This is a genomic window from Arthrobacter globiformis, assembly GCF_030817195.1.
In the GTDB taxonomy this organism is placed as follows: Bacteria; Actinomycetota; Actinomycetes; order Actinomycetales; family Micrococcaceae; genus Arthrobacter; species Arthrobacter globiformis_D.
The window spans coordinates 2,805,906-2,921,248 of the sequence record NZ_JAUSYZ010000001.1; the positions used below are offsets into that span (position 1 = coordinate 2,805,906).

General features: G+C 63.8%; 100 protein-coding genes and 4 pseudogenes (2 of these 104 cut by a window edge). 36 read left to right on the forward strand and 68 right to left on the reverse strand.

Annotated elements, in window-relative coordinates:
* Positions 1-281: the end of a uridine kinase family protein gene (locus tag QF036_RS12735; RefSeq protein WP_307102329.1), read on the forward strand. It extends 379 nt beyond the left edge of the window; the window shows 281 of its 660 coding nt (coding positions 380-660); its start codon lies beyond the left edge, outside the window; the stop codon is at positions 279-281.
* Positions 282-397: 116 nt separating this feature from the next.
* On the opposite strand, the gene QF036_RS12740 is transcribed toward QF036_RS12735, so the two are convergent.
* A complete protein-coding gene (locus QF036_RS12740; RefSeq protein WP_307102331.1) occupies positions 398-1,426 on the reverse strand; it encodes an NADPH:quinone reductase in 1,029 nt (342 codons plus the stop codon).
* A 444-nt stretch (positions 1,427-1,870) separates the two neighbouring features.
* Here QF036_RS12740 and QF036_RS12745 point away from each other — a divergent pair, with 444 nt between their 5' ends.
* On the forward strand, positions 1,871-2,260 hold the full coding sequence (locus QF036_RS12745) for a rhodanese-like domain-containing protein (protein ID WP_307102332.1): 390 nt from the start codon (positions 1,871-1,873) through the stop codon (positions 2,258-2,260).
* Positions 2,261-2,460: 200 nt separating this feature from the next.
* Here QF036_RS12745 and QF036_RS12750 read toward each other — a convergent pair whose 3' ends face one another.
* The 3 genes from QF036_RS12750 to QF036_RS12760 are packed head-to-tail and all read right to left on the reverse strand — an operon-like array spanning position 2,461 to position 4,651.
* Entirely contained in the window at positions 2,461-2,865 is a 405-nt protein-coding gene (locus tag QF036_RS12750) for a RidA family protein (RefSeq protein ID WP_307102334.1), read from the reverse strand.
* Positions 2,862-3,623 (reverse strand): IclR family transcriptional regulator, encoded by a 762-nt coding sequence (locus tag QF036_RS12755; RefSeq protein ID WP_307102336.1) that lies wholly within the window; start codon positions 3,621-3,623, stop codon positions 2,862-2,864. Before QF036_RS12755 ends, QF036_RS12750 begins: the two co-directional genes overlap by 4 nt.
* On the reverse strand, positions 3,620-4,651 hold the full coding sequence (locus tag QF036_RS12760; RefSeq protein WP_307102338.1) for a sugar kinase: 1,032 nt from the start codon (positions 4,649-4,651) through the stop codon (positions 3,620-3,622). The genes QF036_RS12755 and QF036_RS12760 overlap by 4 nt, the downstream gene beginning before the upstream one ends.
* 206 nt (positions 4,652-4,857) lie before the next feature.
* Between QF036_RS12760 and QF036_RS12765 the strand changes: the two genes are divergently transcribed.
* From QF036_RS12765 to QF036_RS12780, 4 genes are read left to right on the forward strand one after another with little or no spacing between them, the layout of a single operon-like run.
* Complete coding sequence (locus tag QF036_RS12765; RefSeq protein ID WP_307102339.1) at positions 4,858-6,183, forward strand: alanine racemase; 1,326 nt, start codon at positions 4,858-4,860, stop codon at positions 6,181-6,183.
* Positions 6,184-6,193: 10 nt separating this feature from the next.
* Positions 6,194-7,867 carry an N-acyl-D-amino-acid deacylase family protein gene (locus QF036_RS12770; protein ID WP_307102341.1) on the forward strand — a complete coding sequence of 558 codons (1,674 nt, stop codon included), beginning with the start codon at positions 6,194-6,196 and terminating at the stop codon, positions 7,865-7,867.
* Positions 7,857-8,492, forward strand: coding sequence for a bifunctional 4-hydroxy-2-oxoglutarate aldolase/2-dehydro-3-deoxy-phosphogluconate aldolase (locus tag QF036_RS12775; protein ID WP_307102343.1), 636 nt, complete (start codon positions 7,857-7,859; stop codon positions 8,490-8,492). Before QF036_RS12770 ends, QF036_RS12775 begins: the two co-directional genes overlap by 11 nt.
* Positions 8,493-8,515: 23 nt before the next feature.
* Complete coding sequence (locus tag QF036_RS12780) at positions 8,516-9,904, forward strand: GntP family permease (RefSeq protein ID WP_307102345.1); 1,389 nt, start codon at positions 8,516-8,518, stop codon at positions 9,902-9,904.
* A 52-nt stretch (positions 9,905-9,956) separates the two neighbouring features.
* Here the strand turns inward: QF036_RS12780 and QF036_RS12785 are convergent, their stop codons facing one another.
* From QF036_RS12785 to QF036_RS12870, 18 genes and pseudogenes are all read right to left on the reverse strand, one after another.
* Entirely contained in the window at positions 9,957-10,244 is a 288-nt protein-coding gene (locus tag QF036_RS12785) for a hypothetical protein (protein WP_307102346.1), read from the reverse strand.
* Complete coding sequence (locus QF036_RS12790; protein WP_307102348.1) at positions 10,228-10,440, reverse strand: hypothetical protein; 213 nt, start codon at positions 10,438-10,440, stop codon at positions 10,228-10,230. Before QF036_RS12790 ends, QF036_RS12785 begins: the two co-directional genes overlap by 17 nt.
* Before the next feature lie 68 nt (positions 10,441-10,508).
* The gene (locus QF036_RS12795) at positions 10,509-12,065 is read right to left on the reverse strand and encodes a glycoside hydrolase family 32 protein (RefSeq protein WP_307102350.1); all 1,557 of its coding nucleotides are present in this window, start codon (positions 12,063-12,065) and stop codon (positions 10,509-10,511) included.
* Complete coding sequence (locus QF036_RS12800; protein WP_307102351.1) at positions 12,062-13,147, reverse strand: ATP-binding cassette domain-containing protein; 1,086 nt, start codon at positions 13,145-13,147, stop codon at positions 12,062-12,064. Before QF036_RS12800 ends, QF036_RS12795 begins: the two co-directional genes overlap by 4 nt.
* Positions 13,144-14,106 (reverse strand): ABC transporter ATP-binding protein, encoded by a 963-nt coding sequence (locus tag QF036_RS12805; protein ID WP_307105903.1) that lies wholly within the window; start codon positions 14,104-14,106, stop codon positions 13,144-13,146. Before QF036_RS12805 ends, QF036_RS12800 begins: the two co-directional genes overlap by 4 nt.
* A 24-nt stretch (positions 14,107-14,130) precedes the next feature.
* Positions 14,131-15,042 (reverse strand): annotated as a pseudogene (locus tag QF036_RS12810) (ABC transporter permease); the annotation flags it as partial.
* An 11-nt stretch (positions 15,043-15,053) separates the two neighbouring features.
* Entirely contained in the window at positions 15,054-16,031 is a 978-nt protein-coding gene (locus tag QF036_RS12815) for an ABC transporter permease (RefSeq protein ID WP_307105905.1), read from the reverse strand.
* A gap of 107 nt (positions 16,032-16,138) precedes the next feature.
* Positions 16,139-17,815, reverse strand: a complete 1,677-nt coding sequence (locus QF036_RS12820; RefSeq protein WP_307102354.1) for an ABC transporter substrate-binding protein — start codon at positions 17,813-17,815, stop codon at positions 16,139-16,141.
* A 78-nt stretch (positions 17,816-17,893) separates the two neighbouring features.
* The gene (locus tag QF036_RS12825; RefSeq protein WP_307102356.1) at positions 17,894-18,967 is read right to left on the reverse strand and encodes a LacI family DNA-binding transcriptional regulator; all 1,074 of its coding nucleotides are present in this window, start codon (positions 18,965-18,967) and stop codon (positions 17,894-17,896) included.
* 127 nt (positions 18,968-19,094) lie between these two features.
* Positions 19,095-20,621: a glycoside hydrolase family 32 protein gene (locus QF036_RS12830; protein ID WP_307102359.1), complete on the reverse strand. Its 1,527-nt coding sequence runs from the start codon at positions 20,619-20,621 to the stop codon at positions 19,095-19,097.
* 23 nt (positions 20,622-20,644) lie between these two features.
* Positions 20,645-21,556 carry a carbohydrate ABC transporter permease gene (locus QF036_RS12835; RefSeq protein ID WP_307102361.1) on the reverse strand — a complete coding sequence of 304 codons (912 nt, stop codon included), beginning with the start codon at positions 21,554-21,556 and terminating at the stop codon, positions 20,645-20,647.
* Between the two features lie 8 nt (positions 21,557-21,564).
* Positions 21,565-22,494 carry a carbohydrate ABC transporter permease gene (locus QF036_RS12840; RefSeq protein ID WP_307102363.1) on the reverse strand — a complete coding sequence of 310 codons (930 nt, stop codon included), beginning with the start codon at positions 22,492-22,494 and terminating at the stop codon, positions 21,565-21,567.
* Positions 22,491-23,951 carry an extracellular solute-binding protein gene (locus QF036_RS12845; RefSeq protein WP_307102366.1) on the reverse strand — a complete coding sequence of 487 codons (1,461 nt, stop codon included), beginning with the start codon at positions 23,949-23,951 and terminating at the stop codon, positions 22,491-22,493. The genes QF036_RS12840 and QF036_RS12845 overlap by 4 nt, the downstream gene beginning before the upstream one ends.
* A gap of 202 nt (positions 23,952-24,153) precedes the next feature.
* A complete protein-coding gene (locus tag QF036_RS12850) occupies positions 24,154-25,197 on the reverse strand; it encodes a LacI family DNA-binding transcriptional regulator (protein WP_307102368.1) in 1,044 nt (347 codons plus the stop codon).
* Positions 25,198-25,336: 139 nt separating this feature from the next.
* Positions 25,337-25,954 carry a TetR/AcrR family transcriptional regulator gene (locus tag QF036_RS12855; protein WP_307102370.1) on the reverse strand — a complete coding sequence of 206 codons (618 nt, stop codon included), beginning with the start codon at positions 25,952-25,954 and terminating at the stop codon, positions 25,337-25,339.
* 111 nt (positions 25,955-26,065) lie between these two features.
* Positions 26,066-26,932 carry an alpha/beta fold hydrolase gene (locus QF036_RS12860; RefSeq protein WP_307102372.1) on the reverse strand — a complete coding sequence of 289 codons (867 nt, stop codon included), beginning with the start codon at positions 26,930-26,932 and terminating at the stop codon, positions 26,066-26,068.
* Positions 26,933-26,980: 48 nt separating this feature from the next.
* A complete protein-coding gene (locus QF036_RS12865; protein ID WP_307102374.1) occupies positions 26,981-27,979 on the reverse strand; it encodes an NADP-dependent oxidoreductase in 999 nt (332 codons plus the stop codon).
* A gap of 311 nt (positions 27,980-28,290) precedes the next feature.
* Positions 28,291-28,782, reverse strand: a complete 492-nt coding sequence (locus tag QF036_RS12870) for an SDR family NAD(P)-dependent oxidoreductase (protein WP_373460140.1) — start codon at positions 28,780-28,782, stop codon at positions 28,291-28,293.
* Between the two features lie 42 nt (positions 28,783-28,824).
* On the opposite strand from QF036_RS12870, the pseudogene QF036_RS25350 reads away from it, so the two are divergent.
* Positions 28,825-29,001 (forward strand): annotated as a pseudogene (locus tag QF036_RS25350) (thiamine pyrophosphate-binding protein); the annotation flags it as partial.
* Positions 29,002-29,018: 17 nt separating this feature from the next.
* Here QF036_RS25350 and otnC read toward each other — a convergent pair.
* From otnC to QF036_RS12890, 4 genes are all read right to left on the reverse strand, one after another.
* The gene (gene otnC / locus QF036_RS12875) at positions 29,019-29,648 is read right to left on the reverse strand and encodes a 3-oxo-tetronate 4-phosphate decarboxylase (RefSeq protein WP_307102378.1); all 630 of its coding nucleotides are present in this window, start codon (positions 29,646-29,648) and stop codon (positions 29,019-29,021) included.
* Positions 29,645-30,931 carry a 3-oxo-tetronate kinase gene (otnK, locus tag QF036_RS12880; protein WP_307102380.1) on the reverse strand — a complete coding sequence of 429 codons (1,287 nt, stop codon included), beginning with the start codon at positions 30,929-30,931 and terminating at the stop codon, positions 29,645-29,647. Before otnK ends, otnC begins: the two co-directional genes overlap by 4 nt.
* A 30-nt stretch (positions 30,932-30,961) precedes the next feature.
* The gene (locus QF036_RS12885) at positions 30,962-31,690 is read right to left on the reverse strand and encodes an aspartate/glutamate racemase family protein (RefSeq protein ID WP_307102383.1); all 729 of its coding nucleotides are present in this window, start codon (positions 31,688-31,690) and stop codon (positions 30,962-30,964) included.
* A 159-nt stretch (positions 31,691-31,849) separates the two neighbouring features.
* Entirely contained in the window at positions 31,850-32,752 is a 903-nt protein-coding gene (locus tag QF036_RS12890) for a LysR family transcriptional regulator (RefSeq protein WP_307102386.1), read from the reverse strand.
* Positions 32,753-32,984: 232 nt separating this feature from the next.
* On the opposite strand from QF036_RS12890, the gene QF036_RS12895 reads away from it, so the two are divergent.
* From QF036_RS12895 to QF036_RS12925, 8 genes and pseudogenes are all read left to right on the forward strand, one after another.
* Entirely contained in the window at positions 32,985-33,461 is a 477-nt protein-coding gene (locus QF036_RS12895; RefSeq protein ID WP_307105907.1) for an FAD-dependent oxidoreductase, read from the forward strand.
* Positions 33,462-33,644: 183 nt separating this feature from the next.
* Positions 33,645-33,929: pseudogene (locus QF036_RS25355) on the forward strand (hypothetical protein); the annotation flags it as partial.
* Positions 33,930-34,043: 114 nt separating this feature from the next.
* Positions 34,044-34,478: a hypothetical protein gene (locus QF036_RS12900; RefSeq protein ID WP_307102388.1), complete on the forward strand. Its 435-nt coding sequence runs from the start codon at positions 34,044-34,046 to the stop codon at positions 34,476-34,478.
* Positions 34,479-35,032: 554 nt separating this feature from the next.
* Positions 35,033-35,707 (forward strand): haloacid dehalogenase type II, encoded by a 675-nt coding sequence (locus QF036_RS12905; protein ID WP_307102390.1) that lies wholly within the window; start codon positions 35,033-35,035, stop codon positions 35,705-35,707.
* 480 nt (positions 35,708-36,187) lie between these two features.
* Positions 36,188-37,324 (forward strand): phosphotransferase, encoded by a 1,137-nt coding sequence (locus QF036_RS12910; protein ID WP_307102392.1) that lies wholly within the window; start codon positions 36,188-36,190, stop codon positions 37,322-37,324.
* A 30-nt stretch (positions 37,325-37,354) separates the two neighbouring features.
* Entirely contained in the window at positions 37,355-38,716 is a 1,362-nt protein-coding gene (locus tag QF036_RS12915; protein WP_307102394.1) for an aspartate aminotransferase family protein, read from the forward strand.
* Positions 38,717-38,803: 87 nt separating this feature from the next.
* Entirely contained in the window at positions 38,804-39,730 is a 927-nt protein-coding gene (locus tag QF036_RS12920) for an ABC transporter substrate-binding protein (RefSeq protein ID WP_307102396.1), read from the forward strand.
* 175 nt (positions 39,731-39,905) lie between these two features.
* Positions 39,906-41,033, forward strand: a complete 1,128-nt coding sequence (locus QF036_RS12925) for an ROK family protein (protein WP_307102398.1) — start codon at positions 39,906-39,908, stop codon at positions 41,031-41,033.
* 547 nt (positions 41,034-41,580) lie between these two features.
* On the opposite strand, the gene QF036_RS12930 is transcribed toward QF036_RS12925, so the two are convergent.
* The 16 genes from QF036_RS12930 to QF036_RS13005 form a co-directional block, all read right to left on the reverse strand.
* Positions 41,581-42,243 carry a GntR family transcriptional regulator gene (locus QF036_RS12930; RefSeq protein ID WP_307102399.1) on the reverse strand — a complete coding sequence of 221 codons (663 nt, stop codon included), beginning with the start codon at positions 42,241-42,243 and terminating at the stop codon, positions 41,581-41,583.
* A 158-nt stretch (positions 42,244-42,401) separates the two neighbouring features.
* Entirely contained in the window at positions 42,402-43,856 is a 1,455-nt protein-coding gene (locus tag QF036_RS12935; protein ID WP_307102401.1) for an NAD-dependent succinate-semialdehyde dehydrogenase, read from the reverse strand.
* Complete coding sequence (solA, locus tag QF036_RS12940; RefSeq protein ID WP_307102403.1) at positions 43,853-45,085, reverse strand: N-methyl-L-tryptophan oxidase; 1,233 nt, start codon at positions 45,083-45,085, stop codon at positions 43,853-43,855. The genes QF036_RS12935 and solA (QF036_RS12940) overlap by 4 nt, the downstream gene beginning before the upstream one ends.
* Positions 45,086-45,853 (reverse strand): amino acid ABC transporter ATP-binding protein, encoded by a 768-nt coding sequence (locus QF036_RS12945; protein ID WP_307102405.1) that lies wholly within the window; start codon positions 45,851-45,853, stop codon positions 45,086-45,088.
* On the reverse strand, positions 45,850-46,746 hold the full coding sequence (locus tag QF036_RS12950) for an amino acid ABC transporter permease (protein WP_307102407.1): 897 nt from the start codon (positions 46,744-46,746) through the stop codon (positions 45,850-45,852). Before QF036_RS12950 ends, QF036_RS12945 begins: the two co-directional genes overlap by 4 nt.
* Positions 46,747-46,793: 47 nt before the next feature.
* Positions 46,794-47,720, reverse strand: a complete 927-nt coding sequence (locus QF036_RS12955; RefSeq protein ID WP_307102409.1) for an ABC transporter substrate-binding protein — start codon at positions 47,718-47,720, stop codon at positions 46,794-46,796.
* 46 nt (positions 47,721-47,766) lie between these two features.
* Entirely contained in the window at positions 47,767-49,173 is a 1,407-nt protein-coding gene (locus tag QF036_RS12960; RefSeq protein WP_307102411.1) for an NAD(P)/FAD-dependent oxidoreductase, read from the reverse strand.
* 35 nt (positions 49,174-49,208) lie between these two features.
* Positions 49,209-49,943, reverse strand: coding sequence for an SDR family NAD(P)-dependent oxidoreductase (locus QF036_RS12965; protein ID WP_307102413.1), 735 nt, complete (start codon positions 49,941-49,943; stop codon positions 49,209-49,211).
* 87 nt (positions 49,944-50,030) lie between these two features.
* On the reverse strand, positions 50,031-51,137 hold the full coding sequence (locus QF036_RS12970; RefSeq protein WP_307102415.1) for an alanine racemase: 1,107 nt from the start codon (positions 51,135-51,137) through the stop codon (positions 50,031-50,033).
* A 152-nt stretch (positions 51,138-51,289) separates the two neighbouring features.
* Complete coding sequence (locus QF036_RS12975) at positions 51,290-51,760, reverse strand: RidA family protein (protein ID WP_307102417.1); 471 nt, start codon at positions 51,758-51,760, stop codon at positions 51,290-51,292.
* Between the two features lie 17 nt (positions 51,761-51,777).
* Positions 51,778-52,473 carry a haloacid dehalogenase type II gene (locus QF036_RS12980; RefSeq protein WP_307102419.1) on the reverse strand — a complete coding sequence of 232 codons (696 nt, stop codon included), beginning with the start codon at positions 52,471-52,473 and terminating at the stop codon, positions 51,778-51,780.
* Positions 52,474-52,807: 334 nt separating this feature from the next.
* Positions 52,808-53,473, reverse strand: a complete 666-nt coding sequence (locus tag QF036_RS12985; protein ID WP_307102421.1) for a GntR family transcriptional regulator — start codon at positions 53,471-53,473, stop codon at positions 52,808-52,810.
* Positions 53,460-54,302, reverse strand: a complete 843-nt coding sequence (locus QF036_RS12990) for an aspartate/glutamate racemase family protein (protein WP_307102423.1) — start codon at positions 54,300-54,302, stop codon at positions 53,460-53,462. The genes QF036_RS12985 and QF036_RS12990 overlap by 14 nt, the downstream gene beginning before the upstream one ends.
* 111 nt (positions 54,303-54,413) lie before the next feature.
* Complete coding sequence (locus QF036_RS12995) at positions 54,414-56,573, reverse strand: amylo-alpha-1,6-glucosidase (RefSeq protein WP_307102425.1); 2,160 nt, start codon at positions 56,571-56,573, stop codon at positions 54,414-54,416.
* A 165-nt stretch (positions 56,574-56,738) separates the two neighbouring features.
* Positions 56,739-57,938, reverse strand: coding sequence for an aminotransferase-like domain-containing protein (locus QF036_RS13000; protein WP_307102427.1), 1,200 nt, complete (start codon positions 57,936-57,938; stop codon positions 56,739-56,741).
* A gap of 553 nt (positions 57,939-58,491) precedes the next feature.
* Complete coding sequence (locus tag QF036_RS13005) at positions 58,492-58,710, reverse strand: hypothetical protein (protein WP_307102428.1); 219 nt, start codon at positions 58,708-58,710, stop codon at positions 58,492-58,494.
* Positions 58,711-58,939: 229 nt separating this feature from the next.
* On the opposite strand from QF036_RS13005, the gene QF036_RS13010 reads away from it, so the two are divergent.
* The gene (locus tag QF036_RS13010) at positions 58,940-59,284 is read left to right on the forward strand and encodes a cupin domain-containing protein (protein ID WP_307102430.1); all 345 of its coding nucleotides are present in this window, start codon (positions 58,940-58,942) and stop codon (positions 59,282-59,284) included.
* Between the two features lie 89 nt (positions 59,285-59,373).
* Here QF036_RS13010 and QF036_RS13015 read toward each other — a convergent pair whose 3' ends face one another.
* The 11 genes from QF036_RS13015 to QF036_RS13065 form a co-directional block, all read right to left on the reverse strand.
* On the reverse strand, positions 59,374-60,045 hold the full coding sequence (locus QF036_RS13015) for a GntR family transcriptional regulator (RefSeq protein WP_307102431.1): 672 nt from the start codon (positions 60,043-60,045) through the stop codon (positions 59,374-59,376).
* 69 nt (positions 60,046-60,114) lie between these two features.
* Positions 60,115-60,882, reverse strand: a complete 768-nt coding sequence (locus QF036_RS13020) for an amino acid ABC transporter ATP-binding protein (protein ID WP_307102434.1) — start codon at positions 60,880-60,882, stop codon at positions 60,115-60,117.
* Positions 60,879-61,715, reverse strand: a complete 837-nt coding sequence (locus QF036_RS13025) for an amino acid ABC transporter permease (RefSeq protein ID WP_307102436.1) — start codon at positions 61,713-61,715, stop codon at positions 60,879-60,881. Before QF036_RS13025 ends, QF036_RS13020 begins: the two co-directional genes overlap by 4 nt.
* Before the next feature lie 105 nt (positions 61,716-61,820).
* Entirely contained in the window at positions 61,821-62,744 is a 924-nt protein-coding gene (locus tag QF036_RS13030; protein WP_307102438.1) for an ABC transporter substrate-binding protein, read from the reverse strand.
* A 252-nt stretch (positions 62,745-62,996) separates the two neighbouring features.
* A complete protein-coding gene (locus QF036_RS13035; RefSeq protein ID WP_307102440.1) occupies positions 62,997-63,689 on the reverse strand; it encodes a GntR family transcriptional regulator in 693 nt (230 codons plus the stop codon).
* A 40-nt stretch (positions 63,690-63,729) separates the two neighbouring features.
* Entirely contained in the window at positions 63,730-65,184 is a 1,455-nt protein-coding gene (locus tag QF036_RS13040; RefSeq protein WP_307102442.1) for an NAD-dependent succinate-semialdehyde dehydrogenase, read from the reverse strand.
* An 86-nt stretch (positions 65,185-65,270) separates the two neighbouring features.
* A complete protein-coding gene (locus QF036_RS13045; RefSeq protein WP_307102444.1) occupies positions 65,271-66,524 on the reverse strand; it encodes an aspartate aminotransferase family protein in 1,254 nt (417 codons plus the stop codon).
* Between the two features lie 85 nt (positions 66,525-66,609).
* Positions 66,610-67,743 (reverse strand): N-methyl-L-tryptophan oxidase, encoded by a 1,134-nt coding sequence (gene solA, locus QF036_RS13050; protein ID WP_307102446.1) that lies wholly within the window; start codon positions 67,741-67,743, stop codon positions 66,610-66,612.
* The gene (locus tag QF036_RS13055) at positions 67,744-68,511 is read right to left on the reverse strand and encodes an amino acid ABC transporter ATP-binding protein (protein ID WP_307102405.1); all 768 of its coding nucleotides are present in this window, start codon (positions 68,509-68,511) and stop codon (positions 67,744-67,746) included.
* Entirely contained in the window at positions 68,508-69,404 is an 897-nt protein-coding gene (locus QF036_RS13060; RefSeq protein ID WP_307102448.1) for an amino acid ABC transporter permease, read from the reverse strand. The genes QF036_RS13055 and QF036_RS13060 overlap by 4 nt, the downstream gene beginning before the upstream one ends.
* Positions 69,405-69,452: 48 nt before the next feature.
* Positions 69,453-70,376: an ABC transporter substrate-binding protein gene (locus QF036_RS13065; RefSeq protein WP_307102450.1), complete on the reverse strand. Its 924-nt coding sequence runs from the start codon at positions 70,374-70,376 to the stop codon at positions 69,453-69,455.
* A 442-nt stretch (positions 70,377-70,818) separates the two neighbouring features.
* Here QF036_RS13065 and QF036_RS13070 point away from each other — a divergent pair, with 442 nt between their 5' ends.
* From QF036_RS13070 to QF036_RS13100, 7 genes are all read left to right on the forward strand, one after another.
* Entirely contained in the window at positions 70,819-71,493 is a 675-nt protein-coding gene (locus tag QF036_RS13070; protein ID WP_307102451.1) for a haloacid dehalogenase type II, read from the forward strand.
* Positions 71,494-71,520: 27 nt separating this feature from the next.
* Positions 71,521-72,798, forward strand: coding sequence for an NAD(P)/FAD-dependent oxidoreductase (locus QF036_RS13075; RefSeq protein WP_307102453.1), 1,278 nt, complete (start codon positions 71,521-71,523; stop codon positions 72,796-72,798).
* Between the two features lie 12 nt (positions 72,799-72,810).
* Complete coding sequence (locus QF036_RS13080; protein ID WP_307102455.1) at positions 72,811-74,352, forward strand: aldehyde dehydrogenase family protein; 1,542 nt, start codon at positions 72,811-72,813, stop codon at positions 74,350-74,352.
* Positions 74,349-75,446 (forward strand): tartrate dehydrogenase, encoded by a 1,098-nt coding sequence (locus QF036_RS13085; protein WP_307102457.1) that lies wholly within the window; start codon positions 74,349-74,351, stop codon positions 75,444-75,446. The genes QF036_RS13080 and QF036_RS13085 overlap by 4 nt, the downstream gene beginning before the upstream one ends.
* A complete protein-coding gene (locus tag QF036_RS13090) occupies positions 75,443-76,441 on the forward strand; it encodes a D-2-hydroxyacid dehydrogenase (protein WP_307102459.1) in 999 nt (332 codons plus the stop codon). The genes QF036_RS13085 and QF036_RS13090 overlap by 4 nt, the downstream gene beginning before the upstream one ends.
* 98 nt (positions 76,442-76,539) lie before the next feature.
* Positions 76,540-77,970, forward strand: a complete 1,431-nt coding sequence (gene aspA / locus QF036_RS13095) for an aspartate ammonia-lyase (protein WP_373460296.1) — start codon at positions 76,540-76,542, stop codon at positions 77,968-77,970.
* A gap of 9 nt (positions 77,971-77,979) precedes the next feature.
* Positions 77,980-79,023 carry an NAD(P)-dependent alcohol dehydrogenase gene (locus QF036_RS13100; protein ID WP_307102463.1) on the forward strand — a complete coding sequence of 348 codons (1,044 nt, stop codon included), beginning with the start codon at positions 77,980-77,982 and terminating at the stop codon, positions 79,021-79,023.
* 57 nt (positions 79,024-79,080) lie between these two features.
* Here QF036_RS13100 and QF036_RS13105 read toward each other — a convergent pair whose 3' ends face one another.
* Positions 79,081-79,950, reverse strand: a complete 870-nt coding sequence (locus QF036_RS13105) for an SMP-30/gluconolactonase/LRE family protein (RefSeq protein WP_307102465.1) — start codon at positions 79,948-79,950, stop codon at positions 79,081-79,083.
* Positions 79,951-80,239: 289 nt separating this feature from the next.
* On the opposite strand from QF036_RS13105, the gene QF036_RS13110 reads away from it, so the two are divergent.
* A complete protein-coding gene (locus QF036_RS13110; RefSeq protein ID WP_307102466.1) occupies positions 80,240-81,520 on the forward strand; it encodes a flavin-containing monooxygenase in 1,281 nt (426 codons plus the stop codon).
* A gap of 221 nt (positions 81,521-81,741) precedes the next feature.
* Here QF036_RS13110 and QF036_RS13115 read toward each other — a convergent pair whose 3' ends face one another.
* From QF036_RS13115 to QF036_RS13130, 4 genes are read right to left on the reverse strand one after another with little or no spacing between them, the layout of a single operon-like run.
* Complete coding sequence (locus QF036_RS13115; protein ID WP_307102468.1) at positions 81,742-83,160, reverse strand: aspartate ammonia-lyase; 1,419 nt, start codon at positions 83,158-83,160, stop codon at positions 81,742-81,744.
* A gap of 43 nt (positions 83,161-83,203) precedes the next feature.
* Positions 83,204-84,370, reverse strand: coding sequence for a M20 family metallopeptidase (locus QF036_RS13120; RefSeq protein WP_307102470.1), 1,167 nt, complete (start codon positions 84,368-84,370; stop codon positions 83,204-83,206).
* A complete protein-coding gene (locus tag QF036_RS13125; protein ID WP_307102471.1) occupies positions 84,360-85,031 on the reverse strand; it encodes a DUF1028 domain-containing protein in 672 nt (223 codons plus the stop codon). Before QF036_RS13125 ends, QF036_RS13120 begins: the two co-directional genes overlap by 11 nt.
* Positions 85,028-85,450, reverse strand: coding sequence for a RidA family protein (locus tag QF036_RS13130; protein WP_307102473.1), 423 nt, complete (start codon positions 85,448-85,450; stop codon positions 85,028-85,030). The genes QF036_RS13125 and QF036_RS13130 overlap by 4 nt, the downstream gene beginning before the upstream one ends.
* Positions 85,451-85,584: 134 nt before the next feature.
* Between QF036_RS13130 and QF036_RS13135 the strand changes: the two genes are divergently transcribed.
* Both QF036_RS13135 and QF036_RS13140 read left to right on the forward strand, forming a co-directional pair.
* Entirely contained in the window at positions 85,585-86,499 is a 915-nt protein-coding gene (locus QF036_RS13135) for a LysR substrate-binding domain-containing protein (protein ID WP_307102475.1), read from the forward strand.
* Positions 86,500-86,712: 213 nt separating this feature from the next.
* Positions 86,713-88,074, forward strand: a complete 1,362-nt coding sequence (locus QF036_RS13140) for an MFS transporter (RefSeq protein WP_307102477.1) — start codon at positions 86,713-86,715, stop codon at positions 88,072-88,074.
* Positions 88,075-88,143: 69 nt separating this feature from the next.
* Here QF036_RS13140 and QF036_RS13145 read toward each other — a convergent pair whose 3' ends face one another.
* Together QF036_RS13145 and QF036_RS13150 are read right to left on the reverse strand one after the other, a co-directional pair.
* Positions 88,144-88,752 (reverse strand): TetR/AcrR family transcriptional regulator, encoded by a 609-nt coding sequence (locus tag QF036_RS13145; protein ID WP_307102479.1) that lies wholly within the window; start codon positions 88,750-88,752, stop codon positions 88,144-88,146.
* A 109-nt stretch (positions 88,753-88,861) separates the two neighbouring features.
* Positions 88,862-90,901 carry a primary-amine oxidase gene (locus tag QF036_RS13150; RefSeq protein ID WP_307102480.1) on the reverse strand — a complete coding sequence of 680 codons (2,040 nt, stop codon included), beginning with the start codon at positions 90,899-90,901 and terminating at the stop codon, positions 88,862-88,864.
* Between the two features lie 118 nt (positions 90,902-91,019).
* Here QF036_RS13150 and QF036_RS13155 point away from each other — a divergent pair, with 118 nt between their 5' ends.
* The 6 genes from QF036_RS13155 (at position 91,020) to QF036_RS13180 (ending at position 97,814) form a co-directional block, all read left to right on the forward strand.
* On the forward strand, positions 91,020-91,526 hold the full coding sequence (locus tag QF036_RS13155) for a hypothetical protein (protein WP_307102482.1): 507 nt from the start codon (positions 91,020-91,022) through the stop codon (positions 91,524-91,526).
* 42 nt (positions 91,527-91,568) lie between these two features.
* Positions 91,569-93,065: an aldehyde dehydrogenase family protein gene (locus QF036_RS13160; protein WP_307102484.1), complete on the forward strand. Its 1,497-nt coding sequence runs from the start codon at positions 91,569-91,571 to the stop codon at positions 93,063-93,065.
* Between the two features lie 110 nt (positions 93,066-93,175).
* Complete coding sequence (locus QF036_RS13165; RefSeq protein ID WP_307102486.1) at positions 93,176-94,597, forward strand: purine-cytosine permease family protein; 1,422 nt, start codon at positions 93,176-93,178, stop codon at positions 94,595-94,597.
* Positions 94,598-94,601: 4 nt separating this feature from the next.
* Entirely contained in the window at positions 94,602-95,153 is a 552-nt protein-coding gene (locus QF036_RS13170; RefSeq protein ID WP_307102489.1) for an amidohydrolase family protein, read from the forward strand.
* Positions 95,116-96,276 carry an amidohydrolase gene (locus tag QF036_RS13175; RefSeq protein ID WP_307102491.1) on the forward strand — a complete coding sequence of 387 codons (1,161 nt, stop codon included), beginning with the start codon at positions 95,116-95,118 and terminating at the stop codon, positions 96,274-96,276. The genes QF036_RS13170 and QF036_RS13175 overlap by 38 nt, the downstream gene beginning before the upstream one ends.
* 29 nt (positions 96,277-96,305) lie before the next feature.
* Positions 96,306-97,814 carry an APC family permease gene (locus tag QF036_RS13180; RefSeq protein ID WP_307102493.1) on the forward strand — a complete coding sequence of 503 codons (1,509 nt, stop codon included), beginning with the start codon at positions 96,306-96,308 and terminating at the stop codon, positions 97,812-97,814.
* 220 nt (positions 97,815-98,034) lie between these two features.
* Here the strand turns inward: QF036_RS13180 and QF036_RS13185 are convergent, their stop codons facing one another.
* Together QF036_RS13185 and QF036_RS13190 are read right to left on the reverse strand one after the other, a co-directional pair.
* Entirely contained in the window at positions 98,035-98,994 is a 960-nt protein-coding gene (locus QF036_RS13185; protein WP_307102495.1) for a 2-hydroxyacid dehydrogenase, read from the reverse strand.
* Positions 98,991-100,190, reverse strand: coding sequence for a pyridoxal phosphate-dependent aminotransferase (locus tag QF036_RS13190; RefSeq protein WP_307102497.1), 1,200 nt, complete (start codon positions 100,188-100,190; stop codon positions 98,991-98,993). The genes QF036_RS13185 and QF036_RS13190 overlap by 4 nt, the downstream gene beginning before the upstream one ends.
* A gap of 267 nt (positions 100,191-100,457) precedes the next feature.
* Here QF036_RS13190 and QF036_RS13195 point away from each other — a divergent pair.
* A pseudogene (locus tag QF036_RS13195) lies at positions 100,458-100,640 on the forward strand (helix-turn-helix domain-containing protein); the annotation flags it as partial.
* Between the two features lie 205 nt (positions 100,641-100,845).
* Here the strand turns inward: QF036_RS13195 and QF036_RS13200 are convergent.
* Positions 100,846-101,286 carry a CBS domain-containing protein gene (locus QF036_RS13200; protein WP_307102499.1) on the reverse strand — a complete coding sequence of 147 codons (441 nt, stop codon included), beginning with the start codon at positions 101,284-101,286 and terminating at the stop codon, positions 100,846-100,848.
* Between the two features lie 175 nt (positions 101,287-101,461).
* Positions 101,462-102,703 (reverse strand): NAD(P)/FAD-dependent oxidoreductase, encoded by a 1,242-nt coding sequence (locus QF036_RS13205; RefSeq protein ID WP_307102501.1) that lies wholly within the window; start codon positions 102,701-102,703, stop codon positions 101,462-101,464.
* A gap of 169 nt (positions 102,704-102,872) precedes the next feature.
* Between QF036_RS13205 and QF036_RS13210 the strand changes: the two genes are divergently transcribed.
* Positions 102,873-103,487: a carbonic anhydrase gene (locus tag QF036_RS13210; RefSeq protein WP_307102502.1), complete on the forward strand. Its 615-nt coding sequence runs from the start codon at positions 102,873-102,875 to the stop codon at positions 103,485-103,487.
* A gap of 45 nt (positions 103,488-103,532) precedes the next feature.
* Here QF036_RS13210 and QF036_RS13215 read toward each other — a convergent pair whose 3' ends face one another.
* The 4 genes from QF036_RS13215 to QF036_RS13230 all read right to left on the reverse strand — a co-directional run bounded on the left by QF036_RS13215 (position 103,533) and on the right by QF036_RS13230 (position 114,179).
* Complete coding sequence (locus QF036_RS13215; RefSeq protein WP_307102503.1) at positions 103,533-105,515, reverse strand: serine/threonine-protein kinase; 1,983 nt, start codon at positions 105,513-105,515, stop codon at positions 103,533-103,535.
* An 85-nt stretch (positions 105,516-105,600) separates the two neighbouring features.
* Entirely contained in the window at positions 105,601-109,920 is a 4,320-nt protein-coding gene (locus tag QF036_RS13220) for an FtsK/SpoIIIE domain-containing protein (RefSeq protein ID WP_307102505.1), read from the reverse strand.
* Between the two features lie 60 nt (positions 109,921-109,980).
* On the reverse strand, positions 109,981-111,324 hold the full coding sequence (locus tag QF036_RS13225; protein ID WP_307102507.1) for a hypothetical protein: 1,344 nt from the start codon (positions 111,322-111,324) through the stop codon (positions 109,981-109,983).
* Positions 111,321-114,179: a hypothetical protein gene (locus QF036_RS13230; protein WP_307102509.1), complete on the reverse strand. Its 2,859-nt coding sequence runs from the start codon at positions 114,177-114,179 to the stop codon at positions 111,321-111,323. The genes QF036_RS13225 and QF036_RS13230 overlap by 4 nt, the downstream gene beginning before the upstream one ends.
* Positions 114,180-114,283: 104 nt before the next feature.
* Between QF036_RS13230 and QF036_RS13235 the strand changes: the two genes are divergently transcribed.
* Complete coding sequence (locus QF036_RS13235) at positions 114,284-114,694, forward strand: hypothetical protein (protein WP_307102511.1); 411 nt, start codon at positions 114,284-114,286, stop codon at positions 114,692-114,694.
* 120 nt (positions 114,695-114,814) lie between these two features.
* A protein-coding gene (locus tag QF036_RS13240; RefSeq protein WP_307102513.1) for a DUF6531 domain-containing protein crosses the window boundary here: on the forward strand, positions 114,815-115,343 show its 5' portion. It continues 5,117 nt past the right edge of the window; the window shows 529 of its 5,646 coding nt (coding positions 1-529); the start codon lies at positions 114,815-114,817; the stop codon falls past the right edge of the window.

A 115,343-nucleotide genomic window follows, 5' to 3' on the forward strand; every position in this document is an offset into this window, starting at 1 on the left:
GGAGCGGATCATCACGGCGAGCGCTCTCCGACCTGATCGACGCTTCGATCTGGGTGCAGTGCGACAACCTGGTAGCCCGGCGTCGTCTCCTGGTGCGAGATGGCAAGGAGGAAGAAGACCTGCACAGGGAGTGGGAAGAACAAGAAATTCCCTTCCTACTCGAAGACCGGCCATGGGAGCGCGCCACAGTGATCGTCGCCGGAAGGCCGGCCCTGGAGCACGACCCGAATACCCAGGTAGTGATCGCTAAGCCGGCATCAGCATGCGCGGAGATCACCTAACGCTGGCCCCGGCAGGTCGCACGGTCACGGTTGTACGACGCCGGCTTCGGTTGAACTGCCGCTTGTTCTGGTTAGACCGTGAGTTACCCGGGTCCGGCGGGTCGGGAGGCCATGGGTCAGGATGACGGTGCGACGTCGATGAGCACCTTCCCGATGGTGCCGTGCTCCACGGCGTCATGCGCCGCGGCGGTATGTTCGAGCGGAAAGCGGGTCAGCGGCAGGCCATGTTCTTCACCCACGCGCAACGCGCCGGCCTTCAGCGCCTCGGAGACGGCGGCCACGGCGTGCTGTTTCTGCTCGTCGGTGACCGTGTAGGTGAGGATGAACTGGTACCGGACGTTCTTCGTCATGCTTTCACGGATGGGAACCGTCACTGATTCCCCGGGATTCGCCGCGTAGATGGCGATGGTTCCGCTTGGCTTGAGCACCTGCACGTCGGAGTCGATGTTGGCTGGAGCGTTAACGTCAACGACGGTGTCGACACCGCCGGGGGCTGCGTGGCGGACGGCAGTTACGACGTCGTCGGTGCGGTAGTTGATGACGGTATGGGCTCCGGCGAGGCGTGCGAGTTCAGCTTTCCGGTCTCCGCTGACTGTGGTGATGACGGTTGCTCCGGCCCAGTCTGCGAGCTGAATGGCAGCATGCCCTACTGCGCCTGCGCCGCCGGTGACCAGTACCGTTCGTCCCGCCAGTGCTCCGGGGGAGAGCCTGGCAGGGCCGTCCCCGTTCGAGGTCAGCGCCCGGTGCGCCGTCAGGGCGGGGATGCCGATGGACGCGCCCGTGTCGAAGGATTCAGTACCCGGAAGCGCAACGGCTTTGGCCGCCGGTATGACCGCATACTCCTGCGCGGTGCCCTCATTGCCACCCCAGGCGACGTCCCAGAGCCAGACCCGGTCTCCCATGCTGAGTCCTGTCACTCCGGAGCCGATCGCGTCGATCACGCCGGCGCCGTCCTGGTTGGGAACCTTCGGTGCTTCCAGCGTTGTGCTTCCTCCTCCGCCTGCCCGGGATTTCCAGTCGGTGGGGTTCACCCCGGAGACGACCACCCGGACCCGGACCTCACCCGCGCCGGGATCAGCCAGCGGCTTGTCCTGAAGCTTCAGCACCGAGGACGGACCTGTCTCTTTGTACACAATCGCTTTCACGTCTTCTCCAATGAGTCGGTTACCCGTGGCCGGCCTTACCCGAACCAACCTATCGAAGGACGGCGGCCAACGTCCTGTGCAGATGGGTAGTCCAAGAGCCCGTCGAGATCGCGGTCCGCAGTGAAGTGTCCCTCGGGAAGCGGCTCACCGGCAGCGTTCCCTGGAAACGGGAGCCCAGACGGGATGGCGGGTGGTGTGGCAACCTTCGATGCCTGGGACCCCGCATCTTTGTTCACTACGATGGATTCTTGGCCCAGCCCACCGGGCACAGAAGAAGAAGCCGACCCTGCGGAGGGATGGAACCATGCACTTTTCAAACCGTTCCCCGGGGCAGCAGCGCTGTGCGACGGAAACGAAGCAAGGCTGCGAGCCGAAATGCCACGGCTGGATAGGACACAAGTGATTGCTGAAGGCACAGGCCCACGGAATACGGACAGTGCGGCTATGGCGTACTTCCGCGCGAAATTGAGGTTCGAGATCGATGTTATGGACGTTGCCGACGCCCCTGAAGGCACGTTCGTGCTGGTGGACACGCGGCGGCAATCGTCCTGGGAACATGGGCATATCCCGGGTGCAGTACATATACCGACTGCAGACATCCCGTCCTGTGCCCACGAGCTGATTCCTCCTGGGGTGAGCGTGGTGGTCTACTCGTGGGGGCCAGGGTGCAACGGCAGCACGGTCGCCGCCTTGGCCTTTGCCGACCTGGGCTATCCCGTGCGGGAAATGATTGGCGGTATCGAGTACTGGGCGCGGAACGGGCTCCCGGTGGAAACGGTCGCCGGAGTGGCCGCAGGCAAGCCCGACGGCTTGGTGACTGCGCACCCGGACTGACGGGCAGTGTCCCTGTGGACAGCACCTAGCGCGGATTTGAGTCGCGATGCTACCTGCAGGACCATGCGCGAGGAGGTCTCGCAAATCCCAGTGGACGCAGAAATGGGGTGATGGCACGAGGGGTCTCGTGCCATCACCCCATTTGTGTCCCGGGCAGGTCCTGGTGTCGTCCAGCGTTCAACACCGCCGGACGGAAAGAGTTAAGCGGTGACCGCCAGCGCGTCGATCTCTACCAGCATGACCTCGTGCGGGAGGTCAACGAACACCGTGGTGCGGCTGGGCAGTGCGCCGCTGGGGACATTCTCGCGGATAAATTCCCCGTAGACCTCGTTCATGGCCGCGAAGTCGTCGCGGGTAGTGAGGTAGACGCGGAACATCAGGACGTCTTCCACGGAGGAGCCGCCTGCTTCGAGGATGGCCTTGACGTTATCCAGTGTGCGGCGGGTCTGGACGCGGACGTCGCCCTCTCCGATGTACTGGTTGGTGGCGGGGTCCATGGGGCCCTGGCCGGAGACCTGGAAGAAGCCGCCCTTCCGGATGCCCTGGGAGAATACATGCGCCGGGGCGGGCGCGTTTTCGGTCAGTACTACGGTCTTTTCACTCATGCTGAGTTCCTTTCGTGGCTGATCCAGCCGAGGTCATTCGAGATGGCCTCGGTGCTGGCTTTGAGCTCGGGCAGCAGCTCGAGCAATCCTTCATAGCTGAGCATCACCACCGGTACCGAACAAGAGGCTGCGGCGACAACGGCGCCGGTGGCGTCGCGGATGGGGGCCGCGATGCAGTGCACGAACGCTTCGTGCTCGGCGTTGTCGTGGGCCCAGCCCTGGACCCTGACCTCCTCCAGTTCGGCCAGCAGGGCCTCCGGTGAGGTCAGGGTGTTCTCGGTAACTTTCACGTAATCCAGCCCCGCGGCGATCTTTTCCTGCCGGCTGCGCGGCATGTCGGCGAGGAGGACTTTCGATACAGCAGCCGAGTGCAGCGATGCAGTCAGGCCGATGCGCGAATACATGCGGACTGGGTGGTGCGATTCGAACTTGTCGATGTACACCACCTCGTTGCCTTCGAAGACGGCGAGGTGCACGGTGTGCCCGGTGCGGCCGTTCAGCTCAGCCAGGTGCGGGTGTGCCACCTTTCGGATATCCCGCTGCTCCAGCGCGAGCGAAGACAGTTCGAACAGCTTGGAGCCAAGCATGAAGCGCTGATCCTCGTCCCGGACCACAAAACGCTTCTCTTCCATGGCGTGCAGCAGGCGCATAACAGTGGTCTTGTGCACTGAGGCCTTGGCGGAGAGCTCGTCCAAGGTGGCTGGCTTGGCGGCGAGTTCAGCGAGCAGGTCTATGGCCCGCATCAGGCTCTGGCTCATGGCGTCACGCTCCGGTTGGTGTTGAATTGTCCATCTTTAACATGGATGGCAGCCCACTCGTCATCCGAAGAACCGAGGATGGCTGCGAGCTCTTTTGCGGGGGGCAGAGGACCGCGATCACCGTGGACAGTCAGGGTGCAGGCCGCAGCGACGTGCCCCCTGCGGAGGCTCGCCTTCTGGCTCAGCCCGAACAGCATGCCGCTGAGGTAACCGGCGGCGAACGAGTCACCGGCGCCTACAGGTTCGACGACGGCCACGGACAGTGCGGGCACTTCCTCCCGGGTGTAACCCGCGCCAGTCACTCCGTGCGACAGGGCAATCGCGCTGATCGCCTCGTTCTTGATGACCAGGACGCTGGGATTCGGCATGAGCCGGCGGAGTTCGGCTTCGTCGTTGGTGCCGAAGGCGTGTTCGGCTTCGTCTTTTCCGACAAGCACGACGTCGGCGAGGTTTGCCAGGCGCTGTAGTACGGAACGGTCCTGGCCGGCCCACAGCGCAGCCCGCCAGTTGACGTCGAAGCTGATGATCCGGCCGTGCCGTGGTGCGGTCAGGATGGCCTCGAGCAGTTCCAGGCATTCGGGCGAGAGCGCGGCGGTTATGCCGCTGAGATGGATGAGTGCCGCGTTTTCCAGCAGGGATGCCACGGCGGGATTGGCCAGTGTGCTGCGCCCCATGGCCGATGCCGCAGATCCTTGCCTGTAATACAAAACCGAGCTGCCGCCGTCGGGGTCTGACTCGTGGGCGGGGATCTTTACGTACAGGCCGGTGGGCAAGGACGCATCCACCTCGACGCCGGAGACGCCAACACCGTGATCCTTGAGTACATGAAGGATGCGTGTGCCGAAGCCGTCGCGGCCCACGCGGCTGACCCAATGCGTGTCCAGGCCCATCGCTGCCAGGCCCATGGCGACGTTCGACTCGGCGCCCCCGATCCCGAAATGGAGTTCGGTCGCCAGATGGAGCGGAACGGTATGGGCAGGGGTAAGCATGGCCATGGTTTCGCCCACACATACAGCTGAAAGCATCATTCTCCCGCACTAGCTCTTGCGCTTCACAGCGACATTCGGACGCCGCGATTCTGAGGGTTTCGCGGCGGATTGGACGGCACTGCGGGTACGCCGCGGCCTTGACTCTCAATCCGCCACCATGTTAGACATATCACCAGCAGGTTTGCAACCGGCGTTGCAAAATACGCAATGCAAGCAAAACGCAGCACCGCGAAGGGAATCAACGCGTGAACACTTCCGAAGCCATTTCGGCAACTGCCGTGGCCGACCTCGCAGAACGCCAGCTCGATTGGCGGCACAAGGCCGTGCCCGCTGCCGCCAGCGGGAGCACCCACGCCGAGTTCCTCGCCGCAAAGCACACGCTGGCCGACCTCCAGACCCCGCTGCTCACCCTTGACGCCGGGGCGCTCCAAGCCAATGCCGACCACCTCGCTGCCTGGTGCACGGAGCGCGGGGTGCTGCTCGCGCCCCACGGCAAGACCACCATGGCTCCGCAGCTCTGGACTGAGCAGCTTAACCGCGGCGCCTGGGGCATCACGCTGGCCAACTTCGCGCAGCTCCGCGTGGCCCGAGGGTTCGGCGTCCGGAACCTGCAGCTCGCCAACAGCCTCACCGACCCGCACGCCATCGAGTGGGTCGCCAGCACCGCGACCGCCGACGCGCCGATCCTGTCCTGGGTGGACTCCGTGGGAACAGTAGATGTCATTAACCGTGTCCTCGCCGGGAGTGACGCCGTGCTGGATGTGCTGGTGGAGCTCGGCGCGCATGGCGGCCGGACAGGTGCCCGCGGCGTTGACGCTGCCATGGAGGTCGCCCGCGCCATTGCGGCCTCACCCAACCTGCGCCTGGTGGGTGTCAGCGGGTACGAAGGCTCACTCGCGCACACAGCGGACGACGCCGGCCTGGCCGCCGTTCGCGGCTACCTCGCCCAGATGCGGCTGCTTCACGAGCAGTTGCACGCAGATGGGTTATATGGCACCAGCTCCGTGATTATCACGGCGGGCGGAAGCGCGTACTTCGACGACGTCGTTACGGTTCTCTCGCCGTGCATCAGCACGGGGGCTGAGACCGGTGGCCGCAGTGTGGACCTCATGATCCGCAGCGGTGCGTACATCATCCACGATGACGGTTTCTACCGCGGCATCTCTCCGTTTTCCCGTGGCGGCGACCAGGCGTTCCGCGCCGGTATGCACGGGTGGGCCCGGGTTGTTTCGCAGACCGAAACCGGTCTGGCCATCCTCGACGCCGGCAAGCGGGACCTCCCTTTCGACGAAGGACTTCCGGAACCGCAGCTCATCGGCGCAACCCTCGGCGGACGCATGGAGCCCCTGGTTGGGGCCGAAATCACCTCGGTCAACGACCAGCACTGCTTCATGACCTTCGACGCCGGCACCACCACAGTTCGCCCTGGCGACGTTGTCCGGCTGGGCCTGTCACACCCATGCACGGCCTTCGACAAGTGGACTGTCATTCCCGTGCTCGCGGACAGCGGCACCGGACCAGCCACTGATGGCGGCCAGGCCGTCGTCGACCTCATCCACACCTTCTTCTAGGACCCAGACCATGAAGATTCTCATCAGCAATGCCATCTTGGTGGACGGAACCGGAGCCGACCGCCGCCCCGCGGACGTCCTGCTGGACGGCCCGGTGATTGCCGCCGTCGCCGACCCCGCAACCCTCACCGCAGCGGAAACCGGCGCGGACCGCACCATCGACGCCACCGGTCTGGTCCTGAGCCCCGGCTTCATCGACATGCACGCGCATTCAGATCTTCAGCTGCTTATTAACCGGGACCACTACGCCAAGCTGAGCCAGGGCGTAACAACCGAGCTGCTGGGCCAGGATGGACTGTCCTATGCTCCGGTGGACGATGCCACGCTCGCCGGTGTTCGTGAGAAGATCGCCGGCTGGAACGACAACCCCGCGGACTTCGACTGGAACTGGCGGACGGTGGGGGAGTACCTGGACCGACTCGACGCTGAGGTCGCCGGTGCGGACGGCACCCCAGGCCGTATCGCCACCAACGCCGCCTACCTTGTCCCTCAAGGAACCGTCCGTGCCATGGTCATGGGCTTCGCCGAGGGCGCTCCCACTCCCGACCAACAGCAGCAGATGCAGGACGTCATCCGAGCCGCGATAGAGGAAGGCGCCGTGGGAATGTCCTCTGGCCTCACCTATACGCCGGGAATGTATGCCCGGACCGAGGAGCTTGCCGGACTCTGCCGGACGGTGGGCGAACTGGGCGGCTTCTACGCACCGCATCACCGCTCCTATGGCAAGGGTGCGCTCGGCGCGTACGCCGAAATGATCGGGCTCAGCCGGGACACGGGTTGCGCCCTGCACCTGTCGCACGCCACCATGAACTTCGCCGAGAACAAGGGCCGCGCCGGGGAACTGCTGGACCTGATCGACGAGGCGTTGGACGACGGCGTGGACATCACCCTCGACACCTACCCCTACCTCCCCGGAGCCACCACGCTCTCCGCGATCCTCCCCAGCTGGGCATCGTCCGGAGGTACGGAATCCACCCTTGCGCGACTTAAAAATCCCGAAACCAGGGCGAAGATCCGCGAAAGCGTGGAGATCTACGGCTCGGACGGTTGCCACGGAGTGGTTGCCGAGTGGGACACCCTGGAAATCAGCGGCGTCCAGAACCCGGCGCTCGCAGGCTACGTGGGCAAGACCATCAAGGACATCGCCACCGAAGCAAACCTGGAGCCCTTCGACATCTTCGTGCAGATCCTAATTGACGACCGCCTCGGCACGGGCATCCTGCAGCACGTCGGCCACGAGGAAAACGTCCAGGCCATCATGAAGCACCGCACGCACACCGGTGGCAGCGACGGACTCCTGGTCGGCGCCAAGCCGCACCCACGGGCGTGGGGCACCTTCCCGCGCTACCTCGGCCACTACTCCCGCGACCTCGGACTGCTCAGCCTCGAGGAAACGGTCCACCACCTGAGTGGCCGCCCCGCAGCACGGCTCAAGCTCCATCAGAGGGGACTGGTCCGCGAAGGCTACGCGGCCGACGTCGTGCTCTTCGATCCCGAGACCGTCCGCGACGAAGCCACCTTCGAGAACCCCCGCCAGGCCGCCAGCGGCATCCAGTACGTCTTCGTCAACGGCACGGCAGCGATCGACGGCGGCCAGCCCACCGGCGCCCGCGCCGGCCGCGCCCTGCGCCGCAGCAGCGACGGACTCACCAGAGAAGGAAAGCAACCCACCCATGACTCCTGAACAATTCATCCGGCAGCTTGAAGCGGACCGCGCCCTGGCCGTGGTCCGCGCTCCATCCATCACGGACGCCGCGGACCTCTGCCGGGCACTGGCCGAAGGCGGCATCCGCAGCGTCGAACTGACGTTCACCACACCGGATGTGCTCAACCACGTCAAGCGCGCGGCCGAGACGGCCGCGGACCACGGTGCCGCCGTCGGAATCGGCACCGTTATGACTGCGGACCAGGCACGCGCAGCGATCGACGCCGGCGCGCAGTTCCTGGTGACGCCGGGCCTCCGGCCCGAGGTTGCAGCCGTCGCCGCAGCCGCCGGCATCCCGTTCAGCCTCGGCGCCATGACGCCCACCGAGGTCGCACAGGCCCTGGATCTGGGCTCCGCCGCCGTCAAGATTTTCCCCGCCCGGCAGCTCGGTCCGGCGTACTTGAAGGACTTGCAGGGCCCGTACCCGGGCATCCGACTGCTGCCTTCCGGAGGCATCGACGCCTCCAACGCCAAGAGCTACCTCGACGCCGGTGCTGCTGCAGTCTGCTGCGGCACCAGCGTGGTCCCGCCCGCAGCAGTGGCTGCCGGCAACTGGGCAGACATTGCGGCGCGTGCCGCCGCCTTCACCGGCACCCTCAAGTAGGACTTACTCAGAAGGATACGTCCATGAATGAATTCCTAGACTGGCTGCGGCACGACACCGCCGGCTTGCTTCTTCTGGCGGGTGCGGGCATCGCCCTCCTGCTCTTCCTGATCATCAAGGTCAAGCTCGAGCCGTTCATCGCCCTGGTGGGAACCGGCGTGATCGTGGCCCTGGTGGGCGGGGTCTCCGTGGAGGCGCTGGTCGGCTCCGCCACCAAGAGCAGCGACGCCCTCATTGAAAAGGGCTTCGCCGGCATCCTGGGCCACATCACGGTGATCATCGGCTTGGGTACGGTGCTGGGCGCGATCCTGGAACGGTCCGGCGGAGCGGAAGTGCTGCTCGGACGGCTCGTGAGGATCTTCGGCGAAAAGGGCACGCCCCTCGCCATGGGCATCACCGGCTTCGTGCTCGGCATCCCGGTCTTCTTTGACATCGGCATCTTCGTCCTGGCGCCGCTGGTGTATGTGGCGGCTATCCGCGGCGGCAAATCATTGGCCCTGTTCGCCCTGCCGCTGCTCGCCGGCCTCTCCGTGACCCACGCCTTCCTGCCGCCGCACCCCGGACCCGTTGCTGCCGCCGGCCTGTTCCATGTGGACCTCGGCTGGATTATCCTCATGGGCCTGATCTGCGGCATTCCGGCCTGGTTCGCCTCCGGTATTTTGTGGGGCACCTGGATCGGCAAGCGCGTGATGGTCAATGTTCCGGAGGACCGGATCGTTCCCGAATCCGAGGAAGCCAAGGGCCACGAACCGTCCATCGGGCTGGTGCTGCTGGCCATCGGCCTGCCGATGCTCCTCATCCTGGGCGGCACCTTCGGCAACATCTTCGCCCCCGCAGGCCCGGTGCGCGACGTACTGACGTTCTTCGGCAATCCGGCGATCGCACTGACCGTGGCCGTGCTGCTGGCAATGTGGCTCCTGGGCATCCGCCGCGGCATGACGCCGGACGAGCTCAGCGAAATCACGGGCTCGTCCCTGCGACCGGTGGGCATGATCCTGCTGGTGGTCGGTGCCGGCGCGTTCTTCGGTGCGGTTCTCTCCGCCACCGGCGTTGGCAAAGCTGTTGCGGATTCGCTGGCCCAGGCCGGCCTCCCGATCATCCTGTCCGCCTTCGTGATCAGCGCGGGCATGCGCATTGCCCAGGGCTCGGCAACGGTGGCGATCGTGACTACCGGCGGCATCCTGGCACCCAGCCTTGCCTCGGGCTTCTCCCAGCCTCAACTCGCGTTGATCGTTGTGGCCATTTCTTCCGGTTCCATCATCGCCAGCCACGTGAACGATGGCGGCTTCTGGATCATCTCCAAGTACTTCAACATGTCCGTCAAGGACACCTTGAAGACCTGGACGGTGCTGGAGACGGTGCTCTCCATTGTGGGATTCGGTATGGCGGCCCTGCTATATCAGTTCGTGTAGGAATTCATTCTCCGCGTCTACGCTAATGCTGCGTTTCACCACCTGAGGAGCGTCAGACGGCGGCAGGGGAGGTCGGACGCTCCTCACGCTTGATGCTGGGTTGCGGTGATTCAGTGCGGTGAGGTTTCCTGCCGTTGGCGCTCGTGCGGAGGATCCAATGGGAGCTGCCGTCGTCAGCGGTCATGCGGAAGATATCAGGGCATTCCAGCACCCCCAGATCGGTGCGTACGAACTCGCCGACGCGCCGCCAGGATCGCAGGTCGGCGGATGTGTAGAAGCCGAGCTTTTGTCCCTCGGCGTTCACCATGAACCACCGCCCGCGGTCAGTGTCCCAGATCACTTCGGGATCGCGACGCCCCGGTCAGTGAACGCGACGTGGCCAGTGGTCGTCGCTCGGCGCCATGACGTGCCCCGCCGCCCCGCAGATAGTCAGCGTTATAGAGGTAGTAGTAGTGGTATTCCCCGTCAATGTAGATGGGGCGTGGAGGGTCGTTCTTCCAGTTGTCGGGGACGCTGAAGTGATAGGTCGGGCGCATTCGGCGTGATCCTTTTGAAATTGAGCCTTTTGATCCGGGGTCCGCTGTCCTTGGTGTACCGCCCGCGTTCAGGGGAAGAGGCTCCGGGTACCCTCATAGATTCCGGCCATGGTCCATGCGTCGAGGGAGAGTATCTGTACCGTGCCTTCGGCGGCAAGGCTGACGTGTTCCCCGCCCAGGGTGGGGTAGACGCGGGCTGTGAGCGGGATTCCGTTGGCAAAAATTTCGAGGGCGGATCGGTCCAAGATGACACGCAGGTGCACTCGTCCTTCGGGCATGGGGACGGGTCCGGACTTGTCTTCCACATCAACGGTTGGATCGAGGCTGCTTCGAGTGCGGTCCAAGCGGAGCGTGCCGTTGTTGGTGCCGTCAGTCGCCCTGCGCAGCTCGATTGTCGTTTCCTCGTTGGGGCTGGCGGAGGTGCACCTGTCCGTGGAGCTCAGTACACCTAGTCGCAGCAGGGCGCCCGGTGCGAGTTGGAGGTCCAGTTCGAGGTCGAGTTGCTTGCCGGACACGCCGATTTCCAAAGGCACCAGGGCGCCGGTCAACACCTGTCCGGGCAAACTGGCGTGGTCACGGCGCAGCTTTTTGATTTCTGGTGCGGGTGCGAAGCGGAGAGCGCCGTCGTCCCCGGGCGTGACGATTCGCGGCAGGCTCATGACCCCTGACCAGCCGGCTTCCACCATCGCGGCGTCGCTGCGGCCTTCCTGCATCCAGCCGAACATGACACGCCGGCCGGACTCATCCTGGAACGATTGCGGTGCGTAGAAGAAACGGCCGCCGTAGTCGAGGCGGTGCAGCGCCGCGGGCTTGAAGGTATCCCCGGCGTACCGGCCGGTCCAGTAGAGCGGGTGGAGGGTGTCGCCGTCGTTCCAGGCGGAGAAGACCAGCACGTCAGGCGAGCCGTCAGAAGGTGCAGACCCCAGCGAACCCTTCCCCGCCCGGAACAGGTCCACGCATTCCCACATGGTCCCCGTCCAGTCAGTGTCCGCAGGATCGCCATGCGAGGCATCGCCGATGAACAACGGCCCGATGTAATCCCACGACCGCAGATCTGACGACTCGTACAAAAACGCCGTACCGCCGCGCTGCCGAATGCCTGAACCCACCAACTGCCGCCACTTCGTTCCTTCACGCCAGACGCAGTGATCGCGGTACGCCGTGATGTCTGCGCCAACCGGCGGTGCTGCGATCACGGGATTTCCTGGGTCCTTGGTCCAGCTCAGCAGGTCCGGGGATCCTACGGCGACGCAGGGCAGCTCCTTGCCCTCGAGGCGCCCCGAATATACCAAGGTGGGCGTGCCGCAGTCGTTCACCAATACCCCGGACCAGCAGCCCTCGGCGTCGGGTCCTGCGGACGGTTCCAAAGCAACAGGCCGGTCCGTCCACGTGACGAGATCGGTGGTGGTGGCATGACCCCACTGGATGCGGCGGTGGAATGCGCCCTCCGGGTTGTACTGGTAGAAGAGGTGGTACGTGCCGTTCCATTGACTGACGCCGTTGGGATCGTTGAGCCAGCCGGCCGGCGACACGAAGTGGAAGCGCGGCCGGAGGGGATCGGCCTCGGCGCGGGCAACCAAGTCATCCTGAGGAACGGTGGCGAGCGGGTGGGTCAGTTCAGTCATGCGGAGGCCTTCATTTCAGTCCGTTCGGTAGTCACCGTCGGTTCGCCCGCCAGGGCATGGCCGGCGGCACCAACCCACGGCCGGTAGAGGTGGCAGCGCACCCAATGACGGTTTTCGGGGTCTTCGACCTGATGGCGCACGGGTTCTTCGGCCGAACAGGCCTGGTTCGGGTCGCCGTCGTAAGCGCAATTCGTCGAAGCCATGACCGCCTGCCGCAGTTCGGCCCGGCGGACGGGATCGTACGAGCCTGCCCGGGAGGGGTCCGGGACAGCCGAAACGAGGAGTTGGGTATAGGGGTGCGCGGGGTTTGACAGCAGGTCCAGGGACTCGCCTTCCTCAACGAGTTCCCCGGCGAACATGACCGCCGTCCGGTCCGCCAGGTAGCGGGCGGATGCGAGGTCGTGGGTGATGTAGAGCATGGAGATGCCCTGCTCGTCGCGGAGCTTGCGCATCAGGTTCAGCACGCCGATCCGGACGGAAACATCCAGCATGGAGGTGGGTTCGTCGGCCAGGATGACTTGTGGTTCAACGGCGAGGGCCCGGGCAATCGCAACGCGCTGGCGCTGACCGCCGGAGAGCTCGTGTGGATACGAGTTCAGCATGTCAGCCTGCAGGCCAACAGTGGTCATGAGTTCTTCGAGCCGCCGCTGGGTCTCCTCGTCGGAACCGCCGCTCTTGCCGTGGATCGCCAGCGAACGCCGCAGGAAATGCTCGATCCTGTGGGCCGGGTTCAGGGAACCGAAGGGGTCCTGGAAGACCATCTGCAGCTGGGAGCGGAACGCTCGGGATACTTGGTAACGGTCGCGTTTGAGGATGTCGACACCGTCGATCAGGATCGCGCCGGAGCTCGGCTTCTCGAGCCGGGCAACACAGCGGGCCAAGGTGCTCTTGCCGGAACCGGATTCCCCCACAAGCGCCACGATCTCCCCGCGGCCAAGAGTCAAGTCGACACCGTGCAAGGCGCGGACCGACTCGCGGGAGAACAGCCCTCCAACGGGGAACGACTTACCCAGGCTACGAATTTCGAGGGCCGGGGTGCTGGTGGTGGAACCAGCCGCCGGCGACGTTAGGGAGTGGCTCATCGTGCGGCTCCTGCCAGGTTTGCGGAATCAATCACTGAAGCGTCGGCACCAACCGGAGCCACGAAATGGCCGGGTGCCGCCTCGCTGAGGTCCGGGATGTTTCGGAACTTCACGCCGTCGGGCAGTCCCGTCAACGGAACCCGCGGGCCGGTGAGCGGCGGGAACGCGCCCATCAGCGCCTGGGTGTAGGGGTGGCGGGGGTTGGCGTAGACGTCCTGGGCCTTCGCGGTCTCCACGATCCTGCCGCCGTACATTACGGCCATGCGGTGCGAGAGTTCCACCATGAGCGACATGTCGTGCGTGATGAAGAGGACAGAGAAGCCGAGTTCGCGCTGAAGCTCCTTGATTTGCGCCATGATCTCTTGCTGCACCACCACGTCCAACGCGGTGGTGGGTTCGTCGAGGATCAACAGTGACGGCTTGAGGGCCACGGCCATCGCTATTACAGCCCGTTGACGCATGCCACCCGAGAGTTGGTGCGGGTAGGACTTGAGGCGCGCGGGGTCCATCCTCACGAGTTCCAGCAGTTCACCCGCGCGCCGCAGGGATTCCTTGCGGGAGTAACCGGCGTGGGTAGTGAAGATGTCCACAATCTGTTCGCCGATGGTCAGCACCGGATTGAGCGAGTTCATGGCCGACTGGAAGACCATGGCGACGTCCTGCCAGCGGAAGCGCCGCAGCTCCTCCGGGCTCATGGCCAGGACGTCCTTGCCGCCGAAGGAAATGCTGCCGCCTGCGATCTTCGCGGGATCCTTCAGGAGCCGCATGATCGAGTTGGCGATGGTGGACTTCCCACAGCCTGACTCGCCGGCGAGGCCGAACACCTCACCGGTGCCGATGCTGAAGGAAACGCGGTCTACGGCGGTGGTGGAGCGGGTGTCGCCGATGTATTTGACGGTGAGGTCCTTGACGTCCAGGACGGGTGCGTGGGAGCCGAAGGAAACTTGGGAGACTGTCATTTGGCGGCGCTCCTTTCGGTAATTTTTTGGGGTTTTGATCTTCCGCAGCCGCGGGTTCGTGACTTCGTCCACGGCGTAGTTGATGAGGGCCAAGGCGAACGCGACCAGTGCGATGCAGACGCCCGAGGGGACGAACACCCACCAGCTTCCGGTGAGCAGGGCGCCCTCGTTGCCGGCCCAGAAGAGGTTGTTGCCCCAGGACACCGTGCTGACATCGCCCAGTCCCAGGAACTCCAGGCCGGCCTGGGCGCCGATGCCGTAGATGACGCAGGCCAGCAGGGTCCCCATGACGATCGAGGCCATGTTCGGCAGGATCTCGCGGAACATGATCCGGCCCGCCCGTTCGCCGGACACCACGGCCGCGGCCACGAAGTCCTTAGAACGGATGGACAGTGCCTGCGACCGCAACACACGTGCCGATCCCGCCCACCCCGTGACGACGAGCACCAGGATCACGGTGCCCAGCCCCGGCGGAAGGAACGCGGCAAGGATGACCAGCAGCGGCAGGCCGGGAAGGAGCAGGAAGACGTTGGTTACCAGGGACAGTGCTTCGTCAATGAACTTGCCAAAGTACGCCGAGGCCAGGCCCACCAAAATGCCGATGAAGGTGGATGCGAAGCCCACAGTCAACCCGACGAACAGGGAACTGCGGGAGCCGTGGACAGTCAGTGCGAGGACGTCCTGTCCCTTGGCTGTAGTTCCCAGCCAGTGCTCGGCTGATGGTTCCAGGGAGGCCATGGCGGTGATCCGCGACGGGTCGCCGGGGAAAAGCACTGGTGCCAGGAGGGCCAGTGCGATGAAGACGAGCATCACGGCCATTCCCGCCAGGGCTTTCTTGTTGGTGAGGAGACCGTGGACGAAGCTGCGGTTGGGCTTGCGGGCAGCTGTGGTCTTGCCGGCCGTCTTGCCGGGCTGCTGCAGAATTGCGGTTGTCATGATCGGTTCCTCTAGTTGCTGCGCACGCGCGGGTCGAGGCGGACGTAAAGGATGTCCACCAGGAAGTTCGCCAGCAGCACTGCGGCGGTGATGGTCAGGAACAGGCCCTGCATGAGGGGGTAGTCGAGGCCTTGGACGGCGTTGAGGAGTTGGTAGCCTACGCCGGGGTAGGCGAACACCACCTCGGTGAGCAGCGCACCGCCCACCACGAAGCCCAGGCTCATGCCGAAGCTGGTCACGGACGGCAGCATGGCGTTGCGGGCGGCGTAGCGGAGCATGATGCGTCCGGGGCGCAGGCCTTTGGCCTCGGCCATGGTGATGTAGTCCTCGGAGTTGGTGGCAATCATGGTGTTGCGCATGCCGAGCATCCAGCCGCCCACCGAGACCAGCACGATCGTCAACGCGGGCAGCACCAGGTGCGCACCGGCGTCGGAGATGAACTCCCAGGTGAATCCGGGTTCCAGGCCGTCGCTGAACGCATGGCGCAGCGGGGACCAGCCCAGGATCACGCCGAACAGGTACAGGGCACCCATCGCGAGCCAGAAGTATGGGAACGAACCGATGAACACCAGCAGCGGCGGAAGCGCGGAGTCGATCGCGCCGCCGCGCCGCCAGGCGGCCATGATGCCCAGCAGGTTACCCGCGACGGCGGCAACCACCAGTGCGGTTCCGCCGAGCAGGAGGGTCCAGCCGATCTGGGACGAAATGACCTCGGTGACCGGGGTGGGGAAACGTGAGATGGATACGCCCATGTTGCCGGTGACGATGTTGTGCATGTAGTCGGCGTACTGCTCCCAGATGGGGCGGTCGTCGACGCCGAGGAGCTTGCGCAGCGCCTCCAGTTGTTCGGGCTGCATCTTGCCCTGGGTGCGGGCAAACATGCGGGAGACGGGGTCACCGGGCATGAAGCGCGGGAGCAGGAAATTCAGCGTGATGGATGCCCAGAAGGCGATCAGGTAGAAACCTAAACGGCGCAGGATGAAGCGCACGGTTTCCCTCCATTCGGGAATTGCGGAGATGGGGGCGGTATGCCCGGCGCGTAATCCGGCTCCGGGCATACCGGTCATGGGCCCCGCCAGGGGCTACAGCAGAACCGTTACTTGCGCGGTTCCAGTGTGGTCAGGACAAGCACCGTCGTGGCGGACCGGTCCGAGAGGGTTGCGTAGGCGTTCTCTTCGGTGGGCCAGCCGGTGAAGCGGGTGTCGTTGTAGGCGCCCCATTCCGGGCCGGAGAAGAGCGGCACCAGCGGTGCCACCTCGTTGTACTCCTCCTGGAGCTTGTAGGCGATGTCCTTCTGCTTGGTTTCGTCACCGCTCGCGGCGAATTCCTTCAGGAGGGCGTCGGCCTTCGGATCGCCGAAGCGGTGGTAGTTGTCGAAGGTCTTGGTCCCAACGGGCTTGACCGAGGCGGTGCCCATGGAGTTGTTGAAGTACTTGTACGGGCTGGGATCGTTGGCGCTCCAGACGATGCCGGAATCGAAGGTGCCCTGTTCGTAGCCGGCCACCACCGAGGCCCAGTCCGGGGAGTCCACCCTGGCAGTGACGCCCACGGCCTGCAGGTTCTGGGAGATCACGTTGGCCACGGAGAGCCAGTCGGAAGAGCTGGCGCCCACGGAAATCTTGAACTCGAAGGGCTTGCCGTCCTTGAGGGTGCGCTTGCCGTCGGCGCCCTTGGCGTAGCCTGCCTCGTCCAGCAGCTTGTTGGCTTCGTCCACGTTGAGCTTGGTCCAGCTGCAGTTGTCCTTGACAGCCGGGTTCTTCCAGTTCTCGTAATGGCCGGAGAGGCCGGTGCAGTCGGCGGGCTGGGCGTAGCCGCTCATGCCGATCTTGGTGACCTGGTCCCGGTCAACGGCCATGCTGAGCGCCTTGCGGACCTGGGGATCGTTGAACGGGGCCTTGGTGGTGTTGAGCTGCCAGTTGATCATGGCGCCCGTGGGCGGGAACCAATAGTGGCGGTGTTCCTTGTCCTTGGAGACGAAGGTCTTCTCGATGTTCGGAATGTATTGCGTGGCCCAGTCGACGTCGCCGTTCGCGGCGGCGAGGTTGGCTGCATCGTTGCCGGACATGGCCAGCATCTTGATGCCGGCGATCTTCTGCTTTTCCGGCTGCCAGTAGTTGGGGTTCTTCTTCAGTACGAAGGACTGGGCCTGGAAGGACTCCACCTCGGTGTACGGGCCGGTGCCCACGGGCTTGGCGTTGGCATCCTTGCCGGGATCCTTCACTGCGGACCAGACGTGCTTGGGCAGGATGGGGAGCTGCCCGACTTCGTAGAGGGCCGGTGACCACGGCGTGTTGAAGCTGAAGGTAACCTTGTTGCTTCCCTCGGCCGCGACCTCTTTCAGGTATTCGAAGCCGCCCTTGATCTTCTTCTGCAGCTGGAATGTCAGTACAACGTCCTCGGCCACGAGCGGCTTGCCGTCGGACCACTTCACGCCGTCCCGCAGGGTGAAGGTGACGGACTTGCCATCCTTGGCCACATCCCATTTGGTGGCGAGCCACGGCACCGCATCGCCCTTGAGCGGGTTGGAAATGAGCAGTGGCTCGTAGATTGCCTGCTGGACCATCGGGGTCACGGTGGGGGCGAAAGGGTTGAAGTTGCGGTCAAAGGTGCTCATGTCCTCACGCGGAATGGTGAGAAAGGCGCTGGCGTTTGCTGCGGCGTCGGTGCCGGCAGGCTTGTTGACGGTGGCTGCACAGCCGGTCAGCAGCAGTGCGCCTACCGCCAGCCCGGCCGCCGTCACGCGGGCAGCCCTCAGGAATCGGGGGTGTGTCATGATGGTTATCTCTTTCCTATCTTCATCAGCAAGGTGAAGGGGTGGGGGAGGGGTTGCTCTTCGCTATTGATTTCGCGGTCAGACCGAAGAGCGTTCTAGCAGCGGACAGTCGACTAATTGCTGGTCGGCAATTATCGGCTGTCCTGCTGTAAGAGCTGCGAGCGTCTGGACGCCCAGGGCGCCCATTTTTTCGAACGGCAACGCAACCGTGGTCAGCTTTGGCCTGAGGTAGGCCGCAATCAGTTCCTGGTTGTCGAAGCCGATCACGGCGATGTCTCCGGGGATGGTCAGGCCCCGTTCTTTGATGGCTTCGTAAGCGCCCATCGCCATGCGGTCGTTGAGGCAGAACAGGGCCGTCGGCCGGCCTTCCCCCTCGTTGTACCGGTCAAGAATCGTGCAGGCGGCCGCATAGCCGCCGTCCGCCGTCGCGTATCCCGAGACGACGAGTTCCGGGTCCAGTTCCAGCCCGGCCTCGGCGAGTGCTTCGCGGGCACCCGCCAGGCGGCCGACGGCGGCCGGAATGTCCGGATCCAGGTTGATCACTCCCATCCGGCGGTGGCCGGCCTGAAGCAAACGTTCGATGGCGACGCGGCCGCCCGCACGTTCGTCGGGGACAATCGAGGGCAGCTTTCCGTCCGCGTCGAAACAGTTGATGAGGACCGTGGGAACCTCGTTGGCACTCTTCGGAACGTGCACTCCCCGGTGGAATGTGGCGGCGTAGAGAACGCCTTCCACCCGCTGTTCCAGAAGCTTTTCAAAGGCGGCATCTTCCAGGCCCTGGTTGGGTCCTACAGCATCGGCCTGGTCGGAGGGCGCGATGAGCAGGAACTTGCGGTCCAACCAGGCCTGGTCCTGGGCGCCTTTGATGATGTCGACGGCGAACGGTGCCGTCACGATCTCGGTGACGATCCCGTACCAGTCACTGCGCTGGGATGCCAGCGCCCGTGCTCCGGCATTCGGGCGGTAGCCCAAGGCCTGAACAGCTTCGTTGATCCGGGCGCGGGTTTCCTCGGAGATGCTGGCATTTTCGCGGTTGCTCAGCACGAACGAGACCGCGGTCCGGGAAACGCCGGCGTGCTTGGCGACATCATTCATGGTGACACCCCGCTGCCGCGTAGCCCCGACGTGGTTCGAGGTGGTGGTCTTCGCCATTGAATGCTCCGGTGGTCGTCGGTGATGCTGTCATTGCAGGTAACGCGCGTTACTTGTGCGTGTGATCGAGGTTACGCGCGTTACTGGATCTCTGTCAAGGGGTGTTTTGAGGTGCTTTGGTGCTGCCCTATGCGAGCTGCGTGACCTGAATACTGTTGATGGTTGCCACGCCGCCGACGGCGTAAACGGCGAGGTCCGTGCTGGTCTCGGCCGGGAAGATCAGTTCGGTCATGGTGACCTGGCCGCCTTGGGCAAAGACTTCAACGGAGCAGCGGTCCACGTAGATGGTGAAGTCGTAGGATCCCTGCTTTGCCGGGAGGGGAGCGGTGTCGATGGAGGTGAAGGACGGGTGGAAGTCTGTCCTGCCGGATTCCCGCCGGTCCACGAAGAGTCTGGCTTGGCCGGGTTGGATGCCGACACGGGTTCCCTGCATGCCGTCTCCACGCAGGATGAGGCCGAATTCCTCGGCGCTTCCGGGGGTGAAGCTGACGTCAATACGCTGGACCGTGCCGGCCGCGCCGGCCAGAACCTGCACGCCGTCGTGGATGGTGGTTCCGGAAAGGCAGAATGACTCCGGGCCGGCCAGGGCAGTCCAATCAGCCGCGGGCTGCTGGACCAGGGACAGGTTTCCGTCGTTGGTCTGGAGTGAAATTTCCCGGGCGAGGCTCATGGGACTGCGCCAGGGTGCGGTGGGGATGTGGTTGGCGTACTCCCAGTTGTTCATCCAGGCGATCATGAGGCGGCGGTTGTCCGGGGCGTCGCTGAAGGAGACGGCGGCGTAGTAGTCCCGGCCCCAGTCCAGCCACCGGTATTCGCCCAGCCGGTCAGGGTCCTGGGGGCCTTCAGTTATCGTGCTGGCGGAGGTGAATGCGGTTCCGTCGAAGTCGCCGATGAAGTATTGGCCGGCTGAGCCGTTGTTGGGCCCGCCGGGATTGAGGTTGACGGTGAGGACCCACTTGAGGTTTTCCGGGTCGCCGTCCACGGGAAGGGGAAACAGGTCGGGGCATTCCCAGATGCCGCCGGTGGCGTTGGCGGGGCCGAAGGTGCTCAGCAGTTCCCAGTTCTTCAGGTCGTCGGATTTGTACAGGACCACCTGGAAGTCTTTGGCTTCGACGGCGACCATCACCCAGTAGCTGCCCGCGTCGCCGTCGTACCGGAAAACTTTGGGGTCGCGGAACTCGGCGGACCCGCGGTTAAGCACGGGGTTGCCTGTGTGTTTTGTCCAGGTGTAGCCCCCGTCCAGGCTGTAGGCCAGGGACTGCGCCTGGATGCCCTCATGCACGGAGCCCGGTTTGTAGGCGCTGGTGTAGATCGCCACGAGGGGGGCAATGGACCCGCTGCCGAATCCGCTGGTGTTGTGGCGGTCATAGACGATGCTGCCGGAAAAGATGTCTTCGTTCTCGTCACAGGTGATGGCGACGGGGTGTTCGGTCCAGGTCAGCAGGTCGGTAGATGTGGCGTGGCCCCAGGACATGTTTCCCCAGACGTTTCCCAGCGGGTTGTTCTGGTAATAGAGGTGATAGATGCCTTCATGAAAAATCAGGCCGTTGGGATCATTGAGCCAGGTGTCTTTGGCGGTGTAGTGCAGGGCCGGGCGGTAGCAGTCTGCCGTGGCTGCCGTGGCTGCCGTGCTAATCGGGGTAAGTGTATCCATGAGGTTCCTTTCGAAGGTCTGTTTTATTTGCTCGCGCCGGCCGTGAGGCCTTCGCGCAGGGTGCGTTGGCCGAAGATAAAGACGACCAGTGCGGGCAGCATGGACAGGATCACGCCGGCGAGGACCACGGAGATACTTCCGGTGCCGAGGTTGCCTTGGAGCGTGACCAGGCCGAGGGGAAGAGTGAAGTTCTGTTCGCTGATAGTGAGGATCAGCGGCCGGAAGAACTCGTTCCAGTGGAAGTTGAAGGCAAGGATCCCGACGATCGCCATGCCGGGGACCGCCAACGGTACGTAAACGGAACGGAAGATCCGCCATGGTCCGGCACCATCCAGGGCGGCCGCTTCCGCGAAATCATTTGGAAGGCCCAGGAAGTATTGGCGCATCAGGAACGTGCCGAAGGCGGTAGGAATGGCCGGCAGGATCAGGGCCAGCAGGGTATCGGACAGACCCATTCCTCGGATGAGCATGAACACCGGGACGATGGTGACCTGCACCGGGACCATCATGGTGGCCAGCACCAACGAGAAGATGGCCTTCTTGCCGCGGAAGTCCAGACGGGCGAACGCGTAGCCGGCCAGCGTGGCGGAAGCCATTTGGCCAAGCGCGATCAGCCCGGTCACCAGGGCGCTGTTCAGGACCAGGAGGCCCACGTTGATCTGCCTGAACACCTCCTGGTAGGCGGTGAAGTCAGGATTGATGGGCAGGAAGGACGGCGGCAGGTTGAATGATTCCGACGGCGCCCGCAGTGAGGTGGACAGGGTCCACAGGACAGGACCGAGGGTCAGCGCGGCCGCTACGGCCAAAGCGGTGAAGCGACCGACGGTTCCAGCAGCGGGCAGGCGGCGGTTGCGGTAGCGCCTGTTGATAGTCGGCGTGCCGGTGGTGGAACCGGAATGCTTGTCGGTCCCGGTGTGCAGGGTCTGGCTGGACATGAGGGGCCTCACTGGTAGAAGACGAAGCGGCGGCTAAGACGGAACTGCAGGGCGGTGACGGCAAGGATCAGCACGGTGAGTACCAGGCCGATGGCCGAAGCTTCGCCGAACTCCAGTTGCTGGAAGGCGGATTCAAAAATCACCATGACGGCGGTGCGGGTGGAATCCCCAGGACCGCCGTTGGTCAGGACGTAGGGCTGGTCGAAGACCTGCAGTGCACTGATGATTGCCATGACGGAGGCGACGAGCACCGTGGGACTGATCAGCGGAAGGGTCACATTGCTGAACTGTTTCCAGCCTGTGGCGCCGTCCAGGTTCGCTGCCTCGTGCAGTTCCTTGGGAATGTTGGTCAGGGCACCGAGGAAGAGCAGAAAGGAGAACCCGAAGTTCTGCCATACATAGACCAAAACCACGACGGCGGCGGATGCCACGGGACTGGTCAGCCATGGCACTGCGGGAATGCCGATCAGGGAAAGGAGCCAGTTCACGACGCCGAACTGTTCGTTGAACATGTACCGCATGAAGATGGACACCGACGCGGCGGAAAGGACCAGGGGAAAGAAGAAAGTGGAACGAAGGAATACCCTCAGCCAGGACGGCATTCTGGCCTGCAGCATGGAAGCCAGACCAAGTGCGATGCCCAGTTGAAGGATCACTGCGACGATGACGAACACGATGGTGTTCAGGAAGGACACGCGGACGGTGGGGTCCTCAGCCAGCGAGGCGAAGTTGGCGAAACCGACGAACTGGGGTGCTGAAATGATGTCCCAGCGGAAGAAGGCAAGGACCAGCGAGCCGATGATTGGCAGGAAGGTGAATAGGGCCATCCCCAGCAGCGTGGGGGCAAGGAAAATCATGGCCAGCCACCGCTCGACGAACGAGCGGCGCGCGGCCGGTGGTTTTACGGTTTGGCGTGGAGCGGTGGAAGTGGTGGTCAAGAGTTCCTCCTCAGAGCCAGTTCGAGATCGCGCTGAAGGGTGCCCATCGCCGCCCGCACGTCGGCGGAGCTGCCGCTTACAGCGGTGGAAACGTTTTTCATTAGGGCAGTTTCGACGGCGGCCTGCTGAGGCGGCGCGGGGATGGGGCCGGAGGTGGGGAACCTGTCCAGGGTGTCGTAGAAGACTTTCCAATGCTTGGGCCCGGTGGCCGCGTAAAAGGACTCGTTGACCATCGAACGGCGGGTCGGAGTGGTGTTCGGCTTGGCAATGGCCAACTGCATCGCGTCCCGGCTGGAGCAGAACTTAACCCATTCCCAGGCTGCGTCCTTGTCCTTCGCCGTGCGCATAATCGCGTAGCCGGCAGCGCCGAACTGATGCCGCTGGGTGCGCCAGCGGGGGAAGAACTGCACATCGAACTGATCGGCGGTCATTCCGGCATCGTGCAGGCCCTGCGCCCAGTAACCACCTGCCGGCGTGGTGCCGATGCGGTTGTTGCCGAACAAGCCAACCAGGGCGTTGCCGCCCCCTGATTCAGGGCGCACGCCCAGTCCTTCCGCAACGAGTTCGCGCAGGTAGTCAAAGGTCTCGATGACACGCCCGTCTTCGGCGTTGGGAGCCAGCCACTGATAGCCGCCCCCGCGGGTCGCCCGGGCTGGGTCGTTCGGGTAAAAACGATCCCAAAACCAGTCCCCACCGGCAGCCTTGGTTTCGGTAAGGAAGCTGGTGTCATTGGCGTACAGCCAGGGCACTACGCCGCCGAAAAGCCGGTTGGTCCAGTAGTACGGGGTGAAATCGGCCGGGCGGGCCTTCCGCAGGGCGCGCAGAGTGGCGCTAAAGTCATCCTGCGTCCAGTCGTCCTTTGGCCGGTCGAGCCCGGCCTGGGCGAAGGTGGTGGTGTTCATATACATGTTGGCCGCGTTCCAGTCCAGCGGAAGCTGGTACAGGCTGCCTTGGTACATGAAGGCTTCCAGCAGGCTCGGATGAACGTCATCGAAGTAATCGCTCATGTCGGCAGCGTCCCGGCGGACATAATCATCCAGCGGCTCGGCGAGCTTGTCAGCGAACAGCTGGGCGCCCTCGGTGGCCACGTAGACGATATCCGGCGGTGTTCCGGCGGCGACCATGGTGAGAATTTTGGAAAAGAAATCCTTCCAGTCCGCCCCCTGAATGGCCTGCACTTGGACCGGGATATCAGGATGGGCGGCCGTAAAAGCCTTGACCAGACCCTGGCGGGCCGCCGCATCCGCTGCCGTTCCCAGGATGGCGATTTTCAGGCCCTTGCTGCCGCGGCCCGGAATGTCCGTCCCGGTCAGTCGTGGCCAGGCCCCCACGGTGGCTCCCGCCACAGCGAGTCCCGTAAGGCCCAGCAAGGAACGCCGCGTGAGTTGTGAAAGTCCGCCGCCGGGCCGCGGGGCATGTAAGGGGGCTGGTTGCCCCGGTGTCTTTTCAGACGTCATTGTCGGCTCCTCCTAACACGTGTTAAGTAGGTTAGGTAAGGCACCTAACACGTGTCAAGTAAGACGTTTGCTGTTTGTACAAACTGAAGTGCCGGGATGATGGTCTGTTCAACATGCCGGGGATAGAGGGCCCCGCCGGAGGCTGGATCAGGTCATTCCTGTTGTGAGGTTTCAGCAGCGCAGCGCTTGGACGTCGGCCTGGTCAGCTGGCCGGAACCGCTGCGGTGGAAGCCCGCGGGATGATCCGGCAGGGCATGTGGACGGTTCCTGCTTCCGTTTTCCCCGCTGCCGAGACTTTTCCTTCCACCGCATCCAACAGCAGGGACATGGCCGCTGCTCCGATTTCGGCGTGCGGAAGCGCCACCGTGGTCAGGGCGGGAACAAGGTTGGCGGCAAGATTCTGCTGGTCGTCGTAGCCGACCACGGACAGATCCTGCGGTACGCGCAGACCTGCGGCAGCCGCGTACAGCAAAACACCGGTGGCCACCCTGTCGTTAGAACAAATGATGGCCGTCGGCCGGTCCCTGCCGCCCAGCACCGAGGAAGCGGCCCGGTAGCCCTCATCAATGTCCCATCCGGTCACACGGACGTCCTGCTGTTCACGGCCCAGCCCCGCCTCTTCCATGGCCTCGCGGTAACCCTGTTCGCGTTGCGGGGCGGCAGGTGAGCTGAGAGTCCCGGATAACAGGGTGATGCGGCGGTGGCCCAGGTCAATCAGTAGCTGTGCCGCGGCGCGCCCGCCGTCGACCTCTGCCGGAATTACCGACTGGAGCTGGGAGGCGACATCAGTGCAATTGGCCAGAATGGCTGGCAAGGTGAGCATCGCCGGCGGGGCGGTAATTTCGCGCAGGCTGCCGGTGGCGTACATGATCCCGTCTACCTGCCGGTGCACGAGTTGCTGTGCCGCGGCGCTCTCGCGGGCCATGTCATGTTCCGAATCGACCACCAGGACCATGTACCCGCGGGCCAACGCCGTACGTGAGGCGCCGCTGATCAGCCGACCAGCGAAGGGGCTGGTGACGATGTCATCAGTAATGATGCCGATCGTTGATGTCTGCTGGTTGCGCAGGCTGAGGGCAACGGAGTTGGGTGTGTAGTCCAGCTCCGCCGCGGCTCGCAGCACGCGCTCCTGGCGTTCTGCGGTGACGTTGCCGTTTGCCCTGCCGTTAAGCACCAGTGATACTGCACTCCGGGACACCCCTGCCCGTTGTGCCACATCCAGTGCCGTAGCTTTGCGTTTGCCCATGCCGATCCCCTTGCTTTCGATTCAGCATACCTAACTCGTGTGAGGCTAGGAGATGCCCGTCCGAGTGCCCCTTTCGCAGCCCGGGTGGAACGAAACAGTGGTGGTCCGACGGCTGCTCACGGCCTTTCGCTTCTCGGGGTCAGGAGGTTCTTGCGCCAGGGGGGAGGAGCAGTCGGATCTGGGTCCTGATGTCCTGCACGATTTCCTCGACGCTTACGGCGGGATTCGCACTCACTGCCATGCTGAGGAACATGACCGCCGAGACGATGCGCGCGTTGGTTGCGGCATCCCCGGCATTGAAAAGTCCATTGCGGCCCAATACGGCAGCGATGGCCTCTTCGGTTTGCGCGACAATCCGTAGGGCTTCACTGTGGTGTGGCTCCGTCGGGTCGCCGAAGACCATCTCCCGCAGGTAGGTGCGCCCATTGTCGACCTGGGTGCGGTTGCATTCCACCACAGGCTGCACGATGGCCATCAGCGCATCCAGAACATCAGGAATGGTTTCAGCAGCAGCCCGGCCCCGCTCAAGAGCTTCAACGTAATGAGCGTTCTGCACGAGCAGGAGGAGCTCTCCCTTTGTCTTTGCGTAGAGGAACAGGGTTCCGGTGCCAATGTCGGCCTTATCGGCGATCTGTTGCGTTGTCACATCCTCGACGCCGTGTTCTGCGAACAGCTCGCTGGCTGCGGCAGTGATGCGGTCCAGCTTCTGCTGCTTGTTCCGCTCGCGCCGTCCGACCGGCTGGGGAGCGACAGACATGAATGGTTCCTCCAGGAATAAACTGATTGGACTCGATTATGAGCATAAACTCCCGGCAGTGCCCAAAGTCATTCGTACGAGATGCCCGTGTTCTTGTCGCGGGCGTGCCGATCAGTTGTCGAGGAAGTCGACGGCGGCGGGGGCGAACTTGGCGTGGTATTGGAAGATGCCGCCGTGGCCGGAGTCGGGGTAGATGATCAGTTCTGATCCTTTGATGCGGCGGTGCAGGTCCTCGGAGAGGACGGACGGCACCATGCGGTCGTTGTCGCCGTTGGCGATAAGCGTGGGCTGGGTGAGTTTCGATAGATCCGACGGGGCGGAGCGGCCGAACTTCTGGATTGCCTTCAATTGAGTCTGGAACGCCCTGGTGCTGATCAGCTTGTCGCGGTCGGCGGTGCGCTCCTGAAGGCGCTTGATGAACGCCTTCGCGGCGTGCCTGCCGGCGGTGTTGCGGTTAAAGAACAGGTACTCCTTCGGGTCCGACCGTGTCAGGGTTGCGCGGAGGAAGTCCCGGTAGGTGGTGCCGACGACCTTATCCATGTTCTTGCCTCCTCGTGGCCCAGTGCCTGCCAGGACGAGTTTGCGGACTAGGTCGGGGTGCTTGAGGACAAGGTCTTGGGCGATCATGCCGCCCATCGAGAAGGAGAAAATGTCGATCTTGTCGATGCCGAGCGCCGTGATGAAGGTGTAGGCGTCGTCTGCCATAGCCTCGATGCTGTCCGGAACCTGACCAGTGGACGTGCCGACACCGCGCTGGTCGAAGGTGATGACGTGGCGGTTCTTTGCGATGGGATCGATGATGCGAGGGTCCCAGTTGTCCAGCGTCGCGGCGAGGTGCACGAAGAACACCACGGGGATCCCGCCCTTGGGTCCCAGCTCGCGGTAGGCGTAGGTGACGCCACCGGTAGTGATCATGTGGGCCTTTGCGTTCGCGTATGAGGTGGCGACGGAGTCGTTCTGGGTGTCGGTGTTGTCCATTGCGGGTTTTCTCCTGGATGGTCTGTTGGGTGAATGGCCGACGGCGGGTCAGCCGGCGAGGGTGATCACGGCTTTCCCGCGGATTCCGCCCTTGGCAAGGGATTGCAGTGCATGCGGCGTGTCGCCGAAATCGAAGACCTTCCCCACGACTGGGCGCAGCACGCCGTGGTCCACCAGGGCACTGATCTGGCGCAGCTGGTCGCCACTGGCACGCATAAAGAGGAACTCATAGCCGACGCCGAGCTTCTTCGCCTGCTTTCGGATTTTGCTGCTGAGCGCCCTGGTGGCAAGGCGCAGCACGGGATTCAGTCCGGCGTTGCGCGCGAACGCCGGGTCCGGCGGGCCGGAGATCCCGATCGCCTTGCCACCGGGATTGAGGATGCGCAGTGACTTCTCGAGATTCTCCCCGCCGAGGCTGTCGAGCACGAGGTCGTACCCGGTGAGGAGCTGCTCGAAGTCCTGGGTGCGATAGTCGATGACCGTGTCCGCCCCGAGGTCGCGCACGAAGCCGGTATTTGGCCCGCTCACGGTGGTCGCAACAGACGCGCCGAGGTGCTTGGCGAGTTGGATCGCGATCGACCCGACCCCGCCGGCACCTGCGTGGATGAGAACTTTCTGCCCGCGCTGCACGTTGCCCTGCTCGACGAGGGCTTGCCATGCCGTAAGCGCAACGAGTGGCAGTGAGCCGGCCTCCTCCATGCTGGCCGATGCGGGTTTCAGCGCCAGATCTTCCTCGGCGACGGCGATGTGCTCGGCGAACGTGCCGATGCGGGCCGTCGCGGGGCGGGCGTAGACCTGGTCGCCGGGCTTAAACTCCCGCACTTTCGCCCCCACGCGGATCACGGTGCCGGCGACGTCGTGGCCAAGGACCAGTTGGAGCTTGTAGGGGAGGATCTGCCTGAACTCACCCAGTCGGATCTTCTCATCCAACTGGTTCAAGCCCGCCGCCTCTACGCGGACTAGAACATCTCGGTCCCCGACGATTGGCTCAGCGACCTCCGCTTCGCGCAGTGGCTCCCTGTACTTGGTGACGACGAACGCTCGCATGCCGTGATGCTCCTTCCGGGTGGGGTGTTGGCCGGTGGTTGCTGCTATTGGCGCAGTGATATTTCGCGGGCAATCCTGTCGCGCTTGTGCACGTTGTCCATACCGGCACTCTTGGAATGGGGGTCTGTATATTGACCCTAATCAATTATGATTATACTCAGATTTCTGGTCAAGGTGAACCTCTTCGGCCGACGTGCGGGTTTTGAGCAGGGTGATTGACTTCTCCGCTGCTCGAAGTTGCCCATGTCAGTTCGAGCCCGGTTCGTAGTGCCGTGGCCATGATTGAGTCAGGGGCACGGCACTGCCGTTTTCTAGGCTTTGTTCAGGGCAAGTTGTGGGTAGATAGCTCCGATGGGGGAGCTAAGTCCGGCCTTGAGCCGTACGGAGGTTTCGTCGGAACCCTCGTACTCGCCGGCTTCGACGGCGTCCATTACGGTGCGTACGAGATCGGCCGGGTCCATTTTGGGCCCGGCGGCCTGCGCAGCCATCGCGGTGTCGACATACTCGACGTGGACGCCCACCACATGGACCCTGGCGGGGGCGAGTTCCAGGCGCAACGAGTTGGTGGCCGACCAGAGGGCAGCCTTGGTGGCGCTGTAAATGCCACCAACGGCATACCAGCTCACTGCGGAGTGGAAGTCGATAATCACCGATTCATCATTCGCGGACAGGATCGGCGCGAAAGCGCGGGCGAGGAACAACGGGCCGAGGAAGTTCGTCTCGACATTGGTCCGGATTTCCGCATCGGTATGGGTGAGGATGCCCGCGCTGGCCACGGAGGCTCCGGCGTTGTTGATCAACACCGTGACGTCCCCGGCGGCCTCGACTGCTGCCTGGATGGAGGCATCGCCGCGATTGCGCGTGGCTATGGGGCGGCCGCGGTCACGGTCCGTCGTGTGGCCGATCTGGCAGCTGTTGAAGAGTGGCTGGCAGGGCCGCGCGATGTGCCGCTGGTCATTGATGCGCGCATTGCTTCCGACGGAGGGGCCTGGTGGCTGGCGGAAGCGTTCAAGGGTCACTGAATCCGACCCATCGTCTCCTATGTGCACCTTGCCGAGAGTTGGGCGACATGGGCGGGTTGGAGGGGGCGCGTCGCGCGGCCTTGGAGGAGAAAGAACAGTCGTGCTGTTTCTTCCACTTCCTCAACAGCGTCCGCAGCTTGCGGCAGGGAAGGCGCGGAAACGATCGGCCCGTGGTTCGCCAGCAGCAGGGCCCGGCTCGATGCTGCGGCTTTTTGGGCAGCCTCGGCCAAACCTTGGTCTCCGGGTGCGAAGTATGGCAACCGGACCAGCCGTCCGACCCTCATGACAAAGTAGGCCGTCAAGGGTGGCAGAACGTCATCGTCGTCCACGTCATCCAGGCACGAAAGGGCGGTGGCGTAGGTGGAATGCAGACGGACTGCGGCATGATCCTGCGGTCTCGCCCGATACATGGCCAAGTGCAGGAACGCCTCTTTGGACGGGCGGGCTCCGGCCAGGTGTTCGCCGGTGTCGGAGACCATGGCCAGATCGTCTGTCCTGAGTTCGCCCAGGGAGGCGTTGGTGGGGGTGACCAGCATTCCGGCTCCCACACGCAGGCTGAGGTTTCCGGATGTTCCCCTGGTTAGTCCTCTTTGGTGCAGGGACCTGGCCAGTCGAACGAGTTCGTCGCGGCTGTCCGTGTCGGTCACCGGTTGTGTTCCCAGGCGTCTAGGAAGAGTCCCGGCTTTCCGAGGTTCCCGGATTTGAGCAGGATGGACAGTCCGGGGTTAGTTTCCGTTTTCAGCCATGGCACTCCAGGAGAGACTTCCCTGCCGACATGGGCTGTGGTGATGCCGAGCCTGCGGACAATAGCGCCGGAGGTTTCTCCGCCGGCGACGATAAGTTGTCGGCAGCCCAGGGCAACGAGCCCTTCGGCGATCGCGGAGAGGCTGTCTTCGGTTATCTCCGCGGCGCGGGCCTGACCAAGTTGCTTTTGCGCTCTCGAGACTTCCTCTGGAGAGGCGGTGGAATGGATAAGGACGGGGCCGTTGGCAAGATTTTCGCGCGCGAACAGCAGCGCTTCGCCGACGACGTCGTGGCCTTCTGCAATTGCGACGGGGTCGACCAGGAAGCAGGGGCGGGACTGGCGGAATGTGTCGATCTGGACGTTCGTCATCTCCGAGCAGCTGCCGGCGACGACCGCGGCCGGGCCCGCTGGCCTGGTAGCGCCCGCCGGTTCTGGTTGGACCTGGAACCCGCGGGCAGCCGCCAGCCCTCCGACCAGTCCTGATCCGCCGGTGATAAGGGGGTGATCGATCACTGCAGCGCCCAGCGTAGCCAGGTGGCGGTCACTAAGGGTGTCGACGACGGCGTACTCCCTACCTTGGCCACTCAGGGTCTGGAACTGGGATTGAACTGCGGGAGCACCGGATTCTATGACGCTATAGCTGACGTGGCCCACGTAGTTTTTGGTTTGGGCCTGGAGCAGCCGGGGCACGCGCGAATCGGTCATCGGGGTCAGCGGATGGTTGCGCATGGATGATTCCTGCAGGAGGCTCGGCCCTGCGAAGAGCACACCGTTGTACACGGTCCGCCGCAGTGCCGGGGTTGCGGGAGCGACGACTGTGATCTGGCCGGCAGGGACAAACTCGTTGCGGAGGGCGTCGGCCACCGGACCGATGTTGCCTTCCGGGGTTGAATCGAACGTGGAGCAGTATTTGAAGTAGAGCTGCTGAACGCCTCGGGATTTGAGGGCGCGTGCCGCCGCCAGAGACTCTACTACAGCCTCGGCGGCGGGCACGCTGCGGGTCTTCAGGGAAACGACTATGCAGTCAACGTCGTGCAGCTGCACCGACGGATCGGGGATGCCGAAAGTCTGCACTACCCGCATCCCGGCGCCCACCAAAGTGCCGGCGACGTCGGAGGCTCCGGTGAAGTCGTCGGCGATAACTCCCAGCCATGGGACATTCGCTGTCATTTCAGTGTTTGACATAGTCGGATCCTTCTCGGGTAATGACGTTATTTATGAGTCTTTGGAAGGGAAAACAGTGCTGAGCTGGGTCATCCCGGAGTCGGGGGAAGTAAGGACGATGGGCCCTCCGGGCTGGTCCTGGGTGTGTCCAATGACGCGGGCCATGGACGCTTGGGCGAGCACAACGACATCGCACTCCGCAGTCAACTCAGAGAATGCTGCGAGCACGAAACCGTCATGCATGGCGCGGTCACCTGCGCGCAAGGCGTTGAAGGCGCCGTCGACTATTTTGGCGGTGATGATGGGCGTTTTGTTCCGTCTTTTGGCTGAATCCTGGACGAGCCTGGTGGTGGGTCCAAGAGTCGCAGGCAGGGTCGCGAGCACCCCGATCCTGTCGCCGGTTAGTACGGCGAGCTCAGCCATAGGAGTGTCGATGCGCAGGACAGGGATGGAGACAAAGTCCTGGACGGCGGTTGCGGCTTCGCCGATGGAGGAGCAGCTCACCAACAATGCCTGGGCACCTGATTCCTCGGCGTAGCGGGCATAATTGACCAGCCGTCGTCGAACATGTCCTGGCGTTGTTCCCTTGGCAATGGTGTCGTGGAGCAATGACTCATCCACGAAGTGCATGACGCGGAGGCCGGGAACCGTGCCCGCGGCCAGGGTTTCCATGTCCGCTACCAGGCCGGGGACCGTGTGCAGCATTGCAAGCACCGGAGTGTTGATCATGTCCTGGGCTGCCACGGCAAGGGGATCGATTGTCTTCCAGGATGAGTTCATGATCTTCTTTCTGTCGTTTGTGCCGAGCCAGTGAAGCCAGCGTACGAGACAAGAAGATGTCGATTAAGGGCGCATCAGACAATGCATTCTTTCCATCAACGAAATAAGTAGGAGCCGGACTCCAGGTTGACCCAGCGAACCCCTAAACCTCTGACGTCGCTAAGACCCTAGCCTCGCCGCGAGGCCCTGGCGCAGGTGCTCAATGGCCGCGGTGATCCGGCGGGGTGTCCTGGCCGTCGCGGGGTAGAGAGCATAAATGTCGGCGCTGGGCGTCTCGACGTCCGGGAGGACCTGCTGAAGTACTCCCCGCTGGATCAGCGGGTCGACGTGCCACGTGGAGCGCATGATCAAGCCGAGGCCCTGGACGCACCAGTCGGTCACCACATCCCCGTCGTCGCTGATCATGCTGCCCTTGACGTCGACGTATTCATGCCCCTTCTCGCCAAGGCGCCACAGTGAGTAGTCGGCGTTGTTTTCACGCAGGACGATGCAGTTGTGCCGTTCCAGGTCCCTAATGGTCCTCAGCGGCGGGGCGCTGTCGATGTAGCTGGGCGCCGCGCACACGATCCTTCGGTTCCGCGCCAGGAGTTTTGCCTTGAGCCTGGAGTCCGACAATGCTCCGACCCGGATGGCGATGTCGAAACTCGTACCCGAGATGTTCAAGGGCAGCGGTGAGAGCTCCAGGTCTATCTGCATCAACGGGTGCTGCCGGACGAACTCCCCCAGCAGCGGCGCAATGTGCTTACGGCCGATCCCTAGGCTCGAATGCACACTAATGCGCCCCTTGAGCTCACCATGCTGCATGGACAGTGTGTCTTCGAGATCAGTTTTCTGCTGCAGGATGGACAAGGCGCCTGTCGCATAGCGCTGCCCCTCTTCGGTGAGGGTCAGGCGACGGGTGCTGCGCCGGACCAGCGGCACCCCTAGCCGCGTCTCAAGCGCGGCAAGGCGTTTGCTCACCGCCGACACCGACTTTCCCCAGTTCCTGGCCGCTTCAGTAAGGCTGTGGGAACGGGAAATCTGTTCAAAGAACTCCAAATCATCGATCGATGTAAGGTCCATCTCCTGCTTCTTTCGTTTTTGGAAACAATGCATTGTCTCACGGGCCCTTAATCAGCAGTTTCTTGTGTCTACGCTGAAATCACTGGAAACACAGCCGACGGTAGTGCCCTTCAGGGGCAGACCCGGGATCGGGGCAACGGCGTGCAATAAGGGAAAGCAAAGGTAAAAGGATGACTGCACTCGAAACCGACGTCGTAATTGTCGGAGTTGGCTCGGTAGGAAGCATGGCGAGCTGGCAGCTCGCCTCCCGGGGTCAGCGGGTCATTGGAGTAGACAGGTTTTCGATCCCCGGCCCTTCTCTGCCTATGCCGGCGAATCACGCCTTTTCCGCAAGGTATACGCGGAAGGCGGGCATTACACACCCCTTCTGCAGAGGTCACAGGACCTGTGGCGTGATCTGGAGAAAATCAGCGGAACCCGGCTGCTCAACACGACGGGCGCTGTCACGATATACGACGAGCACAATCCGCGGTTGGCATCGCTCCTTGCAGCCGGGAAAGACAATGGCCTTGACTACGAGTTACTCCGGGGCGACCAGGCCAGGGCAAAGTATCCCGCACATGTGATCAGGGACACAGAAGTCACAATCTTTGATCCAGAGGGAGGCTACCTCAATTCAGAGAAGGCCGTGACCGCCGCGCTCGTGGAGGCTACACGGCTTGGTGCCAAGTTCCTGGGAAACCGGAAACCGGAAAGCGCACAGCGTTGAGCCGTACGGTGACCGGTACATCGTCCGGACCGATCAAGAAGAAATCATCGCCTCCCGAGTGATCGTCTCGCCGGGCACCGGTGCGGGAGCAGTTTACAAGGAACTTGGGGTTCACCTTTCAGTCCTGCCGCAGATCCTGACATGGTCCCCGCTGTGTACCCATCAGTATTCAGCAGGGAAGACATGCCGGTCTTCCTCAGGAGGGCGGAGGAAGACGGACGGCCGGACAAAGCCCAGCTCTACGGGTTCCCGAGCGCTGACGGTTGGACGGTGAAAGTAGTCGGGAGCGTATATCTGGACGAGGTTGAGTCCATGGAGAAGCCTCCTACTTGGGATCCTAAGCATTTGGACAGCATCCGGGCATGGGTCCGCGAATTCATTCCGGAACTGATTCCGGAGCCGGTACGGGTTGCTGTCTGTGCGGACGGTCATTTACCTGACGCGACCGGGCTGTTGGGGACGGTTCCCGGAATGGAAGGCATCATTGTGGCGACCGGATTCTCCGGTCACGGCTTCAAGACTACAAGCCCTACGAGCAGATCCTTCAGAGTGCCTTTGACCGCGCATGCAAGCGGTTTGGCATTGGGTCGACCCCCGGTGCGGGCGGAGCTCGCTGAGGCTGTACGCAACGCCGTTGCCCACGAGGACGTGCCGGCTGCGCTGAAGCTCCAGGGCGACAACTACAAGCTGGTGGCTCTGTCCAACGCGGACGACAGCTTCCTGGACATCAGCATTCCCAAGCTCGGTGCAGAGTGGCACGCCGTGTTTACCGCCGAGCAGGCCGGCGCCTACAAGCCGCGCCTGCAGGCGTTTGAGTACATGCTGGACACCCTGAACGCAAAGCCTGAGGACTTCCTGCATGTCTCCTCGCACCCACTGTACGACCACATCCCGATGTACAACCTGGGTTTCCGGGACCTTGTCATGCTGGACCGTGGCGCTGAACCCTTCGCCGAGGGCTACAACATCTTCACTGTTAAGTCCCTGGACGAGCTGAACAAGCACCTCGGTCTCTAAGGTGACATTTTCCACTCCCAAGAAGCCTGCCAGCAATTGCTGGCAGGCTTCTTGAATTATCCGGAATTCCGCCTGGTTTCCTGCATCCTGTCCGTTCCCCAACGAAAGCCGCAGACGGCGAAATGCCGATTCGGCAGTTCCGACGTCGGCACGGGGCCTTTCCTCCTTGGCGGCTGTTGGCGGCTGTTCTGCTTCTTGATGGTGGGTGCGGGGGGGAGGGGGCATGACGTGTGGGATTTTTACCGTGATGTCCGGAAGCGAGTCACTGCTGCCTGCTAGTCTTCATGTCCGTTCATTGCCGGCCTGTTGGATGACTGCATGACCGAATGAGTCGCCCGCCGGCATGGGCTCTCTTAGCCACGCGAGGAGATATTCGGTTGGTCCTTCCTGAGAGCGAGTTTTCAAAGAAAAGTTGTTGACAATCTACACTCCGGCATTTAGATTCATAGTGAATCAAAATTATCGGCAGCTCGGTCACAACGGATAGCAGACGCTGACAAACGACCGAGCTTCTTCTGACTCCTCACGAAACACCCTCAACGACGGGACCAACCATGGCTACAACCAACGTCCGGCCGAAGTACATCTCTTTTGATATCTACGGCACACTGATCAACTTCGATATTGACCCGACCACGCGTCGCCTGCTGGATGGCCGCATCTCTGATGAGCAGTGGCCTGCCTTCAAGAAGCAGTTCCGCGGGTATCGGTTCGACGAGGTCCTTGGCGACTACAAGCCCTACGAGCAAATCCTTCAGGATTCCTTTGACCGCGTGTGCAAGTACTGGGGCATCGGGCCGACCGAGGGTGCCGGAGCAGCGTTCGCTGAGGCGGTACGCGGCTGGGTTGCCCACGAGGACGTGCCGGCTCCGCTGAAACTCATGGGCGACAACTACAAACTCGTGGCTCTGTCCAACGCGGACACGAGCTTCCTGGACATCAGCATTCCCAAGCTCGGCGCAGATTTCCACGCCGTGTTGACCGCTGAGCAGGCCCAGGCCTACAAGCCCCGCTACCAGGCGTTCGAGTACATGCTGGACACCTTGAACGCCAAGCCGGAGGACTTCCTGCACGTCGCCTCGCACACACGCTACGACATGCATCCGATGCACGACATGGGCTTCCGGAACCTCGTTGTGTTGGACCGTGGCTATGACCCCATCACCGAGGGCTACGACTACACCACCGTTAAGTCTCTGGACGAGATCAACAAGCACCTCGGTCTCTAACCGTTCCTGATGCAAAGCGTCTTCGAAATATGAAATGGTTCTCAAAGACTGATGGCAAACTTGCCGTTACCGGGTTCGAAGCCGCGTCTCCCGCCCACGGCCGTAGTGCCGTGGGCGGGTCACCCACCTGTTGCACATGCTCTTCCGCGGCAACCCCGGCTCCTACTCCATCCTTGAACGCTCCCGGCCTGCGAACCGGCCGTGCAGTCACTGCGGCGGTCCGCCGTCGACGCCTTCCCGGACCTCTACACCAAGGACAGCCACCCCCCCTCCTCGGCCGGCTCGCCGAAGGCGGCGGAATCTACTGTGCCACCGGGTTCTCCGGCGCCGGCTTCAAAAACGCCACCGGATTCGGCGAAACTGCCGCCCACGAAGCCCTCGACAAACAAACCGCCTAGGGTCTGGACCTCGTCCGGCCCGAGCGTTTCAGTTCACGCCAGCCGGCCTCCTGATTTTTCCTTCGACTATTGAAAGGGTGAGATGAGTCCCTCATTTGATCCCAGCGCGGTTGATACCGGCCTGGCCCGGACCATCAGCGCCAGCCGCGGCCAGGTAGCCCAGCGTGCCAGTAGCGTCTCTGCGTTCATCGATGCCGTCGCATCGGAGAGTGGACTCCTGGCAGCGCAGCCCCAGCTCGCTGACCAGACTGTCTTGGAGCTCCTTGCGCAGTCCTACGGCCTGAAGGGGACGCTAGTCCGGATTCCCACCGAGAAGGATGAAACTTTCCGCCTCCGAAACGGAGAAGATACCTATCTTGTGAAAGTGTCCTCGCCGGATGAGGATCCGGCGATCGTTCAGCTTCAGACGGCATGCATGGAGCATGTGGCACGGACTGCACCTGAACTTCCGGTCCAGCGTCTTGTCAGGAGCCTTTCCGGAGCTCCGCAAGTCCTCATCCCGGTACCTGTTGGACCTTTTGATCGCGTGCTTCGGGTGATGCGCTTCATACCTGGAAATTTGCTGGCCAACCAAACGCCGTCGGCTAGTCGGCTTCAGTTGGTGGGCTCAAGCCTTGCCCGCCTGGGCCTTGCGTTGCAGGACTTCGATCATCCTCGTGCCGATCGTTTGCTCCTTTGGGATCTCAAGCACTTTCACCGGATGCGGCCCCTGCTTGCCTATGTCGAAGAGAAGCAGAAACGCCTTCTGGCTGAAGAAATTTTCGATCAGTTCGACGAGAAAGTGGTGCCGCTTCTGGACACCCTTACCTCTCAGGTGGTGCACGGGGATTTCAGTCCGTTCAATGTCATTGTTAACCCGGACAGGCCGGACTACGTGACCGGGATTATCGACTTCGGCGACGTCGTGCGGACTCCCGTGATCTTCGACATCAGCGTCACCATGGCCAACCTTCTGGGAGCAGACCCGGCCAGTCCATGGGAGCACGCGCTTCAGGTCGTGGATGGCTATTGGAGTATCCGTCCGCTGCCCGACCAGGAGTTCGAGGCCCTGATCGTCTCAGCCCAGGCCCGCCTCCTCCTGCGAGCCCTGATAACGCAGTGGCGGGCAAGCCAATTGCCTCAGAGACGCGATTATCTCCTCTCCCACTCGAAGCCGGACTGGCACCGGCTCGCCTCCGCAGCTGCGGCCCCTGCACCAAAACTGCCTTCCGCACCCTGAACCAGACGCACTACCCGTCAAGGAGAAATTATGAGCACTACACCCCTAACCATCCGCAAGTCGTCCAGAGCCATGATCAATGGTTTTGATCCCAACCGCCTCGGTGAGCTCCCGGATCAGATGCAGAAGAACATTCGACGCCGGGACCAGAGCCTCGGGCCCGGATACCGGCTGTTCTACGACACCCCCCTGGAAATCGTCCGCGGCAAGGGCGTCACCTTGTTTGACCGGGAAGGAAATGACTATCTCGACGTTTACAACAACGTCCCCTCTGTCGGTCACGCCCACCCGCGTGTCATAGCGGCTGTCCACGAACAGATGCAGACCCTGAACACCAACACCCGTTATGTTCAGGAATCCATCCTCGATTATTCGGAGCAGCTTCTTTCCACGTTCCCCGCCGAGCTTGGCCATGTCATGTTCACGTGCACCGGGTCCGAAGCAAATGACCTCGCCATGCGCGTCGCAAAATACGCAACCGGAAACCAGGGCATCATCGTCACCTCCGGCGCGTACCACGGTTTAACAACAGAAGTAGCGTCCTTCTCGCCGTCCTTGGGCGCGGGTGTGCCCCTGGGTGCGAACGTGCGGGTCATCGACGCGCCGGACGCCCTGCGGTACTCATCGGATCAAGGGTCGCTGGAGGATCACCTGCGGAACCAGGTGCGTGCCGCCATCGCCGACCTTCACCGGCACGGCATCGGAGTGGCGGCCTTTATCGCCGACAGCATCTTCTCCTCCGACGGTGTCTTCGCCGGCCCGGCAGGCTTCCTGCGTCCCATCGTTGAGGAAATCCATGCTGTGGGCGGCCTTTACATCGCCGATGAAGTCCAGCCGGGCTTCGGCCGTACCGGTGAGGAATGGTGGGGCTTCCAGCGTCACGGGATCGTTCCGGACATCGTGACCATAGGCAAACCCATGGGCAACGGGATCCCGGTGGCGGCAGCCATCTTCAAGCCCGAATTGCTTGTGGAGTTCGGGAAGAACATCCGCTACTTCAACACCTTCGGCGGGAATTCAGTAGCTATCGCGGCGGCTCAGGCCGTCCTGGATGTTATCCGTGAGGAATCACTCATAGAAAATGCCCGAAAGGTCGGCGAAAAAATCCTCACCGGGCTGAAGGACCTCACTCAGGACCTGGACCAGGTTGCAGAAGTCCGCGGAAGCGGCTTCTTCATCGGTGTCGACCTTGTCACTGATCGATCCACACTCTCACCCGACGGGAAGGCCGCTGCCAGCATCGTCAACGCCCTCCGCCAGGACCGGATTCTCATCTCAGCCTGTGGTGCCCAGGGCAATGTCCTGAAACTCCGCCCCCCAATGCCGTTCTCCAGTGATGATGCCGATCGCCTGCTCGAAGCAATGGGCCGTGCCTTTAAGGCACTGCGATAGGCCCGAACAGGGCGCGGGGGAGTCTTACGGAACGAGCTCACTCATTCAGCGGATTACGTCAGCTGGAACCATTTGAAGGGAAGCACCATGAAGACCAGAAACAAGATCCAGACGGCGGCCGCGGGACTTGCTGTCCTGCTGGCCCTGAGTGCCTGTGGCGGCGCGGCAACGGGCACTGAAGAGACGGACATTCCGAAGACGCAGAACACCCGTGACATCTCAGAGGGTGTCCAGCCTGATGCTGCCGCGGTGGCGCTACTGCCCGAGTCCTACAAGGCCAAGGGCGAACTGACGGTGGCGATGGATCTGAGCTCCCCGCCGATGACGTTCCTGGCCGAGGACAACACCACCCCCATCGGCGTGAACCCCGACCTCGCCCGCCTGGTGGCCAAAAAGCTGGGCCTGAAACTGAAGTTCGAGAACACGGCGTTCGACACGATCATTCCCGGCATTGACGGCGGCCGGTACGACTTCACCGCCACCACCATGTCCGCCACCGAAGAGCGGCTCAAGGTCCTGGACATGATCAACTACCTCAAGGGCGGCTCGGCTGTCGCGGTAGCCGCCGGCAACCCGCTCAAACTGACCAACGACACGCTCTGCGGCAAGAACATTGCCGTGACCAAGGGCTCCACACAGCAACTGAAGCACCTGCCCAACGTCTCGAAATGGACCTGTGAGGAAAAGGGACAGCCGGCCATCAACGCCGTGACGCTGCCCAATGTCCAGGAGGCCCTGACGCAGCTGGACTCCAAGCGGATCGACGGGGTCTTCTACGACGCCAGTGCCCTGGCCTGGGCACAGGTCCAGCAACCCAACCACTTCAGCGTCCTGGAGCCGAGGATGGATACCCGCACGAACACCAACTGCGCCATGGGGCTGAAGAAGGGATCACCTCTGACACCAGCCCTGCAGAAGGCAATCCAGTCCGTTCTGGAAACCCCGGAATACAAGAAGTCCCTGGAGTACTGGGGCATGGGCGAATCAGCCATCACTGAAGCCGCGATCCGCTAGCCGGTGCCCGGATGGTGCAAACGAGTTCACAAGGAAGTGAAAGCGTGCGGCCTCATATCCATCCGGGACCCAGCCAAGGCTGTACTGGTCACCGTCCAACTGACCCCTACGCCCCCGAGGGCGGGGCAACCCCTTCAGCTCCCGGTTTCGGTCTGAGACTCATTAAGGTTGTGCCATGAGTACCTACCCCACCGCACGTGACTTCAACAAGGCTTCGGTCCTGGATGCGGTCCTTTCAGAGGCGCCTTTGACGCGCAGCAGGCTGATCGAACTGACGCGTTTAAGCCAGGCGACTGTGTCTCGGAAGGTAGAAGAGCTCCTTATTGACGGCTTAGTCATCGAACAGGGAGTCGATGCCGTTGTGCGCCGCGGTCGGCGCTCCACATATCTGGATGTACCTGGCGCGGCAGGGCATATCGTCGGTATCTCTTTGGGCGCGCGAACCACCGGTGTCCTGGTAACAGACTTGAGAGGTCGTGAGGTTAGGCGCGTAGTCGTTCCCAGCCTTGAGGAGGGCCGAGTTGAAAGCACTGCCGAGTGGCTGGTGGACTTGATTGAGGAGGCCAATGAAGCCGCAGAGGGCCCATTGCGCCAAATCGTCGCCGCGCTCCCCGGCCATGTGCGGAACGGCGCCAAACAGTCCGGCACACCGGCAAACCGTCCTCTCATCGATTCTCTTCTCCAGAATTCTCTCGAAGTTCGATTGAAGGCTCCCGTGATCCTTGAAAGCGATGCCAGTGCCTCGCTGCGGGCGATCCTCAAGGAAGACGCGAGCATAGGGAACGCTGCTTTGTTCATGGCTAGCACGGTGCTCAGCTTTGCTAGTTGTACTGATCATGAGATTGCCCGGGGCCGGACTCCTGCATTCGGTGATCTTGGTGGTGTTCTCTTCTCCGGCGTTGGCAACAAGACCCTCGATGGGCTGCTAAGCACAAAGGGTCTCCTCCAGTTCGCCAACGGACGGGGCCTGGACCTGGAGGGCGTCGAAGCCCTCTGGTCCCCGCCCCAGAAAACGGCGGCCCGAGCGGAAGTGGTGGAGGCGTTCACGACAGCGATCGTGACCGCTGTCGGTGCCGTTGCAGTTACCCTGGACCCGGAGTCCGTGTACTTCGTGGGTCGCTTGAGTCCGCTCGTGGACGAAGTCCTTCCCGAGGCGCGCAGACGACTTGCGGAAAGCCTGCCCATCGTCCCGGAGATCAGGGTCGTGTCGCAAGAGATCGGACTCTCGGTGGCCCGGGGAGCGGCGTTTGCGGGATTGGCCTTGGCCCAGTCCCGGCTCCGGGAATCGATGCTTGAGGACTAAAAGCCTGCAGCTCATGACATCTGGCCAATAGCAAAGATGAAGCCGACGGCGGCGCGGAAGAGTTCATCGGGTTCGCGGCCTCGTTCGGCGCCAATCTTCTGGCGACCAGTCAGCTATGTTTCGGTGCCAGGAAAAGGCGAACAATTTTCGGAACAGGCCTATCGTCGATTGTTGACAATTGATACGCTGGTACCTCAACCGAAAACAGGGTCGGCGTTCGCCGACCCCTCCCCAAAGGACTTGCCATGAAGAAGCGACGCCCGGCACCCCTAAATCGTGAGCTCGTTGAAACATCGCGCACCGGGCACCACTGCCCGACAACAGGATGGTGGACAGTCCCTGAAGATCCGAGACATGCAAGGCTGATTACCGAGGGAGAACTAATGCCTGCCCTGCACGGCACGCCGACGCTCTGGATTCTGCGGGAGACAGCTGGCAGTCATGGTTTTCGACCCATAGCAGACTTGATTGCTAGTTCCTAGGGAAGCTGTTGACCTTCGGCACCCAAACGACGATGTTTGAGGCGCTGCCAGATTCGGGAGTGCGGTTACGCCGGGTCCGGAGTTTGAGCGCTGAGCGCGTCATGGAATTGACTGACTAGTTCCTGTCGGAACCCATCGATGTCACCGTCCAGAGCAAGCCCTGCCAATTTGTCGTGTTCAACGGCGATTGTGTGCAGATCGCTGTACGTACGATGGTCGACCGCAAGGTAGAGACGTAACTTGGTCTCCCAACTGTTCCACAGGCTCTGCAGGGCCGCGTTCCCCGAGAATTCATAGAAGAGCCGGTGGAAGCGAAGATGAGCGTCAATGCTGGCCGGGATATCGTTCATGTCCGTGGCCCGGTACAGTTCCTCGATGGTTTGCTTCAGACGAGGCCGCTCAGAGCCACGCAACGTTGGGGCCGAGAGCTCAGCAGCATAGGGTTCGACAAGGATGCGGATCGATGCGATCTCTGCGACGTCACGAGCGCTCACCTCCACCACGAACGATCCCCGGTAAGGGACCTTCACGACCAGCCCTTCTTCCTCAAGCTTGGTCAACGCCTCACGTAGTGGCGACCTACTGATCCCGAGATCTGCGGCGATGTGCGTCTCGCGCAACTGTTCGCCGGCGGGCACGGTTCCATCCAGGATGGCGGTACGCAGCACGCGGTAAACACCGTCCGGCGTCGTCGTGCGCTGCTCCTGCCACTTGAACTTGCGGTCCATCGTGCCTCCCTTGTCGATTGTCGATTATACAGCTGGACCCGTTTCGCTTGGGTGACCAAGGGAACCCAAGCGCGGGGTTGTCGATCGTCAGCAACCACGGGGTCGTTGCCAAACTCAAGAAGGTTCGAGTCCGGCAACGACCGCCGAGGGCCTTTCAGTTACACGGCCAGCGCTGTGTACTTGTATTCCAGGAATTCCTCAATGCCTACCTTTCCGCCTTCGCGCCCGAGACCGGATTGCTTGACGCCACCAAACGGTGCCGCCGGGTTGGAAACCAGGCCGGTGTTGAGGCCGACCATTCCGACCTCCAGTTCCGCCGAGAACCTCATGCCTTTGTCCAGACTCTCGGTGAACACGTACCCCACCAGGCCCCAATCGGTATCGTTGGCCAGGCGGAGGACTTCGTCCTCGCTGTCGAACGGGGTTATCGCTGCCACCGGCCCGAAGATTTCGGTGGTCATCAGCTCAGAGTCCAGCGCCACATCAACCAGGACGGTGGGGGAGTAGAAGTAGCCGGGGCCTTCCGGGCGGTTTCCGCCGGTCAGTATCCGTGCGCCCTTGTTCACCGCGTCAGCCACCAGGCTTTCGACCTTTTCCAAGCCCTTCCGGTCGATGAGAGGTCCCACGTCGGTTCTTTCCGACGCGCCGTTGCCCACTAGCAGTTCTGACATCTTTTTGGCGAACTTCTCGCTGAATTCTTCGACGACGGAGCGGTGCACGAAGAAGCGGTTGGCGGCCGTGCAGGCCTCGCCCATGTTGCGCATCTTGGCTTTCAGGGCGCCTTCGACGGCTTTTTCGATGTTAGCGTCGGCCAGCACGATGAACGGAGCATTGCCACCAAGTTCCATGGAGGAGCGCATCACGTTGTCCGCTGCCTGCTTTAGGAGAACCTTGCCGACGTCGGTGGAGCCGGTGAAGCTGACCTTGCGGGCGATGCCACTGCGCATCCAGGGATCTACCACGCTGGAGGCGCTGGAGGTGGTGACGACGTTCAGCACCCCGTCGGGAAGGCCGGCATCCCGGAAAATCTCTACCAGGGCGAGGGACGTCAGCGGTGTCAAGGCCGCCGGTTTGAAGACCATGGTGCAGCCGGCGGCGACGGCAGGAGCGATCTTGCGGGCGCCCATGGCGAGCGGGAAGTTCCACGGCGTGACCAGGACACAGGGACCGATCGGTTCCTTGGTGATCATGATCCGGGAGTTGCCATCCGATGAGGTGGTGTGGTCTCCGCCAATACGGACAGCTTCCTCGGAGAACCAGCGGAGCATTTCAGCACCGTAGGCCACCTCGCCCTTTGCTTCTGCGAGCGGCTTGCCCATCTCCGCGGTCATGATTGCTGCGAGCCGATCTGTGTTGGCGATCACCAGTTCAAAGGCGCGTCGAAGAATGTCGCCGCGTTCGCGAGGTGTGGATTTGCTCCACTCTGCCTGCGCACGGCTTGCTGCCTCGATGGCAAGGGCAGCGTCTTCAGGACCGCCGTTGGCAACGTGGGCAATGATCTCGTTCGTAGCGGGGTTCTCCACCGGGAAGGTAGCTGAACTGGCTGCCTTCTGCCAGGCACCGTCGACAAACAGGTCGGTGTGAAGAGTGGTGGGGTCAAAAGAAGTGGTCATGTCACGCTTTCAGTGGTTGTGGAGGAGAATGTGCCGGAGCGATGCAGTCCAGCCACGCTTCCGTTGTTAGGTGGTAGCGGTTGACGGAGGGTCAAGCGCGTCTCGAACCGTTCCGGGCGTACGAAGTCCAGGCCGTCGAAGGAGCTTTTGCCCAGGGCTTCGTGGGCGGCGATCTCGCCGAAGCGGGTGGCGTTTTTGAAGCCGGCGCCGGAGAAGCCGGTGGCAATGTAGATTCTGCTGTCTGGTTTGAGCCGGCCGAGGAGGGGGTTGCTGTCCTTGGTGAAGAGGTCCGGGAAGGCGTCGGAGCGGACGAGGTTGGGGATGAGGCCGGGGAGGAACTCGGTGACGGTTTCGATGGTTTCGGTGATTTCGGCTGTTGAGAGTTCCCGGGGCACGGTGTCGGGGTTGGGTGTTGGTGCGCCGCGGCCGTCCAGGGTGGCTTTGACGGTGACGCCGTCGACGGCGGGTGCCCCATACATGGACCGGTCCTCATGGATCCGGCTGAAGACGGGGAATTTCTCCGGCGTGAATTCGGCGGCGTCGCGGGCGACGAACCAGGTGAGGAAGATCCGCTTGGTTTGGGTTGCGGCTTTGAGGTGGTCGGGCATGAGGCGTTGGGACCAGCTGCCGGAGCAGACGATGACGTTCTCGTAGGTCCAGGACTTTTCGCCGGAGGTGATGAGGACGCCGTCGGTGGTTTCGGTGATGCTGTGGATTGGGGTGTTGGTGTGGATGGTGGCCCCGTTGGCTTGGGCGGCTGCGACGGCTGCGGTGACGGCGCGGTCGGTGCGCAGGGCGCCGGCGTGGGGGTCGTAGACGGCGACGTCGTCGTCCCGGAGGTTGTGCTGGGGGTAGCGTTCGGCCATATCCTCGCGGGTCAGGATCTGGTGCTCTGCTCCAGTGGTCCTGGTGGTGTCGAGGAGGGCTGAGAGGTAGGGGCCGTCGGCGGTTCCGATGGAGAGCCCGCCGCAACGGGTCAGGATGTTCTGGCCGGTTTCGGCTTCGAGTTCGGCCCAGAGGGTCCGGGAGCGTTCCAGGATGGGGTAGTAGCCGGGGTTGCCGCGGTAGATCATGCGGAACAGGCGGGTGTCGCCGCCGACGGCGCTTCGGCCGTGGGCGGGTGCGTGGGCTTCGAACCCGGTGACGGAGTCGGACAGGCGGGAGGCTTGCCAGAGGGCCATGGATCCGATGCTGCCCAGGCCGATGACTGCGAGTTTTCCGTCGGTCATTTAGATCACCTTGTCCAGGAAGGACTGGGTGCGGGGTTCCTTGGGATTGCGGAGGACTTCGCGGGCGTCGCCGCGTTCGACGACGCAGCCGTCGTCCATGAAGATCAGGGAGTCAGCGACTTCGCGGGCGAAGCCCATTTCGTGGGTGACGACGACCATGGTCATGCCTTTTTTGGCGAGGTCCTGCATGACGGCGAGGACTTCGCCGACTTTTTCGGGGTCCAGGGCGGAGGTGGGTTCGTCGAAGAGCATGATCTCGGGGTCCATGGCCAGGGACCGGGCGATCGCGACGCGCTGTTGCTGGCCGCCGGAGAGTTGGGCGGGGTAGTAGTCGCCGAACCCGGCCAGGCCGACGCTGGCGAGCAGTTCGTGCGCCCGTTTTATGGCTTGTTTCTTGTCCTGGCGTTTGACCAGGACGGGGCCGGCCATGATGTTTTCATTCGCGGTCATGTTGGGGAAGAGGTTGAACTGCTGGAAGACCATGCCGACCCGGGTGCGCTGCTCGGCAAGCTTCTTCGGGCGCAGGGCGTGGTAGGCGGTGTCGGTTTCGTAGTAGCCGAAGTCTTCGCCGTTGACTTTCAGGACGCCGGTGTCGACGGTTTCCAGGCCGTTGATGCAGCGCAGGACGGTGGACTTGCCGGAGCCGCTGGGGCCGATGATGCAGCAGATCTCGCCGCTGGCGATGTCCAGGTCGATGTCTTTGAGGACTGTTTTGGGGCCGAAGGACTTGCGGATTTTGCGGGCGTGAATGGTGCCGTCGGTACTCATCGGGCGATACCTTCCGGTGCTGTCAGGACAACCTTTTTCGCCTTCCGGGGAAGCCTGGAGGTTGAACGGGAGTATTTTTGTTCGAGCTTGGATTGCGGGTAGCTCAGGAGAAGGGTCATCACGAGGTACCAGAGGCTGGCGACCAGCAGCAGCGGGATGGTCTCGTAGGTGCGGGCGTAGATGAGCTGGGCGCTTTGGAGCAGTTCGGCGACGCCGAGCACGCTGACCAGGGAGGTTTCCTTGAACATGCCGATGAACTGGTTTCCGGTGGCCGGGATGATCGAGGGCATTGCCTGGGGAATGATGACCTTGCGCATCTTCATTCCCGCGCTCATGCCCAGGGAGTCCGCGGCTTCGATCTGGCCCTTGCCGACGGCGGAGAACCCGCCGCGGATGATCTCGGCCATGTAGGCGGCCTGGTTCAGGGTTAGCCCGATCAGGGCTGCGGTGATCGGGCCCATGATCGCGTTCGTGTCCACGGCCGTGCTGATGTTCGTGAACGGGATGCCGATGGTCAGGTTCGGGTACAGGGCTGAGATGTTGAACCAGAAGATCAGCTGGACCAGGACCGGGGTGCCGCGGAACAAGGTGATGTAGAGGCCCGCGGCGATGGAGACCGGCTTCACGTGAGAGGAGCGCATGACCGCCAGGAAAAGACCCAGCAGGGTGCCCAGGGCCATGCTGGCCAGCGTCAGGAAGATCGTGAGCATCAGCCCGCGCAGGATCGACTCGGCGAAGAAATACTTCCCGACCACGGCCCACTTGAAATTGGGGTTGGTCAGGACGGAGACAAGGATCCCGATGCCGACGAGGATACTGAGGACCCATCCGGCGTACTCCGAGGGAGTCCGAAGCCGAAGACGCGGCTTCAGGGCTGCATCCGTCCCGTTCATTGTCGTTTCACTTCCTTGTGAACTCGTTTGCAACATCCGGGCACCGGCTAGCGGATCGCGGCTTCAGTGATGGCTGATTCGCCCATGCCCCAGTACTCCAGGGACTTCTTGTATTCCGGGGTTTCCAGAACGGACTGGATTGCCTTCTGCAGGGCTGGTGTCAGAGGTGATCCCTTCTTCAGCCCCATGGCGCAGTTGGTGTTCGTGCGGGTATCCATCCTCGGCTCCAGGACGCTGAAGTGGTTGGGTTGCTGGACCTGTGCCCAGGCCAGGGCACTGGCGTCGTAGAAGACCCCGTCGATCCGCTTGGAGTGCAGCTGGGTCAGGGCCTCCTGGACGTTGGGCAGCGTCACGGCGTTGATGGCCGGCTGTCCCTTTTCCTCACAGGTCCATTTCGAGACGTTGGGCAGGTGCTTCAGTTGCTGTGTGGAGCCCTTGGTCACGGCAATGTTCTTGCCGCAGAGCGTGTCGTTGGTCAGTTTGAGCGGGTTGCCGGCGGCTACCGCGACAGCCGAGCCGCCCTTGAGGTAGTTGATCATGTCCAGGACCTTGAGCCGCTCTTCGGTGGCGGACATGGTGGTGGCGGTGAAGTCGTACCGGCCGCCGTCAATGCCGGGAATGATCGTGTCGAACGCCGTGTTCTCGAACTTCAGTTTCAGGCCCAGCTTTTTGGCCACCAGGCGGGCGAGGTCGGGGTTCACGCCGATGGGGGTGGTGTTGTCCTCGGCCAGGAACGTCATCGGCGGGGAGCTCAGATCCATCGCCACCGTCAGTTCGCCCTTGGCCTTGTAGGACTCGGGCAGTAGCGCCACCGCGGCAGCATCAGGCTGGACACCCTCTGAGATGTCACGGGTGTTCTGCGTCTTCGGAATGTCCGTCTCTTCAGTGCCCGTTGCCGCGCCGCCACAGGCACTCAGGGCCAGCAGGACAGCAAGTCCCGCGGCCGCCGTCTGGATCTTGTTTCTGGTCTTCATGGTGCTTCCCTTCGAGGGGGTTCAGGTGAAAGTTTTGGTTGATGGACTATTCGTGAAGTCCAGCGAGTCTGCTGCCGAATTTCGCCAGGAGTGACGTCTTGGTGGAGTCCCTGCGTTCTTCCCATCGGTCAGCAAGTCCGAATAGCCGGTACATGCCGTGGACACCGAGCCAGCGGATGGGTTCAGGTTCCCATTTCCTTGCGCGGTACCCGACCCAGGGAAGTGTCGTGCGTTCTGTTTGTTGTTCGAAAGCCAGTTCCGCGAGAGTCCTACCGCCAACGTAAGCGGCCGTGACGCCGTGTCCTGCGTAACCGGTGGAAGATCCGATCCCGGATGCGTGGTCCCAGTGAACGCCGCCGTTCCAGTCACGCGTAACCCCGAGAACTCCCGACCAGGCGTGGTCCACCTCGAAGTGAATACGGGGGAAGAAGGTACTGAGCTTCTGCGAGATCAGGTCAACGGTGGACTGGGCTGTTGAACCGGCGCCCCCCGTGCCGGACCCAAAGCGGTAGGGAACTCCGCGGCCTCCCATGGTGATACGGCCGTCCGCTGTCCGCTGGGCGTAGATGAAGGTGTGTGCGGAGTCGCTGAGGCACTGGAGCCCGTTCCAGCCGATCTGCTGCCATGCCTCCTCCGACAGCGGCTTGGTCACGATCATTGAGGAATTGATCGGGATCAGGGTCCTGCTGCCAAGCAGCTGTCCCGAATATCCCTCCGTGCAGATGAACGTCTTGGCCGCGGTCATCTGCCCGTTGTCTAGAGTAAGGGCCTTGCCGTCGATGCTGCCTACCCGGCTGCCTTCGTAGATGCTCACCCCCATGGAAGTCAGGGTGTCAGCGAGACCGTAGACAAGTTTCGCCGGATGAAGGCGGGCGCAATGCTTGTAGTAGAGCCCACCATGGACAGTGGAGATGTTGATCTGGCTCTGGAACTCGTTCCGGTCGAGCAAATGGACATCGTCTTCGGTCAACCCATACTTCCAGTCGGTGTCACGCCTGGTCACTAGCCGGCCCAGACCCGCCCTGGTGTGGGCAGCCACGAGCGCACCGCCCTTGTGCTGATCCGCATTGATACCCTCGGCCTGAAGAATATCCAGGACGGAATCGACACCCGCGACAAACTCCTGCTGCAATGCCCTGCTCGCCTGCACGCCGCCCCCGGATGCGCGGGCGAAGGTGGCCCGGTTTCCTGGGGGCATTGCTGAGAGCCAGCCGCCGTTTCGTCCGGAGGCGCCGTAGCCTATCTGTTCTGCCTCAAATACCGCGACCGAGAGTGAGGGCTCGAGTTTCTTGGCGAAGTAGGCGGCCCACAGGCCTGTGTAGCCGCCACCGATAATTGCCAGGTCTACAGAGTCCTGACCCGTGAAGCGGGGGTAGGTTGGCCTGGTGTCCGCGAGCCCGGCCATCCAGAAGCCAAGCTCTCCGTTTCGGGGTGTTGCCGCAAGGGCTGTCATGGTTGTCCTTCGTTGTCTGTGAAGCGTTGAGGAGTTCAGGCGGCGGTGTATCCGCCGTCGACGGGCAGGACCGCTCCGGTGATGTAGGACGATTCCTTCGACGCCATGAAAAGGATGGCGTCGGCGATCTCTTCGGGGGTGGCCAGACGCTGGAGCGGGATCTGGCCCTCGCGCTGGGCGCGGTAGGCCTCGGGGTCTTCCCTGCGCTGGAACGACGCTTCAATGACCGGGGTGACGGTCAACCCTGGTGCGACGACGTTGACCCGGATGTTGCGTGACGCCCATTCGATCGCCGCGCCCTTCGCGAGCATGATCAGGCCTCCTTTGGCCGCGGAGTACAGGACTTCATCGGGCTTGCCAACCATGCCGAGCCGGGAACTGACGAGGACGAACGAGCCTCCCGTAGCGGGCATCACCGGCGCGAAGTGCTTCATCACCAGGAACGAGCTGAGCAGGTTGCTGTGCAGCACGTTCTTCGCGTCCTCGTAGGCCATCTCCGTGAGCGGGCCGCTGACCTGCAGGCCGTGGTTGAGGACGACGACGTCCACGGTGCCGAAGGACTCGGCGGCCTGCCGGGCCAGGCTTTCTACGAACGCCTCGTCGTTAAGGTCTCCCGGGACATATACGTCGTCGGGCTGGGCGCTATCGATGTGCTCCCTGCGGCCGGTGAGCAGCAGACGGGCGCCCTCGCGGCGGAAGTGGGAACATATTGCCTCCCCGATTCCGCTGTTGGCACCGGTGACCAGGGCCGTGGTCTTATCAAGTCTCATGTCAGTCACTCCATCGTGAGGTAGGTTGCTTTGCCTTGCAGGCTGAGGGGACGGACTTCCCGTCCCCTGGGGTCAGTTAGGGGTCGGTCAGTTGAGGTATCCGCGGGCATCCACAGGCCATCGCTCCAGCGTCGTGCCCGTGCTGTCGGTGACGATGTACTCCTCGAAATTGACCACCACCGGGCAGACGTGGTTGGGGACCACCGGGAGCACGGTCCCGACGCCCGGGCGGAACCCGCCACCGCGCAGGGGGAGGAATCCGTGGTACTCGTTGAGCTTGGACAGGACGGCCGTGGTGCCGGCAATGCTGCCGTAGCCGATCTCGGGGCTGCCTTCGCGGCCGAGGGCTTTGGTGCCGATATCGAGGATGACCTGATCGGGAACCCAGTCGCTGACCACCGTTCCGGCGACGAACAGTGCGATCTGATCCTCGGTGCAGGCGCCGAGCCGGGTGTTGTTCAGGTCGTTGAACACGTACTCGCCGGGCCGGATTTCGGTGATGACGCTGCCGGTGGAGAACTCCACGGTCGGTGTGGAGCCGGCGCTGACTACCTCCGCGTTGACCCCGGCTGCGGTGAAGCTGCTCACTGCGGTGGTGAGCGCGGCATCCTGGTCATCCGCTGCACGCTTGCGGGCGTCCGGACCTGCGCTGCCGTGGCCCGGATAGGTGAAGACCCCCACCGGCACCAGCCCGCGCTTGCGTGCGGCGAGAGCGAGCTCGCCCGCGGCCTCGGGAGGAGCCCCGGAACGACGGGCACCACAGTCGACCTCAATCACGACCTGCAGCCGCTCAGGTTCTGCCCCCATCGCGTCAGCGAGGGCATTAATCGCCGCGACATTGTCGACGCCGACCCGCAGCCGGGTGGTCTCTGTCAGTCTGTGGATCCGCATCCCTTTCGTCCCCGAAGGCCAGACCGGGTAGGCGAGGAAGATATCGTCGAACCCGGCCGCCGCGAAGACCTCTGCCTCACCCACGTTGCCTGCGGTGACTCCGACCGCCCCCGCCGTCACCTGGCGCCGACCGATTTCCACGCACTTGTGCGTCTTCACGTGTGGCCGGACGTCCAGGTTGTGCTGGACGGCGAAGGCCTGCATGCGGTCGATGTTGTCCTGCATCACGTCCACCAGCACGATCGGCGCGGGGGTATCAACTCGCTCGACGAGAGCCTCGAGTGCCCGTTGAATGCGGTTCACGCTGTACTCCTTATGATTCTGTCTATGAATGATCGAGGGCAGCGGTGCTGACTTCCACGAATGCTGAACGTTCGGGACCCGCCTCAGCGGGTCCCGAACGAACCGCCGTCGTGCAACACGGCCGTCGTGCAACACCGCCGTCGTGCCCGCCGCTAGACGGCCGTGCAGACCATCTGGATCTCCACCGGAGTGTTCAGCGGCAGCCCGGCGACACCGATCGCAGTGCGGGCGTGCCGTCCGTTCTCGCCCAATACCTCGGTGAGCAATTCACTGGCCGCGTTGGCGACCCGCGACTGCAGTCCGAAATCCGGCGCGCTGGCCACGAAGACCAGCATCTGCACGATCCGCACCCGCTCCAGATCTCCCACCGCCTGCACAGCGGCGGCGAGGCAGTTCAGCGCGCAATGGCGCGCGAGCTCCCGCGCCGTCTCAAGCTCGACGTCCCGACCGACGACGCCCTGGCCCAGCAGCACGCCGTCCTTGAAAGGCAGCTGGCCCGCGATGTGGATGCTGGAGTCCACGGCCCGGTGGTCCACGTAGTACGGGTTATCAGCGAGGACGGGTAGCTCCAGACCAAGGGCCCGAAGCCGATCTGAAGCCAAGCCGGCCTTGGTGACACTCATCTGCACTCAGAGCTCTCTTACGAGGCAGCAGGACGCGGCAGGCCGAAGAGGACGGGGAGGTCGGCAATGTCGGTGATCCGCTCGTAGCCGAGCCAGTGCTCGTCGTGCTCGAAGCCGCGGTCCACGTACACCTTGTTCTTGATGCCCAGGGTGGCCGCGGATCGCAGGTCGTACATCGGGCTCGCGGAGACGTGCACGATCTCGTCGGGTGTCACGCCAAGCTTGTCGAACATGTACTCAAATGCACCGAGCCGCGGCTTGTAGGTGCCCATCTCCTCTGCGCTGATGATGACTTCGAAGGGGGCCTTGAGGTTCGCTGCGAGGCGCGCAGCATCCGCGGTGTCGCTGTTCGTGATGATGACCAGCGGGACTTCCTCAGCCAGGCGGTTCAGCGCCTCGGTGACACCAGGGTACGGGCCCCAGGTGGGGACAATCTCGTAGACCGCCTGAGCGTCGGCCTCACGGTACTCAAGGCCGAGCCTGCGCGAGGCGCGCTCCATCGAGTTGGCGACGATCTGGTAGAACGGCTTGTAATCGCCCATGCACTCGTCGATCCGGTACGCCTTGCAGGCCTGTAGGTAGTCATCGGCGATCTCGGCCGGCAGCCGCTCGCCCAGGACCTCACGCAGCGCGTCGCTGATAGCGAACTTGATCAGGGTTCCGTTCATGTCGAACGTCACGAACTTCGGCTTAGTTTCGAATTCGAATGCCATTTGATCCTCCAACTAGATGATGCTTCGTCGATTGTCGACGACGCGTTGTCGTGCTGTCGATTGTCGACGATACTCGTTGCTTCTGTCGATTGTCAACGATCTCTTGAATATTGATGTGAGCTAGCGGCTGACGTGGCTGGACGGGCAAAAAGTGTGACGCATGGCTCCGCTCGGGCGCCGCCTGCAAGCCGTCCTCCGGCCTCGGAGGTAGACGCGTCGGCCTTGGTATGGGGTTTGGAGAAGCAGGCATCCCCATAGGCAGCTCCCCTCGAAGGTTGACGTTCCTTCAAACGCACCCTGGCGGAGCTTCTGCTCGGTTCCTAGTCTCCGTCTGCTAGACGGAAAGTTCATCAGAGTCGAACAGCCGGCTGATCAGCTCGCCGAGATGGGACCAGTGCTCGCCCGACATTGCGGCCGCGGCTTGGGCATCCCCCGCTTCACAGGCCCTGATGAGTTCTTCGTGGTGGTTGATGGTGTCTTCGCCACCGAGGAGTCCTGAAAACTTACGGTAAAGGATGCGGTGCAGCTGCGGATGCAGTTGCCCGATGATGCGGGCGACGACCGGATTGCCCGCCGCCTCTATGATCACGTGATGGAAGGCATCGTCTGCAGCCAGGGCCTCCAGCACATTCAGGCTCTTTACGGCTCTGGCGAACTTCTTGTTTGCCTCGCGCATGGACTGGAAGTCACGTTTCGTCAGTCGGGGAACCGCAGCCTGCATGGCCAGGGAATCCAGTGCTCTGAGGACTGCGAGATTTGCTGCGACATCATCATGGTTGAGGGTTGCGACCCTCGTGTAGACGCCGGGCTTGGACTCGACGAGCCCGCTGTCGACCAGGCGGGTCAGCGCTTCCCGGACAGGAGTCCTGCTGAGCCCGAGCATTTCCGCGAGGTCGCCGTCCTTGATCTTTTCGCCGGGAGCCAGCTCGCCACGAACAATCGCGTCCCTCAGTCGCTCGTAAGCTGCATCGCTCATCTTCGGGCGGTCAACGGTACTCATGCGGGCTAGTGGCATATTGGATACTGTACTCTGGGTCGCTTCGAGCGAGTGCTGTCCGCACGACTGAATCAGCGAGGATACGGGCCGGATCTACGAACGGTACCGCGACGTCCTCCGGTGCCAGGCCCACGGGGACCTCCGTGCAGCCCCCAATAATCGCCTCTGCGCCGGCATCCACAAGCTCCTGGGCAGCAGTGGTGAGTTGCGTCTTTATGGCCTGGCCGCCCTGGCCGCCCTTGATACCTCGAATGGAAGCCATCACCAGCTGTTCCTGGGAATCAGGCGCGGGGGAGAGGACCTGAACCCCAATCCGGTCCAGCCAGGACTGATAGAGGCCGGCTCTTTGCGTGCCGGTGGTCGAGAGCAGCCCCACGCGTCGAATGGCGGGCTTGAGCCGATGAACGTAGTTCGCCGTTTCCTCGATCATGTGGATGATCGGGATGTCCACCTCTGTTTGCACTGCAGCGAGGAAGGCATGCGCGGTGTTGCAGGGGACAGCGAGCATCCTGGCTCCTGACTGCCGCAGCATCTTGGCGCCGGCGATCAGGGCCGGGGTCGGATCTTCTCCATGCGTGAGGAGGGCTTCAGTCCTGTCGGGAATGGTCGGATCCGACCAGATGAGCACCCGGAGGTGCTCCTGGTCCACGGCGGCCGGTGTTGCCTGAATCAGCTTCAGGTAGAAATCTGCGGTGGCCGCAGGACCCATGCCCCCGAGAATTCCGACAACCCTGTTGCTTCCCGCACGGGCAGTCGTCCGCTGTATTCCGAGCAGGGGCAAGCCAGCCAGGGTTTTAACGGGTGCCGTCCCGGCGGTTTGCATCTTCTTCATGAACGTACTTTTCCTAGGGCAGAAGGGGCGATACCTCCAATATATTGCATTCTGCATATCGACGGAAGAGGCCGCGGAATAACGGATTGGTTATTTGATTCGTGGCCCCTGCTAGGTCTTGCGGTGCTGCTCCGCTTCTTTCACGAGTTCGGTCAGCCAGGGCCGGTGCCCCTTGTGGAAAATCATTCCCTCAGGCAGGCCCTGGACCGTCGGCACCGAATTGGCGATGTCGATCGTGATCCGGCCGCCGGCCATGGGAGCGTTGCTGATGTGGAGGTCGCCGTAGGACTCCGGGAGGACAGGATCCATCCAGAAGCCGCCGCGGGAAACATGGGTGTCGTACCGCATCAGTGTCGTCACGAGCTGGATCGGCGTTGTGGCCGCCCAGGCCTGTGGTGAACACGCCGTCGGGTAGGGGACGGGCTCGGCGAACTGGTCCCGGCTGAAGCCGCAGAACAGCTCGGGCAGGCGGCCGTCGGAATATTCCGCGGCCTCCAGGAGGGCCGTGGAGATGCGCTGCGCCTCTGCCACGAAGCCGTAGCGCATCAGGCCTGCCGCGATGACTGCGTTGTCGTGCGGCCAGACCGAGCCGTTGTGGTAGCTCGCGGGGTTGTAGGCGCCCATGTCGCTGGCCAACGTACGCACGCCCCAGCCGCTGAACATCTCCGGCGACATGAGGTGTTCAGCCACCTGCGGCGCCTTATCCTCATCCACCAGGCCCACCCACAGGCAGTGGCCCATGTTGGACGCGCACGCGTCGACCTGCCGCTTCTTGCCGTCCAGGGCGATGGCGTAATACTCGCGTTCAGGGATCCAGAACTGCTCGTTGAACCGCTTCTTCAGTTGCTTCGCGCGGTCGGCGAGTTCATCGCCCAAAGGCGCGTCGCCGGCGTCGTACGCAATCCAGGCGCGCGCCATGTAGGCGTCGTAGACGTACGCCTGCGCTTCACAGAGCGCGATAGGGGGCTCGGCCATGCGGCCGTTGGCGAAGTTGATGCCGTCCCAGGAGTCCTTCCAGCCCTGGTTGATAAGCCCCCGCGGGTTGAGGCGCTCATACTCGACGAACCCGTCGCCATCCCTGTCGCCGTAATCACGGATCCAGTCCAGTGCACGGTCCGCGTGCGGCAGCAGCGCGGCGATGGTTTCCTTGCCAAAGCCCCAGCGGCTCACCGATCCAAGTACCGTCACGAAGAGCGGGGTGGCGTCGATGCTGCCGTAGTAGACGGACTTGCCGCCGAGCGCGAGCCCGCTGGAGACGTCCAGCCTCACCTCGTGCAGGATCTTGCCCGGTTCCTCCTCGCTCATCTGGTCCACCACACTGCCCTGGCGGTCGGCCAGGGTTTGCAGCGTGCCCAGCGCCAGCGAGGGGTCTACAGGCATTGCCATCTCCGACGCCCAGAGTGAGTCGCGGCCGAAGAGCGTCATGAACCACGGCGCACCAGCAGCGACCACAATCCGCTCCGGGTGGTTGGGGTCCTCGATGCGGAGCGCGCCAAGGTCGTCGTAGCTGCGCCGCAGGGTGCGTTCGATGGAGTGGTTGGCCATGTGCAGCTTGGGAATCTTGGCCACCCACTCCTGCCTGCGGCGGTCCCGGGGGGACAGTTTCTCGCCGTCACTATGGATGAACGACGGCGGGGGAGGACTCGTTGCCTCGGCGCTGGGCACCGCGGTGAGCACCGTACTCCACTGGCTGTGCGGCGCGAGGGACACACGGTAGGTCAGGGCGTCCTGGGTGACGTCGGCACCGGGAGCCTGGACCAGGAGTCCCTTCCGGACATCCTGCCAGACCGCGCGGATGGTCAAGGTATCACCGTCCGCTTCCCGGGTTTCTTCCCAGCGACCCTGGATCCGGGCCTCCTTGACCTCGAAAAGATCCGCGAAATCTGCCTCAGCACTGACGGAAATGGTGCATTCGGCCGGGTCCGGGGAATAGTTGCGAATAGTGACCTGCTCCTGGATGCCTGCCCCCACTTCCCGCAGCCGCTCCACGATCAGCGGGCTGTCAGCATACCCATCGGAACGTGTGACGCGGCCGGCAAACAGCGCGCGGTATGGTTCTTTCGTCTCCGCGGCCAGCGGTTCCAGGGACTGGCCATTAACGGTCAGGCTCCAGCGGGACAGAATGCGCGTGTCCTGAAAGAAAACTCCGTGCGGATATTCCGGATGGATGTCCCCGTTCGGCAGGGAGATGCAAAAGGACGTGCCTTCCACCAGGGTAATCGTCCCTGCCCCCACAGGTCCGGCAGCAGTGTCCGCGTTCCATCCAGCCATCCTGGCCCCTTCAAGAAACCGACGCCACTGCGCCTGAACCTCATGTTGCAGACGGCCGGTGTCGCCAATTCTTTGACCGAAGATACTCTTGCTTGCTCCCGGAGGCCAGAGCACGCGGAAATCCAGATGGACGTGCTCAAGCTGGGCCGGCAGGCAAGGAACCCTTCAGAGCGCCCTGAGTCCCTCCGCGAGCCGGGAAATGCCGAGCTCCGTGCGCTCAGGGGTTTGCGAGGCAAAGCACAGCCGCAAGGCGTTGCCGAACTGTCCGGTCACCGAAAACGCGCGACCCGGGATAAATGCCACACCATTCCGGACAGCCGCGTCAAAGAGTTTCGAAGTGTCGACGTGGTCACCGAAGGTGAGCCACAGGAAGAATCCGCCCTGGGGATTCGTCCATGTCGCCAGTCCGCTGAAGTGGTTTTCCAGCGATGTCTGCATCGCCCTCATCCGCGTCTGGTATTCGCTTCTGAGCCGGTCCAGATGTGGTTCAAGGTTACCGCGGCGCAGGAACTCGGCCGACAGGAGTTGACTGGGAACATTGGTGCAGGTATCCATGGTCTGTTTAGCATCAATGAGTTTCGCCACGATGGTGGGATCGGCGTCCACCCAGCCCACGCGGAGCCCGGGGGCCAGGATCTTGGAAAAGGTGCGGACGGAGAAGACGAGCGGATCTCCGCCGCCCAGCTCGCGGAATCCCGGGATGTGCCCGCCGTCGAAACGCAACATGCCATAGGGGTCGTCGTCGATGATGATGCTCCGCCACTCTCTGGCCAGGGCGAGCAGAAGTAGCCGGCGATCCAGGGACATTGCCGTCCCGGTAGGGTTCTGGAAGTTCGGAATGACATAGATGGCTTTGGGCAGGCGCCCGGCCTTTTGAACCAGCTCCGGCAAGGCCTCCACGATCAGGCCGTCGTCGTCGATGGGCGCCTCCACGATGTCTGCACCGTAGGCGAGCAGCGTGGCGCTTCCGTTGGTGTATGTCGGCGCCTCGACGATCACAAGATCGCCCGGGTCAATAAAGAGCTTGCCCGCAAGGTCCAGGCCCTGCATTCCTCCGCTTGTGATGAGCAGCCGTTCGGCAGACGTGCGCTCGGGAGTCGTTTCCAGGTAGGCAAGGAGTTCGTCGCGGAGCGCGGTCTCGCCTTCAGTGGCTCCGTAGGCGAAAACTCCTGCCCCGTTACTGGCGAGAACGGAACTGTAGATCTCGCTGAAAGCTTCGGACGGGACCGCTTCAGCAGCGGGACTCCCCATGGCGAAGCTGACGATGTCGTGCGTCTGCCGCTGCAGCAGGGATGTGCTCGAATCGATGACCGAACCGACCAAGCCCTTGGTGCGGGTTGCCCACGGGAGACCGGCGGCATTCATGGCTTTCCTCGGCGCTGGGCCAAGAGCTGCAGTTCCCGCGAAACAGCTTCGATCGCAGCGGCTCGCGCGGCCAGCCTGCTCTTCTTGAGGTGTTTTGGTCCGAAGCGATTGGATGTGGACGAACGGTGGGAAGACTCGAGGGGGGCGTGGGAGCGCAGCGCTTGCCCCTCGGGCAGCGAACCCGAGAGAGGGTCGTGGAAGACCACCGCCGCTGTCGGTGAGGGGGCGCAGGCCGGCGACGGCTGGGGGCTGTCCTCGATCGTCGCAAAGGGAATACCGGGTGTTGGTTCGGTCATTGGAACGCGCCCAACTGAACATTAACAGCCAGGAGGACGGCGCCCAGGGCAAGGACTCCGGCGGAGATCTGCACTGGGACGTTGCCTTCGAACTTCCTTCGGCGGCATTCACGTGTTGCTGACCGCGGCAGTTGCGAGACTGCGCTTGAGCTGGTTAGGAGCCCTGCTGTGATGAGCAAGATCAGACTGAGCATTGCGCCGCCCCCAGACCCGGCGTTCGGCAGAGGCTTTTGAGTCGACGTGTTCCCGTGGTCTGCCTAGTAGGAGTAGACATTGCCCGAAACCAGCAGGTCGTAGTCATCCTCGACATGGAACAGGCGACGGTCTCCGATCTGGTCTGTTACCCAGATCGTTCGACCATCCTCAGTCCGCTCATCGATCGAACCCTTGTAGCATTCGACGCCCTGGCGGCAAAGAGTGATGACGTCTCCGCGCTGCAGGGACGTCCACATGGATACACGACGGCTCTGTCGCATTTTGTGTGCCTTTCTGTAATTGCCTCGGTGGCCGGGCCCGCCCTCCCCATCATTCGCTCCGGAAAAACGGTCGTCGTTCGCGGGCAGCTGCCGGTGGAAAAACTTCCATGCAAAGCCTATCGTCGATTGTTGACAATTGCTAGGATGAAATCCGTGCCCGCCAACGCAGGCAGGCAGCTAGGTACAGGGCGCAGCCCACGAAGGAGCAACTATGGTCAAGGCGACCGTCATGAGCGATGCAACAACTGCAAACCCGGGGGAACCCAAAGCCAAGGAAACCTCAATTACCGAAGGACAGACCGAGGTCTCCCTGCGTCTCTGGGCCAGGGATGACTTCAAGACGGGCATCTGGGAGGTAACACCGGGAACGTTTAAGAGCACCCGGCCCGGCTATGACGAGATCTGCCAGATTCTGAGCGGGACCGGCACCATCACCGAGCCGGATGGCACCAGCTTCGACATCGGCCCGGGTACCCTGTTCGTTACTCCTGCCGGCTGGGAGGGGAGTTGGACTATCCACGAGACGGTACGCAAGATGTGGGTTGTCAAGGACCTTCCGGCCACGGCTGAGTAGTCCTCTACACCCACGTGCCCCCGGGCAGCAGCAGCTGCCCGGGGGCACGTGTCCCGAAGATGCGGCCAGGTGCTGGGCCTGGGTGTCAGCTACTTGGTGGCGGTGAGATCGTCGACGGCCTTTTGCATGTGCCGTTTGATGGCGTTCTGGAGTCCCCTTCTGTCCCGTGCTGCCAGGAGATCCAGGATGTTCTGGTGCTCCTGCACGAGATCATCCACACGAGGATAGGAGACCTCCAGACTGAGAATACACATCCGGGATTCGGCGGCTAGTGTCTCGTAGACCCGGATCAGGCGGGAATTTCCTGTGCCGGCGACGAAGGAGGTGTGGAACTGCATGTCCAGCCGTGCGATCGCCTGCCAGTCGGAAACGGCAACCTGCTTTGCCATGTCCTTGATGATTCCCTGCAGCACGTCGCAGGTGTCTGTGATCTGTTCCTCGCTGCCGTCCAGCAGCGTATTTGCTGCGGCTGATTCCACGGCCTCGCGGACTGCGTAGATCTCCTTGATGTCCTCGGTTGTAAGCTCAAGAACGAACACTCCGCGGTTGCGGTGGTTGACCAGTATCCCTTCCTGGCACAGTCGCTGCAGTGCTTCCCGGAGCGGTCCCCTGGACGTGCGCAGCCGGCTGGCCATGGCAGACTCATTGATCTGCTCGCCCGGACGGAAGATCCCCTGCACGATTTGCTCCCGCAGTTGATCGGCAATCAGCTGGGCCGTGGGCCTTCCTTCCAGGACAAATAATCCTTCGGTTGCTGCCATTTCATTCCTCATCTCACTCTTCGGCATACTACCTTTACCAGGCAGGGCAGGATGCTGGTTCCTTCATTGTTAGAGCACCTTTTCCAGGAAGGATTGGGTCCGGCGCTCCTTCGGATTGCGGAGAATTTCCCTGGCGTCGCCGCGCTCGATGATGCAGCCTTCGGCCATGAACAGCAGCGAGTCTGCGACTTCGCGGGCGAACCCCATTTCGTGGGTAACCACCACCATGGTCATCCCTTTGCTGGCCAGGTCCTTCATGACGGCGAGGACTTCGCCGACCTTTTCGGGGTCCAGGGCCGACGTGGGTTCATCGAAGAGCATGATCTCGGGGTCCATCGCCAGGGAACGGGCGATGGCCACGCGCTGCTGTTGGCCGCCGGACAGCTGAGCGGGATAGTGGTGGCCGAAACCAGAGAGGCCCACACTGGCCAAAAGCTCGCTTGCCCGCGTGGTGGCCTGCTTCCTGTCATGGCCTTTGACCAGCACGGGGCCGGCCATGACATTCTCCTGGGCGGTCATGTTGGGGAAGAGGTTGAACTGCTGGAAGACCATGCCGATCCTGGTGCGCTGGCGGGCGACATCCTTCGGGCTGAGGGCGTGATAGGCGGTTTCGGTTTCGTAGTACCCCAAATTTTCACCGTTGACTTTCAGGACTCCCGTATCGACGGTCTCCAGGCCGTTGATGCAGCGCAGGAGGGTGGACTTGCCGGAGCCGCTGGGTCCGATGATGCAGCAGACCTCTCCGCTGGCGATGTCCAGATCGATGCCTTGCAGGACTGTTTTCGGTCCGAAGGACTTCCGGATTCCACGGGCGTGAATGGTGCCGTCGGCAGTCATCGGGCAATGCCTTCCGGTGCTGTCAGGGGCCCTCGTCTTGCCTTCCTCGGCAGTGCGGAGGTTGCACGCGAGTACCTTTTCTCGAGCTTGGATTGCGGGTAGCTCAGGAGAAGGGTCATCGCGAGGTACCAGAGGCTGGCGACGATGAGCAGCGGGATGGTCTCGTAGGTGCGGGCGTAGATGAGCTGGGCGCTCTGGAGCAGCTCCGCAACGCCCAGCACGCTGACGAGGGAGGTTTCCTTGAACATGCCGATGACCTGATTTCCGGTCGCCGGGATGATCGAGGGCATCGCCTGGGGAATGATGACCTTGCGCATCTTCATCCCCGCGCTCATGCCGAGAGAGTCCGCGGCCTCGATCTGGCCCTTTCCGACGGCGGAGAAGCCTCCGCGGATGATCTCCGCCATGTAGGCGGCTTCATTGAGCGTGAGGCCGACCAGTGCTGCAGTGATGGGTGCCATCAAGGCATTGACATCGACGGCGGTGCTGATGTCGGTGAACGGAATACCGATCGTCAGGTTCGGGTACAGCGCAGCGATGTTGAACCAGAAGATCAGCTGTACCAGGACCGGGGTGCCGCGGAACAAAGTGATGTAGACGCCCGAGGTGGCGGCGACCGGTTTGATGCTGGATGCCCTCATAATGGCAAGCAGCAGGCCCAGCAGGGTGCCGAGCGCCATGCTTGCCAGGGTCAGGAAGACCGTGAGCAGCAGGCCACGGAGGATTGTTTCGTGGGTGAAGTATCTGGCGACTACATGCCACTTGAAGTTGGGATTGGTTGAAACAGAGATCAGAATGCCAAGACCAAGCAGGGTGCACAGAACCCACGCCACATACTCAGGGGTGCTCCGGCGCCGCAGCCTCGGTTTAAGGGCGGGGTTTACTGCGCCCAATGTAGGCTGCCTTCCGCGATTAATGAACTTCAGCACTGTGGGTCCTCAGTTAAGCTTCGCTTCGGTGATGGCGCCTGATTCCAGGCCCCAGTTGCCGAGGGACTTCTTGTACTCGGGGCTTTCAAGTACGGACTGCGTGGCCTTCTGCAGTGCAGGAGTCAGCGGTGATCCCTTCTTCAGGCCAATGGCGGCGACGTGATCCGAGCGGGTATCCACCTGTGGAGAAAGAATCGTGAAGGTGTTCGGCTGCTGCTGGTCTGCCCAGACAAGCGAAGGGGTGTCGTACAGGATGCCGTCGATCCGCTTGGACGCCAGCTGCGTGAGGGCTTCCTGGACGTTGGGGAGCGTAACAGCGTTAATGGCCGGCTTGCCCTTGGAGGTGCAGGTCCACTCCGAAATGTTCGGAAGATGCTTCAACTGGGCGTTGGATCCCTTGGTGACCGCGATGTTCCTGCCGCACATGTCGTCGTTGCTGATATTCAAAGGATTGCCGGCGCTCACGGCAACAGACAGGCCGCTGTTGAAGTAGTCAATCATGTCCAGCACCTTCAGCCGTTCGGCGGTGGGGGACATGGTAGTGACAGTAAAGTCGTACCGGCCGCCATCAATGCCGGGAATGATGGTGTCAAACGAGGTGTTCTCGAACTTCAGCTTCAGGCCCAGTTTCTTGGCCACGAGGCGTGCGATATCCGGGTTCAGGCCGATCGGCGTGCTGTTATCGTCTGCGAGGAACGTGGTGGGCGGGTAGTGCAGGTCCATCGCCACCGTCAGTTCGCCCTTGTCTTTGTAGGACTGCGGCAACAGCTTGCCTGCGGCCGGATCAGGCTGGACACCCTCGGAGATGTCGGCCGTACTTGACGTCTTGGAGTCGGCTTCCGAATCGCTGTTGGCACCCGAGCCACAAGCGGCCATTGCCCACACAACCGCCAATCCTGCTACTACGGTCTGGACCTTGGTTCTGATCCTCATCGCTGCTTTCCTATTGCGACGGCGGTGACAGACTTGTTTTCTGCATGCTTTCCCGCCGCCTCCTACCTAATAATGCAACGAGGATCGCAGATCATCGACAATTGACAGAAAGAATTTTCAAACTTTTGTCTCCGCCTATCCCTCCGCGCCGGTGATCCGGTCCTCTCTCGCGCTCTTGCACGGAAACGAAGAGATGGCCCGGTCCTTTGGACCGGGCCATCTCTTCGTTGGAATTGCGCTTCGAGCGACGCTCTAGGCGGTGATATCGATGTCCTGCCTGGATGCGGTGAGGTCCTCCACACCCTTTTGCATATGCCGTTTGATGGCGTGCTGGAGTCCCTTTCGGTCTCCTGCTTCCAGCAGGTCCAGGATGCTCTGGTGTTCCTGCACCAGAACATCCACCCGAGGATAGGCGACCTCCAGGTTGAGAATACACATCCTCGATTCCGCTGCCAGGGTCTTGTAGATCCTGATCAGGCGCGTGTTGCCGGCACCGGCAACGAAGGCGGTGTGGAACTCCATGTCCAGTCGAGCGATCGCCTGCCAGTCTGAGACAGCGACCTGCTTCGCCATGTCCCCGATGATCCCCTTCAGCACCTCGCACGTGTCGTTGATTTCCTGCTGCGAGGCGTCGAGCAGTATATTCGCAGCGGCTAATTCCACGGACTCGCGGACGGCGTAGATCTCCTTGACGTCCGCCGTAGCAAGCTCGAGGACGAACACTCCGCGGTTGCGGTGGCTAACCAGGATCCCCTCCTGGCACAGACGCTGCAACGCTTCCCGGAGAGGTCCCCTGGACGTTCGAAGCTGGCTGGCCAGGAGAGATTCGTTGATCTGCTGCCCGGGACGGAAGGTTCCTTGGACGATTTGTTCCCGCAGCTGATCTGCAATCAGCTGCGCCGTGGGCCTTCCCTCCAGTACGAACGGTCCCTCTGGTGCCGCCATTGATATCCCCTCATCTCACTCTTCGGCATATTGCATAATTTCAGACGGCTATTGCCGTGTACTTGTACTCAAGAAATTCTTCAATGCCGACCTTGCCGCCTTCACGTCCCAGTCCCGACTGCTTGATGCCGCCAAAGGGAGCTATGGGGTTGGATACGAGGCCTGTATTGAGGCCGACCATTCCTACTTCCAGTTCTGCGGAGAAGCGGAGGGCCTTGTCCATGTTCTCAGTAAAAACGTAACCAACGAGGCCCCATTCGGTGTCATTGGCAAGGCGAAGGACCTCATCCTCGCTGTCGAAGGGGGTGATGGCGGCTACCGGACCGAAGATCTCCGTGCTCATTAGCTCGGCATCCGTGGTCACGTCGGTCAGGACGGTGGGGGTGAAGAAGTAGCCAGGGCCTTCCGGGCGGCTTCCGCCGGTGAGTATCCGCGCACCCTTGGCGACTGCATCCGAGACGAGGCTCTCGACCTTGTCCAGGCCCTTCTGCTCGATGAGGGGTCCGACGTCGGTTCCGTCCAGAGCGCCGTTGCCGACCTGCAGTTCCGACATTCTCTTGGCGAACTTCTCGCTGAATTCCTCGACGACGGAACGGTGCACGAAGAAGCGGTTCGCCGCGGTGCAGGCTTCGCCCATGTTGCGCATCTTGGCCTTCATGGCACCGTCCACGGCCTTCTCGATGTCCGCGTCGGCGAGGACGATGAACGGAGCATTGCCGCCCAGTTCCATGGAGGAGCGCATGACGTTCTCCGCTGCCTGGCGGAGCAGAATCTTGCCGACCCCAGTAGACCCTGTGAAGCTGATCTTGCGGGCGATGCCACTGTTGGTCCAGTGCTCTACCACGGTGGCTGCAGTGGACGTGGTCACGACGTTCAGGACCCCGTCCGGAAGACCCGCCTGCCGGAAGATGTCCGCGAGGGCCAAGGAGGTCAGCGGGGTCAGCTCGGCAGGTTTGAAGACCATGGTGCAGCCTGCTGCCACGGCGGGAGCAATTTTGCGGGCGCCCATTGCCAGCGGGAAGTTCCATGGGGTAACCAACACGCAGGGGCCGACTGGTTCCTTGGTGATCAGGATTCGCGTGTTGCCATCCACCGAGGTGGTGTGGTCTCCGCCGATCCGGACGGCTTCTTCGGAGAACCAGCGGAGCATTTCGCCGCCGTAGGCCACTTCGCCCTTGGCCTCGGCCAAGGGCTTGCCCATCTCCGCGGTCATGATGGCTGCCAGCCGGTCGGTGCTAGCGATGACCAGTTCGTAGGCGCGGCGCAGGATGTCGGCCCGTTCACGGGGAGTGGACTTGCCCCATTCCGCCTGGGCCCGGCCGGCTGCCTCGATGGCGCGTGCTGCGTCGTCAGCGTCGCCGTCCGCCACCTGGGCGATGATTTCATTTGTGGCCGGGTTCTCGACGGGGAATGTCGCGCCATTGCTGGCTTTCTGCCAGGCGCCGCCAATAAACAAGTCTGTGTGAAGGGTGCTGGGGTCAAATGAGAGGCTCATTGTCACACTTTCAGTGATGGTAGGACGGGGCTTTGCCGGGGCGGGGTCTGGCCCCCGCCAGCGAAGCCCGTTCCAGGTTTGGTGGGCTAGGAGGTGGCCGCTTTCAGCGCCTGAGTGAACCTGGCGAGACCGCTCTGGATCTCGTCGCTGCTGACGTTGAGTGCCGGGATGATGCGGATGACGTTGCCGTAGGGGCCGCAGGTGAGGAGCAGGAGTTCTTCCTTGATGGCAGCCTGCTGGACGGCCAGTGCGGTGGCGGCATCCGGAGTTCCATCTGCTGCGGTGAATTCGACAGACTGCATCAGGCCCCGGCCCCGAACGTCTCCGATGGCCGTGAACTCGGGGGTGAGGCCTTCGAGCCCGGAGCGCAGTTCATCGCCGCGGACCAGTGCGTTGGAGACCAGGTTTTCGCGCTCGATGACGCCCAGGGTTGCGACACCGGCCGCGGCGGCGACGGCGTTTCCGCCGTAGGTGCCGCCCTGGGAGCCAGGCCATGCCTTGCCCATCAGTTCCGCCGAGGCGGCAATCGCCGAGATCGGGTATCCGCTGGCGAGGCCTTTGGCGGTGATGACAACGTCCGGGGTGATGCCCGCCCAGTCGTGTCCCCAGAACTTGCCGGTGCGGCCCACGCCTGCCTGGACTTCGTCCACGATGAGGACGATGCCGTGCCGGTCGGCACGCTCCCGCAAGCCCTGCAGGAAGGCAACAGGGGTGGGGATGTAGCCGCCGTCGCCGAGGACGGGCTCGATGATGAAGCCTGCCGTGTCACTGGGGCTGCTGATGCTGACCAGGAGGTGGTCCAGTTCCTTCAGGGCGAAGGCCACCGCTGTTTCTTCATCCCAGCCGTACCGGTAGGCGTGCGGGAAGGGTGCAACATGCACGCCGCCCATGAGGGGGGAGAACCCTGAGCGGAATTTGGTGCCTGCGGTGGTGAGGGAGGCTGCTCCCACTGTCCGGCCGTGGAAGCCGCCCTGGAAGGAAATGATGTTGGGCCGGCCGGTTGCCATGCGGGCCAGGCGCACTGAGGCTTCCACGGCTTCGGAGCCCGAGGTGGCGTAGAAGACGCTGTCCAGCCCGGTGGGCAGGAATTCTCCCAACTTTTCTGTGAGCTCGAGGAGGGGCTTGTGCATCACAGTGGTGTATTGGGCATGGACAATCTTGCCCACCTGTTCGCGGGCGGCAGCGACGACGTCAGGGTGGCAGTGGCCTGTGCTGGTCACTCCGATGCCGGTAGTGAAATCGAGGTACTTTTTGCCGTCGGTGGCGTGGATCCAGGAGCCGACTGCGTGATCAACGATGACCGGCGTTGCCTGCTTGAGGATGGGGCTAAGAGTTGCCATGGCTTCATACTTTCTCAAGAGATGTAGATTGTCAACAATTGGCGATCGTGATGAGTCGCCTTTGGTCCGACCGGACGGGGTCGGTTTAGGAGGTGAAGCGTTGGGGACGCACGAAGTCCAGGCCGTCAAAGGAGCGTTTACCCAAGGCCTCGTGGGCGGCAATCTCGCCGAAGCGGGTGGCGTTTTTGAAGCCTGCACCGGAGAAGCCGGTGGCGCAGTAGATTCTGCTGTCTTCCTTCAGTCGGCCGAGCAGCGGGTTGCTGTCCTTGGTGAAGAGGTCGGGAAATGCGTCGGAGCGCACGATATTGGGGATCAGGCCGGGGAAGAACTCGGTGACGGTTTCGATGGTTTCGGTGATTTCCGCCGGGGTGAGTTCCCTGGGTACGGTGTCCGGGGAAGGGGTTGGTGCTCCGCGGCCGTCCAGGGTGGCTTTGACGGTGACGCCGTCGACGGCGGGTGCCCCATACATGGACCGGTCCTCATGGATCCGGCTGAAGACGGGGAATTTCTCCGGCGTGAATTCGGCGGCGTCGCGGGCGACGAACCAGGTGAGGAAGATCCGCTTGGTTTGGGTTGCGGCTTTGAGGTGGTCGGGCATGAGGCGTTGGGACCAGCTGCCGGAGCAGACGATGACGTTCTCGTAGGTCCAGGACTTTTCGCCGGAGGTGATGAGGACGCCGTCGGTGGTTTCGGTGATGCTGTGGATTGGGGTGTTGGTGTGGATGGTGGCCCCGTTGGCTTGGGCGGCTGCGACGGCTGCGGTGACGGCGCGGTCGGTGCGCAGGGCGCCGGCGTGGGGGTCGTAGACGGCGACGTCGTCGTCCCGGAGGTTGTGCTGGGGGTAGCGTTCGGCCATATCCTCGCGGGTCAGGATCTGGTGCTCTGCTCCAGTGGTCCTGGTGGTGTCGAGGAGGGCTGAGAGGTAGGGGCCGTCGGCGGTTCCGATGGAGAGCCCGCCGCAACGGGTCAGGATGTTCTGGCCGGTTTCGGCTTCGAGTTCGGCCCAGAGGGTCCGGGAGCGTTCCAGGATGGGGTAGTAGCCGGGGTTGCCGCGGTAGATCATGCGGAACAGGCGGGTGTCGCCGCCGACGGCGCTTCGGCCGTGGGCGGGTGCGTGGGCTTCGAACCCGGTGACGGAGTCGGACAGGCGGGAGGCTTGCCAGAGGGCCATGGATCCGATGCTGCCCAGGCCGATGACTGCGAGTTTTCCGTCGGTCATTTAGATCACCTTGTCCAGGAAGGACTGGGTGCGGGGTTCCTTGGGATTGCGGAGGACTTCGCGGGCGTCGCCGCGTTCGACGACGCAGCCGTCGTCCATGAAGATCAGGGAGTCAGCGACTTCGCGGGCGAAGCCCATTTCGTGGGTGACGACGACCATGGTCATGCCTTTTTTGGCGAGGTCCTGCATGACGGCGAGGACTTCGCCGACTTTTTCGGGGTCCAGGGCGGAGGTGGGTTCGTCGAAGAGCATGATCTCGGGGTCCATGGCCAGGGACCGGGCGATCGCGACGCGCTGTTGCTGGCCGCCGGAGAGTTGGGCGGGGTAGTAGTCGCCGAACCCGGCCAGGCCGACGCTGGCGAGCAGTTCGTGCGCCCGTTTTATGGCTTGTTTCTTGTCCTGGCGTTTGACCAGGACGGGGCCGGCCATGATGTTTTCATTCGCGGTCATGTTGGGGAAGAGGTTGAACTGCTGGAAGACCATGCCGACCCGGGTGCGCTGCTCGGCAAGCTTCTTCGGGCGCAGGGCGTGGTAGGCGGTGTCGGTTTCGTAGTAGCCGAAGTCTTCGCCGTTGACTTTCAGGACGCCGGTGTCGACGGTTTCCAGGCCGTTGATGCAGCGCAGGACGGTGGACTTGCCGGAGCCGCTGGGGCCGATGATGCAGCAGATCTCGCCGCTGGCGATGTCCAGGTCGATGTCTTTGAGGACTGTTTTGGGGCCGAAGGACTTGCGGATTTTGCGGGCGTGAATGGTGCCGTCGGTACTCATCGGGCGATACCTTCCGGTGCTGTCAGGACAACCTTTTTCGCCTTCCGGGGAAGCCTGGAGGTTGAACGGGAGTATTTTTGTTCGAGCTTGGATTGCGGGTAGCTCAGGAGAAGGGTCATCACGAGGTACCAGAGGCTGGCGACCAGCAGCAGCGGGATGGTCTCGTAGGTGCGGGCGTAGATGAGCTGGGCGCTTTGGAGCAGTTCGGCGACGCCGAGCACGCTGACCAGGGAGGTTTCCTTGAACATGCCGATGAACTGGTTTCCGGTGGCCGGGATGATCGAGGGCATTGCCTGGGGAATGATGACCTTGCGCATCTTCATTCCCGCGCTCATGCCCAGGGAGTCCGCGGCTTCGATCTGGCCCTTGCCGACGGCGGAGAACCCGCCGCGGATGATCTCGGCCATGTAGGCGGCCTGGTTCAGGGTTAGCCCGATCAGGGCTGCGGTGATCGGGCCCATGATCGCGTTCGTGTCCACGGCCGTGCTGATGTTCGTGAACGGGATGCCGATGGTCAGGTTCGGGTACAGGGCTGAGATGTTGAACCAGAAGATCAGCTGGACCAGGACCGGGGTGCCGCGGAACAAGGTGATGTAGAGGCCCGCGGCGATGGAGACCGGCTTCACGTGAGAGGAGCGCATGACCGCCAGGAAAAGACCCAGCAGGGTGCCCAGGGCCATGCTGGCCAGCGTCAGGAAGATCGTGAGCATCAGCCCGCGCAGGATCGACTCGGCGAAGAAATACTTCCCGACCACGGCCCACTTGAAGTTGGGGTTGGTCAGGACGGAGACAAGGATCCCTATGCCCACGAGGATACTGAGGACCCATCCGGCGTACTCCGAGGGAGTCCGAAGCCGAAGACGCGGCTTCAGGGCTGCATCAGTGCTAGCCATCGTTGATCTGCTTCCTTTGTCAATAGCTGTGACCATGACGGACTCCCGCTAGTTCAGCTTGGCGTCGGTGATGGCCCCGGACTCCAGGCCCCAGTTCTGCAGGGACTTCTTGTACTCCGGGCTCTTAAGCACGGACTGGAGCGCTGCCTGCATGGCCGGGGTCAGCGGCGAGCCTTTCTTCAGGCCGATGGCGGTCAGGTCGCTGTTGCCGACGTTGACCTGGCCGATGATGGTGAAGGAGCCCGGCTGCTGCTTCTGGGCCCACGCGAGGGAGGTGGTGTCGTAAAGGACGCCGTCGATCCGCTTGGAGTGCAGCTGGGTCAGGGCCTCCTGGACGTTGGGCAGCGTCACGGCGTTGATCGCCGGCTGTCCCTTGGAGGTGCAGGTCTGCTCGCTCAGGGCCGGGAGGCGCTTGAGCTGGCCGGTCGAGCCCTGGGTGACAGCGATGTTCTTCCCGCACAGGGTCTCAACGGTGAGGTTCAGCGGGTTCCCGGCGGCTGCGGCCACGGAGTTGCCGGCCTTGAAGTAGTCGACCATGTCCAGGACCTTGAGCCGCTCTTCGGTCTTGGACATGGTTGTAGCGGTGAAGTCAAAGCGGCCGCCGTCCAGGCCGGGCACGATCGTGTCGAACTTCGTGTCCACGAACTTCAGCTTCAGATCAAGCTTCTTCGCAAGGAGCCGGGCAATGTCCGGGTTCAGGCCGATCGGGGTCTGGTTGTCCTCCGCGAGGAAGGTCGTCGGCGGGTAATGCAGGTCCATCGCGACGGTGAGCTCGCCCTTATCCTTGGCGGACTGCGGCAAAAGCTTGACCGCGGCCTCATCAGGCTTGATGCCCTCCGAGATGTCCGAAGTGTTCGAGGTCTTAGAGCTGTCCGCGGCAGTATCGCTGGCAGCAGTGCCTCCACAGGCGCTCAATGACAACAGGACGGCAAGGCCTGCGGCCGCTGTCTGTACTTTGCTGATGGTCTTCATGGTGCTTCCCTTCGAATGGTTTCAGCTGAACTGGATCGGCTGAAACGGGTGCAGTCTTACCTGGACCCTTCGCTCGTCTTGCCGTGCTGCCGGAAGAGGCGAAGGTGGTGCTTGGTGATTTTGGTGCGTGGTGCTTGGTGCGTGGTGCTTTGTGCTTCATGCGGTTTGTGACCCGGATCTCGTTCCGCATCCAACAGCAATGGAACGCGCTCGATCGCTGATTGTCAACAATTGACGATAAATAAAAACTGCTGATTTTCTGTTCGGTCCTGTTGAGAAGGAATCTCAGTAGAAACTGTTGACAATTGACAATTTTCGCGCCTACAGTCGAGAGCAACGGGCTGAAGACTCTTCCAGCCTGGAAGAAACCAGCAGCTCGGACCACATAGCGGATGGCCAGCAGCCCGGGCCACGCATAGAATTTCTAATGGACGGACGAATCATGGCAGAGACCAATTTCCGGCCGAAGTACATCTCTTTCGATGTCTACGGCACGCTCATCAACTTCGACATAGACCCGACCACGCGTCGCTTGCTGGATGGCCGCATCTCTGAAGAGCAGTGGCCTACCTTCAAGAAGCAGTTCCGCGGGTACCGGTTCGACGAGGTCCTTGGCGACTTCAAGCCTTACGAGCAGATCCTTCAGGATTCCTTTGACCGCGTGTGCAAGCGCTGGGGCATTGGACCGACCGAAGGCGCCGGTGCAGCGTTCGCTGAGGCTGTGCGCGGCTGGGTTGCCCACGAGGACGTGCCGGCTCCGCTGAAACTCATGGGCGATAACTACAAGCTGGTGGCTCTGTCCAACGCCGACGACAGCTTCCTGGACATCAGCATTCCCAAGCTCGGCGCCAACTTCCACGCCGTGCTTACTGCTGAGCAGGCCCAGGCCTACAAGCCCCGCTACCAGGCCTTCGAGTACATGCTCGATACCCTGAACGCCAAGCCTGAGGACTTCCTGCACATCTCCTCGCACACACGCTACGACATGCATCCGATGCACGACATGGGCTTCCGGAACCTCTGGATGCTGGACCGTGGCTATGACCCCATTGGCCCGGGCTACGACCTCAACATTGCTAAGTCCCTGGACGAGATCAACAAGCACCTCGGTCTCTAAACCGACTTCGAGGCGAAAGGTCAAACCGTGAAACTCATTCCTTACTGGCTGGACACAGCCGAAGCATCCGGAGACTACCGGCAGACTCCGGTACCCGAGAATGTCGATGTGGCAATCATCGGCGCCGGATTTACGGGGCTGTCCGCCGCCCTGGAATTTGCCAAGCAAGGCGCTAGCGTTGCCGTTTTCGAACGCCACACCGTGGGGTGGGGCGCGTCGGGCCGCAACGGGGGAATGGCGACGACCGGGTTGGCCATCAGCTTCAGCACCGCGGTCAAGCGCTACGGCGCGACGCGCGCCGTAGAGATGTTCCAGGAATACAACGACGCCATCGACACCATCGAGAAGCTCGTCCGTGACAATGGCATCGACTGCGACTACAACCGCTTTGGAAAGCTGTCGCTGGCCTTCCACAAGTCCCACTATGAGGGCTTCCTGAAGTCGCAGGAGAAGTTGGCCACCCTGGCCAACCACCATGTCACCGTGATCCCCAAGTCCGAGATCCACAGTGAAATCGGCACGGACTTCTACCAGGGCGCGATGATGGATCCGCTCGGGGCCGGTCTTCACGTGGGCAAGTTCGTTCATGGCCTGGCCGGAGTTGCTGTTGCCGCCGGAGCCGATATTTGCGAGAACGCTGCGGTGACCGAGTTGAAGAAGGTCTCAGGCACCGTGCACGACGTGCACACCACCCGGGGCATCACCCGGGCCAAGCAGGTCTTGGTCGCTACCAGCGGCTACACCGGCGGGATCACCCCATGGCTGCAGCGCCGCGTGATCCCGGTGGGCAGCTTCATCATTGTCACTGACCCGCTGCCCGAAGACGTGGTCAACCGCATCCTGCCCCACAGGCGGCAGGCCTCGGACAGCAAGATGCTGACCTACTACTTCCGGATCACCCCGGACAACAGGCTCCTCTTCGGCGGGCGCGCCCGCTTTGCGCTGTCCAGCCCGGACTCGGACGTGAAGAGTGCCGAGATCCTGCGCAAGGCCATGCTCGAACTTTTCCCCTACCTTTCCAATGCGAAGGTGGACTACATCTGGGGCGGACTGGTGGACCTCTCCATGGACCAGATGGTCCACGCAGGTGTCCACGACGGGCTCTTCTACTCGCTCTGCTACAGCGGACACGGGGTACAGATGGCAGCCCACATGGGCAAGAGGATGGCCCACTACATGGCCGGGGACAAGAGCGCCAACGTGTGGGAGGACCTGAAAAACCCGCCCGTGCCGGGCCATTTCGGCCCGCCCTGGTTCCTGCCGTTCATCGGCGCAGCCGCCAAGATCATCGACCGGGTCAAGTAGGCAAGGGTTAACATGACGCTATCCGCACCCCTCGCTGACGCGCGCCCGGAAACAGGGTACAGCCGGGCAGAAATCGCTAACCTTCCCGGCGGTGCCTTCTTCGAAGGCCAATGGCAGACCGCCGACATGATCCTGGAAATCCGGGACCCTGAAGACGGCATTCTGCTCGGCCGGGTCTGCTCCTCTTCGCCCCAGGACGTCCGTCGGGCAGTCGCCCACATCCACCGCCACCTACAGGGTGCAGAGTGGCCTCTGCGGTCCCGCAGACAGGCGTTGGAGACCGCAGCGCAGCTTCTCGCCGATCAATCCGGGCGATTCGCCAGGATCATCGCGGCGGAGAGCAGCAAAACCATCATCGAGGCGGAACGTGAGGTGCGGCGCTGCATTGAAACCCTGCGCCTTTCAGCTGCCGCCTCCGGAGAACTCACAGGGGAGACGCTGGGCTTCGAGGACAGCATGGCCGGTGCGGGCAAGATCGGCTGGTACAGCCGGAAGCCGGTGGGGATTGTTGCCGCGATTACTCCGTTCAACGATCCGCTGAACCTGGTGGCGCACAAGCTGGGCCCGGCCCTCATCGGCGGCAACGGCGTCGTGCTTAAGCCTTCCGGCCGTACCCCGCTGACCGGTCTGGCGTTTGTCCAGTTGCTGCTCGACGCGGGTGTCCCGTCGGGACGCATCGCCGCGATCGTCTCCGGGCCCGGCGTTTCCGAAGCGCTGGTGGGCGATGACCAGGTCGATCTGATTTCCTTCACCGGCGGTCCCCAGACTGCGGACCGCATCGCGGCGACAGCCGGAGCCAAAAAAATCCTCTCTGAACTCGGCGGCAACAATGCAACGATCGTCTGTTCCGACGCGGATGCAGTCCAGGCATCTGATGCCATCGTGGCCGGGGCGTTTGGTGTTGCCGGGCAAAACTGCCTGTCGGTCCAGCGCGTCTACGTGCACATCTCGCTGTTCGAGGAAGTACTCGAGCGGGTAACCCGCGGCACAAAGGCACTCAGAACCGGGCCGAAACTCGACCGCAGCACTGATGTTGGCCCGCTCATATCCGAGGCTGAAGCCAGGCGGGTCCAGGAATGGGTCGAAGAGGCCCAGGCCGCCGGGGCACGCATCCACGCCGGAGGGAAGCGCCGGAACGCCTACTATGAGCCGACCGTCCTGACCGATGTGCCGGCGGAGTGCCGGGTGATCCGTGAGGAAGTGTTCGGTCCGGTCGTCAGCATCATGCCCTTCATCAGCATCGCAGACGCCGTACATGCCGCCAACAGCTCCGACTACGGACTGCAGGCCGGCGTCTTTACACAGTCCATTGACCGGGCGCTGGCCATCGCGGAGAAGCTGCACGTGGGCGCCGTGGTGATCAACGAGACCAGCGATGTCCGCATCGATTCCATGCCCTTCGGCGGCTTCAAGAAGTCCGGTGTGGGGCGGGAAGGCGTCAGGTATGCCGTCCACGAGATGACGGAGCCCAAAAGCACCATAGTCAACCTCGGAGGATCGGGCGCCCGCTGGCAGCAGCTGCCGGGTGGCCTGCCGGAACGGAAGATATCATGAGCACCCACAAAATCGCTGTTATCCCCGGCGACGGCATCGGCAATGAAGTAGTGCCCGCGGCCATCGATTGCCTTGAGCGCATTGCGGAACTTCACTCCCTGGATCTGGAGTTCACGTACTTCGACTGGGGATCCGAATACTATGCCCGCCACGGCCGGATGATGGCCGAGGACGGGCTGGAGCAGCTCGCCAAGCACCACGCCATTTTCCTGGGCGCGGTAGGTTCGCCGGACGTTCCGGACACTGAATCGCTGTGGGGGCTGCTGATCCCGATCCGGCGCGAGTTCCAGCAGTACATCAACCTGCGTCCCGTGAAAACGCTCGACGGCGTTGCGTCACCGCTTGCGGCCAAGCATCCGATCGATCTCCTCATCGTCCGGGAGAACAACGAAGGGGAATATTCGGAGGTCGGCGGCCGCATGTACCGTGGGCTGCCTGAGGAAAGTGCCATGCAGACCACCGTCTTCACGCGTCTGGGCGTGCTGCGGGCGGCGCACTATGCGGCACAGTTGGCCGCGTCCAGGCGCGGGCAACTCACCTCGGCCACCAAGAGCAACGGCATCGTGCACACCATGCCGTTTTGGGACGAGGTCGTTGCCGAAACGGTTCGCGAGTACCCGGATGTGAAGCTCACCAGCGAGCTGGTGGATGCTTTGGCGGCGCACTTGGTCCTGAAGCCCTGGACGCTGGATGTCATTGTGGCATCCAACCTGTTCGGCGACATCCTCTCGGACCTGGGCAGTGCAGCGACCGGTTCCATCGGCCTTGCACCGAGCGCCAACCTGAACCCGGAGGGGGACCACCCGTCCCTCTTCGAGCCGGTCCATGGTTCGGCTCCGGATATTGCCGGGAAGGGCCTGGCAAACCCGGTGGGGCAGATCTGGTCGGGGGCGATGATGCTGGAGCACCTCGGCCATCCCGAGGCCGCCGCCCACCTGCAGGCCGCGTTCGAATCGGCGCTGCGGGACGGCTTCGGCACCCGGGACGTTGGCGGAACCTCGTCGACGTCGGAGTTCACGGCTGCGGTGCTGGCCGCCGGTGATTCGCTTGCCGCAGTCTACGCGGACAGCGCGGCCGCAACGCCAGCGGGATGACCGCCCCGGAGTGCAAGCGTCCCGTCGTGGCCGCCCTTTACCGGGAGGCGCTGCCGCCCCGCCTGGCCGAGGTCGAGGAGCTCGCGGAGGTCCGGCTGACCAAGGCCGGGGGTCTTGCGGAGGCTCTGGACGGAGCTGACGTGCTGTATCAGTGGCACTCGTTTTCCCCGGCTTTGCGGGAGAACTGGGGCGCCGCCTCGTCCCTGCAATGGGTCCATGTCACGGCGGCGGGGGTCAGCCAACTGATGTTTGACGAGCTGATTCGCAGCGACGTCACTTACACGAATTCCCGCGGTGTGCTGAGCCGGGCGATCGCGGAGTTCGCCCTCGGTTTTGTGCTGGATATGGCCAAGGATGCCCAGGGTTCGTTCCGGCTGCAGCAGCAGCAACGCTGGCAGCACCGGGTCACCCGCAAGATCTACGGGCAGCGCGCTTTGGTGGTGGGCACCGGGTCGATCGGCCGGGAGATCGCCCGGCTCTTCCGCGCCGTCGGCATGGACGTCGACGGCGCGGGCCGGACTGGCCGTTCCGGGGACGTGGACTTCGGCCGCATCCACTCGTCGGCGGACCTCGCCGGGATCGTCCACGGCTACGACGTTGTGGTACTCGCAGCACCGCTGACCGCTGAGACCAGTGGATTGGTCGACGCAGACGTCCTCGCCGCCATGAAGCCGTCCGCGTATCTGATCAACGTGGGCCGCGGGCCCCTGGTGGATACCGCGGTACTGACCGAAGCGCTGGCCTCGGGAGCGATTGCGGGGGCCGCCCTTGATGTGGTGCACCCCGAGCCGCTGCCAGAAGGCCACGCCCTGTGGGCTATGGAGAACGTCATCATCACACCCCATATGAGCGGTGACACGGACGACTATCTCGATGACCTCGGCAAGCTGTTCGTGGACAACCTGAAACGGTACTGCAGCGGCGAGCCCCTGGAGAACGTCGTGGACAAGGCCCTCGGGTTCGTCCCGGCTCCTGAGCCTTCCTTAGCCAACTAAACCCATCGATTGCTCCGTAAGTGCCGCTTCGAATGTTCAAAAGGGCGCTTGCGGAGCAGCCGGCACAAGGACTAGACGTGATAGACAAATGCACCCTGTTGGAAGCACCGGATAGCAGAACCGAGACTGACTTCATGGGCCCCCGGGAACTCCCTGCGGCCGCCTACTGGGGCATCCAGACCCTGCGCGCAGTGGAGAACTTCCCGATCACGGGCACAGCAATCTCAGCGTATCCTCAGCTGGTCCGGGCCCTGGCCCAAGTCAAGCATGCGGCCGTGCTGGCCAACTTTGACCTGGGCCTGATTGATGAATCCAAAAAGGAGGCCATTGTGCGGGCCTGCCGGGACATCGAAGATGGCCGTCTGCACGGCCAGTTTGTGGTGGATGTCATCCAGGGCGGAGCCGGAACCTCAACCAACATGAATGCCAACGAGGTTATCGCGAACCGTGCGCTGGAACATTTGGGGCTCGCCAAGGGCGAGTACTCCATGATCCACCCCAACGGGGACGTGAACATGGGGCAGTCGACCAACGACGTGTACCCCACGGCGATCAAGATCGCCACGATACAGGGGGCCAGCGAGCTGTTGGCCGCAATGGCGCATCTTTACGAAGCGTTTGCGCGCAAAGCAGTGGAGTTCGATGATGTGGTGAAAGTCGGCCGGACCCAGTTGCAGGACGCTGTGCCGATGACCCTTGGCCAGGAGTTCAGCACCTACGCGGTGATGGTTGACGAGGACGCACGGCGGCTCCGCGAGGCCTTGGTACACCTGCACGAGATCAATCTCGGCGCGACTGCCATCGGTACCGGCATCAACACTCATCCACGTTACGCCGTCGAAGCCTGCGCACACTTGCAGGGCATCACCGGGCTTCCAGTTGTGACAGCTGGCAACCTCGTGGAAGCAACCCAAGACTGCGGCGTATTCGTGCTGTTCTCCGGGATGCTCAAACGGGTCGCAGTGAAGCTGTCGAAGATCTGTAACGACCTGCGGCTATTGTCCTCCGGACCCCGTGCAGGCTTCGCTGAAATCAATCTTCCCCCGCGGCAGGCTGGCTCGAGCATCATGCCCGGGAAGGTCAATCCCGTCATTCCCGAAGTGGTGAACCAGGTGGCGTTTGAGGTCATAGGCAATGACCTGACCATCACCATGGCTGCAGAAGCCGGCCAGCTGCAGCTGAATGCGTTTGAGCCGATCATCGCCCGCTCCCTGTTCGACAGCTTGGCCCACCTCACCGCGGCATGCACAACGCTGGCAGAGCACTGCGTCGACGGGATCACCGCCAACAAGGAATATCTCCGCTCCCAGGTCGAAGCGAGCATCGGCGTCGTGACGATCCTCAACCCCCTCATCGGTTACGACGCGGCCACCTCCATCGCCCGGCAGGCGCTCTCAACGGGCCGCAGTGTCACCTCCCTCGTTCTGGAACGCGGGCTGCTCAGTGCCGACGAGCTCGAGCAGATCCTCCGCCCTGAGCACCTGGCAAACCCGCAAGCCCCCACCGCGCCCGTCCCGTCCAGCAATTAAGGAGGCATCATGCCCACCCTTGCCAAAGCCTTTGTCGCGACTTCGCCCACCACCCCCTTGGAACCCGGCAGCGTTGAACGCCGTGAGCCCGGTGAGTTCGACGTGCAGATCGCCATCAAATTCACAGGGATCTGCCATTCCGATATCCACACGGCACGTGGCGATTGGGCGAGCGTGAAATACCCGGTGGTCGTTGGGCACGAGATTGCCGGCGTCGTCGAAGTGGTCGGACCCAAGGTGACGCGCTATGCAGCGGGAGACCGCGTTGGCGTGGGCTGCTTCGTGGATTCCTGCCGTGACTGTGCCAACTGCCGTGCCGGCGAGGAACAGCACTGCCTCCGGGGATCCGTCAGCACCTACAACTCGGTGGGCCGGGACGGCCTGCCGACCGCAGGTGGCTACAGCACCAGCATCGTCGTGGACGAGAACTACGTGCTCCGGATTCCTGACGGCATTCCGCTTGAGGCCGCCGCACCCCTGCTGTGCGCCGGCATCACCATGTACTCGCCCCTGCGGAACTGGAACGCCGGGCCTGGGAAGCGCGTAGCCATCATTGGCATGGGCGGGCTGGGCCACATGGGCGTCAAGATCGCGGCTGCCCTGGGCGCTGAGGTCACAGTGCTCAGCCAGTCGCTCAAAAAGCAGGAGGACGCGCTCCGCCTGGGGGCGCAGCATTACTACGCCACGTCCGATCACACAACGTTCGACGTCCTGGCGGGTCACTTTGACCTGATCATCAACACGGTTTCCGCTGATATCGACGTCGACGATTACCTTTCGCTGCTGGCCTTGGACGGCACGATGGTTCTCGTGGGGCTACCTGCGAAGCCGCTTAATCAACGGGCCTGGTCACTGGTCAGCTTCCGGCGCAACCTCGCCGGATCCAAGATGGGCGGTATACGGCAGACGCAGGAAATGCTGAACTTCTGCGCAGCCCGCGGTGTCGGGGCAGAGGTCGAGGTCATTGCAGCGAGCAAAATCAACGACGCCTTCGACCGGGTTATCGCCAGTGATGTGCGCTACCGCTTTGTGATCGACGCAGGCACCTTCTAGAAGCTTTCAAAGCAAAGACGGAACGGCGTTCCCTTTGCCCGCTGAAGGTCCACTCGGCTATTGGGCAGCGTCCCGTGTGGTGGTGCGAACCCGATAGAGGCTGGTGGTTGCCGTTATGAAGAGATCGTGGCCATCCGGGCCGCCGAAGCACAGGTTCGACACCCTCTCTGGCAGGGGCAGGGTGGCAAGAAGCTCGGCGGACGGGGAGTAGACCTGCACCGAAGGCCCTGCCGAGGTCCAGATCCTGCCTTCTACATCCACCCGAAGGCCGTCGGCCGGGTGATTGTCGTCGAACGCGATGAAGGTGCCGGTAGCAGTGCAGGTGCCGTCGCTTACGTCGTACGCGGCAATTCTCAGCGGCACGCCGTGACTGGGACCAGCGGTGTCCGCCACGTACAGCACCGACTCGTCGGGTGAAAAGGCAAGTCCGTTCGGGTGGATCAAGTCTTTGATCGCGTCAGTGAGCGTGTCGGTTGCTGGCTCGTAGCGGAAAACGTAGCAACCGGCGTATTCCTGCTCGCCCTCGTGCCCCTCCACGGTGCCGGGCAGGATCCCGTAGGGCGGGTCGGTGAACCAGATCGTCCCGTCCCGGGCGATCACCACGTCATTGGGCGAGTTCAGCCGTCTGCTCCCGAAGGAATCGACCAGAGCGGTTACAGTCCCTTCGCGATCGCGCTCAATCCGGCGCTGTCCGTGACTGCACTGCACAACGCTGCCATCGGCGTCCAGGGTCCGGCCATTGGTGAACTCGACTCCCGTGGCGTACTCGCGGGTCATTCCCGTGGCAGGGTAGAACTCGAGTATGCGGTCGTTCGGTATGTCGCTCCAGCGCACGGCCTGGGATGAGGGCACCCACACCGGGCCTTCGGCCCACACGGTGCCGTTGAAGAGCCGCTCCACTCGGCCAGTCATCAGTTCTGGACCCATAGAATTTCCTCCTTTGATCCACCTAGTATTCCCGCCTGTCGCGGCGGAGCCTGCCACGGCACGCGCGCCTGCCGGTTTCAGCCGAGCATAAGAATTTCAGATGCGATTGCCCTGTTTTATGAGCTATGCAGATGCACTTGCCGCAAGTGAAGATGGATCAACCGTCACTTATGAGGGCCGCAGCAGCCGCGATTCCAGCCGGAATTCCCAAAGACGGGATCGGCAGCGCGCGACGTTCAATGTGCGTGGCGGAACGCTGTGGCAACTTTGCTGAAAATAGGAGATCCACATGATTAGCCAAGAGGTTGAGGTCCTCGTCGTAGGCGCAGGTCAAGCCGGGGTTGCGATGAGTGAGCATCTGAGCGAACGCGGGATATCGCATCTGGTCCTGGAGCGGCACCGTATCGCCGAGCGCTGGCGCACCATGCGGTGGGACTCCTTGGTGGCGAACGGGCCAGCCTGGCATGACCGCTTTCCGGGCTTGGCATTCACCGACATTGAGCCGGGGTCGTTCCCGTCAAAGGAGCAGGTAGCGGATTACTTCGTTGCCTATGCAGAGAAGATCGGTGCACCGATCCGCTGTGGCGTGGAGGTGACGTCCGTGCGCAGGAAAGTCGGCGCCCCCGGATTCCATGTGCAGACATCGGACGGGGACTTCGACGCACGCTACGTCGTGGCAGCAACGGGGCCGTTCCAGCGGCCGGTGATTCCCGCCGTCGTTCCCGAAACTGCCGACCTCGTGCAGATCCACTCCAGCTCTTACCGGAACCCGGCCCAGCTTCCGGAAGGCGCCGTTCTCGTCGTCGGTGCCGGTTCTTCGGGCGTGCAGATTGCCGCCGAAATCCAGCGCTCGGGCCGGCAGGTCTTCCTCTCGGTCGGTCCGCACGACCGTCCCCCGCGGAGCTACCGCGGACGCGACTTTTGCTGGTGGCTCGGGGTGCTCGGCATGTGGGACGCTTCCACCCCTGCGGCGGGCGCGGAGCACGTCACGATCGCTGTGAGCGGTGCAGACGGCGGCCATACTGTCGACTTCCGTGCCCTCGCCGAGAGCGGCATCAAGCTGGTCGGTCGAACGGAAGCGTTCGAGGAGGACGGAACCATGCACTTTGCCGGGGATCTTCGTACCAACATCACGAACGGCGACGCTCACTATCTGGGGCTCCTCGACGAAGCTGACGCCTACGTCGAGCGCAACGGCCTTGATCTCCCTGAGGAGCCTGAAGCCCGCACCCTGGGGCCAGATCCGGACTGCGTCACGGACCCGATCCTCGAGCTCGACCTCGCTGGCTCAGGTGTTGCATCGATTGTGTGGGCCACTGGCTTCGCCGTCGACTACAGCTGGTTGCAAGTGGACGCGTTCGATGAAAAGGGCAGGCCGCGGCAGCAACGCGGAGTCTCCACCGAGCCTGGCGTCTACTTCCTCGGGCTGCCGTGGCAGTCACGCCGCGGCTCCAGCTTCATCTGGGGCGTTTGGCACGACGCCAGGTACGTCGCTGACCAGATCGCCATCCAGCGGAGCTACCTGGCCCACAACGATCGGCACGCGCTGGTTTCGAGCGGGGCCGTCTGACGCCACGGGCACAGGGGGAGCGAACACAAGCAACAGCGAAAGGGACCATGCCACGGAGGCATGGTCCCTTTCGCTGTTGCTCTTGCTGCTGCTCCCTGCGGGGGATACCGGCGGGAAAGGACCCCACCGTAGGGGAGTCGAGCAAGAAGAAGCACACAGAAAGGGCCCGGTGCGTGGAACATGATCCACGCACCGGGCCCTTGGTAATGAGGTGCCCGACGTCAGCCCAACCCGGCCAAAGACCTCGGTGAAAGAGCATCCTCCATCTTCTGCTCGCTAAGCAGTCCACGCTCAATCACCAGGTCCGCAATGCCTCGATGGGAAGCCAGTGCCTCCTTGGCCAGCTCGGCCGCGGCAGCGTAGCCGATCAAGGGGGCAAGACCGGTGACGACACTTATCGAGTCGAGCATTCGCTGCTGCAGCACCTGCGTGTTCGCTGTGATGCCATCGACGCAGTGGGTCCGGAGCTGACGGCAAGCAACTCTGAGCCAGGCAATCGACTCAAGAAGCGAGTCAGCAATGACTGGCTCGAAAGCGTTGAGCTGAAGCTGGCCGGCCTCCGCGGCCATGGTCACCGTTGCGTCGGCGCCGATGACCCGGAAGGCAACCTGGTTGACCATCTCGGGGATGACCGGGTTGACCTTGCCGGGCATGATGGACGACCCCGCCTGCACGGCGGGCAGGAAGATCTCTGCGAATCCCGTCTGCGGGCCGGAGGAAAGCAGTCGAAGGTCGCTGCAGATCTTGGAGAGCTTCACTGCTGCCCTCTTCAGCACACCGGAGACGAGCAGGAAGACTCCGGTATCGCTGGTGGCCTCTACGAGGTTGGCCGCGGAGGTCTGCTGCAGGCCCGTGATCGAATTGAGCTCACGAATGACGGCTTCCCGGTATCCCGGGGGAGCCGTAATGCCGGTACCGATGGCGGTGGCCCCAAGGTTGGATTCCCGCAGATGCGGAAGGAGCTCGATGAGCCTGTGCCCGTCCTCGCGCAGGGTTTCGGCGAATGCCCCGAACTCCTGGCCCATGGACATGGGCACCGCATCCTGGAGTTGGGTGCGGCCTACTTTGATGATGCCGGCGAACTCCGCAGCTTTGGCATCGAATGCCCCTATGAGCCTGCTGTGCTCGGCACAGAACTCCGAGATTTCCCGCTGCAGTGCAATCTTGATCGCCGTAGGGTACACGTCGTTGGTGGACTGGCTACGGTTAACGTCATCAATGGGGTGCAGTGCAGCGTAGTCGCCCTTGCGGTGACCCATCAGTTCCAGGGCGCGATTGGCTATCACCTCATTGGCGTTCATATTTGTGCTTGTCCCCGCGCCACCCTGGATGGTGTCGACGACGAACTGGTCGTCGAAGAGCCCGTCCATGACCTCACGGGAGGCCCTTTGTATGGCGGCAGACTTGTCCGGTTCAAGAAGCCCGAGGCTTTCATTGGCACGGGCTGCTGCATACTTCACAGCACCGAGGCCCCACATCATGGAGCGCAGGGTGCCTATGGTCCGTCCGCTGACCGGGAAGTTGTCTACCGCCCGCAGGGTGCTGATGCCCCAATAGGCATCGGCCGGGACATCAGCGTCCCCGAGGCTGTCGTGCTCCCGCCGCGGTCCCGCAACGGAGGAGGGAAGTTGATCTGTCATGGTCCTGTTCCGTAGAAGTCCATAAGTGCAAAAACCCTGGCCACTACGCGGACAGGTAGTCCAGCGCAGTCAGCGCCAGAGCCGCAGCGCCGTCATGGATGGCAAGGTTGGCTGCCTCTCCAACGCAATGGGCGGCGAACTCGGGTTGGTGGTTGGCAGCAGGGAAGCAGCCGAGCCCGATATAGGGGTGGATGGCCGGAACCACTTGGGACACGTTTCCCATGTCGGTTGAGGCCCGGTTCATGGTCGCCTGCTCCGGCGGTGCGCTGAAGTCCCGGCCAAGTGATTCCGCATGCCTGACATACAGCTCCAGCGCCCGCAGGTCCGTACGGAACTCCGAGTACGGTTCCGATTCCGGGATTACTGACAGCTCGCAGCCGGACGCCAGCGCGCCGGCCTCGAAGCAGCGGTGGATCCGCTCTTCGAGCTTGCCCAGCTGGCCGAGTGATTCCGCACGGACGTACCAGCGGCCCTCGGTCTTTTCAGGTATTGCGTTGGGGGCTTCACCGCCGCGCGTTTGGATGCCGTGGACGCGGGTGCCGGCGGGCAGTTGCTGGCGGAGGAGACCCAAGGCGACCTGGGCGATGATGAAGGCGTCGTTGGCATTGACGCCTTGGTCGGGATATGCGGCAGCATGAGCTGACTTACCCCGGTATTCCACGTGGTTGTGGGCCACTGCGTAGGGACGGGCCTCGGCGGAGTCGACGGGGCTTGGATGCGCCATCATGGCCAGATCCAACCCAAGGAAGGCACCCTTCTTGAGCAGCTCGATCTTCCCGCCGCCGCCTTCCTCCGCCGGCGTTCCGTAGAGTTCCACGGTCAGGTCCCGCTCAGCGGCAAACTCTGTCAGCGCAACAGCGGCGCCGCATGAGGTGGCGGTAATGATGTTGTGGCCGCACGCGTGCCCGAGGCCGGGAAGTGCGTCGTACTCGGCCATGAGCCCGATGCGCCGTGCGCCGTTTCCGAAGACGGCCCGAATCGCGGTGGGGAAGCCCAAGTACTCCTTCTCCACCTTGAATCCGTGCGACGCCAGGTAGTCTGCGGTCCACCCTGCGGCGCGGTGTTCCTGCCAGCCGAGTTCCGGGTTGGCGTGAAGTGTTTCGGAAAGCCGGGTCAGGTCCGCGTGCTGGGCGGTGACGGCCGCCAGCACCCGGGTGCGCTGACCGGGCAGACCGGCCGGACTCGTCGCGGTAGCAGGTTCAGCGCTCATCGCCGGCCACTCCATAGCCAACGGATGACGCCGGGTCGAGCCCGCGGATCACATAGTCCTGCCGCTGCGGGAGCCAGACCTGCAGGAGTTGCTCGAGCTCCGTGATGGGGTCCTCATGCCAGTCCACCCGCAGGTCGGTGTCCCGCCACCCGTGGCCGGAGACCACGGAGAGGCCGGCCGAGCGCACCGGTCCGGCCTCACCGCCAGCTGCCTCGGCCGCACGAAGGGCGGCCATGAGCCGCACTTCCAGTTCCCCTGAGGTGGCTTCAAATGCGTCGCAGAGAGCCTGGGCAACGCCCTGATGCGCGAGCATGTTGCCGGCGGCAACACTGCTTGGACTGCGGCCCTCCCCGAACACGCCCAGGGTGTGTGCCCCGCTGAATACGGCGGACCCGCCTTTGGCGTCCAGGACCACCAGCTGCCGGTAGTCCACCGCAGGTGATTCCTGCACGACGGCGTCAACCGCCTCTTGTGCGGAATAGCCCGCTTGAAGCCGGTCAAGCAGGGCATAGCCCAGCCGGGGATCAGTGATGTTCTGGGAGCTGACTGCGCCGACGCCGTCACGCAGGTGCGCGCAGCGTGCGGCGACGGCGGGCGAGGACGAGGATACGGCGATGCCAAACCTGCCTTGCCCGTCTGTGGCAGCGATGCTGAAGGTCATGCCTGCCCCTCCGCCGAGAGCACTGCTGTGGCATCAATTTCCACGAGCCATTCCGGGCGCGCCAGTGCCTGGACAACGATTCCGGTTGATACCGGGAACACGCCCTTGAGCCATCGGCCCATGGTCCGGTAGACCGTTTCCCGGTAGCGCGGGTCGACGAGGTAGACGGTCACCTTGACGATGTCTTCCAGGCTGCTGCCGGCCTCCTTGAGCAACATGTCGATGTTGGCCATGGCCTTTTCCGTCTGGGCTTCGACGTCGCCGATACCAACAGATTCGCGCGTGTCCAGATCCTGTCCGATCTGGCCCCGAAGGTAGACCACGCCGTTGGCGACCACTGCTTGGCAGAGGTCGTTGTCCAGGTTCTGCTCGGGGTAGGTGTCTTTCGTATTAAAAGTGCGGATACGCTGGTGCTTCACGTGGCTGCTGCCTTTCAGTCCTGTTTCTAGCGGATGCTCGTATCCTTCAGCTTCCTGTGAGGGCCTGAATCTGTCCAACAGTTCTTTTAGAAGGATTGCATCGGTAATTCCGATCTAACGGGTATCCTCGTCCCATGGATGTGACACTCACCCAATTGCGCTATTTCGTGGAAGCGGCGGCACAGCTGTCCATGACAGGCGCGGCAGCACGGCTCAACGTGGCGCAGTCCGCCGTATCCGCTGCGATCGCCCAGCTGGAGCGCCATGTCGGAACGCAGTTCTTCATCAGGCAGCGCTCCAAAGGTCTGGTACTGACGCCCGCCGGCGAGCTCTTTGTTCGGGACGCCCAAGCGATCCTCGCGCAGGTTGAAGAAAGCATTGATCACGCCCGCGGAGAACACCAGAGCGTTGCCGGCCGCATCCGCATTGCGTGTTTCAGCACCCTTGCGCCGTTCCTGCTCCCTGGCGTCCTGACCAAGCTGCGGGAAGACCACCCCGCCCTTGAAACGGAAGTCATCGAGACCGATACCCTGGGGTGCATCAATGCGTTGCTCAGCGGGCAGGCAGATTTGGCACTGTGCTACGACCTTGACCTGCCGGACGTCATCGCCACATCCGTGGTGGATACGGTCAGGCCCTATGTGGCGCTTCCCCCGGACCACAAACTCGCCGGTGCGAAGAGTGTTGCATTGTCGTCGCTGAGCGGCGAGTCATTCGTGTTGCTGGATCTGCCGCACACCCGCGACCTCATGCTTTCAATCGCCCGTCTGGGGGGCCAGGAGCCGGACATCCGATTCCGCTCGGCCAGCTATGAAACCGTACGTACCTTCGTGGCCCGGGGGCTGGGCTATTCAATCCTTCACCAGCGGCCCCAGCACCAGCTGACCTACGACGGCGGCCAGCTGGCCGCCGTCGAAATCCGCGACGACGTGCCTGAACTGAAGACCGTCCTGGCCCACCTGAAGTCCCACCGCCCAACCGCGCGGGTCCGGGCGGTAGCCCAGGCCGTAAGGCATCAAATAGTTGAGGCGAGATCCGCACGCTCATAGCACCGCACAAGTGCATCTGATTAGCAGATGCAGTTCGCATGGAAAATCTATTCGACAGATTTTGGGATGCCATTCGACAATGGTTTATGCCAGCATTCAGGCGTGACCCAAGTCACGCGTTCTGGTGGCGCGGCTCTGCAGGTCGGTCAACGTCGACCACCGTGGGCTCGCTCTCCCCATCCCAGCATCGGATCTTTTCCTCCAGGAGGAACTGTGAACACCAATAAAATCGAGGGGCAGATCAGCCGGAAGGGCTTGCGCACCAGCGTTGCTGCCGGTTCCATCGGCGTCTTCGTCCACTGGTTTGAGTGGGCCATCTACGCCTATCTCGCCTCCACCATTGCCGTCGTCTTCTTCCCCCAGCAGGACAGCACAGCAGCGCTGCTTTCCGTCTTCGCGGTCTTCGCCATCAGCTTCGGCGTCCGCCCCTTGGGCGCCCTCGTCTTCGGAACACTGGGCGACAGGATCGGGCGTAAGAAGACACTGTCCATCGTCATCCTCTCCATGAGCGCGGCGACACTGGTGGTCGGGCTCCTGCCTACCTACGACGCGATCGGCCTGTGGGCGCCCGTCCTGCTCGTCGCAGCCCGTGTGGTGCAGGGGCTCGCCGCGGGCGGCGAATTCGGCAGCGCGGCGGCGTTCCTCGCAGAGTACTCGCCCAGGAAACACCGCGGATTCGGTGTCAGCTGGCTCGAGTTCGGCAGTCTCCTTGGCTTCCTGGCGGCGTCGCTGGTGGTCTTCGTCCTGACCAGCGTCATGGACGCCCAAACCATTGCCGACGGCGGCTGGCGGATTCCTTTCCTGATCGCAGTTCCTATGGGCATCATCGGCTTCTACATCCGTTCCAAGATCGAAGACACTCCCGAATTCCGCTCACTCGAGCAGCTCGACAACATCCCCCAGAGCCCGGTCAAGGAAGTGTTCACCCGGCACTGGAAGCAGCTCCTGCAGATGAGCGGCCTGGAAATCATGATGCACGTGACCTTCTACGTGGTCCTCGTTTACCTCCTGACCTACCAGGAAAAGGTCTTGGGCTTCGACGCCGGCACGGCCGCCCTGCTCTCCACCGCCGCATCCGTGGCTGGGCTCATCCTTGTACCGTTGGTGGGAGCGCTTTCTGACCGGATCGGCCGGAAGCCACTACTGATCGCGGCGGCCATTTCCCTGGTGGTGCTGGCATATCCGCTGTTCCTGATCATGCACTCCGGCACGTCCTGGGCGGGCATCGTCAGCACCATCGGCCTGGGCATCATTTTGGCCCTTATCCTCGGAGTCCATGCGGCAGCGGCAGCGGAACTTTTCCCCACCCGGACACGGCAGACCGGCCTCTCGGTTGCCTACAGCATCACCGCGGCCATCTTTGCCGGCACCGTGCCGTACGTCCTGACCTGGCTCATTGCCCAGACCGGCAACGAAATGATGCCTGCGTTCTACCTCATTCTCGTTGGTCTGATTGGGCTGGCTGCCGTACTGAGCATGAAGGAAAGCAACGGCAAGGACCTTCTGGGAGAAGAGGACATCCAAACGGCACCCCGCCACACCGCGCCGGCCGCCAACACGCCTATTCGTCACTGACACAACCAACAAGCAATCCGTAGCCCGGGGCTCAGAATCTGAACCCCGGGCTGCGGATTGTCCGGTGCCTCACGAGCCAGGCTGGCCGGAGGCGAGCCGTGCCAGTGCCCGCTCCACCAGATGACGCTGCCGCGAGCCTGTGACGGCATCCGGATCCAGCATGGCTGTCACGTGCAGGCCCATCATGATGTTCAGCAGCTCATCGGCGACGGCATCCGGATCGGCCAAAGGTTCGCATTCGCCGTCGTGCTCTGCCTGGGCGAGGAAGCCCATCACCAGGCCGCGCCAGTGCAGCAGTGCGTCCCGCCCGACGGCGCGCAGCGCGTCCTCCGTCTGCGCGCGTTGCCAGAAGGACACCGCCACGCGAGCTTCGACCACGGTGAGGGGATCCGCCGGAATGATCTCCAGGCAGAGGCTGCGCAGCGCCGAAAGACCCCGGCGGCCGGCAATGCCTGCGGCGATCCGTTCGTTGGTGCGCTCGCAGATCAGTTCGTACGAAGCCAGCAGCAGGGCGTCCTTGTTGGGGAAATAATGGGCCAGCACGCCCGGTGCCGCGTACCCGCATTCCCGCGCAATGTCCCGCATGCTGGCGTTCTCGATGCCCTGCCCCGCGATCAGCCGCCACGTGGTCTCGATGATGGAACGTCGCCGTTCCTGGTGATCGACCAAGCGGGGCATGCTGCTCCTTCGTTCGCGGCGGTTCATGGCTGGGACCGTGAGCACCCTACCACCGCGGGGACGCGCCAGCGCGCCCCCGCGGCGTGGACCGGTCTCAATGCCCGCAGGTTCAGTGTCCGCAGTGGCCCTGCCCCCCGGTGCCAGGACCGGAATGCCCGACGGCGGTGCCTCCTGGGGCGGTATTCGCGCCTTCGCTTCCGGTGCCGCAGTGGCCCGCAGCCGACGGCGGCACGTTCAGCGTCGGGTTCCCGTCGAAGAAGCCGTGCGGCTTCAAGGTGAAGCCGGTGGTGTCCACGGGCATGATGGGCCAGTCCTCCGGGCGGGGGAAGTGGGTCAGTCCGAAGGAGTGCCACACCACCAGGTCCTGCCCGTCGATGTCGCGGTCCTGTGCCACGTAGGCGGGAAGCCCTGCGCCGCCCGGGTGTTGGTTGACGAAGTCGCCTGCCGCGTAAAGCTCCTCCTCCGCGTGCCGTGTGACCCAGAGGTGGTGCCGGGCGAATGCTGCCCGGGATGCGATCGAGGAATCGTCCGCCATTGCCAGGGTGGGGTTGCCTTCAGGGTAGAGCGTGTAGCCCACCGGGTGGCCGAGGTGGTTCAGCGAGTCCGGGTTGCTGATGTGCCAGACGCGGCCTTTGGCGCCATCGGCGTCGCGCACGGCAACAGACTCGCGGGCCAGCAGGGTGCGCCTCTGTGTGAAGGCATTGCCGTGGGGGTTACCCGGGCCCTTCGGCAGGCGCACGAGGTCCAGTTCCTCAACACGGTTCGCGTCGCCGTCGATCATCATGTCCAGCCGGGCGCTGAAGAGGTGCTGGTGGTATGGAGCGCCAAGGCCCGGGGCGATCTCGGACGCGTAGGCGTATTCCTTGTCCGGGAGCGCTGCCGTGAACACGATGCCCGTTGCCTTCGCTTCGAACTCGATGGTGCCGTCCAGGTAGAGGTACCAGTAGAAGCCGTAGTCGTAGTTGCCCACGGTGGTGAAGAAGGAGACCACCAGCCGGCGGTTGCGGCGAACCTCGTTGGAGCCGGCCCACTCATCCGTGTGCTTCCAAAGGATTCCTGTGTCTTCCTCGTGGATGCAGATGCCGTTCTCGATGGTGCGTGGGTTGCCAAAGTCATCGGCCACGACGGGGGACATGTAGGTGATGTCGCCGAGGCACTCGCAGCCGAGCTTGAGTGAGTTCGCATCACGGCCCACCAGGTATTCGCCGGAGTCGAAGTAGTTCTGCCAGCTCCTGTAGGGGGAGGGGTCGCCATACGGGACCACCATTTCGGAGATCGATGCGCGGTGGATTACCGGGCGCCTCCGGCCCTGGTGGGAATGGTGGAGTTGGTGGAGCACCAGCCCTTCGCGGGCGTCGAAGCCTACGCGCAGGTCCCAGCCGGCCCAGGAAAGGTGGTTGCCTTCCAAGGTGAAACTGGGGCCCTCGGGCTGCGTGATCTCGATCGGCAACAGGTCCGTGCGGAGCTCGCCGTGGATCGCGGGGTCCGTGTAATTGCCGTTGACCTCCGGGACCGGGACGGGGCCGTCGTCGATCAGGTGGTTGACCCGCCGGTTCTCCACATCCACGAAGGCCACCAGGCCGTCGATCGGATGTGCCCAGGGGTGGTCTGCGGGGTGGTCCTGGCGGAATCCGAGGCCGCGCAGAAGCCGCTTGCCTTCCTCATTCCCGTACTCGAATACGCCCGCTGACAGGGGAGCGACGCGCACCTGTGCCGGGGTCAGGCCGCGGGCTGCAAGGGCTGCGTTCCACTGCGGGTCTTCGGCCAGGATTTCCTCGATGATCCCGAATTCCTCCAGGAGAACCGGCAGCTGGCCATCGATTTCCGGGTTGAGTTCACGCCTGTCCACGACGAGGCCGGTGGTCAGGGAAAGGCGGACGTCCAGGGACCGGGATTGCGATGCGTCCCAGAGCATGGCCCGAACAAGGCGGAGGCCACAGGCGACGTCATTTTGGAGGGCGGTCTTCGGGGGCTCGATCAGGCCGAGGTAAGCGAAGCGGGTGGACTCGGCCACGAGGCCGGCATCTGCCAGGATCCGGCGGGCCTCGTGGATTTCCTCGGCCGAGAGCTGGTCAAGCGGGTGCTGCGCTGCAGCCTGCGCCAACGCGGCCTGCACCGGCGGAGTCGAGGGGGTGGTCTGAAGGGTCATGGCACTTCCTGAAGTCGAATTTTGATGGTACAACTGTTCAACCAACGCTTTGATGTTACCCACCTCACAAGCCCGGCGTAAAGTCCTGACCCACATCACGCCGGCAGCCAGGAGAACCATGGACCAGCGCACCGGCCCTCGCCTTGGGCGCTTCCCGAGTGCCCTCGTTCCAGCGGGCATCGTTCCCGCCGGCATTGTCGGCACTGCCGCTGCCGGCATTGTCGGCACTGCCGCTGCGGGCAGTGCCGGTGCCCACGTGGTGGCAGCCGCCAGCGGCCCGCCGGGTGCGATGGGCTGGTGGATGGCCGCCATGGGCGCCGCCTGCCTGGCCTGCGCCGCCCCGATGGTGGGCGGGCGCCTCTGCGCCGGGCGTGCTGCCGGGCACCTGTTGGCGATGAGTGCCGCCATGATCCTCATCCACATGGTCTTGCTGCTGGCGCCCGGCGCCGCGGGCCATCATGGCGATGGTGGCCCCCCATCATTGCCGGGCCATGAGCAGGACATGCTCGCCCTCATCGCCGTTGAACTGCTTTGCCTCATGAGCGCGTCAGCGGCCCTCTGCCTGGTCCGGTGCAAGGCGCCCGGAACTGGCGGCACCGCAGTCCGTGCCGCCGTCGAACCCTAACAACCACGTACTGAACCGCCCCCGAAAACCCCAGGAGCCACTATGAACAGCACTTCCGCCATGCTTTCCGTTGACTGGCAGGGCCGGGCGAACGCCCTGGCCATCGATGGCAGGGCCTTCATCGCCGGCCGCCGCACAACCGCCAGCGGGCAACATTCACGGCCCACCACCAGCCCCATTGATGGCCGCGTCCTCGCTGAATTGGCTGCCGGCGGTCCCGCCGACGTCGATCGCGCGGTGGCTGCCGCGCGGCGCGCTTTCCCGTCGTGGTCCCGTATGGGGGCCGAAGGGCGAAAGGGTTTCCTGCTGGCGCTGGCCGCGCTGATGGAGCGGCATGCCGACGAACTGGCACTCCTGGAGACATTGGACAGCGGGAAGCCGATCCTGCAAACCACCAGCGTGGATGTGCCTGGTGCCATTTCCACGCTTCGCTGGTACGCGGAGGCGGCGGACAAGCAGAGCGGGGAACTGCCTGCCGTCCCGCCCGGGGCTACCGCGTTGGTGACGCGCGAGCCGTTGGGGGTGGTGGCCGCCATTGTGCCGTGGAACTTCCCGCTCGAAATCGCGGTTTGGAAGCTGGCTCCGGCGCTCGCCGCCGGAAATACACTCGTGCTCAAGCCGGCCGAGCAGACATCCCTGAGCGTGTTGCGCCTCGCCGAATTGGCCACTGAAGCCGGGCTGCCGGACGGAGTCCTGAACATCGTCACCGGCACGGGCCGGGAAGTTGGCGCGGCGCTGGCGCACCACATGGACGTCGACGCCTTGGCGTTCACCGGATCGACCGCCGTCTCCCGAACTCTGCTGGCGGCCTCCGGTCAGAGCAACCTCAAACGGCTCAGCCTCGAAGCCGGGGGCAAGAGTTCCAACATCGTCTTTGCGGACACGGCCGACCTCGCCACGGCCGCAGCAAAGGCAGCCTTCGGCGCCTTCTACAACCAGGGGCAAGTCTGCTCTGCCAACTCGCGGATCCTCGTCCAGCGCGATGTCCATGACGAGTTCGCTGCGTTGCTGGCGGACGCCGCGGCCGCCTTTCGGCCGGAAGATCCTCTCGCGGGCTTGGCAGGCAACGGTGCGCTGATCAGCAGCGCGCACGCTGACGACGTCGAAGGCTGGATCGTGCGCGGCCGCGCCGAAGGTGAGGTGCTTTTCGGAGGTGAACGGCGCGAGATCCGGGGCTCTGACGCCTATCTGGAGCCTACGCTGCTGGGTGGCCTTGCGGCTGGGCACGATGTCCACCGCGAGGAGATCTTCGGGCCCGTGGCTGTGTTGCACGCCTTCGACACCGAGGACGAGGCGGTGCAGCTGGCGAACGCCACAGACTATGGATTGGCGGCGTCCTTGTGGTCCTCGGACCTGTCCCGGGCCCACCGGGTGGCGGGGGAGTTGCTCGCCGGAACGGTCTCCGTGAACACTGTGGACGCGCTGGGCAACACCACGCCTTTCGGGGGCTTCAAACAGTCCGGCTTCGGCCGCGATCTGTCCCTGCACGCCTTCGAAAACTATACGGCGCCAAAGACCACGTGGATCCAGTTCGACTGAGGAACTGCATCTGAAAAATCGCTGACGTTCATCGTGATTCTTTAGTTTACGTGATGCAGCTCACAAGCCTACGCTGCAAGCACCCCTCCACAGCCATAAGGACACCCTCCATGAAATCGATGCTCCGTTCAGGACTCTTCGAAATCGAACAAGAGTCCATCGCTCCCATCCCGGCCGAAGCGCGGCACGGCCGCTCCCGGGAGCTCTTCACCATCTGGTTCGGCATGAACATGACCCCGCTGACGGTTGTCACCGGCGCGACGGCCACCACCCTCCTTGGCCTTCCCATGGTCAGCTCCATCATCGCAATCCTGCTGGGCCACGCACTCGGCGGAATCGGCATGGCATTGCACGCCGCGCAGGGGCCGCAACTCGGTGTCCCGCAGATGTTGCAGGCCCGCGGCCAGTTCGGTTCACGGGGCGCCAGCCTGATCGTGCTCGTGGCGATCCTGATGTTCGTGGGGTACTTCTCCTCGAACCTGATCGTCTCTGCGGATTCGATCACCGCCCTGCTGCCGGACGCCAGCGGAACCGCCATGATCATCGGTTGTGCCGTTCTCAGCTTCGTCATCGCGGCCTTTGGCTACAACCTGGTCCGGAAGGTGACGGCACTGGGTGCCTATGTCGTGGGAGCCCTGGTGCTCGTTTCTTTTGCTGCACTGCTGGCAGGGGGCGACTTTTGGGCCCGGATGAACCATGGTGAATTCACCTGGACGGGCTTCCTGGCCATGCTGGCCATCGGCATCGTGTGGCAACTGACGTACGCGCCGTATGTTTCGGATTACTCGCGCTATATGCCGGCCAGGTCCGGCACGCGGGGCGCTTTCTGGGGCACGTACCTAGGCTGTGTAGTTTCCAGTGCCCTGTTGATGATTCTCGGGGCCGGCGTCGGGATAGCAGTAGACGGCGTGGATACGATGACCGGGCTCAACGGCATCCTCGGTCCAGTGCTTGGCGCCGCAGTCCTGGTGGGTTTCGCCTTGGTAGCCGCCGCCGGAAACTCCGTGAACGCCTACTGCAGCGCCCTGTGCGCACTGACCCTCGTGGAGACCTTTGCCAGCGGCTGGCGCCCCGGCGCCAAAGCCCGCCTGGTGACCTCGCTGGTGCTGCACGTTCTCGGCGTGACCCTGGCCTTGGCTGCCGCCACGAGCTTTGCGTCGTCCTACTTCAGCTTCCTCAGCGTGCTGCTGTACGTGCTGATCCCGTGGTCCGCCGTCAATCTGGTGGACTACTACGTCATCCGCCACGGCTCGTACGCAGTGGACGAGTTCTACGCCGCCGATGGCGGCCGGTACGGGCGCTGGAATGCCGGTTCCCTGATCGTCTTTGTCATCGGTGTTCTTGCCCAGGTCCCGTTCATGGCCACTCCCTTCTACACAGGTGCCGCGGCAGAGGCGATGGGCGGCATCGACGTTGCCTGGCTCGTGGGACTCGGTGTCAGTTCTCTTGCCTACATGGTGATCGCCCGCACCGCGCCGGCTTTGGTGCGCCTGAATTCCGGTTCCGCTGAACCCCAAGTCCTTGGAAAGTAGTTTCATGACCCACGCAGATTGGATCTTCTCCAACGGTCCCGTGCACACCATGGACCCTGACCATCCCCGCACTGACGCCGTTGCTGTTGCTGACGGCAAAATCCTAGCCCTCGGTGCCGACGCCGCATCCTGGCGCGGGCCCGCTACCGAGTTCATTGACCTGGCCGGGAAAGCACTGCTCCCCGGCTTCCAGGACGCGCACGTGCACCCCCTGGCGGGCGGCCTGCAGCTGCTCGGCTGCGATCTCTCCGGCGTCCATTCCCTGGACGAGTACCGCGCTCTGATCGCGGACTACGCCCGCGCCAACCCTTCCGTCGAGTGGGTACAGGGTGCCGGCTGGTACGGCGACGTGTTCGACGGCGGCTTTCCGCGCCGCGCACTGCTGGACGAGCTCGTACCAGACCGGCCCGCGTTCCTGATCAGCCACGACGGGCACGGTGCCTGGGTGAATTCACGTGCGCTCGAGCTTGCCGGAATCACTGATACGACGCCCAATCCGGACGGCGGCATCATCGCCCGTGACGGTGCGGCGCGCCGCGACCGGCATGCTCATTGAGCACGCCGCCGACCTTGTCTCCGCACTGATTCCGGAACCGGACAAACACCATATCCGCCGTGCGCTCCTCTCCGCCCAGGCCTATCTGCACTCGCTGGGAGTCACCGCCTGGCAGGATGCCGCCGTCGGGCAGGCCTTGGGCATGCCCGATTCATTCGAGCATTACTTGGCCTTGGAATCGGATGGCCTGCTGACTGCCAGCGTGACCGGGGCACTGTGGTGGCGCCGGGACCTCGGGCTTGAGCAGTTGGAGCTGTTCAGGGAACGCAGGGCGCGGGCGGTCGGACGCTTCCGGGCCACGGCCGTGAAGATCATGGTGGACGGCGTCTGCGAAAACCTCACTGCAGCCATGACCAGGCCTTACAAAGGCCATCCCCATGAAGTCGGGATGAGCCTGATCGAACCGGAGGAGCTGGCCCGGATCACCCGCGCAGCGGACGCGGAGGGCTTCGACCTGCACTTGCACGCGGTGGGTGACCAAGCGGTCCGTGACTGCATCAACGCGTTGGACCTGCCCCGTCGGGAGGGCTGGGACCCACGCCACCAGATAGCGCACCTGGACCTCGTGGACCCCGCCGACGTCGCCCGGTTCGCCGCGAGCGGCGCTATCGCCAACATCCAACCGCTCTGGGCACGGCAGGATCCGGTGCTTGTGGAAACCAAGCTGCCCTACCTGGATGAAGCACACCAGCGGGTGCACTTTGCCTTCGAGACGTTGCGCCGCGCCGGCGTCGAACTGGCCATAGGCAGTGACTGGCCGGTGTCCAGTCCGGACCCGCTGTGGGGCATCCACACTGCAGTGAACCGCACCGCCCCTCCCGCTGATCCGCATGCCCGCGACGCCCGCTCGCAAAACGAACCGCTGCTTCCAGCAGAGTCCATCACCCTCGTGACGGCGCTGGCGGCCCACACCACCGGAGCAGCGCGCGCCAACCGTCTCGACGCCGGGCGGGGCGCCATTCGAGTCGGCCTGGCCGCCGACTTGGTGGTGCTCGACGCCGATCCACACGCCGTCGAGGCCACAGGCCTTGGCGGAATCGGCGTCGAACTCACACTCGCCGAAGGCCGCGTTGTGTACAGCCGCATCCACGACGGCGCCCTTCCCACCCTTCTTGCGCAATAGCAAACTTAAGCAGTAGCAAAGGACCGATCATGGATCAGCCAATAGCCTCAACGCGCCTTGCCCACGAGCAAAGCCAGCATCTGCAGAAATCCCTCGGCCGCTTCGACATCCTGTTGCTGGTGGTCGCGGCCGTCATCTCGGTGGAGGTCCTGGGACAGGTCTCCGGATTTGGCGGGGAAACCTTCACCTGGACCCTCATCCTGGCCGTCACGTTCATGGTTCCTTACGGCCTGATCTTCGCCGAAACCGGCGGCGCGTTCACCGAAGAAGGTGGCGTCTACGTCTGGACCAAGATGGCCTTCGGCCGCGTCGTCGCCGCCATCACGTCGCTTTTCACCTGGGTAACGCAGCCTGTTTGGGTGGGCGGCGCCATGGCGTTCGTGGCAGTGGAAACGTGGTCTGAATATGTGGGCCATGTGGAGGCCGGCAGCGTAAGCGACTACATCTTCAAGCTGGTCTTCATCTGGATCACGGTGACCTCAGCCATCGTCAGTTTGCAACACGGTAAATGGCTGCCCTCGCTCGGAGCCATCCTCAAGGTCGCGTTTCTGACCTTCTTCATTATTGTCACCATGGTCTATGGGCTGCAGCATGGTTTCAACGGACTCGAACTCGGCTTCTTCTCACCCACCTTGGCCGGCTTCCTTGGCGTCACTCCGCTGCTGCTTTTCTCCTTCCTTGGCTTCGAGTCCGGCAACAGCGCCGCGGGGGAGATGAAGAACCCGGCCAAGGATGTTCCCATCTCGGTCGCCCGCTCCTCCATGATCGCCGCCGCGAGCTACCTCCTGCCGATCCTGGCCATCCTGCTGGTGGTGCCGCTCGACCAGATCACGGGCATCGGCGGGTTGTTCGGTGCAGTGGCCACCGTCTACACGGTGTTCGGCCCGGCCGCTGAGGTTATGCTGGCCATTTCAGCGGTGGTCTTCTGCTTCGTCCTTGTGTCGCAGGGCGCAGCATGGATGATCATCAGCGACCGCATGCAAGCCATGGCAGCCGCCGACGGCTCATTCTTCGGAGGCTTCTTCGGCCGCTTCCATCCCAAGCTGGGCACGCCGATCCGCGTCAACACGCTCTCCGGGGTGGTGGCCACGCTGTTCATGCTTGCGGCAATGCAGCTCAGCGGGACCAGCAGCGCACTGTTCGGCGTGGTCCTGGCCATCGCCATCTCAACGTTCCTGCTCAGCTACCTTCTTGCTATCCCGGCCGCTGTCCGGCTGCGGAGCAAGTACCCCCTCGCCGACAGGCCGTTCAAGGTTCCGGTCTCGGACACCGGTTTCCGCATCCTGGGTGCCATTTGCTTCGTCTGGATCCTGATCGGCTCGTGGGTGGCGATCTTCCCCGGAACACTCGAGGTCCTCTTCGGCCTGGAGTACGACTTCGAGGCAACCTGGGGCGTCTCGCAGTTCGCCTTCGAGGCCTTCGCGCTCGGCACACTCGGGTGCATACTGGCCTTGGGTCTCGTTGGTTATGCCCGCGGCAAGAAGCTTCGCGCCGTCGTGGCGCCCGCGAGTGCGACCGCTGAGCTGATCAACGACTGACCTTTTAGAGCGTACGACGGCGGCGGGTCACCGAGGGTTGTCATGGAACTTGTGAGTGGCCCGCCGGCCGTTGGCCAGCGAGACACTATAACGAGTACGAGCCCCAGCCTTCCGGACGGGGCTCGTACTCGTTCTTGCTACCCACCTGCCGTGCGTGAAGCTCGGCCGGCGCTTGGACTCCAGGTCGGCCGGATGTCGCGTTTCTGGTGGGCGTCCGCGACTAGCCGATGGGAGTGGGCGGCTGCTCGCCGCGGAGCACGGCGAGCGTGTTGTCGGCGGCGAGCACTGCCATGGCGGTGCGCGTCTCGACCGTGGCCGAGCCGAGGTGCGGCACGAGTGTCACATTTTCCAGGTCCAGCAACTCGGGATGGACCTGGGGCTCGTGCTCGAAGACGTCGAGCCCGGCGCCCGCGATGACGCCTTCGCGCAGCGCGGCGGCGAGGGCCGCTTCGTCGACGATCGGTCCGCGGGCGGTGTTGACAAGGTATGTCGAGCTCTTCATCGCCGCGAGCTGCTCTGCACCGATCAGATGATGCGTTGCCGCCCCGTAAGGGCAGTGCAGCGAAACGACGTCGGAAACAGTCAGCAACTCGTCGAGATCGACCCGGCGGGCACCCAGTTCCGCGGCGATCGCGGGGTCAATCTCACTGCGCGACTGGTAGACGATGTCCATGCCGAAGGCCTTGGCCCGGCGTGCTGTCGCCTGGCCGATGCCGCCCATGCCGACAACGCCGAGGGTCTTGCCCTGCAGGCTGCTGCCGAGCAGGAAGAACATGCCCCACTTCCACGCCTGGCCGGCCCGGATGAGCCGTTCGCCCTCACCGAGCCGGCGGGTTGCCATGAGGATGAGCCCGAAGGCGATGTCGGCGGTCGCCTCGGTGAGCACGCCGGGTGTGTTGGTGGCGACGATACCCCGTCCGGTGCAGGCCGGCACGTCGATGTTGTCATAGCCGACGGCGACGTTGGAGACGACCTTGAGCTGCGGGCCCGCGGCGTCGAGCAGCTCGCCGTCGATGCGTTCGGTGAGCAGGCTCACGATGGCATCGGCCCCCGCCACGCGGCGCAGGAGCTCCTCGCGGCCAATGGACTCCGGACCGGTCCAGGCATCGACCTCGTGCTCGGCACGAAGCTTTTCGAGAGCGGCGTCGGGTACCCGCCCTGTGACGACTACCCGGCTCATGCCGTCTCGATCCACTCGCGCAGGCGTCCGAGGCCGTCGCGGATGTCTGGCACCTCGATGCCCGAGTAGGCGAGCCGGATGTACTGCCGCTCCTCGCCGGGCAGGCGCCGGCCGAAGTGTTCGCGTGTGCAGAAGGAGACGCCGGTCTTGTACAGGGCGTCAGTGGCGAAGTCGCCGACTGCCGTGTAGCCCATGCGCTCCATGGCCTCGGTGACGTCGGGGAAGAGGTAGAACGTCGACTGCGGCACGGCGACGTGCATGCCGGGGATGGAGTTCACGAGTTCGCAGGCGGTGTCGCGGCGTGTCTGCAGGGTGTTGAGCATCTGCTGCACGGAATCCTGGGGGCCGCGGAGGGCTTCGACGCCGGCCCACTGCACGTAGTGGGTGGTGCAGGACTCGTCGTTGGTGTTGAGCGTGCTGAGCACCTGGGCGATCTCGCGCGGGGCGACGGCGCAGCCGAGGCGCGAGCCGGTCATGGCGAACTTCTTGCTGAACGTGTAGAGGATGACGGTACGCTCTGCCATGCCGGGAATCGATGTAATCGAGCTTGAGACGCCCTCGTAGCGGGTCTCGAAGTAGGCCTCGTCGGAGAGCACCCAGAGGTCGTGTTCTATTGCGAGTTGTGCGATGGCCTCACGCTCGGCTGCAGTCGACTCGGCTGAGATGGGGTTCTGCAGGTCGTTGTAGATGATTGCGACCGTGTTGGGCGTGATCGACGAGCGGATCTGCTCGAGGTCGATGGCGAAGCCCGTGCTCGTGGGCACGTAGCGGTACGGTACAGCCGTGCCGCCGAGGTACTCGATCTGCGATTCATAGATCGGGAAGCCGGGGTTGGGGTAGAGCACTTCCTGGCCGGGGTTCATGACAGCCTGCAGGAACTTTGTGATGACGGGCTTCCCGCCGGTCATCACGACCACGTTCTCGGGGGAGAACTCGATGCCGCGGCGCGAGCCGATGTCGTCGGCAAGGGCTTCACGCAGCTGCGGGATGCCGGGTCCGGGGCAGTAGCCCGTGTAGCCGTCCGCGATTGCCCGGTTCATCGCTTCCACGATGTTCGGCGCAGTCGGGATGTTGATATCGCCGAGGTGGAAGGGGTACACCAGATTCCCCTTCGCCTTCCAGGCGGCCGCGGCTTGGGCGACGCTGAAGGCGGTTTCGGTGCCTAGGCGTTCGAGCCGGTGCGCGAGTTGCTGCATGCTATTCCACTCCTCATCGAGTTGGCGATCGATCCTCCGAAGAAAACCAGATCTCAAGAGAGCTAATATATATCAAAGGGCAGAACTAATATATCACGTCAGTGAGTGATCCACATCGCAGTGGATGATCGAATCACCTCGTATCAAGGAAGGTGAACAGTGAGGCTGGGCCCAGCCACTGCTTATGGCACGTTCTCGCGGGACGACATGGATGGATATCGGTGGGCAGCCGCACAACCGACTGCGCTCGGCGATGACCCCGGTCGGTGGCAGACCGCTGCCGCGCTCTTCACCCATCGGCAAACCATCATCTACCGCATCCGGAAAATCGGCGAACTGACGGGCCTGGACATGACCGAGACGTCAACGCTGGCCCAACTCTGGTTTGCGCTCCAGATCCACAGTGCCATGCCCCCGCCCCAGAAAACTCCGACTCAGGTCGTAGCGTAGGGTTGGCGCTCTAGCGCACGGGATACGCCGGAGCCGATGACAATGCCGCTGTTAGGCAAGCCTGCTGGAACTGGCCCACAGGAAAGCGGCGTTTAGTCGAGGCTGTACCCACAGAGTCGAGGCTGTACCCACAGAAGGGCTCCGGCGGCAAGGTAGCGCCACGGAAGTATTCCGTGGCGCTTGTTTGCTCATGAACGGCTTTGCGTTAGGAACTGCTCGACTGCATTCGGCCGCGTTCCGAAATGTGCTCCACCAGTTCGCCCACACGCTCTTCCGAGTAGTTGCGCGCGATGTCACCCTGGCTGATGATGCCAACCAACTTGTGGTCAGCTATGACCGGCAGCCGCCGGACCTGGTACCCCTCCATCATTTCGATGGCGGCGTCAACGTTGGCATCGGCGTCAATCCAGTGGGGCCTGCCCGTGGCGAGGTCGCGGGCCATCATCTCGCGCGGATCTCGGTCGGCGGCCACGCACTTGAGCACGATGTCCCGGTCAGTGATCATGCCGGTCAACTTGCCGTCGTCGCCACAGATAGGCAACGATCCGCAGTCCAGGTCCAGCATCATCCGAGCGGCATCTGCGAGGGACTGGTTCTCCCTAACACACTGTGCATCCGTCGTCATGAACTCACGTACAGCACTCATTGGTCCTCCTTCATCGATTAGGGCATCGACGCAGGTTCACCGGGCACATGCGCCGATGCTGCCAGCCTACGCCGGGGCCAGCGCTGATGTCGACGGCGGTTCCGGACCTTCAGGGACGGGAGTGCGGAGGTGATTTCCGACGTCGGCCCTGGCGACGTTTTGGCCGTGCAGACTCCTAGTCGGGCCTTCCGACGACGACTTGTGACGGGCTGTGCGTGACGTAGCCAGTGAGCCAGGAGGAGAGGGCGCGGACCTTCTGTTGGGTGCCCGGGAGCAAGGCGAGGTGAACCCCGAGCCAGGAGAGGAACGCCAATGGTCCCTGGAGTTGGATGCGTTTGCTGCCCAGTTCGGCGACTGCTGCGCCACGGCCGACCATGGCCATGTAACCCTTGTCCCAATAGACGAAGGGCTGCCGTGTGCCGCCGGTAAGGTCCGCATGGATGTTGCGGGCGGCCCATTTCCCCGACTGCTCAGCAACGGAGCCGAGCTGGGGCAGTTTGGCGCCGGTGGCGTCGGTGATGTTGGCGGAGTCACCCAGGACATAGACGCCTTCGGCGCCGGGCACGGTCAGGTCCGGCAGCACGTCGATACGTCCGCCCTTCCCCTGCGGCAGGCCGGATTCAGCAATGATTTTTCCAGCTTTCAGGCCGCCGGCCCACACGACGATCTGCGCTGGAATGATGGTCCCGTCCGCCAGCGTCACGCCGTCGGCTCGGACTTCGGTAACGCCTTGGCCCATGTGCAGCTGAACTCCAAGTTTCATCAGCCGGTCACGGGTGTATGCCTGCGACTTGGCGGAGAAGGGCATGAGCACGTTCGGCAACATATCCACAAGATGGACTAGGCAGCGGGCTGCCAGTCCAGGCGAAAAGTACTTGGGCACCAGGTACTTGATGTTCTCCGCGAGGGCGCCGGCTGTCTCGACTCCGGTGGGGCCGCCGCCGACCACGACCACGTCTGCGCGGCCGGCCTTCACCCGGTCCGCGTGGTCCAGGGCTGTAGTGAGGGCAGTGCTCAGGCGGGTGGCGTCAGCCACTGAGTACAGCGGGTAGGCATGTTCCTCTGCGCCAGGGGTGTTGAAGAAGTTCGGTACCGCGCCCGCGGCAATGACCAGGATCCTCGACTGGTACTGGGAACCGTCGACAGTGGTGACGGTACGGGTGGCGGAATCGATCGCCGTCACTTCCGCAGTGAGGACCCGGACACTTTTGGTGCTGCGGAACACAGACCGCAGCGGCCGGGCCACGGCGGACACACCGATCTGCGAAGCAGCCACCTGATAGAGGAGGGGCTGGAACTGGTGGTAGTTGTTCGCGTCGATCAGGAGTACCCGGATGCCTTTGCGTCCGAGATGCTCAGCTGCTGTCATGCCGGCAAACCCGCCGCCGACCACGATCACCTGATATGTATCGTCCATTCGTGCAACATACCCCGCCAAACAACGGTGCAACAGGGCTCGGAATCTGAATAGCGTCCAACTCCACGGCCGAGCCCGGGACCCCGTCCGAGGACACGCTGAAAGTGCTGGCCAGCTGGGACGGTTGGGGATCCCTTTATGAGGTGGGACGCCCCGTAAAGTAAGCAGCGTGAGCAACCGAATCAGCCCGTACGATGCATGGCAGCGCCTGCTTGAAGGCAACGAGCGGTTCGTCTCGGGAGAATCGAAGCACCCGAACCAGAACGCTTCCCGGCGCAGCGAGCTGGTGAATACCCAAAACCCGTTCGCCGTCATCTTTGGTTGCGCGGACTCCCGTCTGGCTGCGGAGATCATTTTCGACGTCGGCCTTGGCGACGTTTTCGTTGTGCGTACCGCCGGGCATGTTATTGATGACGCCGTTCTCGGCTCGCTTGAGTACGGTGTCTCGGTGCTCCACGTCCCGCTGATCGTTGTCCTCGGACACGACAACTGTGGCGCCGTCACTGCCGCGAAAGATGCCGTGGAAACCGGAGAGCTGCCACAGGGCCACATCCGCGACCTGGTTGACCGGATCACACCATCGGTCCTGAGTTCGCTGCGTGAGCATAAGACTGATCTCAATGACATGGTCGTCGAACACGCCAAACAGACGGTGCGTCGGCTGCTGGACAGCTCACGGATGATTTACGACGCCGTGGACAACTACTCCACCGCGGTGATCGGCGTCGCGTACCGGCTCGAAGAAGGCCGGGCGCAGCTCGTATCCACGTCTGGCGTCCTCTAAAGCCGGCGAATAATAGCCAACCAGTTGCCGCACCTCCTTGGGTCCTCAGTCCTGCGAGTTCTCGCGCGATGTGATGCCGAAGGCCGGGGACTGCAGCTCGGTGAAGTTACCGACGCTGGCGCGCACGGTGCACTGGGGTGTGATCTGCAGGGCCGTCACGGTGAGCCCCGAGCTATCCACGGCCAGCGCCCCGCCGCAGCCGTCGGCGAACCGCAGCCCCTTCTCGCCGCCGGTCACCGCGTCGAGCATCTGCGAAGGTTTGCCCGAGGCAGGACTGACGTAGAGCGGGTTCAGCTCGTCGGCGCCGCCGGCCCAAACCGGCACCAGGGTGATCTTCAGCGGGCTCGGCGTCACGACGCGCGCCGCCGTGCGGACCTCCACACCCTTTAGCCGCTGGACGGGATAGGCAGTACCCTTGACGGCCGAATCCTGTGTCGCTGCCGTCACCGCCTCGGACCCGGCGCGCAGCCACGCGTCGAGCGCCTGCTGGTCAGCGGGCGTCACCGACACCGTGGCGGTGGCCTGGACCGACCCTCCCGCCGGGACCTTCAGCCCGGAGAGCTTCCAGCCACACTCGACGTCAAGGCCAGTGACGGAGGCCTGGTTCCGGCTGGCCGTGGCCCCGTCCCACGTCACCGCCGGGCACGCGTCACCATCGGCCAGCCCCGGGATTACCTCGAGGAATTCACCGGACAACGGCGCCTTCTGCGCCGTGTAGGCCACCGTCAGGCGGACCTGGCCCGTGGACGGCTCGTAGGTAGCGCCCCGCGAGATCGTCAGGCCGGTCGGGAGCGCCGTGTCCTGAAGCTGCGTGGACAGTTTCTCGCCGGCTCCACCAGGCGCTGCCTGCTGGCCCGTGGGGGCGAGGACAACGAACCCGGTGACCATCGCCACGAGGAGAAGGGCCGCGGCGGCGGCGAGGAACAGTGCTTTACGAGTGCGCCAGAACGGAGTGGCATCCCTCTCCTCGAGCCGGGCCTCCGCCCGGGGCCGCACTTCGCGGCGCGGCATCGGACGGGCGATGGTTGCGCTGCCCGCCTCCCCGAGATCCGGGGCCTCCCAGGCGTCGTCGGCCGGCGGCGCAGACGCGAAGACCGTGAGCTCCTCGTCCGTGAAGGCGCCCCGGACCACGGTGGCCGGGCGTTCGATGGGGTCGAAGTCCAGCGGGGTGTCGGCGCGCGCTATCGGGGCGCTGGCGGCAAGCCCGGGCACGAGGCGCCGGAGCCTCGAGGCCGCTTCGCGCGCCGTCGGGCGCTGGGCGGGGTCCTTGGACAGCAGCCTGTCGAGAACGTCCCATACCGCGTCGTCCACGGGAATCCGCGGCGGGCGTGAGGAGACATGGCGGTATGCGACGCTGAAGTCCGTACCCGGCCCGGCGAACGGAGTGCGCCCGGCGAGGAGCTCGTAGAGCAGGACTCCCGTGGAGTACACATCGCCCGGAGGGCCGGAGCGGCCCTGGCTGATGAGTTCGGGAGGCATATACTGCGGGGTGCCGATGAGGCCGGTCGTCTGCCGGATCCTCTCACCCACAACGTCGGAGATGCCGAAGTCAGAGACCCGCACGTCTCCCGGGCCGCACTCGGGCCAGGGGCGGGCGAGGAGCACATTGTCCGGCTTGATGTCACGATGCGTCACGCCGCGTGCGTGGGCGACGGCCAGTGCGTCGAACACTTCGGCAGCGACGTTGAGCGCGTCCTTGGGAGGCAGCGGCCCGGCCCCCTTCAGCGCGTCCCGCAGCGAGCCGCCCGCGACGTAGTCCATGACGATGGCCAAGCGCGGGCCCTCCACCACCATGTCGCGCACCGTGACGATGTGGGAGTCCTGCAGGCCAAGCAGCACGGACCGCTCACGGACGAACCGCTCGACGAGCGAGGGATCGTCGGCGTGCTCCGGGCGCAGGACCTTGGCGGCAAGCGTCCGCCCGTCGGCCGAGGTGACCGTCCAGACCTCGCCGACCGCACCGGAGCCCACCCGCTCCCCGAATCGGTAGGACGCTCCCAGCGCCTCACCTGTCTGTGCGAACTGCATACCGTACTCTCCAACGCTGTCGATCTGGTTCCTCAAGGCCGTCCTGCGTCGGCCTTTACTGCTTTGGGGGCGTCCGCCGTCGGGCTCAGTCCCCGGCGCTCATCGACTGGATGAGCGCCAGTTGTCCGCCCACGCCGATATATCCCCGTCCGGCGGTCAGCGCCACTGGCGACTTGCGCGGGAGTGCGGTGCCCAGTAGCTCGCCGTCGTAATTTATGTCCGGTTGCAGCAGCACGCCCAGACGGGATTTACGGACGGTCTTGGTCCAGTGGGTGTACAGCCCGCGGAGGTCGGCGGCCCGCCCAGCCGCGATGACGCACAGCCCCGGCTGCCCGGATGCCACCACCCCCGCGATGGATTGATCGCCGTCCTCGAAGCGCTCGGCGTCGTCGATCAGCAGGAACACCGGGCCACGCTCAAGCCGCAGGGAGGCCAGCAGGGCCGGGACCTCGTCTGTGCCGACGGCCACGCGATCCAGATCGGCGAGGGCCAGGGGCGAGCGGCGATCGCAGATGCCCCACACCTGTGCCGGTCCCCGGGAGGTGGCCGTGCCGCGCAGGGCTGCGGCCAGGGCCAGCAGCAGCGTGGACTTGCCCGAACGGGCGGGCCCGGCGATAAGCGCGTGCTCACCCTCGTAGATCTCCAGGAACGCAGCGGAGAGGTCAGCCTCCTGCACACCCACCGGGATGAGCCACGGCTCGGCCTCCAGCCTGGGTTCCACGCCCAGTTCCGGCAGCGTGACGTTGGAGGGCAGGCGTCTGATCGCAGGGGTCTTCGCGGATGCGTGCACCCAGTGCCGCCGCACGCGATCCACCGCGGCCTCGACACCGATCCCGGGCGTGGCCACATGCATCTGCAGCGACGTGCGGGGATCGACGCAGCGGCCTGGAAGCCCAGCAGGAATGTCCTTGCCGCGGACGCCGAGCGAGGAGTAGTCGTAAGTGTCCGCCAGCCGGAAGAGCCACTTCTGCAACGTCACCTCGTTCATGGCCGAGGGCACCGCCTTGGCACGTGTGGTGGACACCGCGAACGACAGCCCCAGCGCGGGGCCGTCCGCGTATGCCCGGTACAGCAAAGCCAGCAGCTGCTGCCCTTCGAAATCCTGGAACTCGTCACGGAGCGAAGCCAGGCCGTCCAGCAGCACCACGGTGCGGCGGCGCCCGCCCGGCTTGGCGCGGCGGCTTTCCAATTCGGTGTTCAGGTGCCGCAGGAAGCGCGCCTGCTGCTCCTTGGCGCCGGCGCCGGTGCCCACATAAGCCACGGTGTGCGGCAGGCCTTCGAGCGGCTCGAGCTCACGGGAGCCCATGTCGAGGATCATCAGGTCCAGCTCCGCCGGATCGGTGTCCTTCGCCAGGGTCAGGGCGATTGAGGCCAATGTGGTGCTCGTGCCGGAGCCGGCCACGCCCATGAGCATCAGGTTCCCCACCGACATGTCCCAACCCGCCGCGGACTGCCGCTGCAGGTCCGGCTCGTCCACGATGGTCACCATGACAGATGAGCCCTGGACGGCGCCCACCGTCGGCAGGAGCAGCGGGTCCGGACCGGCGGGCGAATCGGACGGTGCGGCGTGGCGGCCGCCGTCGGGTGCAGGGAGAAAACCCTCCAGCTCCACACGCTCGCCCAAAGCTTCCGGCCAGACCTGCCGCGGCGGGGCGTACCCTGCCTCGGCGTTGGCTTCCAGGACAGCGTCGATGAGGAGGTCCAGGTCGTTCTCGTCCGAGGCCGCAGACTGTGGCGGCGCGGCCAGGGGCACGGGGACGCCAAACTGGCGAAGCTCGCGCACGTCCACGGCGGGCCCTCCTCCGAGCTGTGCCCGTCCGGTCACGAGGGCCGTCTGTACGGGAGTGATGTCGTCCTGGCCCAGTTTCACAAAGGCGCGGCCCATCTGGGCCCGGCCGATCGCCGAGGCGGCCGGCACACCGATGACGTTGCTCGAGTCGTCGCGGCTCTGCACGCGCAGGGCCACCCGGAGGTTCGTGTTCGCGAGGATGTCGTCGCTGACGACACCGGCGGGGCGCTGCGTCGCCAGGATCATGTGCACACCCAGGGTGCGGCCCACTGCCCCCACGCTGACGAGCGCCTTGAGCACGTCAGGGAAGTCCTTGGCCAGCATGGCGAACTCGTCGATCACCAGCAGGAGCCGAGGCATGGGCTCGGCCGGGTTCGTGGCAAGATAGGCGTTCAGGTTGTCGATGCCCTCGCCGGCCGCCGCAAAGACCTTTTGGCGGCGCTCCATCTCCGCTTCCAGGGCGCGGATGGCCCGGTCGGCGAGCTGTTCGTCCAGGTTGGAGATCGTGCCGATGGTGTGCGGAAGGCGTTCGCAGGCCTTGAAGGCGGCCCCGCCCTTAAAGTCGACGAGGATGAAGTTCAGGCGGGTGGGATCGTTTCGCGCCGCCAGGCCGGCCACGAGCGAGCGGAGGAATTCGGACTTGCCGGAGCCGGTCGTGCCGCCGACCAGGCCGTGGGGGCCGTCCTTGACCAGGTCCAGGGTCAGGGGCCCGTTCTCCCCGGTGCCTATCGGCGTCGAGATTCCCGTGGGAGCCTGCCACAGGCGGCGGATCGTGGCCGGGTCCGGGCGCTCATAGCCAAGCAGCCCGGGCAGCCGCACGAGTGAGGGCAGCGAGGCTCCGGGGACGCTCAGCTCAGGGTCGTCGAAATGCGCCACGCGCATGGCGCAGCGCAGGGCCTCCTCCTGATCGAGGCCAGCCAGGATGACGTCCTCCACACGGGTCAGGTCCTCCGGCTGGTCGACAGTGGCCGCGGCGTCTGCCCCGACCCTGATAATCGTGGTGCAGGAGGCCGGCAGCTGCTCCTCAGAGGTAGCGATGACGATGCCCGCCACGCGGGACGGGCGCTGCTGAGGGGTCACATGGACCCCAGGGACGGAGCGGCCCATGCCGAGCAGCGCGCGCGCCGGGGCGTCCCTGCCCTCCGTGAGCACTTCGGAGTCCAGGACCACGAGCAGCGCCGGGGTGGGCAGGTCCTGGACGGAGTCCTTGAGCGTACGCAGCATGGCCACACTCGTCTCGCGGTGCGCGGACATCCACCTCTCGCCTGTGCTGCTGCCGGCCTGGCGCGTGTGCGGCAGCCACGAGGCCCATTCCCACTCATCGGCCCGCCCGGCGTCGCAGAAGACGCCGACGGTCAGGTCTGCCGGGCCCACGTGAACCGCGGCCTGGGCCAGGAGGGATCGTGCCAGTGCCAGGGTCCCTTCCCGCGGCCCCACCATGCCTACGACGCCGGCGTCGGTCAGATCCACGAGCACGGGCGCTGCCTGCAGGCGCGCGGCCTCCAGGGAGTCCTTCACCTTCCCGTCCAGCCGCGAACTGGCCGTGCGGTCCACCTCGGGCTTCCATGGGACGTCGCCTGTGCCGGCGTGCAGGGCCAGAAAGTCGTCGGAGTCTGCGCGGCGCTGCCACAGGGACGTGGCGGGGAAGGCCGGGCGCCGCACCACGGTCGCGGGATCGGGGATCATCCGATGCCGCCGAGCGGTCTCCGCCGCGGCCGCCGCGCGGATCTGCTGCTCGAACTCCTCGAGCGCCCCGGCAAAGCGTTCGTCCTCCTCTTTGAGGCCCCGGGCATGGCGGCGCTTCTGTTCGAACCACATGCCGACGGCCATCACCGGGCTGAGCATGGCGAACATGGCGAAGCGCAAATCCCGCAGGATCACGACCATCGCCGCCGCCATCACGAGGGGCGCCAGCACCGTGATGAAGCTGAATTTGCCGGCCGGCGGCACTTCCTTCCTGCCCGGCGGGACCAGGGGGTCGCCCGCCGGGGCCCTCCCGGGGCGGGGCGGGCGGTTGAACGGTGCGGTCGCCGCCGGTGTGAGGTTGTGCAGGCTGCCGGGGGCCGGGGCGGGCGCCTCGTCCAGGGACCGGCGCAGGAGGAGCACCGTGCCGCCCGCCGTGACCGTGGCGGTTTCGGTAACCAGGACGCCGTCTTCCCCGATCGGCTCGCCATTGACCAGCGTGCCGTTCGTGGACCCGGCATCCAGCACCCGCAGCCCGTCCTCCTCCCGGCGCAGCCGGCAGTGGTCCCATGACGCGCTCTCGGTGGGAAGGGACAGATCGGCATGGGGGGACCGGCCGATCAGCATCTCGCGCCCGTGCGGAACGTCAACCACGCCGCCGGTGCGCAGGCCGCCGGCGAGAGTCACCGTCCAGCCGCGAACGCGTTGCGGCGCCGGCCAGGGTGCCCGGGAAATGCGGCTGCCCTCGAGGAGTACCAGTTCCGTGACAGGGGTGGACCCTCGCACCTCGGCTTCGTTCACGAACACCGCTTCATCGAGCGCAAGGCGTGGCCCGCCGGCGGCCTCCACCAGGTCCGTCAGCGTCGTTGCCGGCGCAGCATGGGCCACCTCGCACTCAAAGCGACGCTCGTCCAGGTCGATCAGCACACGCACCGCGCGCTCCTTCGTGAGGGAAATGGCCCGCCCCCTAAGGGGCGGGCCGGGGCAGGATGGTCAGGAGTTCGCGGGCGCCGGTACCCAAACGAGCCGCGGAGCGTTTTCGTCTGCCGGGCGCAGGCCGAGATCCTGGGTGGAAGCGAAGAGCGGGATGGCCTCTGCGGTCAGCGCCTCGGGGCGGGAGAAGTCCAGCGACGGACCGGCCACGCCCTCGCCAGGGCCAAACGACATGGTGCGCAACGCCGCGCCGACTTTCGAGGGATCGCTGCTCCCCGCCAAGGCGGCAGCCCTGACGAGGGCGACGACGGCGTCATGGCTGGGTGCGTCCGCCGCCCACGCATCAGCCGAGAACGGGGCATCGCCCGTCAGGTTTTTGACCTCCGCGTCGCCCGCTGCAAGGCGTACGGCGGAGAGGAATGCGGACATCCCGCGGCCCTGGGCGTCCTGCCGGAGTGCCGTGGCGTCTCCGCCTGCCGCCGCAACGCTGACCAGCTGGCCGGAGGCGGTACCGTCGAGCCCTGCCAGTGCGGAGGCGAAGGCCGGGGCTGTAGCCCCGTCCGAAGAGACCAGGGGAACGGATACGTCGCGCGACTGCAGGGCCTGGACCAGCCGGGCGAGCCGCTGCGGGGTGGCGGCCGAGACGACCACGGCGTCCGCGGGCTCTGCGACCTTTGTGGGCTCGGTGCCTTCGGGCGCGTCCTCGGCGGGCGGGCGCAGCTGGTCCCCGGTGCGGATGGCGGCCTCCTGGGCCAGGCCAATCACGTCCTCGAAATCCCCAAGGTTGAGCGCCTGCGGGATCTGGACCGACGCGGGGACCTGTCCGCCGTCGTTAACGAGGAGCACACGGTCCTTCCCGCTCAGCGCGGTTCGGAGGGCAGCTTCGACGGACGCAGCCGGCGGCCGTGTGGTCCAGGTGGACTGGGCGGGGTCCGACGGGTCGGCGTAGGGGAGGATTGCCGGGAGGCTGAGCTCCTCGGCGGCCTTCGCGGCTGCCCGGGCCTGCGGGCCCGTGCTCGCCACGACGACGCCGGACACTCCCTGCTCGGACAGCGCGCGGACCGCGGCGCGCGCGCCTTCCTCCGTGCCGCGGTCGTTCTGGGCCCGGAGGGCGACGGCGGCGCCCCCCTGGGCGAAGCGCTGTGCGGCGACAATAGTGCCCTGCGCCGCGCGGCTGTACTCGGAGCCGGGCTCGCCGGACTGGCCCAGCGTCAGTACGACGCCGATGGAGAAGTCCTTCGGCAGGCCCTCGGCCTTCAGCGCAACGGGAACCGTCGCCGCGACCGGGTCGGGCCGCGGTGCCTCCTTGGGGCGGCCCAGCGTCACGGTCAGGGCGATGCCGGCCGCGAGGACGACTGCAACACCCGCGACGATCAGTGTAATGAGCCTGGTGCGGGTGCTCATGCGCCGCCGCCGATCTTCAGTGTGTACAGGGTCTGCGACGTGGCGCCGGCCGGCACCTCGAGGTGGAACGGTGGCAGTTCGTCGACCGCGGTGAGTGAGGCCTTGAACTGTGCCTGCCGCAGCAGCAGCCCCGCTACGTCCCGGGAGCGGATGTTGGCGTAGCCCTCAGCGTTTTGCGAGGCCAGCGCCAGCTGATAGTCAGCGGTGTCGGCTTTTGCGGCGCTGGTGGCCATGGACCCGAGCAGGCCGGAGCCGTTGACCGTGCGGTCGCCGAGGTCGAGCATCACCTTGTTGAGGCTTGAGGACAGGAGGGCGCTGGCGCCCTCGACGTCACGGGTAGAGCCGGACGTGCTGGAGGCGATGTTCGCCAGCGAGGACTGCGTGCTCTTGGCCAGCGATGCAGAAAGCGTATCGCGCTGCTCGAGCAGCTCGTCCCTCTGCTTGTTCACCGTCCCCTCGGCGTCCTTCACCACCTCGTCCGAGGTGGATTTCAACCCGGAAATGGAGCGGTTGAAGGCCGTGATCACGGCGTCGGAGCCTGCGTCGCCGATCTCGGCGACCTGGCGCACCTGCTCGTCCACGGTCTTGTAGACCTCTTCCGCTGTCTCGGCCGAAACTTCGCTGAGGGACTGCTTGATCTTGTCGCCCAGTCCGTCCTGCTGCACCTTCAGCTTCGCCAGCGACGAGCTGACCCGGCCGGAGGAGTCGAGCGCCTCGCCGAGGGTTTTGGCCAGGGCCTCCAGTCCGCCCTTGGTGCTGTTGACGTCGCCTGTTGCGGCGCCGTCAAGGGCCTTCACAGCTTTGCTGATCGCGTCGAGCTTGGCGTCGACGTCGTCGGTCGTCGTCCCCAGGGTGGTGAACGCCTGACCGATCGCCTCATCCGGGGCGGTGGTGTCGGTGGCCGCCAGGACCGAGTCCCAGGCGGCCGCCTGGGACTCCAGCCGGACGTCCAGCGGGTCCTTGAACCCCAGCGGCGGGTTCAGCGCCTGCGCCGAGTTTCCGGTTTCGTCGGTGGGGTCGCACGGAGCGGACGTCAAGTAGGAGCGCAGCCGCTCCGCTTGCCCGGCGGAGAGCCGGCCTTCACGAGGGTCGACACCGTCGGCCATCCTGCACAGTTCGTCGGCGAGGCGCTGGGTTTGCTGCGTCATCGAGCCGTTCAGCAGCGAGCCGTCACCCACCTCGCCCCGGGCCCCTTGCGCCGTCTTCCTGATGTCGATCAGTTTCTGCCGCAGGCCGTCGATTCCGCTGCGGACCGCAGCGGCCGCGTCCCGTGTTGCGGCGACGGAGGTCCGGGCGGACTTGATCGCTTCGTCCACGTTTGCAAGGGCAGTCTTGTAGTTCTCGGTGGTCTCGGCGCCGGCGAGGACCTCAGCCAAATCGGCGCGCACCTTCTCCAGCATGCCGGCGGAGGCCTCATGGTCCTTGATCGCGCTTTCGATCATCTCCGGCTGCAGGCCCGCCACGAGCTCGTCGCCCTTCTTGACCAGGCCGAGAAGCGCGCCGGTCACCGTCACAGCGGAGCCGTAAAGGGAGCACGTCATCGAACCCTGCTCGGCGCACTCCTGCGCAGTGGGTTCCTCGGGTCCCATGGTGGCCTTGATGGCGCCTGCCACGGCATCCCGGCAGCCAGCGCTGACCTTCGCGTAGGCGTCCAGCTGTGCGGCCATCGTCTGGACGCTGGAGAAGACGGTGGCTGCTTTCGCGGACTTTGGCACCTCCGTTGCGCAGCCTTCGCCGCCGATGGGGATGGCCGGGGGAGTGGCCGACGTATCGCCCAGCATGGCGTCCACGGCGGAGACGGTGAGCTCCAGCTGGGACATGGTGGTGGACTGCGTCGCCTTTGTGGCGGCCTCCAGGTCGGCGCCCAGGGCCTTCAGCTGTTCCTTCAGGTCCGACATGGTCGATGCCAGGGTCTGGGAGTTGTCCCGCAGTTCGCCGGCGGTTTTGACTCCCAGGGTCTGGGAGGTTTCCTGCAGGTTCCGCCGGACATCGGTGATGGTGGAGCCGGCCTTGGTCAGTACCGTGTTGACGTCCGACACCAGCGAGATGGTGCGGCGTTGGAGCTCCATTTCCGATCCTGTGCCGGAGGAGAATGCGCTCGCCAGGACGCCATTCGCGCTGAGGTCGGTGTTGAGGCCCGGCTGGACCGCCACGTCGAATTCGGGAACCTGGAAGTCCTTGACGTCGGCCACCAGGCGCAGCGTGGTGCTGGCACCGGAGCGCGGGGGAGCCAGCACGGTGGCCCACTGGATCACCGTGGCACCGTCCCCGGCGCTGCTGAGGACGCCGTTGGTTCCCGTGCCGCCGTCAGCGGAACCCGGGGTGACGTCGTCGGCCCGTACGCCGTCGAGTTTTGTGGAGGCCGCAATGGTCAACGGGGCACCCACCAGGGCGGTGTCTGAGCGGGCCTGCCCTGCCGCGTCGTATTCAATGACCCGGGGCTTGACCGTGAGATTTTCCAATGTGAGGTTAATCTCCACCGGCCCGGTGTGGCCTTGCAGCTCGGTGAGGTCGGAGCCGGACTTCTCGCCGGCGCGGTATTGCAGGCTTACGCGTACCGGCAGTTCGCCCACCACCTGGGCGGTCTCGTACTTTGTGTCCTGTGCGGACGAGTCGCCGGCCGCGGACACCGAGATGGTGGTGCCATCTATTGACTGGACTCCGGCGGCCGCGGACAGGCCCACGCGCACGCTCTGCAGGAGCTTGACGGGGTTGGAGACCGGCTCCGGCTCGGGAGGCGGGGTGCACGACGCCGTCGCGACCATCCCCAGGCTGACAAGGACGGCGCCCAGCGCCCGCCCCGGTGCGACCTGCCGCCCTGGGGTGTTCTGGTAGGTTTTACTCCATTTGGGCATGATCGTCCCTCTTCTGTCCACTGTGCCTTCAGCATGATACGTGCTTTGCGCTCACGATTGGACTAATTAAGATGGTGCGGGGTCACATGCATGGCCCGGGGGTCATGCCCGCCATACTGGTTTGTCTTTTTGTTGGATTTATTCGCCGGGTGTTGGTAGCCTCGGCTTCGTCCGGTCGTCGGCGGTTCTGTGTTCGGCGGTATTTTGGTGTCAGTTTCTGGGGAGGAATTTTTATGTCGCGTGTGTTGTCTACTGAGCAAGCGAAGGCTGCGATTGGGCAGGTGCAGTCGATCATTAATGGTGGTTTCACGGACCAGATCTCGGCGCTGGATGCGCAGGGGCGGGTTTTGTCGGATCCGAATGTTTGGGATGGTCCTTTGGCTGCGCAGTTCCGTGGTTCGACGTGGCCGGAGACGAAGGCTGCGTTGGATAAGGCCAAGGAGGAGTTGGAGCAGTTGCGGGGTCAGCTGCAGAAGATCTCGCAGGACATTTTCTCCGCCGGCGGCGGCGCCTGAGCCTGTTTTTTCTTGTGTGAGGGCCGGGTAAGCGCGCCGCTTGGGTGAGTGCGCGGTTACCCGGCCGTTGCCGGGTGTGGTCTTGTTGTTTGAGTTTTGTTCTTTTGGGGGGCTTTGGTTGTGACCGAGTTCGTTGAGGTGCCGTTGTTGCCGGATTCGGATGCTTCTGAGGGCGGGCGGTTCGACTACGCCGTGGCGGGGGCGGTGAGGTCGGCGTTTGAGTCGGCGGCGTCACGGCTGGAGGAGCATGCGGGTTCGCGGGTGTCGTATGTCTCCTCGGCGAAGGAGGACTTTCGGGGGCACTTCTCGGAGCTTTTCGCGGCTAATGCCGCCACGGCGAGGAATGATGCTGACGCGCTGGTGGCGGCGTTGCGGACGGTGGCCGGGTACGTCGGGAAGATGATCGAGGCCGGGCATGAAGAGGACGCCCGGCGGGAGCGGAACAACGAGTGGGTCCGGGAGCATAACGACCGGAACTGGTTCGAACAGGCCGGCGAGTGGCTCTTCGGTGAGGAGGAGCGGCCGAACGCCCGGCCGGGGAGTGCTCCTGCGTTCGCCCCGGCCAGTGCCGCGACCGGGTCCCGGGAGACGCCCCAGCCCGGCGGCGGGTACGGGGGCGGGACGTCCTCGGCGCGTCCGGCGAGCCTGC

Bases quoted from the DNA above. Each gene is read 5' to 3' on its own strand.
- QF036_RS12745 (WP_307102332.1), top strand. From the start codon at position 1,871: ATGGCGTACTTCCGCGCGAAATTGAGGTTCGAGATCGATGTTATGGAC.
- QF036_RS12750 (WP_307102334.1), bottom strand. From the start codon at position 2,865: ATGAGTGAAAAGACCGTAGTACTGACCGAAAACGCGCCCGCCCCGGCG.
- QF036_RS12755 (WP_307102336.1), bottom strand. From the start codon at position 3,623: ATGAGCCAGAGCCTGATGCGGGCCATAGACCTGCTCGCTGAACTCGCC.
- QF036_RS12760 (WP_307102338.1), bottom strand. From the start codon at position 4,651: ATGATGCTTTCAGCTGTATGTGTGGGCGAAACCATGGCCATGCTTACC.
- QF036_RS12770 (WP_307102341.1), top strand. From the start codon at position 6,194: ATGAAGATTCTCATCAGCAATGCCATCTTGGTGGACGGAACCGGAGCC.
- QF036_RS12775 (WP_307102343.1), top strand. From the start codon at position 7,857: ATGACTCCTGAACAATTCATCCGGCAGCTTGAAGCGGACCGCGCCCTG.
- QF036_RS12780 (WP_307102345.1), top strand. From the start codon at position 8,516: ATGAATGAATTCCTAGACTGGCTGCGGCACGACACCGCCGGCTTGCTT.
- QF036_RS12790 (WP_307102348.1), bottom strand. From the start codon at position 10,440: ATGCGCCCGACCTATCACTTCAGCGTCCCCGACAACTGGAAGAACGAC.
- QF036_RS12795 (WP_307102350.1), bottom strand. From the start codon at position 12,065: ATGACTGAACTGACCCACCCGCTCGCCACCGTTCCTCAGGATGACTTG.
- QF036_RS12800 (WP_307102351.1), bottom strand. From the start codon at position 13,147: ATGAGCCACTCCCTAACGTCGCCGGCGGCTGGTTCCACCACCAGCACC.
- QF036_RS12805 (WP_307105903.1), bottom strand. From the start codon at position 14,106: ATGACAGTCTCCCAAGTTTCCTTCGGCTCCCACGCACCCGTCCTGGAC.
- QF036_RS12820 (WP_307102354.1), bottom strand. From the start codon at position 17,815: ATGACACACCCCCGATTCCTGAGGGCTGCCCGCGTGACGGCGGCCGGG.
- QF036_RS12825 (WP_307102356.1), bottom strand. From the start codon at position 18,967: ATGGCGAAGACCACCACCTCGAACCACGTCGGGGCTACGCGGCAGCGG.
- QF036_RS12830 (WP_307102359.1), bottom strand. From the start codon at position 20,621: ATGGATACACTTACCCCGATTAGCACGGCAGCCACGGCAGCCACGGCA.
- QF036_RS12835 (WP_307102361.1), bottom strand. From the start codon at position 21,556: ATGTCCAGCCAGACCCTGCACACCGGGACCGACAAGCATTCCGGTTCC.
- QF036_RS12845 (WP_307102366.1), bottom strand. From the start codon at position 23,951: ATGACGTCTGAAAAGACACCGGGGCAACCAGCCCCCTTACATGCCCCG.
- QF036_RS12850 (WP_307102368.1), bottom strand. From the start codon at position 25,197: ATGGGCAAACGCAAAGCTACGGCACTGGATGTGGCACAACGGGCAGGG.
- QF036_RS12855 (WP_307102370.1), bottom strand. From the start codon at position 25,954: ATGTCTGTCGCTCCCCAGCCGGTCGGACGGCGCGAGCGGAACAAGCAG.
- QF036_RS12860 (WP_307102372.1), bottom strand. From the start codon at position 26,932: ATGGACAACACCGACACCCAGAACGACTCCGTCGCCACCTCATACGCG.
- QF036_RS12865 (WP_307102374.1), bottom strand. From the start codon at position 27,979: ATGCGAGCGTTCGTCGTCACCAAGTACAGGGAGCCACTGCGCGAAGCG.
- otnK (WP_307102380.1), bottom strand. From the start codon at position 30,931: ATGTCAAACACTGAAATGACAGCGAATGTCCCATGGCTGGGAGTTATC.
- QF036_RS12885 (WP_307102383.1), bottom strand. From the start codon at position 31,690: ATGAACTCATCCTGGAAGACAATCGATCCCCTTGCCGTGGCAGCCCAG.
- QF036_RS12890 (WP_307102386.1), bottom strand. From the start codon at position 32,752: ATGGACCTTACATCGATCGATGATTTGGAGTTCTTTGAACAGATTTCC.
- QF036_RS12905 (WP_307102390.1), top strand. From the start codon at position 35,033: ATGGCTACAACCAACGTCCGGCCGAAGTACATCTCTTTTGATATCTAC.
- QF036_RS12910 (WP_307102392.1), top strand. From the start codon at position 36,188: ATGAGTCCCTCATTTGATCCCAGCGCGGTTGATACCGGCCTGGCCCGG.
- QF036_RS12915 (WP_307102394.1), top strand. From the start codon at position 37,355: ATGAGCACTACACCCCTAACCATCCGCAAGTCGTCCAGAGCCATGATC.
- QF036_RS12920 (WP_307102396.1), top strand. From the start codon at position 38,804: ATGAAGACCAGAAACAAGATCCAGACGGCGGCCGCGGGACTTGCTGTC.
- QF036_RS12925 (WP_307102398.1), top strand. From the start codon at position 39,906: ATGAGTACCTACCCCACCGCACGTGACTTCAACAAGGCTTCGGTCCTG.
- QF036_RS12930 (WP_307102399.1), bottom strand. From the start codon at position 42,243: ATGGACCGCAAGTTCAAGTGGCAGGAGCAGCGCACGACGACGCCGGAC.
- QF036_RS12935 (WP_307102401.1), bottom strand. From the start codon at position 43,856: ATGACCACTTCTTTTGACCCCACCACTCTTCACACCGACCTGTTTGTC.
- solA (WP_307102403.1), bottom strand. From the start codon at position 45,085: ATGACCGACGGAAAACTCGCAGTCATCGGCCTGGGCAGCATCGGATCC.
- QF036_RS12945 (WP_307102405.1), bottom strand. From the start codon at position 45,853: ATGAGTACCGACGGCACCATTCACGCCCGCAAAATCCGCAAGTCCTTC.
- QF036_RS12950 (WP_307102407.1), bottom strand. From the start codon at position 46,746: ATGAACGGGACGGATGCAGCCCTGAAGCCGCGTCTTCGGCTTCGGACT.
- QF036_RS12955 (WP_307102409.1), bottom strand. From the start codon at position 47,720: ATGAAGACCAGAAACAAGATCCAGACGGCGGCCGCGGGACTTGCTGTC.
- QF036_RS12960 (WP_307102411.1), bottom strand. From the start codon at position 49,173: ATGACAGCCCTTGCGGCAACACCCCGAAACGGAGAGCTTGGCTTCTGG.
- QF036_RS12965 (WP_307102413.1), bottom strand. From the start codon at position 49,943: ATGAGACTTGATAAGACCACGGCCCTGGTCACCGGTGCCAACAGCGGA.
- QF036_RS12975 (WP_307102417.1), bottom strand. From the start codon at position 51,760: ATGAGTGTCACCAAGGCCGGCTTGGCTTCAGATCGGCTTCGGGCCCTT.
- QF036_RS12980 (WP_307102419.1), bottom strand. From the start codon at position 52,473: ATGGCATTCGAATTCGAAACTAAGCCGAAGTTCGTGACGTTCGACATG.
- QF036_RS12985 (WP_307102421.1), bottom strand. From the start codon at position 53,473: ATGAGTACCGTTGACCGCCCGAAGATGAGCGATGCAGCTTACGAGCGA.
- QF036_RS12990 (WP_307102423.1), bottom strand. From the start codon at position 54,302: ATGAAGAAGATGCAAACCGCCGGGACGGCACCCGTTAAAACCCTGGCT.
- QF036_RS12995 (WP_307102425.1), bottom strand. From the start codon at position 56,573: ATGGCTGGATGGAACGCGGACACTGCTGCCGGACCTGTGGGGGCAGGG.
- QF036_RS13000 (WP_307102427.1), bottom strand. From the start codon at position 57,938: ATGAATGCCGCCGGTCTCCCGTGGGCAACCCGCACCAAGGGCTTGGTC.
- QF036_RS13005 (WP_307102428.1), bottom strand. From the start codon at position 58,710: ATGCGACAGAGCCGTCGTGTATCCATGTGGACGTCCCTGCAGCGCGGA.
- QF036_RS13010 (WP_307102430.1), top strand. From the start codon at position 58,940: ATGAGCGATGCAACAACTGCAAACCCGGGGGAACCCAAAGCCAAGGAA.
- QF036_RS13015 (WP_307102431.1), bottom strand. From the start codon at position 60,045: ATGGCAGCAACCGAAGGATTATTTGTCCTGGAAGGAAGGCCCACGGCC.
- QF036_RS13020 (WP_307102434.1), bottom strand. From the start codon at position 60,882: ATGACTGCCGACGGCACCATTCACGCCCGTGGAATCCGGAAGTCCTTC.
- QF036_RS13030 (WP_307102438.1), bottom strand. From the start codon at position 62,744: ATGAGGATCAGAACCAAGGTCCAGACCGTAGTAGCAGGATTGGCGGTT.
- QF036_RS13035 (WP_307102440.1), bottom strand. From the start codon at position 63,689: ATGGCGGCACCAGAGGGACCGTTCGTACTGGAGGGAAGGCCCACGGCG.
- QF036_RS13040 (WP_307102442.1), bottom strand. From the start codon at position 65,184: ATGAGCCTCTCATTTGACCCCAGCACCCTTCACACAGACTTGTTTATT.
- QF036_RS13045 (WP_307102444.1), bottom strand. From the start codon at position 66,524: ATGGCAACTCTTAGCCCCATCCTCAAGCAGGCAACGCCGGTCATCGTT.
- solA (WP_307102446.1), bottom strand. From the start codon at position 67,743: ATGACCGACGGAAAACTCGCAGTCATCGGCCTGGGCAGCATCGGATCC.
- QF036_RS13055 (WP_307102405.1), bottom strand. From the start codon at position 68,511: ATGAGTACCGACGGCACCATTCACGCCCGCAAAATCCGCAAGTCCTTC.
- QF036_RS13060 (WP_307102448.1), bottom strand. From the start codon at position 69,404: ATGGCTAGCACTGATGCAGCCCTGAAGCCGCGTCTTCGGCTTCGGACT.
- QF036_RS13065 (WP_307102450.1), bottom strand. From the start codon at position 70,376: ATGAAGACCATCAGCAAAGTACAGACAGCGGCCGCAGGCCTTGCCGTC.
- QF036_RS13070 (WP_307102451.1), top strand. From the start codon at position 70,819: ATGGCAGAGACCAATTTCCGGCCGAAGTACATCTCTTTCGATGTCTAC.
- QF036_RS13080 (WP_307102455.1), top strand. From the start codon at position 72,811: ATGACGCTATCCGCACCCCTCGCTGACGCGCGCCCGGAAACAGGGTAC.
- QF036_RS13085 (WP_307102457.1), top strand. From the start codon at position 74,349: ATGAGCACCCACAAAATCGCTGTTATCCCCGGCGACGGCATCGGCAAT.
- QF036_RS13090 (WP_307102459.1), top strand. From the start codon at position 75,443: ATGACCGCCCCGGAGTGCAAGCGTCCCGTCGTGGCCGCCCTTTACCGG.
- QF036_RS13100 (WP_307102463.1), top strand. From the start codon at position 77,980: ATGCCCACCCTTGCCAAAGCCTTTGTCGCGACTTCGCCCACCACCCCC.
- QF036_RS13105 (WP_307102465.1), bottom strand. From the start codon at position 79,950: ATGGGTCCAGAACTGATGACTGGCCGAGTGGAGCGGCTCTTCAACGGC.
- QF036_RS13110 (WP_307102466.1), top strand. From the start codon at position 80,240: ATGATTAGCCAAGAGGTTGAGGTCCTCGTCGTAGGCGCAGGTCAAGCC.
- QF036_RS13115 (WP_307102468.1), bottom strand. From the start codon at position 83,160: ATGACAGATCAACTTCCCTCCTCCGTTGCGGGACCGCGGCGGGAGCAC.
- QF036_RS13120 (WP_307102470.1), bottom strand. From the start codon at position 84,370: ATGAGCGCTGAACCTGCTACCGCGACGAGTCCGGCCGGTCTGCCCGGT.
- QF036_RS13125 (WP_307102471.1), bottom strand. From the start codon at position 85,031: ATGACCTTCAGCATCGCTGCCACAGACGGGCAAGGCAGGTTTGGCATC.
- QF036_RS13135 (WP_307102475.1), top strand. From the start codon at position 85,585: ATGGATGTGACACTCACCCAATTGCGCTATTTCGTGGAAGCGGCGGCA.
- QF036_RS13145 (WP_307102479.1), bottom strand. From the start codon at position 88,752: ATGCCCCGCTTGGTCGATCACCAGGAACGGCGACGTTCCATCATCGAG.
- QF036_RS13150 (WP_307102480.1), bottom strand. From the start codon at position 90,901: ATGACCCTTCAGACCACCCCCTCGACTCCGCCGGTGCAGGCCGCGTTG.
- QF036_RS13155 (WP_307102482.1), top strand. From the start codon at position 91,020: ATGGACCAGCGCACCGGCCCTCGCCTTGGGCGCTTCCCGAGTGCCCTC.
- QF036_RS13160 (WP_307102484.1), top strand. From the start codon at position 91,569: ATGAACAGCACTTCCGCCATGCTTTCCGTTGACTGGCAGGGCCGGGCG.
- QF036_RS13165 (WP_307102486.1), top strand. From the start codon at position 93,176: ATGAAATCGATGCTCCGTTCAGGACTCTTCGAAATCGAACAAGAGTCC.
- QF036_RS13170 (WP_307102489.1), top strand. From the start codon at position 94,602: ATGACCCACGCAGATTGGATCTTCTCCAACGGTCCCGTGCACACCATG.
- QF036_RS13180 (WP_307102493.1), top strand. From the start codon at position 96,306: ATGGATCAGCCAATAGCCTCAACGCGCCTTGCCCACGAGCAAAGCCAG.
- QF036_RS13185 (WP_307102495.1), bottom strand. From the start codon at position 98,994: ATGAGCCGGGTAGTCGTCACAGGGCGGGTACCCGACGCCGCTCTCGAA.
- QF036_RS13190 (WP_307102497.1), bottom strand. From the start codon at position 100,190: ATGCAGCAACTCGCGCACCGGCTCGAACGCCTAGGCACCGAAACCGCC.
- QF036_RS13200 (WP_307102499.1), bottom strand. From the start codon at position 101,286: ATGAGTGCTGTACGTGAGTTCATGACGACGGATGCACAGTGTGTTAGG.
- QF036_RS13205 (WP_307102501.1), bottom strand. From the start codon at position 102,703: ATGGACGATACATATCAGGTGATCGTGGTCGGCGGCGGGTTTGCCGGC.
- QF036_RS13215 (WP_307102503.1), bottom strand. From the start codon at position 105,515: ATGCAGTTCGCACAGACAGGTGAGGCGCTGGGAGCGTCCTACCGATTC.
- QF036_RS13225 (WP_307102507.1), bottom strand. From the start codon at position 111,324: ATGAGCACCCGCACCAGGCTCATTACACTGATCGTCGCGGGTGTTGCA.
- QF036_RS13230 (WP_307102509.1), bottom strand. From the start codon at position 114,179: ATGCCCAAATGGAGTAAAACCTACCAGAACACCCCAGGGCGGCAGGTC.
- QF036_RS13235 (WP_307102511.1), top strand. From the start codon at position 114,284: ATGCCCGCCATACTGGTTTGTCTTTTTGTTGGATTTATTCGCCGGGTG.